The organism is Aestuariibius sp. HNIBRBA575 (genome assembly GCF_040932005.1).
GTDB lineage: Bacteria > Pseudomonadota > Alphaproteobacteria > Rhodobacterales > Rhodobacteraceae > CANLNM01.
In genome coordinates this window covers 197102-312444 of sequence record NZ_CP162414.1, presented here as the reverse complement: position 1 = coordinate 312444, position 115343 = coordinate 197102, and the positions used below count along the sequence as shown (strand labels likewise).

At 55.2% G+C, this 115343-nt stretch carries 111 protein-coding genes (2 of these 111 running past the window's edge); 44 read left to right on the top strand and 67 right to left on the bottom strand.

Features of this window, described 5'->3' with window-relative positions:
- The 8 genes from AB1F12_RS01545 to fdhF form a co-directional block, all read right to left on the bottom strand.
- A protein-coding gene (locus AB1F12_RS01545; protein ID WP_368186079.1) for an ABC transporter ATP-binding protein crosses the window boundary here: on the bottom strand, positions 1-782 show its 5' portion. Its footprint begins 61 nt before the window's first position; 782 of the gene's 843 nt are visible here — the first part of the coding sequence; it begins with the start codon at positions 780-782; its stop codon lies off the left edge, out of view.
- A gap of 66 nt (positions 783-848) precedes the next feature.
- Entirely contained in the window at positions 849-2132 is a 1284-nt protein-coding gene (locus tag AB1F12_RS01540) for an ABC transporter substrate-binding protein (RefSeq protein WP_368186077.1), read from the bottom strand.
- Between the two features lie 73 nt (positions 2133-2205).
- Positions 2206-3282: a branched-chain amino acid ABC transporter permease gene (locus tag AB1F12_RS01535; RefSeq protein ID WP_368186075.1), complete on the bottom strand. Its 1077-nt coding sequence runs from the start codon at positions 3280-3282 to the stop codon at positions 2206-2208.
- Positions 3282-3533, bottom strand: a complete 252-nt coding sequence (locus tag AB1F12_RS01530) for a hypothetical protein (RefSeq protein ID WP_368186073.1) — start codon at positions 3531-3533, stop codon at positions 3282-3284. Before AB1F12_RS01530 ends, AB1F12_RS01535 begins: the two co-directional genes overlap by 1 nt.
- A gap of 2 nt (positions 3534-3535) precedes the next feature.
- Positions 3536-4534 carry a branched-chain amino acid ABC transporter permease gene (locus tag AB1F12_RS01525; protein ID WP_368186072.1) on the bottom strand — a complete coding sequence of 333 codons (999 nt, stop codon included), beginning with the start codon at positions 4532-4534 and terminating at the stop codon, positions 3536-3538.
- 47 nt (positions 4535-4581) lie between these two features.
- Positions 4582-5400, bottom strand: a complete 819-nt coding sequence (locus AB1F12_RS01520; RefSeq protein WP_368186069.1) for an ABC transporter ATP-binding protein — start codon at positions 5398-5400, stop codon at positions 4582-4584.
- Positions 5397-7373 carry an AMP-binding protein gene (locus AB1F12_RS01515; protein ID WP_368186068.1) on the bottom strand — a complete coding sequence of 659 codons (1977 nt, stop codon included), beginning with the start codon at positions 7371-7373 and terminating at the stop codon, positions 5397-5399. The genes AB1F12_RS01520 and AB1F12_RS01515 overlap by 4 nt, the downstream gene beginning before the upstream one ends.
- A 354-nt stretch (positions 7374-7727) precedes the next feature.
- The gene (fdhF, locus tag AB1F12_RS01510) at positions 7728-10499 is read right to left on the bottom strand and encodes a formate dehydrogenase subunit alpha (RefSeq protein WP_368186066.1); all 2772 of its coding nucleotides are present in this window, start codon (positions 10497-10499) and stop codon (positions 7728-7730) included.
- A 161-nt stretch (positions 10500-10660) separates the two neighbouring features.
- Here fdhF and AB1F12_RS01505 point away from each other — a divergent pair, with 161 nt between their 5' ends.
- From AB1F12_RS01505 to AB1F12_RS01495, 3 genes are read left to right on the top strand one after another with little or no spacing between them, the layout of a single operon-like run.
- Positions 10661-11305 carry a histidine phosphatase family protein gene (locus AB1F12_RS01505; RefSeq protein WP_368186064.1) on the top strand — a complete coding sequence of 215 codons (645 nt, stop codon included), beginning with the start codon at positions 10661-10663 and terminating at the stop codon, positions 11303-11305.
- A 24-nt stretch (positions 11306-11329) separates the two neighbouring features.
- Positions 11330-11950 (top strand): glutathione S-transferase family protein, encoded by a 621-nt coding sequence (locus AB1F12_RS01500; protein ID WP_368186063.1) that lies wholly within the window; start codon positions 11330-11332, stop codon positions 11948-11950.
- Position 11951: 1 nt separating this feature from the next.
- Complete coding sequence (locus AB1F12_RS01495; RefSeq protein ID WP_368186061.1) at positions 11952-12992, top strand: saccharopine dehydrogenase; 1041 nt, start codon at positions 11952-11954, stop codon at positions 12990-12992.
- 48 nt (positions 12993-13040) lie between these two features.
- Here AB1F12_RS01495 and AB1F12_RS01490 read toward each other — a convergent pair whose 3' ends face one another.
- The 11 genes from AB1F12_RS01490 to AB1F12_RS01440 all read right to left on the bottom strand — a co-directional run bounded on the left by AB1F12_RS01490 (position 13041) and on the right by AB1F12_RS01440 (position 25521).
- Positions 13041-13358 carry a DUF3775 domain-containing protein gene (locus AB1F12_RS01490; RefSeq protein WP_368186058.1) on the bottom strand — a complete coding sequence of 106 codons (318 nt, stop codon included), beginning with the start codon at positions 13356-13358 and terminating at the stop codon, positions 13041-13043.
- 69 nt (positions 13359-13427) lie between these two features.
- Positions 13428-13802 carry a hypothetical protein gene (locus AB1F12_RS01485; protein ID WP_368186055.1) on the bottom strand — a complete coding sequence of 125 codons (375 nt, stop codon included), beginning with the start codon at positions 13800-13802 and terminating at the stop codon, positions 13428-13430.
- 60 nt (positions 13803-13862) lie between these two features.
- Entirely contained in the window at positions 13863-15038 is a 1176-nt protein-coding gene (locus AB1F12_RS01480; RefSeq protein ID WP_368186053.1) for a DNA recombination protein RmuC, read from the bottom strand.
- Positions 15035-16900, bottom strand: a complete 1866-nt coding sequence (gene mutL, locus AB1F12_RS01475) for a DNA mismatch repair endonuclease MutL (RefSeq protein ID WP_368186051.1) — start codon at positions 16898-16900, stop codon at positions 15035-15037. Before mutL ends, AB1F12_RS01480 begins: the two co-directional genes overlap by 4 nt.
- A gap of 42 nt (positions 16901-16942) precedes the next feature.
- Complete coding sequence (locus AB1F12_RS01470) at positions 16943-18262, bottom strand: M16 family metallopeptidase (RefSeq protein ID WP_368186049.1); 1320 nt, start codon at positions 18260-18262, stop codon at positions 16943-16945.
- Positions 18259-19590 (bottom strand): M16 family metallopeptidase, encoded by a 1332-nt coding sequence (locus AB1F12_RS01465; RefSeq protein WP_368186047.1) that lies wholly within the window; start codon positions 19588-19590, stop codon positions 18259-18261. The genes AB1F12_RS01470 and AB1F12_RS01465 overlap by 4 nt, the downstream gene beginning before the upstream one ends.
- Before the next feature lie 164 nt (positions 19591-19754).
- Positions 19755-20255 (bottom strand): DUF3035 domain-containing protein, encoded by a 501-nt coding sequence (locus AB1F12_RS01460; RefSeq protein ID WP_368186046.1) that lies wholly within the window; start codon positions 20253-20255, stop codon positions 19755-19757.
- Between the two features lie 52 nt (positions 20256-20307).
- Positions 20308-20796, bottom strand: a complete 489-nt coding sequence (lspA, locus tag AB1F12_RS01455; protein ID WP_368186043.1) for a signal peptidase II — start codon at positions 20794-20796, stop codon at positions 20308-20310.
- A gap of 25 nt (positions 20797-20821) precedes the next feature.
- Positions 20822-22408 (bottom strand): bifunctional phosphoribosylaminoimidazolecarboxamide formyltransferase/IMP cyclohydrolase, encoded by a 1587-nt coding sequence (gene purH / locus AB1F12_RS01450; RefSeq protein WP_368186041.1) that lies wholly within the window; start codon positions 22406-22408, stop codon positions 20822-20824.
- 14 nt (positions 22409-22422) lie between these two features.
- Positions 22423-24141 (bottom strand): heparinase II/III family protein, encoded by a 1719-nt coding sequence (locus tag AB1F12_RS01445; RefSeq protein ID WP_368186040.1) that lies wholly within the window; start codon positions 24139-24141, stop codon positions 22423-22425.
- A gap of 117 nt (positions 24142-24258) precedes the next feature.
- Positions 24259-25521: an RsmB/NOP family class I SAM-dependent RNA methyltransferase gene (locus AB1F12_RS01440; protein ID WP_368186038.1), complete on the bottom strand. Its 1263-nt coding sequence runs from the start codon at positions 25519-25521 to the stop codon at positions 24259-24261.
- Positions 25522-25587: 66 nt separating this feature from the next.
- On the opposite strand from AB1F12_RS01440, the gene AB1F12_RS01435 reads away from it, so the two are divergent.
- Positions 25588-25770: a DUF1674 domain-containing protein gene (locus AB1F12_RS01435; RefSeq protein WP_368186036.1), complete on the top strand. Its 183-nt coding sequence runs from the start codon at positions 25588-25590 to the stop codon at positions 25768-25770.
- 16 nt (positions 25771-25786) lie between these two features.
- Here the strand turns inward: AB1F12_RS01435 and dapB are convergent, their stop codons facing one another.
- A complete protein-coding gene (dapB, locus tag AB1F12_RS01430) occupies positions 25787-26596 on the bottom strand; it encodes a 4-hydroxy-tetrahydrodipicolinate reductase (RefSeq protein ID WP_368186034.1) in 810 nt (269 codons plus the stop codon).
- Between the two features lie 80 nt (positions 26597-26676).
- On the opposite strand from dapB, the gene rbfA reads away from it, so the two are divergent.
- The 7 genes from rbfA to AB1F12_RS01395 all read left to right on the top strand — a co-directional run bounded on the left by rbfA (position 26677) and on the right by AB1F12_RS01395 (position 31591).
- On the top strand, positions 26677-27111 hold the full coding sequence (rbfA, locus tag AB1F12_RS01425; protein WP_368188216.1) for a 30S ribosome-binding factor RbfA: 435 nt from the start codon (positions 26677-26679) through the stop codon (positions 27109-27111).
- A complete protein-coding gene (locus tag AB1F12_RS01420) occupies positions 27108-27839 on the top strand; it encodes a phosphodiester glycosidase family protein (protein WP_368186032.1) in 732 nt (243 codons plus the stop codon). Before rbfA ends, AB1F12_RS01420 begins: the two co-directional genes overlap by 4 nt.
- Positions 27840-27901: 62 nt before the next feature.
- Positions 27902-28816, top strand: a complete 915-nt coding sequence (gene truB, locus AB1F12_RS01415; RefSeq protein WP_368186031.1) for a tRNA pseudouridine(55) synthase TruB — start codon at positions 27902-27904, stop codon at positions 28814-28816.
- 38 nt (positions 28817-28854) lie between these two features.
- Positions 28855-29373: a DUF1643 domain-containing protein gene (locus AB1F12_RS01410; RefSeq protein WP_368186030.1), complete on the top strand. Its 519-nt coding sequence runs from the start codon at positions 28855-28857 to the stop codon at positions 29371-29373.
- Positions 29374-29560: 187 nt separating this feature from the next.
- The gene (locus AB1F12_RS01405; RefSeq protein WP_368186029.1) at positions 29561-30382 is read left to right on the top strand and encodes a calcium-binding protein; all 822 of its coding nucleotides are present in this window, start codon (positions 29561-29563) and stop codon (positions 30380-30382) included.
- A gap of 147 nt (positions 30383-30529) precedes the next feature.
- Positions 30530-30799, top strand: a complete 270-nt coding sequence (rpsO, locus tag AB1F12_RS01400) for a 30S ribosomal protein S15 (protein WP_368186026.1) — start codon at positions 30530-30532, stop codon at positions 30797-30799.
- Between the two features lie 66 nt (positions 30800-30865).
- Positions 30866-31591, top strand: coding sequence for a polysaccharide deacetylase family protein (locus AB1F12_RS01395; protein WP_368186025.1), 726 nt, complete (start codon positions 30866-30868; stop codon positions 31589-31591).
- On the opposite strand, the gene AB1F12_RS01390 is transcribed toward AB1F12_RS01395, so the two are convergent.
- A complete protein-coding gene (locus AB1F12_RS01390; protein WP_368186023.1) occupies positions 31576-32547 on the bottom strand; it encodes an asparaginase in 972 nt (323 codons plus the stop codon). The two genes, AB1F12_RS01395 and AB1F12_RS01390, sit on opposite strands and share 16 nt — an antisense overlap.
- 249 nt (positions 32548-32796) lie before the next feature.
- On the opposite strand from AB1F12_RS01390, the gene pnp reads away from it, so the two are divergent.
- Entirely contained in the window at positions 32797-34929 is a 2133-nt protein-coding gene (gene pnp, locus AB1F12_RS01385) for a polyribonucleotide nucleotidyltransferase (RefSeq protein ID WP_368186021.1), read from the top strand.
- Between the two features lie 78 nt (positions 34930-35007).
- Here the strand turns inward: pnp and AB1F12_RS01380 are convergent, their stop codons facing one another.
- The 4 genes from AB1F12_RS01380 to AB1F12_RS01365 all read right to left on the bottom strand — a co-directional run bounded on the left by AB1F12_RS01380 (position 35008) and on the right by AB1F12_RS01365 (position 38422).
- Positions 35008-36603, bottom strand: a complete 1596-nt coding sequence (locus tag AB1F12_RS01380; protein WP_368186020.1) for a methyl-accepting chemotaxis protein — start codon at positions 36601-36603, stop codon at positions 35008-35010.
- Positions 36587-36910 carry a hypothetical protein gene (locus tag AB1F12_RS01375; protein ID WP_368186019.1) on the bottom strand — a complete coding sequence of 108 codons (324 nt, stop codon included), beginning with the start codon at positions 36908-36910 and terminating at the stop codon, positions 36587-36589. The genes AB1F12_RS01380 and AB1F12_RS01375 overlap by 17 nt, the downstream gene beginning before the upstream one ends.
- Before the next feature lie 72 nt (positions 36911-36982).
- Positions 36983-37717, bottom strand: a complete 735-nt coding sequence (locus AB1F12_RS01370; RefSeq protein WP_368186017.1) for a CmcI family methyltransferase — start codon at positions 37715-37717, stop codon at positions 36983-36985.
- A gap of 57 nt (positions 37718-37774) precedes the next feature.
- Positions 37775-38422: a peroxiredoxin gene (locus AB1F12_RS01365; RefSeq protein WP_368186015.1), complete on the bottom strand. Its 648-nt coding sequence runs from the start codon at positions 38420-38422 to the stop codon at positions 37775-37777.
- A gap of 139 nt (positions 38423-38561) precedes the next feature.
- On the opposite strand from AB1F12_RS01365, the gene AB1F12_RS01360 reads away from it, so the two are divergent.
- Positions 38562-40001, top strand: a complete 1440-nt coding sequence (locus AB1F12_RS01360) for an aldehyde dehydrogenase family protein (RefSeq protein WP_368186013.1) — start codon at positions 38562-38564, stop codon at positions 39999-40001.
- Between the two features lie 50 nt (positions 40002-40051).
- On the opposite strand, the gene AB1F12_RS01355 is transcribed toward AB1F12_RS01360, so the two are convergent.
- Complete coding sequence (locus AB1F12_RS01355) at positions 40052-40699, bottom strand: RluA family pseudouridine synthase (RefSeq protein WP_368188213.1); 648 nt, start codon at positions 40697-40699, stop codon at positions 40052-40054.
- A gap of 94 nt (positions 40700-40793) precedes the next feature.
- On the opposite strand from AB1F12_RS01355, the gene AB1F12_RS01350 reads away from it, so the two are divergent.
- A complete protein-coding gene (locus tag AB1F12_RS01350; protein WP_368186011.1) occupies positions 40794-41522 on the top strand; it encodes an SGNH/GDSL hydrolase family protein in 729 nt (242 codons plus the stop codon).
- A gap of 33 nt (positions 41523-41555) precedes the next feature.
- On the opposite strand, the gene AB1F12_RS01345 is transcribed toward AB1F12_RS01350, so the two are convergent.
- The 6 genes from AB1F12_RS01345 to AB1F12_RS01320 form a co-directional block, all read right to left on the bottom strand.
- On the bottom strand, positions 41556-44003 hold the full coding sequence (locus tag AB1F12_RS01345) for an FAD-dependent oxidoreductase (protein WP_368186010.1): 2448 nt from the start codon (positions 44001-44003) through the stop codon (positions 41556-41558).
- Positions 44004-44081: 78 nt separating this feature from the next.
- On the bottom strand, positions 44082-46532 hold the full coding sequence (locus AB1F12_RS01340) for an FAD-dependent oxidoreductase (protein WP_368186009.1): 2451 nt from the start codon (positions 46530-46532) through the stop codon (positions 44082-44084).
- A 12-nt stretch (positions 46533-46544) separates the two neighbouring features.
- Positions 46545-46922, bottom strand: a complete 378-nt coding sequence (locus AB1F12_RS01335; RefSeq protein WP_368186008.1) for a GFA family protein — start codon at positions 46920-46922, stop codon at positions 46545-46547.
- A 1-nt stretch (position 46923) separates the two neighbouring features.
- Positions 46924-47496 (bottom strand): helix-turn-helix domain-containing protein, encoded by a 573-nt coding sequence (locus AB1F12_RS01330; protein WP_368186006.1) that lies wholly within the window; start codon positions 47494-47496, stop codon positions 46924-46926.
- Positions 47497-47666: 170 nt separating this feature from the next.
- The gene (locus AB1F12_RS01325; protein ID WP_368186005.1) at positions 47667-48113 is read right to left on the bottom strand and encodes a GAF domain-containing protein; all 447 of its coding nucleotides are present in this window, start codon (positions 48111-48113) and stop codon (positions 47667-47669) included.
- Positions 48103-49272 (bottom strand): acetyl-CoA C-acyltransferase, encoded by a 1170-nt coding sequence (locus AB1F12_RS01320; protein WP_368186003.1) that lies wholly within the window; start codon positions 49270-49272, stop codon positions 48103-48105. The genes AB1F12_RS01325 and AB1F12_RS01320 overlap by 11 nt, the downstream gene beginning before the upstream one ends.
- Positions 49273-49499: 227 nt before the next feature.
- On the opposite strand from AB1F12_RS01320, the gene AB1F12_RS01315 reads away from it, so the two are divergent.
- Complete coding sequence (locus AB1F12_RS01315) at positions 49500-51077, top strand: gamma-glutamyltransferase family protein (protein WP_368186000.1); 1578 nt, start codon at positions 49500-49502, stop codon at positions 51075-51077.
- A gap of 7 nt (positions 51078-51084) precedes the next feature.
- Here the strand turns inward: AB1F12_RS01315 and hspQ are convergent, their stop codons facing one another.
- Positions 51085-51411, bottom strand: coding sequence for a heat shock protein HspQ (hspQ, locus tag AB1F12_RS01310; RefSeq protein WP_368185998.1), 327 nt, complete (start codon positions 51409-51411; stop codon positions 51085-51087).
- Between the two features lie 227 nt (positions 51412-51638).
- Here hspQ and AB1F12_RS01305 point away from each other — a divergent pair, with 227 nt between their 5' ends.
- Complete coding sequence (locus AB1F12_RS01305; protein ID WP_368185997.1) at positions 51639-52226, top strand: lytic transglycosylase; 588 nt, start codon at positions 51639-51641, stop codon at positions 52224-52226.
- Between the two features lie 52 nt (positions 52227-52278).
- Here the strand turns inward: AB1F12_RS01305 and AB1F12_RS01300 are convergent, their stop codons facing one another.
- The 4 genes from AB1F12_RS01300 to AB1F12_RS01285 all read right to left on the bottom strand — a co-directional run bounded on the left by AB1F12_RS01300 (position 52279) and on the right by AB1F12_RS01285 (position 58693).
- Positions 52279-52893: an outer membrane lipoprotein carrier protein LolA gene (locus AB1F12_RS01300; RefSeq protein ID WP_368185996.1), complete on the bottom strand. Its 615-nt coding sequence runs from the start codon at positions 52891-52893 to the stop codon at positions 52279-52281.
- Positions 52894-53015: 122 nt separating this feature from the next.
- The gene (locus AB1F12_RS01295; protein ID WP_368185994.1) at positions 53016-56057 is read right to left on the bottom strand and encodes a DNA translocase FtsK 4TM domain-containing protein; all 3042 of its coding nucleotides are present in this window, start codon (positions 56055-56057) and stop codon (positions 53016-53018) included.
- Between the two features lie 9 nt (positions 56058-56066).
- Positions 56067-57242: an aminotransferase class I/II-fold pyridoxal phosphate-dependent enzyme gene (locus AB1F12_RS01290; RefSeq protein ID WP_368188211.1), complete on the bottom strand. Its 1176-nt coding sequence runs from the start codon at positions 57240-57242 to the stop codon at positions 56067-56069.
- A gap of 122 nt (positions 57243-57364) precedes the next feature.
- On the bottom strand, positions 57365-58693 hold the full coding sequence (locus AB1F12_RS01285) for an amidase (RefSeq protein WP_368185992.1): 1329 nt from the start codon (positions 58691-58693) through the stop codon (positions 57365-57367).
- 91 nt (positions 58694-58784) lie between these two features.
- On the opposite strand from AB1F12_RS01285, the gene AB1F12_RS01280 reads away from it, so the two are divergent.
- Positions 58785-59999 carry a UbiH/UbiF/VisC/COQ6 family ubiquinone biosynthesis hydroxylase gene (locus tag AB1F12_RS01280; RefSeq protein ID WP_368185991.1) on the top strand — a complete coding sequence of 405 codons (1215 nt, stop codon included), beginning with the start codon at positions 58785-58787 and terminating at the stop codon, positions 59997-59999.
- Here the strand turns inward: AB1F12_RS01280 and AB1F12_RS01275 are convergent.
- The 5 genes from AB1F12_RS01275 to AB1F12_RS01255 form a co-directional block, all read right to left on the bottom strand.
- Positions 59892-60257 (bottom strand): hypothetical protein, encoded by a 366-nt coding sequence (locus tag AB1F12_RS01275; RefSeq protein WP_368185989.1) that lies wholly within the window; start codon positions 60255-60257, stop codon positions 59892-59894. The two genes, AB1F12_RS01280 and AB1F12_RS01275, sit on opposite strands and share 108 nt — an antisense overlap.
- A gap of 78 nt (positions 60258-60335) precedes the next feature.
- A complete protein-coding gene (locus tag AB1F12_RS01270) occupies positions 60336-60488 on the bottom strand; it encodes a Trm112 family protein (RefSeq protein WP_368188209.1) in 153 nt (50 codons plus the stop codon).
- A 26-nt stretch (positions 60489-60514) separates the two neighbouring features.
- Complete coding sequence (locus AB1F12_RS01265) at positions 60515-61147, bottom strand: LON peptidase substrate-binding domain-containing protein (RefSeq protein WP_368185988.1); 633 nt, start codon at positions 61145-61147, stop codon at positions 60515-60517.
- A gap of 26 nt (positions 61148-61173) precedes the next feature.
- Complete coding sequence (locus AB1F12_RS01260) at positions 61174-62100, bottom strand: tetratricopeptide repeat protein (protein ID WP_368185987.1); 927 nt, start codon at positions 62098-62100, stop codon at positions 61174-61176.
- A gap of 83 nt (positions 62101-62183) precedes the next feature.
- Entirely contained in the window at positions 62184-62972 is a 789-nt protein-coding gene (locus AB1F12_RS01255; protein WP_368185986.1) for an exodeoxyribonuclease III, read from the bottom strand.
- 76 nt (positions 62973-63048) lie between these two features.
- Here AB1F12_RS01255 and AB1F12_RS01250 point away from each other — a divergent pair, with 76 nt between their 5' ends.
- Complete coding sequence (locus AB1F12_RS01250; RefSeq protein ID WP_368185985.1) at positions 63049-64086, top strand: hypothetical protein; 1038 nt, start codon at positions 63049-63051, stop codon at positions 64084-64086.
- 20 nt (positions 64087-64106) lie between these two features.
- Here AB1F12_RS01250 and AB1F12_RS01245 read toward each other — a convergent pair whose 3' ends face one another.
- Both AB1F12_RS01245 and AB1F12_RS01240 read right to left on the bottom strand, forming a co-directional pair.
- Positions 64107-65087, bottom strand: a complete 981-nt coding sequence (locus tag AB1F12_RS01245; protein WP_368185984.1) for a zinc-dependent alcohol dehydrogenase family protein — start codon at positions 65085-65087, stop codon at positions 64107-64109.
- 223 nt (positions 65088-65310) lie between these two features.
- Positions 65311-65997 (bottom strand): response regulator transcription factor, encoded by a 687-nt coding sequence (locus AB1F12_RS01240; protein WP_368185982.1) that lies wholly within the window; start codon positions 65995-65997, stop codon positions 65311-65313.
- 157 nt (positions 65998-66154) lie between these two features.
- On the opposite strand from AB1F12_RS01240, the gene ribA reads away from it, so the two are divergent.
- The 6 genes from ribA (at position 66155) to AB1F12_RS01210 (ending at position 71048) form a co-directional block, all read left to right on the top strand.
- Positions 66155-67237, top strand: coding sequence for a GTP cyclohydrolase II (gene ribA, locus AB1F12_RS01235; RefSeq protein ID WP_368185981.1), 1083 nt, complete (start codon positions 66155-66157; stop codon positions 67235-67237).
- Positions 67234-67728: a L,D-transpeptidase gene (locus AB1F12_RS01230; RefSeq protein ID WP_368185980.1), complete on the top strand. Its 495-nt coding sequence runs from the start codon at positions 67234-67236 to the stop codon at positions 67726-67728. Before ribA ends, AB1F12_RS01230 begins: the two co-directional genes overlap by 4 nt.
- A gap of 105 nt (positions 67729-67833) precedes the next feature.
- Entirely contained in the window at positions 67834-69330 is a 1497-nt protein-coding gene (locus tag AB1F12_RS01225; RefSeq protein ID WP_368185978.1) for an FAD-binding oxidoreductase, read from the top strand.
- Positions 69327-69734: a hypothetical protein gene (locus AB1F12_RS01220; protein WP_368185977.1), complete on the top strand. Its 408-nt coding sequence runs from the start codon at positions 69327-69329 to the stop codon at positions 69732-69734. The genes AB1F12_RS01225 and AB1F12_RS01220 overlap by 4 nt, the downstream gene beginning before the upstream one ends.
- A 32-nt stretch (positions 69735-69766) precedes the next feature.
- Positions 69767-70774: a hypothetical protein gene (locus tag AB1F12_RS01215; RefSeq protein WP_368185976.1), complete on the top strand. Its 1008-nt coding sequence runs from the start codon at positions 69767-69769 to the stop codon at positions 70772-70774.
- Positions 70764-71048 (top strand): hypothetical protein, encoded by a 285-nt coding sequence (locus tag AB1F12_RS01210; RefSeq protein WP_368185974.1) that lies wholly within the window; start codon positions 70764-70766, stop codon positions 71046-71048. Before AB1F12_RS01215 ends, AB1F12_RS01210 begins: the two co-directional genes overlap by 11 nt.
- A gap of 25 nt (positions 71049-71073) precedes the next feature.
- Here AB1F12_RS01210 and AB1F12_RS01205 read toward each other — a convergent pair whose 3' ends face one another.
- Complete coding sequence (locus AB1F12_RS01205) at positions 71074-71724, bottom strand: YggS family pyridoxal phosphate-dependent enzyme (RefSeq protein WP_368185973.1); 651 nt, start codon at positions 71722-71724, stop codon at positions 71074-71076.
- 235 nt (positions 71725-71959) lie between these two features.
- On the opposite strand from AB1F12_RS01205, the gene AB1F12_RS01200 reads away from it, so the two are divergent.
- The 6 genes from AB1F12_RS01200 to AB1F12_RS01175 all read left to right on the top strand — a co-directional run bounded on the left by AB1F12_RS01200 (position 71960) and on the right by AB1F12_RS01175 (position 79300).
- A complete protein-coding gene (locus tag AB1F12_RS01200; protein ID WP_368185970.1) occupies positions 71960-73060 on the top strand; it encodes a porin in 1101 nt (366 codons plus the stop codon).
- 175 nt (positions 73061-73235) lie between these two features.
- Positions 73236-73706, top strand: coding sequence for a DUF3576 domain-containing protein (locus AB1F12_RS01195; RefSeq protein WP_368185969.1), 471 nt, complete (start codon positions 73236-73238; stop codon positions 73704-73706).
- Positions 73707-73795: 89 nt separating this feature from the next.
- Complete coding sequence (gene leuS / locus AB1F12_RS01190; protein ID WP_368185967.1) at positions 73796-76351, top strand: leucine--tRNA ligase; 2556 nt, start codon at positions 73796-73798, stop codon at positions 76349-76351.
- Positions 76338-76841 (top strand): hypothetical protein, encoded by a 504-nt coding sequence (locus tag AB1F12_RS01185; protein ID WP_368185966.1) that lies wholly within the window; start codon positions 76338-76340, stop codon positions 76839-76841. Before leuS ends, AB1F12_RS01185 begins: the two co-directional genes overlap by 14 nt.
- Positions 76838-77860: a DNA polymerase III subunit delta gene (gene holA / locus AB1F12_RS01180; RefSeq protein ID WP_368185964.1), complete on the top strand. Its 1023-nt coding sequence runs from the start codon at positions 76838-76840 to the stop codon at positions 77858-77860. The genes AB1F12_RS01185 and holA overlap by 4 nt, the downstream gene beginning before the upstream one ends.
- 9 nt (positions 77861-77869) lie before the next feature.
- Positions 77870-79300, top strand: coding sequence for an aspartate aminotransferase family protein (locus AB1F12_RS01175; RefSeq protein WP_368185962.1), 1431 nt, complete (start codon positions 77870-77872; stop codon positions 79298-79300).
- On the opposite strand, the gene AB1F12_RS01170 is transcribed toward AB1F12_RS01175, so the two are convergent.
- From AB1F12_RS01170 to AB1F12_RS01155, 4 genes are all read right to left on the bottom strand, one after another.
- The gene (locus AB1F12_RS01170) at positions 79289-80443 is read right to left on the bottom strand and encodes a TIGR03862 family flavoprotein (RefSeq protein ID WP_368188206.1); all 1155 of its coding nucleotides are present in this window, start codon (positions 80441-80443) and stop codon (positions 79289-79291) included. The genes AB1F12_RS01175 and AB1F12_RS01170 overlap by 12 nt on opposite strands.
- A 13-nt stretch (positions 80444-80456) precedes the next feature.
- Complete coding sequence (locus tag AB1F12_RS01165) at positions 80457-81764, bottom strand: mechanosensitive ion channel family protein (RefSeq protein ID WP_368188204.1); 1308 nt, start codon at positions 81762-81764, stop codon at positions 80457-80459.
- A 202-nt stretch (positions 81765-81966) separates the two neighbouring features.
- Positions 81967-82575, bottom strand: coding sequence for an enoyl-CoA hydratase/isomerase family protein (locus AB1F12_RS01160; protein WP_368185960.1), 609 nt, complete (start codon positions 82573-82575; stop codon positions 81967-81969).
- A complete protein-coding gene (locus AB1F12_RS01155; protein ID WP_368185957.1) occupies positions 82572-83321 on the bottom strand; it encodes an SDR family oxidoreductase in 750 nt (249 codons plus the stop codon). Before AB1F12_RS01155 ends, AB1F12_RS01160 begins: the two co-directional genes overlap by 4 nt.
- 134 nt (positions 83322-83455) lie before the next feature.
- Between AB1F12_RS01155 and AB1F12_RS01150 the strand changes: the two genes are divergently transcribed.
- The 7 genes from AB1F12_RS01150 (at position 83456) to lpxK (ending at position 91350) form a co-directional block, all read left to right on the top strand.
- The gene (locus AB1F12_RS01150; protein ID WP_368185955.1) at positions 83456-84952 is read left to right on the top strand and encodes a DUF2125 domain-containing protein; all 1497 of its coding nucleotides are present in this window, start codon (positions 83456-83458) and stop codon (positions 84950-84952) included.
- Between the two features lie 74 nt (positions 84953-85026).
- Positions 85027-86565: a hypothetical protein gene (locus AB1F12_RS01145; RefSeq protein WP_368185953.1), complete on the top strand. Its 1539-nt coding sequence runs from the start codon at positions 85027-85029 to the stop codon at positions 86563-86565.
- A 60-nt stretch (positions 86566-86625) separates the two neighbouring features.
- On the top strand, positions 86626-87975 hold the full coding sequence (locus tag AB1F12_RS01140; protein ID WP_368185951.1) for a TldD/PmbA family protein: 1350 nt from the start codon (positions 86626-86628) through the stop codon (positions 87973-87975).
- Positions 87968-88735: a 3'(2'),5'-bisphosphate nucleotidase CysQ gene (locus tag AB1F12_RS01135; RefSeq protein ID WP_368185949.1), complete on the top strand. Its 768-nt coding sequence runs from the start codon at positions 87968-87970 to the stop codon at positions 88733-88735. Before AB1F12_RS01140 ends, AB1F12_RS01135 begins: the two co-directional genes overlap by 8 nt.
- A 132-nt stretch (positions 88736-88867) precedes the next feature.
- Positions 88868-89110, top strand: coding sequence for a DUF4170 domain-containing protein (locus AB1F12_RS01130; RefSeq protein WP_368185947.1), 243 nt, complete (start codon positions 88868-88870; stop codon positions 89108-89110).
- A 12-nt stretch (positions 89111-89122) separates the two neighbouring features.
- Positions 89123-90352, top strand: a complete 1230-nt coding sequence (locus AB1F12_RS01125; RefSeq protein WP_368185946.1) for a 3-deoxy-D-manno-octulosonic acid transferase — start codon at positions 89123-89125, stop codon at positions 90350-90352.
- The gene (gene lpxK, locus AB1F12_RS01120) at positions 90352-91350 is read left to right on the top strand and encodes a tetraacyldisaccharide 4'-kinase (protein ID WP_368185944.1); all 999 of its coding nucleotides are present in this window, start codon (positions 90352-90354) and stop codon (positions 91348-91350) included. Before AB1F12_RS01125 ends, lpxK begins: the two co-directional genes overlap by 1 nt.
- Here lpxK and AB1F12_RS01115 read toward each other — a convergent pair.
- From AB1F12_RS01115 to AB1F12_RS01105, 3 genes are read right to left on the bottom strand one after another with little or no spacing between them, the layout of a single operon-like run.
- On the bottom strand, positions 91339-92460 hold the full coding sequence (locus AB1F12_RS01115) for a CaiB/BaiF CoA transferase family protein (protein WP_368185942.1): 1122 nt from the start codon (positions 92458-92460) through the stop codon (positions 91339-91341). The genes lpxK and AB1F12_RS01115 overlap by 12 nt on opposite strands.
- Positions 92460-93119 carry a DsbA family protein gene (locus tag AB1F12_RS01110; protein ID WP_368185940.1) on the bottom strand — a complete coding sequence of 220 codons (660 nt, stop codon included), beginning with the start codon at positions 93117-93119 and terminating at the stop codon, positions 92460-92462. Before AB1F12_RS01110 ends, AB1F12_RS01115 begins: the two co-directional genes overlap by 1 nt.
- Before the next feature lie 13 nt (positions 93120-93132).
- Positions 93133-93651 carry a DUF721 domain-containing protein gene (locus AB1F12_RS01105; RefSeq protein WP_368185939.1) on the bottom strand — a complete coding sequence of 173 codons (519 nt, stop codon included), beginning with the start codon at positions 93649-93651 and terminating at the stop codon, positions 93133-93135.
- A gap of 65 nt (positions 93652-93716) precedes the next feature.
- Here AB1F12_RS01105 and mutY point away from each other — a divergent pair, with 65 nt between their 5' ends.
- Entirely contained in the window at positions 93717-94766 is a 1050-nt protein-coding gene (gene mutY, locus AB1F12_RS01100; protein WP_368185938.1) for an A/G-specific adenine glycosylase, read from the top strand.
- 53 nt (positions 94767-94819) lie between these two features.
- Positions 94820-95965 carry an alkane 1-monooxygenase gene (locus tag AB1F12_RS01095; RefSeq protein ID WP_368185937.1) on the top strand — a complete coding sequence of 382 codons (1146 nt, stop codon included), beginning with the start codon at positions 94820-94822 and terminating at the stop codon, positions 95963-95965.
- 127 nt (positions 95966-96092) lie between these two features.
- On the opposite strand, the gene AB1F12_RS01090 is transcribed toward AB1F12_RS01095, so the two are convergent.
- The 3 genes from AB1F12_RS01090 to AB1F12_RS01080 all read right to left on the bottom strand — a co-directional run bounded on the left by AB1F12_RS01090 (position 96093) and on the right by AB1F12_RS01080 (position 98595).
- A complete protein-coding gene (locus AB1F12_RS01090; protein WP_368185936.1) occupies positions 96093-97202 on the bottom strand; it encodes a site-specific DNA-methyltransferase in 1110 nt (369 codons plus the stop codon).
- Between the two features lie 104 nt (positions 97203-97306).
- Positions 97307-97930: a ribonuclease HII gene (locus AB1F12_RS01085; RefSeq protein ID WP_368185935.1), complete on the bottom strand. Its 624-nt coding sequence runs from the start codon at positions 97928-97930 to the stop codon at positions 97307-97309.
- A 125-nt stretch (positions 97931-98055) separates the two neighbouring features.
- On the bottom strand, positions 98056-98595 hold the full coding sequence (locus AB1F12_RS01080; RefSeq protein WP_368185934.1) for a hypothetical protein: 540 nt from the start codon (positions 98593-98595) through the stop codon (positions 98056-98058).
- Positions 98596-98777: 182 nt separating this feature from the next.
- Between AB1F12_RS01080 and AB1F12_RS01075 the strand changes: the two genes are divergently transcribed.
- A complete protein-coding gene (locus AB1F12_RS01075) occupies positions 98778-99065 on the top strand; it encodes a hypothetical protein (protein WP_368185933.1) in 288 nt (95 codons plus the stop codon).
- Positions 99037-99741 carry a transcriptional regulator gene (locus AB1F12_RS01070; RefSeq protein WP_368185932.1) on the top strand — a complete coding sequence of 235 codons (705 nt, stop codon included), beginning with the start codon at positions 99037-99039 and terminating at the stop codon, positions 99739-99741. The genes AB1F12_RS01075 and AB1F12_RS01070 overlap by 29 nt, the downstream gene beginning before the upstream one ends.
- 3 nt (positions 99742-99744) lie before the next feature.
- Here AB1F12_RS01070 and AB1F12_RS01065 read toward each other — a convergent pair whose 3' ends face one another.
- On the bottom strand, positions 99745-100065 hold the full coding sequence (locus tag AB1F12_RS01065) for a hypothetical protein (protein WP_368185931.1): 321 nt from the start codon (positions 100063-100065) through the stop codon (positions 99745-99747).
- Between the two features lie 123 nt (positions 100066-100188).
- On the bottom strand, positions 100189-100527 hold the full coding sequence (locus AB1F12_RS01060; protein ID WP_368185930.1) for a hypothetical protein: 339 nt from the start codon (positions 100525-100527) through the stop codon (positions 100189-100191).
- A 322-nt stretch (positions 100528-100849) separates the two neighbouring features.
- Between AB1F12_RS01060 and AB1F12_RS01055 the strand changes: the two genes are divergently transcribed.
- Together AB1F12_RS01055 and AB1F12_RS01050 are read left to right on the top strand one after the other, a co-directional pair.
- Positions 100850-103054, top strand: a complete 2205-nt coding sequence (locus AB1F12_RS01055; protein WP_368185928.1) for an NADP-dependent isocitrate dehydrogenase — start codon at positions 100850-100852, stop codon at positions 103052-103054.
- Between the two features lie 131 nt (positions 103055-103185).
- Positions 103186-103899: a TetR/AcrR family transcriptional regulator gene (locus AB1F12_RS01050; RefSeq protein WP_368185927.1), complete on the top strand. Its 714-nt coding sequence runs from the start codon at positions 103186-103188 to the stop codon at positions 103897-103899.
- A gap of 42 nt (positions 103900-103941) precedes the next feature.
- On the opposite strand, the gene AB1F12_RS01045 is transcribed toward AB1F12_RS01050, so the two are convergent.
- The 6 genes from AB1F12_RS01045 to hemP all read right to left on the bottom strand — a co-directional run bounded on the left by AB1F12_RS01045 (position 103942) and on the right by hemP (position 109757).
- Positions 103942-105012, bottom strand: coding sequence for a DUF1513 domain-containing protein (locus tag AB1F12_RS01045; protein ID WP_368185925.1), 1071 nt, complete (start codon positions 105010-105012; stop codon positions 103942-103944).
- A gap of 1 nt (position 105013) precedes the next feature.
- Entirely contained in the window at positions 105014-106030 is a 1017-nt protein-coding gene (locus tag AB1F12_RS01040; protein WP_368185924.1) for an imelysin family protein, read from the bottom strand.
- A complete protein-coding gene (locus tag AB1F12_RS01035; protein WP_368185921.1) occupies positions 106027-107598 on the bottom strand; it encodes a di-heme oxidoredictase family protein in 1572 nt (523 codons plus the stop codon). Before AB1F12_RS01035 ends, AB1F12_RS01040 begins: the two co-directional genes overlap by 4 nt.
- A 263-nt stretch (positions 107599-107861) precedes the next feature.
- Positions 107862-109124 carry an imelysin family protein gene (locus tag AB1F12_RS01030; protein ID WP_368185919.1) on the bottom strand — a complete coding sequence of 421 codons (1263 nt, stop codon included), beginning with the start codon at positions 109122-109124 and terminating at the stop codon, positions 107862-107864.
- Positions 109125-109134: 10 nt separating this feature from the next.
- Complete coding sequence (locus AB1F12_RS01025) at positions 109135-109593, bottom strand: hypothetical protein (protein ID WP_368185918.1); 459 nt, start codon at positions 109591-109593, stop codon at positions 109135-109137.
- Entirely contained in the window at positions 109590-109757 is a 168-nt protein-coding gene (gene hemP / locus AB1F12_RS01020) for a hemin uptake protein HemP (RefSeq protein ID WP_368185916.1), read from the bottom strand. Before hemP ends, AB1F12_RS01025 begins: the two co-directional genes overlap by 4 nt.
- 506 nt (positions 109758-110263) lie before the next feature.
- On the opposite strand from hemP, the gene AB1F12_RS01015 reads away from it, so the two are divergent.
- On the top strand, positions 110264-111475 hold the full coding sequence (locus AB1F12_RS01015; RefSeq protein WP_368185914.1) for a GTP-binding protein: 1212 nt from the start codon (positions 110264-110266) through the stop codon (positions 111473-111475).
- Positions 111476-111508: 33 nt separating this feature from the next.
- Here the strand turns inward: AB1F12_RS01015 and AB1F12_RS01010 are convergent, their stop codons facing one another.
- The 4 genes from AB1F12_RS01010 to AB1F12_RS00995 form a co-directional block, all read right to left on the bottom strand.
- Positions 111509-112126: an alpha-ketoglutarate-dependent dioxygenase AlkB gene (locus AB1F12_RS01010; protein WP_368185912.1), complete on the bottom strand. Its 618-nt coding sequence runs from the start codon at positions 112124-112126 to the stop codon at positions 111509-111511.
- Positions 112127-112279: 153 nt separating this feature from the next.
- On the bottom strand, positions 112280-113587 hold the full coding sequence (locus AB1F12_RS01005; protein ID WP_368185910.1) for a TRAP transporter large permease: 1308 nt from the start codon (positions 113585-113587) through the stop codon (positions 112280-112282).
- Complete coding sequence (locus tag AB1F12_RS01000) at positions 113584-114147, bottom strand: TRAP transporter small permease (RefSeq protein WP_368185908.1); 564 nt, start codon at positions 114145-114147, stop codon at positions 113584-113586. Before AB1F12_RS01000 ends, AB1F12_RS01005 begins: the two co-directional genes overlap by 4 nt.
- A gap of 183 nt (positions 114148-114330) precedes the next feature.
- Positions 114331-115343 carry the 3' portion of a TRAP transporter substrate-binding protein gene (locus tag AB1F12_RS00995; RefSeq protein ID WP_368185906.1) on the bottom strand. It continues 4 nt past the right edge of the window, so 1013 of the gene's 1017 nt are visible here — the last part of the coding sequence; the start codon falls outside the window, past its right edge; the stop codon is at positions 114331-114333.

Sequence of the window (115343 nt, the reverse complement as noted above, 5' to 3'; positions counted from 1 at the left end):
TCATCAGACACACCAAGATAGAATTCTTTCACATCTGGATTTTCGCGCAGCTCTGCGGCGGGGCCTTCCATGACGACACGCCCGTTTTCAAGGATGTAGCCCTGATGCGCATAGCGCAGCGCCACATTGGTGTTCTGTTCGGCCAACAAGAACGTCACGCCTTCGCCTTCGTTGACGTTTTTCACGATCTCAAAAATCTGTTCCACCAGCTGTGGCGCCAGCCCCATGGAAGGTTCATCCAGCAGGATCGTTTCGGGCCGTGACATCAATGCGCGCCCCATGGCACACATTTGCTGTTCCCCACCAGACGTGTAACCCGCCTGCGATTTACGGCGCTCTTTCAGACGTGGGAAATATTCATAAACCATTTCCAGATCGGCGTTAACCGCGCCGGACCCATCAGACCGGGTATAGGCGCCGGTCAGCAGGTTTTCCTCGATGGTCAGGTGTTCAAAACAATGGCGGCCTTCCATCACTTGGATCACGCCGCGTTTCACCAAATCAGAGGGCTGTTTGTCCTGCACGGTTTCCCCGCGATACAGGATCGACCCTTTGGTGACTTCGCCACGTTCAGACCGCAGCAGGTTGGAAATCGCCTTTAGGGTTGTGGTTTTTCCGGCGCCATTCCCCCCCAGCAGGGCGGTGATTCCGCCTTTGGGCACAGACAGGGACACACCTTTCAGCACAAGGATCACGTGATTATAGATCACCTCGATATTGTTCAGCTCCAGCAGATTTTCGGTCTCTGCATTGGCGGGATTGGTCGGCGTCGCATCCAGCATTTCAGCGCTCCAATAGAAAGTCAGAAAAGACGCGCGGGCCCAAGGTTTCAGGCCCGCGCAAAAGGCTTAGTTACAGCCAGCGGTGATGTTGTTTTCCGCAGCAAAGGCAGCGGAATCTTCGGCCACCAATGGCGCGATAACGGATTGATCTGATTCCAGATAATCAGTCAGAGCATTCCACTGCATGGCACTTGCGTCCCATTGCTGAACGATGCCCATACCGGACCCACCGTGATCAGAACAGGACACGGAGAATTCAGGACCAACACCGGGCGCACCCAGTTCGTCCATCCGCGCAGCTGTCATTTCCAACGCTTCCATACCGTCGCGCATCATCGCTGGGGTAATGTCGGAAACACCGTGGATTTCCTGAGCCTTTGCAATCGCTTCGGCCGCTAGGATCGCTGCATACATGCCGCGTGTGTACAGAACGGACCCAACATTTGATCCGTCACCCGCTGCATTGCCCGCATCCACAACATGTGTCTGGATTTCAGCAAAGACCGGCAATTCGCCAATACGGTTCATGTTCAACGATTTGTAGCCGTTGGCCGCGTCACCCGCAGGGATCACGTCATGTTCCGCACCGGACCACCAGTTGCCGATGAAGTTTTCCATAGGAAAGTTCACGTTGGCCGCTTCTTGGATCGCAACTTGGTTCATCACGCCCCAGCCCCACATCAGAACGTAATCAGGACGTTCGCGACGGATCTGAAGCCACTGTGATTTCTGTTCCTGACCGGGGTGGTCAACAGCCAGTTGGGTCAATTCAAAACCCATCTGTTCGGACAGAATTTCCAGCGTGCGGATTGGTTCCTTACCGTAAGCAGAGTTGTGATACAGCAGCGCGATGGTTTTGCCTTCTAGGCTGCCACCGTTTTCATCGCTCAGATAGTTCACAGCAACCGATGCCGCATCCCAGTAGTTCGCAGGATAGTTGAACACATTACGGAAGATTTCGCCGTTCGCCGCAGATGTACGGCCATAGCCCATCGTATGAAGCGGAATGCCGTCAACTTCGGTACGTGGGATCAGCTGATAGGTGATACCTGTGGACAGCGGTTGATAAACCAGCGCGCCTTCGCCTTTGGTGCTTTCGTAGCATTCCACACCTTTTTCGGTGTTATAGCCGGTTTCGCATTCGATCAGGCGAATGGCTTCGCCGCCGATCCCGCCATCACGGGCGTTCAGCAGGGCAAAGTAGTCCTGATAACCGTCCGAGAAAGGAATCCCGCCCGCGGCGTATGGGCCTGTCCGGTAAGACAAATCTGGGATCACCAGATCTGCGGATGCTACACCGGCGCTTACGGCGCCTGCCACAGCCACGGCTGCAAGTTTGGTCATTTTCATCGGTCATATCCTCCCTATGGTTGACCTTGGTTGCCGGATTTTCCCGGTCGTCTCATGGTGCCGCCCACTCTCCTCAGTGTGGGAACGGCCAGAGTCTCAGTTTTTCTTTGGCGACGCGCCACAATTGCGCCAGCCCATGTGGTTCAAGGATCAGGAACAGCACGATCAGGCCGCCCACAATCACCAGCTGGATGTGCGCCACGATATCTGTCGGCCAGCCCAGCAGATCCACGCCCACCAGTTTCAACACAACCGGCAGCAAGACCAGGAACGCAGCCCCGGCAAAGGATCCAAAGATTGATCCAAGCCCGCCGATGATGATCATGAACAACACCAGGAATGATTTGGTGATGCCAAACGCTTCGCCAACTTCAACAGCGCCCAGATAGACCGCAAAGAACAACGCGCCGGACACCCCAATAAAGAAAGAGCTAACCGCAAAGGCCGTCAATTTGGCCGTCAATGGGTTCACGCCGATGATTTCAGCCGCGATGTCCATATCCCGGATCGCCATCCATTTACGTCCAATGGATCCCCGCGTCAGGTTGCGGGCAATCAGTGCAGCAACGGTCAGGAAAATCAGGCAAATCATATACTTGGCCCACGCATCCGTGTTTGGCCCTGTGACGATGATCCCAAAAACACTGCGTTCAGGTGCGTTGATCTGACCAGATGCGGAATAGTTGTAGAACCACGGCACCTTGTTGAACAACCACACAAGGAAAAACTGCGCTGCCAACGTTGCCACAGCCAGATAGAACCCTTTGATCCGCAGGCTTGGCAGGCCGAACAGGACCCCGACACCGGCGGTTATGCCCCCTGCCAGAATGACGTGGATGATGATCGACACCTCAGGAAAGGACGTCATCAATTTATAGCAGGCATAGGCGCCCACGGCCATAAATCCACCGGTTCCCAGCGACACTTGGCCACCGAAACCCACCAGAATGTTCAGACCAATCGCCGCGATCGCGTAGATCATGAACGGCACAAAGAAAGAGCTGGCCCAGTAATCATTCATCAGGAATGGCAACACGCCGAACGCGACGATCAGAACAAAGAAGTACCGGTAGCGATCAAACTTGATCGGAAAGGTTTGGCTGTCTTCTTGGTATGAGGTTTTGAAATCACCCGCTTCACGATAAAACATCAGCCGATCTCCTGTCCGTTATTTTTATGGAACACGATTGCGCCCCCTGCCCGGTGTGACATGCCATTTTCTTCGGCGAATTGTGCCAGTCGAAAATAGGCGGATATCCCAGTTATCAAGCCGGCAAATGCCAACAAAGCTGCGATGGTGAGTTGTATTGAATCATGCACTTGGGTGGTTAGGGCGATATATCCGAACGCCCAGAACCCGGACCAAGACACAACACAGATGATAGCGATCAACTTGTTCATGCTTAGACCCTTTCGATGATCTTTTCGCCGAACAGACCCTGAGGCCGGAAGACGAGGAACAACAGTGCCAGAACATAGGCGAACCAGTTTTCAGTGGCCCCCCCAAGGAACGGCGCGCCGATCAGGAATTCGAACAATTTTTCACCGACACCGATGATCAAACCGCCGACAATGGCACCGGGGATGGATGTAAATCCGCCCAGCATCAGCACCGGCAACGCCTTAAGTGCGATCAAAGACAGCGAGAATTGCACACCGGATTTTGCACCCCACATGATGCCTGCAACCAGCGCCACGAACCCGGCCAGCGACCACACCAGAACCCAGATAAAGTTCAGGGAAATGCCAACCGACAGAGCCGCCTGGTGGTCATCCGCCACAGCCCGCATTGCACGGCCCTGTTTTGTGTATTGGCTGAAAATCACCAGCCCGATCACCAGGATTGCCGCAACCAAAGTCGCCACCATGTCGAGTTTATCGATAAAGAACCCGTAGAATTTATCGTCACCCAGACCGGCTGTCGCTTCTTCGAGCCATATAGACCCACCCTGTGGCAGACCCACGTCCAGTTTCTTGATCTCAGACCCCCACATCAGATCGCCCACACCTTCTAAGAAGTAAGCAAGCCCGATCGTGGCCATGAACAGAATAATCGGTTCCTGCCCAACCAAGTGGCGAAAGATGAATTGTTGCACAAGCCAGGCGAAAATCACCATCACGCCAACCGTCAGCAAAATCGCCAGTAACGCAGGCGCATGCCAGCCGAAATGGTGCAGCTCAGTGCCAAATGTGGCGTTGATGATATGGGCAAATGGGATCTGCCCTTCCATTATACCGACCAAAGTCAACGCCGCGAAAAGCGCCATAACCCCTTGGGCGTAGTTGAAAATTCCGGATGCTTTGTAGATCAGAACGAAACCCAGCGCGACCAGAGCATAAAGAACACCCGCCATGAGCCCGTTCAGCAGGACTTCGACGCCATATAGAAATTCAGTCGGCATGATAGGCCTCCCTGATTGAAACGAATGTTTGGGATTGATGCAGCTGTTTAGTCATGTGCCACCCCCAAATATGCGTCGATGACGTCTTGGTTATTGCGCACCTCGTCGGGTGTGCCGTCGCCGATTTTTTTGCCGTAATCCATCACAACCACGCGGTCGGACAGATCCATCACCACACCCATATCGTGTTCGATCAGGGCGATTGTGGTGCCAAATTCGTCATTCACATCCAGAATAAAGCGGCTCATGTCCTCTTTTTCTTCGACGTTCATACCCGCCATGGGTTCATCCAACAGCAACAGCTTTGGTTCCGCCGCCAGCGCACGCGCCAATTCGACACGTTTTTTCAAACCATAAGGCAAACGCCCAACAGGGGTTTTACGAATGGCTTGGATTTCCAAAAAGTCGATAATCTTTTCAACGACTTCCCGGTTAGCGGTTTCTTCTCGCTCGGCTTTGCCTTTCCACAACGCTTGGGCAAACAGGCCGGATTTCATATGCGTCAAACGGCCGGTCATCACGTTGTCCAGCACTGACATGCCTTCGAACAGGGCGATGTTTTGGAACGTCCGGGCGATGCCCTGTTGCGCCACCTGATAGGGCCGCATCGATGGGCGTTTTGACCCGTGATACCAAACTTCGCCTTCTTGCGGATGATAGAACCCGCTGATTACGTTCAGCATCGACGATTTCCCGGCGCCGTTTGGCCCAATGATCGCGCGAATTTCGCCTTCGCGAATGTCAAAAGAGATGTCTTTGATCGCAACCACACCGCCAAATCGCAGGGTGATATTTTTCATTTCCATCATGACGCCGCCAATGGTGCGCCCGTCCGGAGTGACAAAGGATTCTGCTGTATTGGTCATTCCGCGGCCATCCCAATCGTTCCTGTCGCTGGGAATGTTTTGGCATCCATCAGCTTCAGTGTCGCCTTGATCGCGCCTTTGCGACCGTCTTCGTAGGTGACTTCGGTTTCGGTATAAACGTCGGCGGCGCCACTATAGAGACCTGTAATCAAATCAGAAAACTTCTCTTCTACGATCCGGCGACGCACTTTGCGGGTTCGGGTCATTTCGCCGTCATCCGCATCCAACTCTTTGTGCAAAACCAAGAACCGGTGAACTTGGCACCCATTCAACATCTCGTCTTGGGCGACGCTTTTGTTCACCTCTTCGACATGTTCGCGAATGGTTTCCAACACTTGCTCATTCTGGCTCAGCTCTTGGTAGGACGCATAAGCGATGTTGTTGCGCTCTGCCCAGTTGCCCACTGCCGTCAGGTCGATATTGATAAAGGCCACGCAATTGTCGCGCCCGTTGCCAAACATGACCGCTTCCAAAACGTTCGGGAAAAACTTGAGTTTGTTTTCCACGAATTTTGGCGCGAACATGGACCCATTGGCCATTTTGCCCACGTCTTTGATCCGGTCGATGATCCGCAGATGGCCGCTGGATTTTTCGATAAACCCGGCATCCCCAGTCGCGACCCAACCTTCGGCATCTTTGGTCGATGCGGTGCTTTCGGGGTTTTTGTAATATTCCACAAAAGTCCCGGGCGAGCGGTAGAACACTTCGCCTGAATCTTCGATTTTCAGCTCAACACCCGGACTTGGCACACCAACAGTGTCAGAACGCACCTGACCATCAGGTTGCTGTGTAATGAAAACAGAGGCTTCGGTCTGGCCATATAGCTGCTTTAGGTTGATCCCCAAGGATCTGTAAAAGCTGAACAATTCAGGACCGATTGCTTCGCCCGCGGTGTAACCAACGCGCACGCGGCTAAGGCCAAGCGTGTTTTTGAGCGGGCCATAGATGAAAAGTTTGCCCAGCGCATAGCGCAGACGATCCAATCCGCCGACATTGCTACCATCAAGAATTTTCGGACCAACCCGACGCGCAACATCCATATAATGGTGAAACAGCCATTGCTTCAGCTTGCTGGCGTCTTCCATGCGGATCATGACTTCGGTCAGATGGCTTTCAAACACTTGTGGCGGCGCAAAGAAATAGGTCGGCCCAATTTCACGCATGTCGGTTTTCATCGTCGACGCGCTTTCTGGGCAGTTCACACAGAACCCCGTCCACATCGCCTGACCGATCGAGAAAATGAAATCCCCAACCCATGCCATCGGCAAATAGGCCAGCACTTCGTCACCGGCGCGCAAATGGTCAAACTCTGACGAATTGCGCGATGTTTCGATGATGTTTCTGTTGGACATCACCACGCCTTTGGGGCGGCCGGTGGTGCCAGAAGTATAAAGCATCACACATTTGCTATCGAGCGTCAGCTTGGCAACGCGTTCCTGCATCAGAGGTTCCAGACGGAAATGCCCGGCACGACCTTCGGCTTGGACATCTTCCATCGCGTTCATGTGTGTGTGGTCGTATTTGCGCAAACCGCGTTTATCGACATAGATGATCTGGTCGATCCCATGCACAGTTTCCTGTACTTCGATCACCTTATCGACCTGTTCCTGATCCCCTGCGATCACAAACCGTGCGCCACAATGTTCCAGAACATATGCCATTTCTTCGGCAACCGCGTCCTGATACAGCGGCACGGGTACGGCGCCCGCTTTCTGTGCGGCAATCATCGACCAATACATGGCCGGACGATTGCGCCCGATAATCGCGACGTGGTCGCCTTCGTTCAATCCGATTGCAATCAGCCCCATCGCCAATGCATCGATTTCCTCAGCAGCTTCTGCCCAAGTCCAGCTCTGCCAGATCCCGAATTCCTTTTCACGATAGGCGGCTTTGCCCCCGTGTGCGGCTACGTTGCGTGCCAGCAGAGCTGGAATTGAGTCTGGCACCGCATTGGGCGCAGATGAATGTGTCACCAGTTGTCCTCCCTCGTCGGCTATGTTCCGACGTATGCGCCACATCTCCCAATGCAGCACACCATCATTCTGAGAAGGAGAATGCCGCGCGTCAATGCATTTTTTGAACGAACGTTCATTTAATCCTTTCAAATCGGCGGCGATCCGCGAAATCTTATTTCCACATTGGCGTGATATCTTTTCAATTTCGCCGTTTATCCCTTGAAAAGTAGGGGTTTGGGGCCGACCCGGCCCTAATCAGATGACAGATTGTCGCGCGACGCTGTTAGGACAATAGCATTGACGTATTAACGTTGAAAACCCGCGGCACTGCCACGGGTTTTCAACGTCTGGGTGTGAATCACTCTTGCAAAATTACTCGGCAGCGACCCGTTCGATCTTCTCAACTTTGACCGCTGCGAACTTAAATTCCGGAATTTTACCGTATGGATCAATCGCCGGATTGGTCAAAACATTGGCCGCAGCTTCGACATAGGCGAAGGGAACAAACACCATATCAGGGGCGATGGCGCGATCTGCGCGGGCCATGATGTCAATCGATCCGCGCCGGGTTGTCAGGCGCACCATATCGCCCGGTTCGACCCCCATTTGGCGCAGGGTGCCGGGATGCAGAGAACAGTTTGCTTCGGGTTCCACCGCGTCCAAAACCAAGGATCGCCGGGTCATGGACCCAGTGTGCCAATGTTCCAGCTGTCGCCCGGTGGTCAGGATCATCGGATAATCCGTGTCCGGGGCTTCGTCCGGGGCAATCACAGAAGCAGGCGTGAATTTCGCCCGGCCCTCTGCGCGTGGGAAGCCATCCCCAAACACAATCGGTTGGCCGGGATCGGTCGGGCTTAGGGACGGGTAGGTCACTGTTTCGGTCTCTAGCCGTTCCCAGGTGATGTTATCCAGCGACTTCATCGTGCGTTTCATTTCCGCAAAGACCTGGCTGACATCGGTGTAATCCCAGTTCAGTCCGATCCGCTGCGCCAGTTCAACGGTGATGGCCCAATCTTCGCGTGCCTCGCCGGGTGGGGTCACGGCGGGGCGGACCCGTTGGACCTGACGGTTGGTGTTGGACACCGTCCCGTTCTTTTCATAGAGCGCCGAAGCAGGCAGGATAATGTCCGCATAATTGGCCGTTTCGGTCAGGAAAATGTCCTGCACGATCAGCAATTCCAGTTTGGCAAACGCATCGCGCGCATGTTCCACATCCGGGTCGGACATGGCGGGGTTTTCACCCTGAATATACATGCCTTTGATATTGCCCGCATAAACCTGATCAACGATTTCGGTGACGGTCAGGCCCTTTTCGTTGCTGAAATCTTCGCTGTCCCAAACGCCGGTGAATTTTTCACGCACATCATCGCTGGTGACCGATTGGTAATCGGGCAGGAACATCGGCATCAGCCCCGCATCAGAGGCACCTTGTACGTTGTTTTGCCCCCGCAGCGGGTGCAGACCCGCGCCCGGTTTGCCAACATTGCCCGTCATCAGCGCAAGGCTGATCAGGCAGCGAGAATTATCCGTGCCGTGGATGTGTTGTGACACGCCCATACCCCAGAAAATCAGGCCGGCATTGGCATTGGCAAAGGTGCGCGCAACCCGGCGCAATTGGTCCGGTTCAACGCCACAGATTTCGGACATGGCTTCTGGGCTGAACGCTTTCAGGTGTTCTTTTTCAGCGTCCCAGTTTTCGGTCCATTTTTCGATATAGGCACTGTCATACAGGCCCTCTTGGACGATCACATGCATGATCGCATTCAGCATCGACACATCCGCGCCGGGGCGGAATTGGACCATTTCATCGGCAAACCGACGCAGACCAACGCCGCGCGGATCCATGACAATCAATTTACCGCCGCGTTTGACGAATTGTTTGAAATAGGTCGCCGCAACCGGGTGGTTTTCAATCGGGTTGGACCCAATGACAATCGCCACATCGGCGTTTTTGATTTCGTTGAATGTCGCAGTCACCGCGCCAGACCCAACATTTTCGATCAACGCCGTCACAGATGAGGCATGACACAGCCGTGTGCAGTGATCGACATTGTTATGACCAAAACCCTGACGGATGAATTTCTGGAACAGATACGCCTCTTCGTTGGTACATTTGGCAGAGCCAAAACCAGCAACGTTTGTGGTTTTCTCTTCGCGCAGCTTGATCAGCCCCTTGGCGGCCAAATCCATCGCCTCTTCCCATGTGGCTTCGCGGAAATGAGTACCCAGATTGCCGGGATCGACGTTCAGACCTTTGGCGGGGGCGTCATCGCGACGGATCAGTGGTTTGGTCAGGCGATGGGGGTGGTGGATGTAGTCAAATCCGAACCGGCCTTTGACACACAGGCGGCCCTCGTTGGCGGGGCCGTTGATACCCTCAACGGATTTCACCTTGTTGTCTTTGACCTTCAGGCTGACCTTGCAGCCGACGCCGCAGAACGGGCAGACGCTTTCGGTTTCACTGTCGAAATCTTTGCTGTTGCCGATTTGGTTTTCATCAACCACCGCAGCCGGCATCAAAGCCCCGGTTGGGCAGGCCTGCACACATTCACCACAGGCCACACAGGTTGAGGCGCCCATAGGGTCGGCCAGATCAAATGTCGGATAGGCATTGTGACCGCGCCCGGACATGCCGATTACATCGTTGACCTGCACTTCGCGACAGGCGCGCACGCATAGACCACATTGGATACACGCATCCAGATTGACCGACATGGCAACGTGGCTGTCATCCAGCAACGGGATATGATCGGGCTCTTGGGCGGGGAACCGGCTTTCGGAAATGTCGTTGGCGTTGGCCATATCCCACAGATGTGATCCCTGATCATGCGACACGTCTTGGGCAGGTTGATCCGCCAGCAACAGCTCAACCACCATTTTGCGGGCATTGGTTGCGCGCGCATTGTTGGTGGTGACCACCATGCCTTCGCCCGGTTCACGGATACAGGACGCCGCCAATGTGCGTTCGCCTTCGATTTCCACCATACAGGCGCGGCAATTGCCGTCGGGACGATAACCGGGTGCCGGTTTATGACACAGGTGCGGAATGATCAGCCCGCGGCCATTGGCCACTTCCCAAATGGTTTCACCGGGCTGGGCTTCGACCTCTTGGCCATCAAGTGTGAATCGGATCGTGTCGGACATAAGCGTCTCCTTGCATCGAACGTAATAGACCATGTATCCGTTTTTCAGAGAATGCTCGGGAACGACCCGACACACACTAAATCCGCCAGATTTGTTTCCTTTCGAACCCGCCTGATGTCCGATCTGCAACAAAGTCAAAACCAAAGAGTAAGGGAATTCATATGGGTGAAATTATTCTGGTCCGGCATGGTCAGGCGAACTCTGACGCCAAAGACGAAGAAAGCTATGATCGGCTGTCTGAACTGGGCCACCAACAGGCCCGGTGGCTGGGCGCGTATATGGCATCCCAAGGCATGGAATTCGACGAAGTTCTGGCCGGATCATTGCGCCGCCACCGCGAAACCGCTGCGGGAATGGGATATGACAGCCCACAAATTGATCCCCGCCTGAATGAGCTGGATTATTTCAACCTTGGCCACGCCTTAGAAGAGGTACATGGCGTGCCGTTCCCCGGGCCGGATGATTTTGCCACCCATGCGCCCCAAATCATGGAGGCCTGGCACAAAGCGGAAATCATGGGGGTGGAAACCTTTGCCAGTTTTGAAAACCGCGTCACCAGCGTTCTGCGCAAGGCAACCCAACCGGGCCGCAAAGTGCTGTGTGTGACATCCGGCGGCGTGATTGGCATGATCCTTCGTTCGCTTTTGGACCTAGACCCAACCCGCATGGCGCATATCCTACTGCCGATCTACAACTCATCGATCCACCGGATTCACGTCACACCGCATGGGCCGTTTCTGGCTGGGTTCAACGCCATTCCGCATCTGGAGTCCGATGACCGGGCGCATGGCCGCACACATTACTAGCTTCGTTGGCAAAGGGTCCTGAACATGCAGTTTCACTATGCTCCCAATACGATTTCCCTCGCGACGGCCTTGGCGTTGATCGAAACAGAAACCGATGTGGACTATGTCCGCGTCGATTTTGCCAAAGCCGAACAAACCAGCCCCGCCTATTTGGCCATCAATCCTAAGGGCCGCGTGCCCGCGCTGGTCACAGATCACGGCATTTTAACCGAAACCGGGGCGTTGTTGGATTACGTGGCGGCCCTGAACCCGGATAAAAACCTGATCCCTGACGATCCATATACCGCCGCCCAAATGCGCGAAGTCATGTGGTATCTAGGCACAACCATGCATGTGAACCACGCCCATAAAATGCGCGGCCATCGCTGGGCAGACCAAGACGCCTCGCTCCGTGATATGACCGCCAAAGTCGCTGAAACCATGGGCGCGTCTTGCGCCTATCTACAGGACAAAATCGCGGGGCCCTATGTGGTTGGCGACGCGGTGTCCTTGGCTGATTTTTATCTGTTCACCCTGTGCACATGGCTGCCCGGCGACGGCGTCAACATCGCAGATTACCCGACCTTATCCGCCCATTTCGACCTGATGATGACCCGTCCTGCGGTGATCAAAGCGCTGGAAATGGGCCTGTTTACAAAGGTATAACATGACACATCTCTGGGTTCGCGCCGAAAGCCGCGCCAATGAACAACGCGTTGCCATCACCCCGGATGGGGTGCGCGCATTGATGGCAGCGGGTCTAGACGTCACCGTCGAAGACAGCCCCACACGCATCATTCCAACGGATGCATATCGCGACACCGGCTGTAGGATCGCCGCCCAGGGCGCATGGACAACGGCGCCAACCGACGCCATCATCCTAGGGCTAAAAGAATTGCCCGAAAATGGCACCGCCCTGCCCCATCAGCACATCATGTTTGGGCATGCCTTTAAGGGGCAATTTTCCGGGCAGGAATTGTTGCGCCGGTTTGCGGCGGCAGACGGCACTTTGCTGGATTTGGAATACCTGCTGGATGATCAAAACCGGCGCGTTGCTGCCTTTGGATATTGGGCGGGATATGCGGGCGCGGCTGTCACCGCATTGGCGCTTGCGGCGCAAAATGCCGGGCAAACCTGCGCGCCCGTCACAGCGTGGCCCAATGCCGACACCATGTTGAACGACGTCAAAACAGCGCTCGGCACGTCATCCGCGACGGCCCTGATCATCGGTGCCAAAGGCCGCGTTGGCACGGGTGCCGCCGATTTGTGCAACGCGGTGGGCATCACGCCGACCCTGTGGGACATGGCCGAAACCGCATCCGGCGGCCCGTTCCCCGAAATTCTGGACCATGATCTGTTTTTCAACTGCATCTTGGCCCGCCCGGGCACACCTGTCTTTGTTGGACCTGACGCTTTAACGGCGCCACGCAGATTGCGCGCGATTGGCGATATCGCCTGCGATCCGGACAGTGATTACAACCCAGTTCCTTTATATTCAGAGGCCAGCACATGGGCCGATCCGGTTCTGCGCGTGCAGGACACACCGCCTCTGGACATCATGTCGATCGACAATCTGCCCTCGTTGCTGCCCCTCGAAAGCTCACATGACTTTGCCGAACAATTGCTGCCCTATCTGCTGCAATTGGGCGACCTTGAAACAGGTGTCTGGGGCCGCGCACGTGACATTTATCAATCGCACAAACTATAGCGTTGTTGCTGGCAAAATACTGATGCGCCGCGCAGATTGCGCCGCGTGTCAGTATAAATCATCCTCAGCGTCTTTGGCTGAAATCCCCAATGCATCCAGACCATTTTCCAGATGATCCGCCAGATGTGGTGACCCTTTCAGGTAATCCTGTGTCGGCGCGGACGCCTCTCGACGTGCGGTCGCATAGGCCTCTTCGTAATCCTCTGGTTCAAACGATCCGCGTCCAATCCAGAATACAGCAACCAAACTGGCCTCTTCTTCTTCGTCCAAACGACCGACAAACCCGTCAAATTCGCTTTCGCCGCGCGGCATTTCGCGGGCAAGGATGATGATTTCGGCGATTTTATCTGTGGCGATCTTTAGCATTGGAATTCTCCTTCTCTTCGAAGTCAGAATGCGCCGTTTGCCAATCTCAAACCTTGATCTGGGACAAACCTATTCCCAAGCCAGCGGGCGTGTTTGATTGCCTTCGCGCACGAAACCATCGCCGCCCATACCCAGATAAAACACCTGATGGCGTTTGATCCCTGACAAAACCACATATTGCGCTGTCTCTGTGGCGCGAATTTGCCGCCCATGTTCGGACCCCATGCAAACCCGATCCCCGCGACAGGGAACCAGCCGATAGGTGTGCATTTCACCATGATCCTCAGTCACTACAGAAACGGATCCGGATGCAAATGGCACGGATTGCAATTCTCGGTCCATTTGCGCGGTGATGTTGCTATAAATAAGCGTGTCCGGGTCCATATTCGCACATGCCGATAGGGCCCCAAACATCGCCAATGCGATCGCAGATTTCCTGACCATTTACGCCTCCTGACCATTGTTGCCTCACGCTAGCACAGGTCATCAGAACCACAAATGAAATCAGGTTTTCGGGGCCGTAATAGGGACAACTTTGGGTGTGTCTTCTTCTGGGGCCAGCTCTTCGAAATCAAAATTGTCGAGCCGCCGCGCCCGGCGCCCGGCTTTGTCGGCGCTGATTTTGATATCCGCAATATCCTTGGCCGCCTGACCAAAATGCCGATCCAGATTTTCGACCCGCTTGCCCAGCCGATCCACGTCACCATAGAGCATGCCCAGCTCTTTGCGGATCGCGCCTGCCTGTTCACGCATTCGCGCGTCTTTTAGGATGGCGCGCATCGTATTCAGCGTCGCCATACAGGTGGTCGGGGACACGATCCAAACCCGTGCGGCGAACCCTTCGCGCACGATTTCGGGGAAATTCGCGTGCAATTCTGCGTAAACGGCCTCTGACGGTAGGAACATCAGTGCGCCATCCGCGGTTTCCCCTTCGATGATGTATTTGTCGGAAATCGCTTTGATATGAGCCCGGATCGCTGTGCGCAGCTGACGCGCCGCGTCGTTTAGCTCATAATCAGTGGTGGCGTTGCGCAGGGCTTCGTAGGCTTCGAGCGGGAATTTACTATCCACCACAATGGGGCCCGGTGGGTTGGGCAAATGGATCAAACAATCGGCCCGTTTTCCGTTCGACAATGTCGCCTGCATGGTAAAACTATCCGCCGGAAGCGCCTTGCCCACGATGTCATGCAGCTGAATTTCACCAAATGCACCGCGGGTTTGTTTGTTGGACAGGATGTCTTGCAGGCTCAGGACATCACCGGACAATTTGGTGATGTTTTCCTGCGCCTTGTCGATGGTTTTCAGGCGTTGCTGCAATTCCCCCAGACTTTGGGCGGTGTTGCGCGCTGAATTGGCCAGATTGTTGCCCATGGTTTCGTTCACCTGCGCCAGCCGTTGTTCCATCAATTGCAGCATGTTGGATTGCTGTTGCGCCTGCGCTTCGCTGACGGAATGCAGCCCGCCAAATAATTGCTGTTGCCCATCTGACAGCGCCTGAACCCGCGCCGTCATCCCGCCCATTTGCGACGCCATATTCTGGGCCATCAACGCGGATTGCCCGGTGCGTCGCACGGCTGAAATCAGCAAAACAACGATCAGCAACAGAATGAACACGCCAAAAAGCGCTGCAATCACAATAGGATCGCTGAAATGAATGGGATTTTCGCCAATCTGGATCATGTGCGTCCAAACAACCTTTCGATATCGCTAAGTTGCAGCTCCACATAGGTGGGGCGGCCGTGATTGCATTGGCCGGAATGGGGGGTTGCCTCCATTTCGCGCAACAAAGCGTTCATTTCCTCGGCCCGCATTTGACGGCCCGAACGGATCGATCCATGACAGGCGACGCGGCTCAGGATGGCTTCGATGCGGGCCTGCACCGTGGTGCTGTCGCCCAGATCGGCCAATTCGTCCAACACATCGCGCAGCATCGCTTCGGCGTTGATTTCGCCCAATATGGCGGGGGTTTCACGCACAGCAATTGCGCCGCCGCCGAACGGTTCCAACGTCAGTCCCAGCTTTGCCAATTCATCGGCATGCGACAGCAGCATTGCCGCGTCGCCATCTGACATTTCGATGATTTCCGGGATCAACAACGCCTGCGCCGCGACACCGTTATCCGCCATCTGATTTTTCAATCGCTCATAAACCAGACGTTCATGGGCCGCGTGTTGATCGACGATCACAATCCCGGTTTCGGTCTGCGCCACGATGTAGTTTTCATGCACCTGCGCGCGTGCGGCCCCCAATGGCAGGTGTTCGCTTTGGGTCGTTTCCTGAGGGTCGAATGTGGGTTCAACCCGCGCAGAGGGCGACATCGTTTCGGTGAAACTTTCGGTCAAACTCTCTGCAAAACCAGTGGGATAGCTGGGCGATGGGGTATATTGCGTGGGCGCATATCCCGCGCGATCCATCTGATAAATCCGCCCAGGTGGCGCATTTGTTTCGGGACGCATCGCCCCCAAAGTGGCCCCCGCGACAGTTGTTGACGCGCGATGCCCCGCATCCGCCAAGGCATGGCGCAGACCCGACACAATCAACCCACGCACAGTGCCGGGATCGCGAAATCGAACCTCGGATTTGGCGGGGTGCACGTTCACATCCACCTTGTGGGGGTCACAATCGATGAACAAAACTGCCGCCGGGTGGCGGTCGCGACTGAGGAAATCCATATAGGCCCCGCGCAGCGCCCCGATCAGCAATTTGTCCCGCACCGGGCGGCCGTTCACAAACAGGAATTGCTGAACGGCCGACCCGCGTGAATAGGTCGGCAATGCGCCATATCCGGTCAGGTGGAACCCATCGCGTTCCGCATCCAACGGGATCGCATTTTCAGCAAAATCCCGCCCCAGCACCGATGATAATCGTCCACGTAGCGCGTCAAACATATCGCCGGTTTGCGGATCGGCGCGAAATGTCACCCGGTCTTTGCCCGACGACACGTCCCGCAAGGTGAAGCCGATGAACGGTTCCGCCATGGCGAGCCGTTTGACCACATCCGAAATCGCCTGTTGTTCGGCGCGGTCCGTGCGCAAGAATTTTAACCGGGCGGGCGTAGCGAAAAATAGATCCTTTAGCTCGATCACCGTGCCACGGGTCAATGCCGCCGGTTTGACTGGGCCCATCTGGCCGCCGTTCACCGTGATCGTCGCCGCCTCATGGCCGGTCGCACGGCTGGTGATGGTCAACCGGCCCACGGCGCCCAGCGATGGCAATGCCTCGCCTCGAAATCCGAATGTATGGATATCCAACAGGTCCGACCCGTCGATTTTTGACGTAGCATGGCGTGACAGGGCCAGCGGCAAATCCACCCCGGCAATGCCGCACCCATCATCTGTGACCCGGATCAGGGTTTTGCCGCCATCCGCAATATCGATGGAAATTCGGGTTGCACCCGCATCGATGGCGTTTTCAACCAACTCTTTCACTGCGGATGCAGGGCGTTCCACAACTTCGCCGGCGGCGATCCGGTTGATCGCGCCTTCGTCCAGTTGACGGATAACGGGCTGTTTTTCGCTTATCTTGGGGTCAGGAATGGCCATGCCGCTATAGATAGCATAGCCATTCCCGATTCTACGAGGGTCTTATTGGTTAACCGGCGCGGTTGTTTCCAACCCAACCGGCTGACCCACGACCACGAAATGAAGCCCATCTGGATCAAGGATTTCACGCGCTACCCGATTGATTTCCTCAAGCGTGACGGCGTTGATTTGATCATTACGCGTGGCGATATAATCAATCGGCAGGCCGGTCATCTGCATGCCAACCATGATGTCCGCAATCGGACCATTCCCATCAAACCGCAGTGGATACGCGCCCGTCAGATAGGTTTTGGCATCGCTCAATTCCTGTTCGGACACGCCATTTTCTGCCAGTTTCGTCCATTCCGCGCGGATTACATCCAACGCTTCGGCCATGGTTTCGTTCGCAGAGGCAAGCGACCCCAAATATTGTTCCGACAGGTCCTTGGGCACCAGATAGGAATAGACGCCATAGGTCAGGCCGCGCTCTTCGCGGACCTCTTTCATCAAGCGGCTTTCGCGGCCCCGGCCCCCCAAAATTTCGTTCAGGATATACGCCGCAAAGAAATCGTCGTCATCGCGGGTAATGCCGCCATGGCCGAAAATCGCGACCGATTGCGGGGTTTCGTAGTCCACGACAGTCGTGCCCCCGGCCAGCGTATAGTCGATCCGATCCGGCAATTCCGGTCCCGTCGCGGGCAGTTCCCCCAGTAACGTATCCAGCAACAGACCCAGATCATCAGCCGTGATGTCGCCCACAGCGCCAACATAAATCCGATCGCGGGTCAGGACACGTTGATGGGCTTGGATCAGATCATCCCGTGTCAGCGCGTTCACGCTGTCTTCGGTCCCGTCCAGCGATGACCCATAAGGATGATCGCCAAACGCCAGCTGATCATAGGTCGCACTGGCAATGCTGTCGGGGTCCTTGGCATCCGATTGAATGCCTGAAATGACCTGCGCACGGACCCTTTCGATGGCATCCTGATCAAAGCTGGGATCGATGATGGATTGACGTAACAATGCAATCGCATCGTCTTGGTTTTCAGTCAAAAACCGCGCTGACAGGGAAAAGGTATCGTCATAAATCCGATAGCTGAACGTCGCGGCGAGGCTTTCCAACTCTGTCTGGAACTCTTGGGCGTTCATGTCGCCCGACCCTTCTTCTAAGAGGCCGGTCATCAGGTTTGAGGCGCCACGTTTTTCCGGTAAATCCAGCGAGGCTCCGCCTCGAATGCGGATTTCCAACGCGGTGAACGGAATTTCGTGGGCCTCAACCAACCAAGCGGTGATTCCACCGGGCGAAGTGACCTCTTGGATGTCGACCTCGGCTGTGGCGGTGGAGGCCCAAAGCATTGTGAATGCGGCAAATAAACGGATCATTGGTTCAGAACCCCACGGTTTGGAACAACAAAGGCTGTCACGGATTGATTGCGGTCAAACACACGTTCTGCGGCGGCTTTGACATCCGCGGCGGTCACGTTTTGCAGGATTTCCGGCCAATCCTGAATGTCCTGGATTTCCAGACCTTGGGTCAGCCCCGCCCCATAGCGACGCGCCAGCCCTTCGACATTGTCTTTGGCGAAAATCTCACTTGCGCGTAATTGAGTGCGCAGACGTTCCATCTGTTCGGGATCAATATCATTGGCCAAAAAGTCCGCGATAACCTGATCCATCGCGGCTTCGCCTTGTTGTAATGTGACGCCTTGGGCGGGCACCACAACCACGCCAAATGTCGTGTCATCCAGCGAACCAGCGCTGTAAAAGGCCGACGAATACACAGCCATTTGGGTATCAAATTGCAACGCAACGCCCAATGCGGACGTGAATGGCGACCCGCCCAGCAACTCTGCCAGATAGACCAGCGCGGCGGCTTCTTCTTGGGCGCCGGCATCCCGTTCGGGCGCCAGATAAGACCGGGTCACATAGGGCTGCGACACGCGGGGATCTTCGTAGACCAGACGGCGTTCGGCGGTTTGGGGCGGCTCTGCGGGGCGCAGGCGTTCGGGCAGTTGATCCTCGGCGGGTATCACACCGTAGTACTTTTCGGCCAATGCCAGCACGGCATCGGGCTGCACATCCCCGGCCACGATCAGAATTGCATTGTTGGGCGAATAATAAAGGTCATAGAAATCCAACGCATCCTCAAGGCTCAGCTCAAGCATTTCGTGTTTCCAGCCAATAATCGGCACGCCGTAGCGGTGGTTTAAGTATTGCGCCGCACGCATTTGTTCCCGCGCAAGGGCGCCGGGACTGTTTTCCGTGCGTTGATTGCGTTCTTCGATGATCACCTGACGTTCTGTTTCAATGTCATCTTCGGTCAGGCGCAGATTGTTCATCCGATCCGATTCCATCGACATCATCAATTCCAGTCGATCTGACGCAACCCTTTGATAGTAAGCGGTATAATCGTAGCTGGTAAACGCGTTGTCACTGCCACCATTCGCGGCAACGGTCGCGGATAATTCGCCGCTTTCTAGGTTTTCGGTCGCCTTAAACAGCAGGTGTTCCAGAAAATGGGCCACGCCTGAGGCGCCGACCGGTTCATCCGCCGATCCGGTGCGATACCACACCATATGCGATACAACGGGGGCGCGGTGATCCTCGATCACAACGACCTCCATCCCGTTATCAAGCGTGTAATTTGTGACCTCTTGCGCAGAAACCTGCGTCGCGGTCAGAGTAAAAAGAGCTGCAAAAATGCGGCGCATGGGCAAATCCTTGAAATTGCGTCACAACACAAGCTACGACTGATTGACCATAGTTCAAGCGTGCTCAACGAGAATGTGAGCATTCGTCAGCGTGGTTAACGAAACGTTGACGCACCGCGCGATAATTTGCCGAAACCGGGGTGGTTTTGTAGAAACCTGCGGGATTATTGGGCAGGTGGGGCGGATGGAACCTGAACGCCGATATTGCGGAACCGGTCCATTTCAGATTGCGCATCAAGTGCTTGGCCCGCATAGGCGCGGAAATATCGATCGCCACCCCGAAACGGGCCAGCTGTGCGACGCCGCCGAAAACGTGCGTCTTCTTCGGCCAAATCAGCGCGGATATTTGGCGATACACCGTTGCGGTTCACATGGGCCAGCAAGGCCGTATCAGCCGCGGGAATGGCGCCCTGCACGGCGGCAGGGTTGCCACCCAGTGCCACAATCGCATCCGCCATCGGGTTGGCGTCGGTCAAATTGCTGCCGCCGGGGGTTGGCGTTGGCAAAACGTTCAAATCCGCAGGCATTTCCAGCGGACGGGATGGCATGACTGAAAATTCATCCGGCCCCGCCGTTTCGCCACTAAAATCATGCAGCGTGCGCTTGCCATTGGTGCAAGCGGTCAATCCAACAAGTGTGATTGCAATAATAAAAAGGCGCAGCATGCGATCCCCCCGGATACGTGTTGCGCCCTTTTAACCCAGCCAATTCAAAAGGTCACGATGTCTTCTTGGTGTCGTTTTTGTGTGGCTTTTTTTCGCCGGTGAACAGGACCAGCCCAATCGCGCCCGCAAAAATCGCGATATCGGCGATGTTGAACGCATAGGGATTGCGGATACCACAGCAGGACATGTTCAGAAAATCCGCCACCGCCCCATATAAAATCCGGTCCACGATATTGCCCAGCGCGCCCCCGACCAGCAATCCGGCCGATAGATAGACCCATTTGCTGCCGCCTTCGCGACGCACCCACCACAACACAAACAGCGAAATTGCGACAGCGACGCCCACCAGAATCCAGCGCATATCAAGCCCGGCAAACAGCCCGAAATTGATGCCTTCGTTCCATGCCATGCGAAATGTCAGAAAGGGCGGGAACACGTCGACAACTTGGCGGGTGTTCAAATCCAAAGTGTGCACGACAAAATACTTTGTCGCCTGATCAACCAGGAACACCCAGAAAGACATCCAAAAAGTCAGCCGCATATCACGCCCTTTCATTTTAGTCGGATCAGTGCCGGAAATGGCGCATGCCCGTCAGAACCATGGCCAATCCGGCCTCATCAGCAGCTGCGATCACTTCGTCGTCCCGCATGGACCCGCCCGGCTGAATCACACATGTCGCGCCAGCAGCGGCAGCTTCTAGCAATCCGTCAGGGAATGGGAAAAACGCATCGGACGCCACAGCCGACCCGATGGTCAGCGGTGTGGCCAGACCCAGCGTTTCTGCCATGCGCTCTGCCTTTTTGGCGGCGATCAACGCGCTGTCAACGCGGCTCATTTGCCCGGCACCAACGCCAACGGTTGCACCGTCTTTGACATAGACGATGGCGTTGGATTTCACGTGTTTCGCGATTTTCCAAGCCAGCAGCAGGTCCTGCATCTGGGCATCTGTAGGGGCCAATTTGGTCACCACTTTCAGATCGTCCAGACCGACAAACCCGGTATCTTTGCCTTGTACCAGCATGCCGCCGGACACCTGACGATAGGTCAGACCGGTTTCTGCAGGGTCGGACAGGCCGTCTGTCAGCAACAAACGCAGGTTTTTCTTGGCCGCAAAAATTTCCTGAGCCGCGTCATCCGCGCCGGGGGCAATCACAACTTCGGTAAAGATTTCGGTGATCGCGCGCGCCGTGTCGGCGTCCAGTTTCTGGTTCAGCGCGACAATCCCGCCAAAGGCCGACGTACGGTCGCAGTCAAACGCTTTGCGATAGGCGTCTTCCAGCGTTTTGCCCTGCGCAACACCGCAAGGATTGGCGTGTTTGATGATCGCACAGGCCGGGCCATTCGCTGGGTCAAATTCACTGACCAGTTCAAACGCCGCGTCTGTGTCGTTGATGTTGTTATAAGACAGCTCTTTGCCCTGCAATTGACGTGCAGTGGCGACACCGGGACGGTTTGAACCATCGGTGTAAAACGCAGCCTGCTGATGGGGGTTTTCACCATAGCGCAAGGTTTGCGCCAATGTGCCCGCAAACGCACGACGGCGGGGTGTTTCTACGCCTATCGCATCCGCCATCCACGTGCTAACGGCCGCATCATAAGCCGCAGTGCGCGCATAAGCCGTCTGGGCCAGTTTTTTGCGGAATTTGGGGCAGGTTGCGCCGTCATGCTGATCCATATCGCCCAGCAATTTGTCGTAATCCTGCACATCCACCACAACCGAAACAAAGGCGTGGTTTTTCGCGGCTGCACGGATCATCGCCGGGCCGCCAATGTCGATGTTTTCGATACAGGCATCGTAATCGCCACCTGCGGCGACGGTTTCTTCAAACGGGTAAAGGTTCACCACCAACAGATCGATAGCGCTGATGTCGTGTTCCTGCATGGACGCCAGATGCGCATCATTGTCACGCAGCGCCAACAGTCCGCCATGTACGCCGGGATGCAGGGTTTTGACCCGGCCATCCATCATTTCGGGGAAATTGGTCACATCCGACACGTCACGCACTGGAATGCCCGCATCGCGGATCATTTTGGCAGAGCCGCCAGTCGACAGCAAATCCACACCGCGCTCGCTCAGCGCTTTGGCGAGGTCGATCAATCCGGTTTTGTCCGAAACGGACAATAATGCACGGCGAATTTTGTGGTCAGTCATTGGTGGGCAGCCTTTCAATCCTGGACATCTGGTGTCGCGAGCGTGCCATCCTGCACAAGGTCACGCACCACCGAAGGGGTTTCGTGTGCCTTGGCCAATGACCATCGGACGCGCGTCGCATATGACATTGCACGCCCAGATAAAACCACTTGCTGTGTCGCACGGGGCCTTAATCGTCCATTTTCCAGATAAACTGACGGTTCGAGCCGCATTTCGGCGCTTCCGTCCTGTCGAAACACCCAAACTTCGCCGGATTTCAATGCCAGACTGATCGCAGCGCCGCCCAGATCCATCGACACGTCGACCTCTGGGTGCAAATGGAATCGGATGTCATAGGGGATGCCCTGCAGGCTGGATCGATCCAATGCTTTGTCAAACAGGCCATGGTCCTCTTTGGTGATCGCCGCCAGATAATCCTCTCCGATCAGGGCGCGACCATCCAAGGATAGTTCCAAGGTGCGGCCATGGGTCAGGCCAAACAGTTTCTGATAGCCGTCGTGAAACAGCTCGATCCGCTGGGAATCATCGTGTTTGTTGCTTTCGGCGCTGACTTTGGCGGGAACATCGATCAGCAATTCGCGCGACAGGCCCGACAATCCGCTGGCCTTGCCCAGACGAGAGGATGAATATCCTTCCAGCCCCAAGGTGGAATGACTGGGGGTGGCCCGGCCCGCGCGGCGCCATTCTTCGCCAAAACTGGCGCCCGATCCGCAATTGACGATCACCGGACGGCGCCCGGATGTCAGTTCAAACGCCAGCGTGGATGCGTGGGCGTCATGGCTTTCGCGTCCAGTGGGTGGCGCTGCGGCATCCACAATCACGGATGACCGCCCACAAGACACCCGCGCAAACCCCATCCGCAACCCAGTATGGGGCTGCTTTTTCACACCAGACGCGGCCAGCGCCATGTCCAGCCGACCATCCAGACCGCGACCGCCACCATGGAACCGCGCCAACGATCCGTCTTTGTGGCGCAGCGCCCGCAACGTGGGCACAATCCGTTCAACGGCTTCGCGATGGGCCTTTGACACTTGGCGATTTGCCGCGTTCAGCGCCTCTGCTGCCCAGTTCAACAATGTCAGAACTTCTAACAATTCTTCGGGGTTGCGTGTCGCCAGACCGCCCTGTTCATCAATCTGCGCCGCGCATTCACGAGCCAGAGCCGCCTCGGCTGGGGTGGCGTGGCTTTCTTTGCCCAACAAAGAATGCCCTGCGTAAATTGCCCCGGTCAACGCTTCGAATCGTTCCACGCCGGGGCGGGTCGCCGGCCAACGACGGGCCAGAAATTCCGCCTGATGGGTCAGGCTTTGATAAAAGGCATCAGAAAACGCTTTGTCACGGCCCCGCAACAAAAAGGTCGCGTGATGGATCAACCGGATCAACCGCCGCCCGGTCAGTTCCGGCGTCCAGCCCGGCCCGGTGCCACGACCATAGGTTTTGATCCAGTCCCCAACCCAAAGGCCTGCGATTTCGCGCGCCCGCGCATCGCCAACAGCGGCCAGATCATCAAGCCATGTAAACCCTTGGATCACTTCGGCAAATGCTTCGTCCGGGGCGTCCACATCCCACAGGGATTTGCCCGGTGCTTCGATCAGGTGACCGGCGAATAACAGATTGCCCGCAATCAGCTGTTTGCCACGTGCAAACAGGCCAATGGTGCGGGGTTCAGGTTGAGACACAAATCCTTTGGCTGCCGTCACGCGGGACGTCAGGCGCGCATGCACGCGATGCATCAGGCGGGTTCGCCTTGCTGTCCATGTCCGGGCCTTGGCCAAGATCTGCTGCCTCATTGTGATGCGTGTTTTGCATCTTGTTGTTGGCAGGCATCATAGACAGGACAAAGGCGCGAGTCACGCAGGCTTTCGCAGAACCGCCATATAAAATCCGTCCATGCCGCCGCGTTCCTGCCAGAAATCCGGGCGCAGACGCAGGCCGCCTTCTTCGGTGATCCAGTCCGGATCGACACCGTCGACGTTCAAGGCATCGCGATCTACCACCAGATCCGGGTGGCGATCCAGCGCATCGTCGATCTGCACTTCGCCTTCATCGGGCAGCAGTGAACAGGTGCAAAACACCAGCCGCCCGCCGGGTTTCAGCATCGTCAGCGCGTGATCGATCATGTCACCCTGCTGGGCGATCAGTTCGGCAAATTCAGCGCCATCTTTGGCATAGGGCAAATCCGGGTGGCGGCGAATCGTACCGGTCGCCGAACAGGGCGCATCCAACAGAACCGCGTCGAATCCTTCGCCCTCAAAGGCAAAGGCGTCGGACACCACGCATTTGGCGGTCAGCCCGGTACGTTTCAGATTTTCCCGCACCCGCGCCATGCGGCCCTCGGATACGTCAACGGCGGTGACATCCGCGCCAGCGGCGGCCATCTGCATGGTTTTGCCGCCCGGTGCGGCGCATAAATCAACGACTTTTTCGCCCTTTTGCGGGGCCATCAGACGCACGGGCAACGCGGCGGCTGCATCCTGCACCCACCAATCGCCGGATTTGTATCCCGGCAGCAATGACACCTGCGCCCCGTCGCGAATCCGCCACGATCCGCTGGGCAGTTTTTCGCCCGGCAAACCATCCGGCACAGGACCGTTCAGCGTCAGATCCAGCGGGGCCCCCGCAAAATGGGCGCGTTCGATTTGTTGCAACGCTTTGTCACCCCACGCCTGAGTCAGAGGACGGCGCAACCAACGGGGCATGACGGAAACGGGCAATTTATCCCATCCGTCTTTGGCCGCATCAATTTTACGCAACACCGCATTGACCAGACCGCGATATTTCATCGTGCGTTTTGACCGACCTACGATTTCCACACAGGCATTCACAACGCCATGCGCGGCGGTGCCGGTGCAAATTTCCAACGTGCCAAGGCGCAAAACGTTTTGAACGGCCAATGGGGGTTTGCGTTGCAGAAACGGCTTTAGCATCCGATCCGCGCGTTCCAAGGTGCGCAATGTATCCAATGCCAACCGCTGGGCACGTGCGCGATCCTCGGGCACCAGCCGTTCCAACGCCCCTGCGCCGATCAGTTCAGACATCAGACGGCCTTCTTCGATCACCTGCCCCAGCAGGTAATGTGCAGCACGACGCGGAGCGAGGCCAGTCGGATCCATGGGTCTTCCCTTGTTTTGCAATGGCCGGGGGGTATATCAAAGGGCAAGCTCTGACAAGGAAGAGACATGTCTGATACGCAAGATACCGACAAAGATTTGCCAGATGCCGCCAAACGCGCCCTGGCTGAGGCCGAAGAACGGCGCGCCAAAGCCAAAGACGCGATGCCGGTCGAACTGGGCGGGCGCGATGGCCCCGAACCGGTGCGCTATGGCGATTGGGAAAAAAAGGGCATCGCCGTCGATTTTTAGGCGCGCCGTTGGGGTTTTACAGCCCCAGCACATCAAACATGTCATATTCGCCGGGTTTCTGATCTTGGCCCCACAGCGCCGCTTTGAGCGCGCCGCGCGCAAAAATCGCCCGATCCGTTGCCATGTGGCGCAGCACGATGCGTTCACCAGCTGCGGCAAATAGCACATCATGTTCGCCCACAATGTCGCCGCCCCGGATCGCTGAAAACCCGATATCGCCGCGTTTGCGCGCGCCCGTTATGCCGTCACGACCAGAATCGGTCACGTCCTTTAGATCGACGCCGCGCCCATCCGCCGCCGCCTGCCCCAGCATCAGGGCCGTGCCTGATGGGGCGTCGATTTTGTGATGGTGATGGGCTTCGATCACTTCGATATCGAAATCTTCGTCCAAGGCGGCCGCGACTTTTTGGGTCAATTGCACCAACAGGTTCACGCCCAACGACATGTTGCCCGCCCGCACAATCACAGCGTGGCGCGCGCATGGTTCCAGCTGGGCGATGTCATCCTCGGTCATGCCGGTTGTGCCAATCACATGCACAGCACGGGCCTGCGCGGCCAATTTAGCAAATTCGATTGTTGCGGCGGGGGCGGTAAAGTCAATCACCGCCTGTGCCCGCGCAAACGCATCCAGCGGATCGCTGTCCACGGTCACGCCGACCGCTTGGCCGCCCATACATTCGCCGATGTCGCGCCCGATCCAGTCATGGCCGGGGCGTTCAATCGTGCCGACCAATTTGCATTTGTCGCTGTTCAAAACTGACTGAATCAACATCTGGCCCATCCGGCCTGATGCACCAGTGATCACAATTCCGGGCAAATCGCTCATGGCATGTCTCCTTTGCGTTTCCTTGCCTGCAATGTTGTGCACCGCTTGGCAAGGGGTCGCAGGTGGCTTACATGAGCGGTATGTCAAAGAAAAGATTCAGCGAAGGCCGCGGGCCATCCCAACGAATGCTGCGCGTCGGCGAAGTCATTCGTCGTACATTGTCGGAAATTTTGCAGCGTGGCGAAATCCATGATCCTGATTTGGGACGCATGCTGATCACTGTCGGCGAGGTGCGCGTCACCCCCGATCTGGGCATCGCGACGGCGTTTGTCCTGCCTCTGGGTGGCAAAAACGCCGAAGAAGCCATCGAAGTTCTGGCCCGCAACAAAGGCGAGCTGCGCCGGATGATCGGCCGCAAGGCCCAGCTGAAACATGCGCCCGAATTGCGGTTTCGCATTGATGACACGTTCGATCAGATCGAACGCACAGCGGCGTTGTTTGACAATGACCACATCCAACAGGATTTGCGCACGCCGACCGATGACCGCGAAACCGATGAGGATGACACCGTATGATCCCACAGGTGCGGGGCATATTTGCGGCAGCATTCACATTGCTGGCGGCCCCCACCTTGGCGGTGACCTGTCAGGACATCACGTTTTCCGACGTCGATTTCACCATCTGTGATGTCGATCCAAGCGTGGAAAACCTGCGTTTGTTCCATCTGGACCAAAACAACGCGCCTTTGGCATCGTTTCGCGAAATTGAACGCAGTCACCCCGACCGCGCGCTATTGTTTGCGATGAATGCGGGCATGTATCATTCCGATCTGTCCCCCGTTGGGCATTATATCGAAGACAACACCCAGACCATGCGCGTCATCCCCAATGCGGGGCCGGGCAATTTTGGCATGTTGCCCAATGGCGTGTTCTGCATTCAGGATGACATTGCACAAGTGTTTGAAACCCTGGCCTATGTGGATCAACAGCCCGACTGCACCCATGCCACACAATCCGGCCCGATGTTGGTGATTGATGGCGCATTGCATCCCCGGTTCATCGAAGGATCAACCAGTCGGCATTTGCGCAACGGGGTGGGTACCAGTGCGGATGGCAGTCGCGTTGTGTTTGCGATTTCCAATCAGGTCGTCAATTTCCACACCTTTGCCCGCCTGTTTCGCGATCATCTGAACCTGCCCAATGCGCTTTATTTTGATGGCAAAGTGTCCCGCCTGCATGCGCGGGATCTGAACCGGTCGGATAATGGCTTTGCGATGGGGCCGATTGTGGGCGTGCTAGAATAGCTTGACGCAACCCGCGGCGACAGATAGCACGCCGCCTTTCCTTGGAACTTCGGAGGCACCACATGGCGCGCAAACGCAAAGGTCGTGACATTTCAGGCTGGCTTGTGGTGGATAAACCCGCCGGGATCACGTCCACATCCGTGGTGAACAAAGTGCGCTGGGCGCTGGATGCCAAAAAGGCCGGCCATGCGGGCACCCTAGACCCAGAAGCAACCGGCGTTTTGGCCGTCGCATTGGGCGAAGCGACGAAAACAGTGCCCTACATCACCGACGCGCTAAAAGCCTATACGTTTACCGTAAATCTAGGCGCGGCCACCAACACCGATGACGCCGAAGGCGAAGTGATCGCCCAAAGCGACCTGCGCCCGTCTGATGAGGATATCAAGGCCGCACTGGGCCAGTTCATCGGTGACATTCAACAGGTTCCGCCTGCGTTTTCTGCGGTGAAAATCGACGGTCAACGCGCCTATAAAAAGGCCCGCGATGGCGAAGAATTCGAACTGGCTGCCCGCCCGCTATGGGTCGAGGAATTGCTGTTGGTGGATCGCCCCGATCCCGATCACGTTGTGCTGGAAATGACCTGTGGCAAAGGCGGATATGTGCGGTCAATTGCGCGCGACTTGGGTGCTGCACTGGGCTGTTATGGCCATGTGCAAACCCTGCGGCGCGTGTGGTCCGGCCCGTTTGATGCCAGTGACGGCATCACGCTGGACATGTTGGACACACACGCCAAAACCACCGAATTGGATCAATATATCCGCCCGCTGGAACAAGGCCTAGAGGACCTGCCCCAAGTGATGTGCCCCGCCGAAAGCATCGTGCGTTTGCGCAATGGCAACCCCGCCTTGGTGATTGCGACGGATGTGGATTATGGCGAAGAATGCTGGGCGTCCCATAACGGTCAAGCCATCGCGGTTGGCACATATAAATCAGGTGAAATTCACCCGACCCGCGTGTTTGTGCCCCCCAGCAGCTAGGGGTTCCCCCTGGCCCATCCGCCGGGTAAACCTGCCCTATGATCACACGCGAACATCTAAAAGACGACGCCGCATCCATTGCCATCTATTCAGATTGCGAACGGTATCGTTACAGCCTGACACGGGTTTGGGATGCGAATGGCGGCAAGGTGCATTTTGTCATGCTCAACCCGTCCACCGCCACCGAAGTCCAAAACGACCCCACCGTGGAACGTTGTGAACGTCGGGCGCGGGCGCTGGGATTTGGGGGCTTTCGCGTGACCAATATTTTTGCATGGCGCGACACCGATCCACGTAAAATGCGGGCGGCTGCGGACCCAGTTGGACCTGCAAATGACGCCGCCATTCTGGACGGACAAGCTTGGGCAGATCGGACAATTTGTGCTTGGGGCGCGCATGGGGATCACCTGAACCGCGGCGTGGCCGTGCATCGTTTGTTAAGACAGTCCCAAAACCCGTTATATTCATTGGGCTTGACCAAACAGGGCCACCCCAAACACCCGCTCTATATCAGCTATCAAACCCAACCCACGATCTGGATTGCAACCGACGGCTAGCGTTAACCAAATTCTGCATAATCGTTCTGCAATTGTTCCAGATTGTGATAAGTTTAGACAACGTGAGTAGATTCGTAAGCGAAAGTCGGTCTCAATGCTTGCCCTTTTAGGCCTTCTTGGCCTCGCTTTTACTGGTTTTGCAGTGTTTGATCCGCCCCTTGATCAAATCGGGGCGGACGACGATTCTATGCCTGATAGCGATGGCGCATTAGGAACTGGCCCGGACATCCTAGCACCTGACGCACCCATTGAAACCGACCCATTGGACACAGCACCAACCGACCCGGCTGGTGCAACGCTTACCGGTACCGACGAGATCGACGAACTCTTCTCTGGGGAGGGTGACGATACTGTTTCCGGGATGGGCGGCAATGATTATCTGGACGGCGAAGATGGCAATGACAGCCTTTTGGGCGGTGAAGGCGACGACCGTGTTCATGGCGGCACCGGCGACGACACGCTCAGTGGGGGGCTGGGGGATGACAGTCTATATGGACACACCGGCGACGATATTTTGAACGGGGATTTCGGGGACGATACCCTGATTGCCGGGGCTGGAAATGACATTGTTTACGGGGGCGTCGGCGCCGATACAATCGCCGGCAATGACGGTGATGATAACCTGATCGGGGGCGCTGGTCAGGACGTGCTACATGGCGGAGAAGGGGACGACATCGTCACCGGATCCGGGGATGCAGCGGATCGCGATTATCTGAATGGGGGTCAGGGCAACGACATCCTGATCGCAGGCGAAGATGATTGGATGAATGGCGGCGACGGCAGCGATACCTTTGCGCTGACAGATGGCACCGGCGCATCCACTATTGACGATTTCGATGCCACCGAGGATATTTTGCAGGTCATCTATGACCCCAGCGCCGGCATTCCGGAATTGAGCATCGCCAATATCGACAATGGGATCGCTTTGTTGTCGGACGGCGTTGCGGTCGTGAACCTGCTGGGCGTCAGCGAATTGGATCTGTCCAGCGTTGCCTTGGTGGCCGCCTGATCCCTTTTGCTCAGAAAACTCTTCCCTTTTTGAAAGAATCCGCTTAGACGCGGCCAATCGTTTGCAGCAATGTTGACGATACTCCATGGGCCCTGCTGGACGACATCCCGGCCTGCGCCATTCACCTCATCCATAAAGGAGACCCCGATGTCGATTACTGTTGAAGAAAAAGCACGCGTTATCAAAGAATTCGGCACCAAAGAAGGCGATACAGGTTCGCCAGAAGTTCAGGTTGCCATCCTGACATCGCGCATCAACACCCTGACAGAGCACTTCAAATACCACAAAAAAGACAACCACGGTCGTCGTGGTCTTTTGAAAATGGTTGCTCTGCGTCGTAAGCTTTTGGATTACACCAAAGCCAAAGACGAGGCCCGTTACCAGGACCTGATCAAAAAACTGGGCATCCGTCGCTAAGACTGACACCCTTTTGGTTCAAACGCTCGCCCTTTGGCGGGCGTTTTCATTTTTACGGTTTGTGTTATGCGGTTTGTTAAATTTTCGATTGTTGGCGTTGTCGTTTTGGGGCTGGTTGGGTTTGGCCTTCTCCATCTGAGCCGGTCCCGGACCTATCAAACCTTTGGCACCCTTTTGGATCGGGTTGAAACGCCGCAACAGGTGGTCGCCCTGACATTTGACGACGGACCAACACCGGCGCACACACAAACTGTCCTAGATATTCTGGCCCAACACGATGTCCCGGCGACGTTTTACGTGACCGGACACGACGCAGACGCGCATCCCGATCTGATCCGCGCGATTGCTGATGACGGGCATGAAATCGGCAATCATTCCTGGTCTCATCAACGGATGGTGTTCATGCCGATGGGAGACATCCGGCGCGAAATTGAACAAACGGATGCCGCCATTCGCGCTGGCGGATATGACGGTCCCCTGACGTTTCGCCCGCCCTTTGGCAAAAAACTGTTTGGCCTGCCTTGGTTTCTGTCACAAACCGACCGCACCACAATCATGTGGTCCCAAGAGCCCGAACAGAGCGATCCGAACTCTGCCGCATCCATCACCGATCACGTCCTGACGCAGACCAAAAACGGCGACATTATCCTGATGCATGTGATGTTTTCGTCCCGTCAATCGTCACGCGACGCCCTGCCCGCCATCATCACTGGATTACGGGGGCAGGGTTATCGTTTTGTCACGGTGTCTGACCTGTTAGACGGCCAATTGGACGATCAGGCCGCTAGATAAGTCGAAAACTCACCGCAGATGGGCGCCAGAATAAAGTCCCGCTGGGTTGCGCGGCTCATCCGTGTGTTCAGCGCCAACGCCAATTTGGCATAGGCGGCCTCCATCGTCATGTCGCGCCCATCAATCACACCATATCGTACCAAAACCGCCCCGGCTTCATAGCTGCCCAACGAAGTGCCGCCGCCCAGACATTCGCTGACCACCACAACCGGGATGTTGCGTCGTTTTGCGGCGGCCAATGCGCGTTCCAATGTCGGATGATTTGGAACGGTCCCGCTGCCGTAACATCGCAACACCACACCGTCGCATTTGGACATGGCAAATTCGATCACCTCCATCGATCCGCCGGGCACAACCGTGACGACGGCCACTTCTTTTTGACCAAAGACATGCCGCAAAACAGTTCCCGAAATACGTCTGGGTGGTACCTGCGAAGGCTGCGCCGAAAACGCGTCATTGTCCCGTGAATGTATCTTGCGGGTGCGCGCACCATGCAGCAACCGGCCCGAAAACTGAATCCACACCCCCGGTTCCGCGGTTAAAACAGACTCAATCGTATCAGCAAGGTTTGGGCTGCCGTCACTGCCCGGCTCTGACAGCGGCAACATCGCCCCGGTCAGAACGATGGGTTTGTCCAACCCTTCTAACGACATGCACAATGCCGCCGCACAAAACGCCATCGTGTCGGTGCCATGCGTGACGATGAAACCGTCATATTCAGAATAAAACGCCATGATCTGGCCACTGATCCGGTTCCAATCCCGGGGGGTGGCATTTGCGCTGTCGATCAACGGATCAAGACGCACAATTTCGTAAGATATTTCCTCTGGTCTTGCGGCAATCTGCTTTTCGATCTCTTCCTCCATCACTCCGATTTTGGGCACATAGCCCGCCTCGGACTGAACCATCCCTATCGTCCCACCTGTGTGAATGATCAAAATCGACTTGTGTGTCATCTGGGCGTTCCTCCCTGCCAGTTGACGCTACGTAGTGATGTTGTTGCTTGCCCCAAATCGCCCAACATATCAACGTTTCTTACATCAAATGGCTGCGATGCGTATTATCTTTCATTTGGGAACATTGTGATGTACACGCGCGGTATCGATTCCGGCGCCCGGACCCCAGCGCCGATATGATGCTACGGGGTCAGGGGGAATCCGCCCCCTACGTAAAATGGCCGCGATTGGCCAACTTAGGAAATTCATATGTTCAATGAAGTAAAGAAATCAATCCAGTGGGGCGAAGAAACGCTGACACTGGAAACCGGCAAAGTTGCGCGTCAGGCAGACGGCACAGTGATTGCCACGCTGGGTGAAACCAGTGTTATGGCCAACGTCACGTTCGCCAAAGCACCAAAGCCGGGCCAGGACTTTTTCCCGCTGACCGTACATTACCAAGAAAAATATTACGCCGCCGGTAAAGTACCAGGTGGCTTTTTCAAACGTGAAGCACGCCCAACCGAAAAAGAAACACTGACAGCACGTCTGATCGACCGTCCGATCCGTCCATTGTTCGTCCCCGGCTTCAAACACGAAGTTCTGGTGATGTGTACCGTTCTGTCCCACGATCTGGTCAACGACCCTGACGTCGTTGCGATGATTGCGGCCTCTGCTGCGCTGACCATTTCTGGCGCGCCATTCCGTGGCCCAATCGCCTGTGCGCGTGTTGGTTACGAAGACGGAGATTACATCCTGAACCCAACGGTTGATGACATGCAGGGCCTGCGCAACAACCCTGATCAGCGTCTTGATCTGGTTGTGGCCGGCACCAAAGACGCGGTCATGATGGTTGAGTCAGAAGCCTATGAACTGACCGAAGAAGAAATGCTCGGCGCTGTGAACTTTGCCCATGCGCAAATCCAGCCGGTTATCGACCTGATCATCGATCTGGCCGAAGAAACCGCCAAAGAGCCGTTCGAATTCATCGCACCTGATTATTCTGAACTGTACGGCGTTGTTGCCGCCGCTGGCGAAGACGCCATGCGCGCTGCTTATGCAATCAGCGACAAGCAAGAGCGCACCGCCGCTGTTGCCGCCGTCAAAGAGACCATCAAAGCCGCTCTGAGCGAAGAGCAGTTAGAGGATGCGAACCTTGGCGCTGCGTTGAAGAAACTGGAATCCGGTGTTCTGCGTGGGGACGTTGTTAAAAACGGTCGCCGCATCGACGGTCGCGCTTTGGACGAAATTCGCCCAATCGTCAGCCAAACTGGTTTCCTGCCACGGACCCACGGTTCTGCCTTGTTCACACGCGGCGAAACCCAAGGTCTGGTTGTGACCACATTGGGCACCGGCGATGACGAACAGATCATTGACGCATTGCACGGCAATTTCCGGTCCAACTTTATGCTGCACTATAACTTCCCTCCCTATTCGGTTGGTGAAGTTGGTCGTGTGTCTGGCCCCGGCCGTCGTGAAATCGGTCACGGTAAACTGGCTTGGCGTGCGTTGCAGGCGGTTCTGCCAGCACCCACAGATTTCCCATACACCGTGCGCGTTGTATCCGAGATCACAGAATCCAACGGGTCGTCGTCGATGGCGTCCGTATGTGGTGGCTCCTTGTCCATGATGGATGCTGGCGTTCCATTGAAAGCACCAGTTGCTGGTGTGGCCATGGGTCTGGTTCTGGAAGAAGACGGATCCTACGGCATCCTGTCCGACATCTTGGGTGACGAAGATCACCTGGGCGACATGGACTTCAAAGTGGCCGGTACTGAAAACGGTATCACGTCGCTGCAGATGGACATCAAGGTTGCAGGGATTACACCTGAAATCATGGAAAAAGCCTTGGCTCAGGCCAAAGCGGGTCGTCTGCACATTCTGGACGAGATGGCCAAAGCCATCACCGGCGCGCAGGAATTCTCGGTTCATGCTCCACGCATCGAAACCATGAATATCCCAACCGACAAAATCCGCGAAGTGATCGGGTCCGGTGGTAAAGTCATCCGTGAAATCGTTGAAGTGTCCGGCGCCAAAGTCGACATCAACGATGACGGCGTGATCAAAATCGCATCGCCAAACGGCGAAGCCATCAAAAAGGCCTATGAGATGATCCACTCGATCGTCGCAGAGCCAGAAGAAGGTGCGATCTACGAAGGTACAGTTGTCAAAATCGTTGATTTCGGTGCATTCGTGAACTTCTTTGGTAAGCGTGACGGTCTGGTCCATGTTTCTCAGATCGAAAATCGTCGCCTGAACCACCCATCTGACGTTCTGAAAGAAGGTCAAAAAGTATGGGTTAAGCTTCTTGGCTTTGATGATCGTGGCAAGGTTCGCCTGTCCATGAAAGTTGTCGATCAGGAAACAGGCACAGAAGCCAAACAAGAAGAAGCCGCTGACTAAGCGCTACCTTCTTTGAACGTTTAAGAGCCCCGGCATTTACCGGGGCTCTTTTTTTGGCGTTCTTTTCCTTGGCATAGCTCAGCCAAACTGAGCAAAATCTTCGCTCAGGCTTTCTTTGTCATCATTCCACGCGGCCTGTTCAGCGGTGTTTTGTTGTGCCCCCACATCAAACCTTTTGAGCGTATTGGTCAGTTGATCCATGGACTGATCCAACCCAACCGTGGCGGCGAATGCTTCTTCTGATCTTGCGGCGTTGCTCTGAGTGATGCCTTCGATTGTGTCCAACGCGGCCCGAATTTCTGATACAGAATCGGACTGATCCCGCGCTGATTTAGCGATTTCGACAATACTTTCAGAGGCTTCTTTCACATCGGTTAGGATACCGGTCAGTGCCTCACCCACCTCTTTCACCAACACGACGCCAGCTGAAACCTGTTCGCCGCTTTGTTCAATCAGTCGATTGATATTTTGCGCGGCCTCAGAGGACCGATATGCAAGGGCGCGCACTTCGGATGCCACAATCGCAAATCCGGCCCCCGCTTCACCTGCACGCGCGGCTTCTACGCCTGCATTCAGTGCCAACAGGTTTGTTTGAAATGCGATGTCTTCGATCAAGCTTACGATGCTGTTGATTTCACCCGATGATTCTTCGATTGCGTCCATGGCCGTAACCGCGCGTTCGACGATGACCGCGCTGTTTTCCGCAGCCGATCTGGTGATATCAAACCGGTTCTGCGTTCGACCTGTTGTGTCGACAGATGTTTTCATCGCGTCTGAAATGTTGACCACCGCACCCGACACCCGTGCCAGGGTTTCGGCCTGTTGTTCCGTGCTTTTGGCGACCTGATTGGACGAGGCTGCTAATTCCCCAGAACTTAGCCGCATGCCATCGGACAAAGACACGACTGTGCTAACGGCAACGTTTAGGGCGTTGACGGTCTCATTAAAGCTCTTGCGCAAATCCTCATATTCCGTCGGGAATGGTCCTGTGATGTCAGCCCTGAGATTTCCGGATTCCACCTCTGACAAACCTGTCCGCAATTGGGTCACGACATTCGTCTGGGCGCGATCCTTTTCTGCGATTACAGCCATTTCCTGTTCCAATGCAGACATGGCATCCGTCAGGGCCGATTTGTCGGTTTGGATCGTTAGCAGCTGCGCGTGCGTATTGCGCGCAGCCACAACCAAAATGATCGTTTCAACGACCAAAATGGCAGCGTGAAACAGCGTCCGTTCAATATTCGCCGATAGATCCGTCGAAGGGTAAATCAGGCTGGGCATTACAAATGTCAAAGCCAGATGGTGCAAGGCGATCACACCAGCCCCGACCACCAATGCAACGGGATCAACAAGGAGCGTCACCATCGCCAGCCCGGCAAAATAGGTCATGTGGCTGTCTATTTGCCAGGCATGACCAGAAAACGCCGCCGTCAGCAGCGCAATTTCCCCGATCAGTGAAATCGTAACACCCAACCGCCCGGCCAGACCTGTTCCTTTTTTATAGGACGCAACCGCGAGCAGGGCGAACATCCCAGCAAGCCCACCAATTGCAAAAACAGAATTTCCGATCGTCCCCGCGACGATAATCGGAATGGCACCAACAACAACCGTAACAATCGTGAGCATCCGCAACGCGGAATGTCGTGTGTTTTCCAGTTCATTTAGTTTGCGCATTAAGTTCCCCACACAGCCATGCTTGTATTGACCCGTCCAGAACCGCCCATGCCCCAAGCGCCAGCAGACGGTCCGCAAATTGCGGATCATCTGAAACACCAAGCACCGATAGATACCTCTTTTCAGCCCCGACAACCTGACCACCGGCATCTTGCACCAATTGTTCAAAATCTTGGGTAGGGGACGCAACCACCAGCACCAATGACCCCGGTTCGATAGGTGTCGAAACGACAGCCATCACGGGGGTCACCAGCAAACAAAGCATCAATGATGCAATAGCAGGGAGGAAATCCAGAACGTTTTTCATCCCGCCACTAAACGCGCAGCGCTCTAAATATCAGGTAAACATTCTTGATTAATCGCGATCAAACGCGGCGGGTTATCGTTTGACCAAATACCCGTTGGGATTAAAGCTGGCATTAACCCCAAAGAAGTCATTGTAATGAGTGTCGATGTCATAATGGTCAGGAAAATCCCTGAGATATTCGTGAACTGCGCGGTTCGGGCCACCGTCATATCGCCAGTTTCCGCCTTGGTCCTCGATGACGCCATCTTCGATCAACAAATATTCGCCGGACTGCATGCGTTTGGCAAAATAGGCCATAACCGCATGGCTGACCCTAAAGGTATGGGCGCTGTCTTCGATCACCAACCACGGCCGCGGCAGCGTATCTAACGCCGCATGCAGGTCGCTTTCTTCAAGATGTTCCGCATCAGCCTGATAGAACCGAACTTTGCTCTTTGACGCTTGTGTGGTTGGGTTTTCTTCTAGGGTGCGAAAATCAACAGTGACGATTTCTGTATCCAACCCGTAATTGCGGCACAAATCTTCGTAAAACAGTGCTGCCCCGCCGTGAAACGACCCAATTTCGATGATCGATCCCGGCTTTAAGTCAAAGATCAGCTTCATATAGATTGCCAGATCAATCGGGCTTTTGAGACAGCTCACACCCTTATATGTATAGTCCATAACCCCTTTGTGATAGGGTTTTAGAAATTCTGGCGTGAACGCAGTTTTAAAGGACCGTGGTTCGGGCGGCGTTGCAGCGACGTCTTCGGGTTTGCGTTTGATCCGCTGCTGGGCGGGCCGGACATCCGGGTTCTTTTCATGCATATTGCGCGCTCTTTTCTAAGGCAAATGGCGCGCATCCCTGGATGCACGCCAAAACAGTTACAGCTTCACTTTGCGCAGATAAGGCAGCACCATATCCACCTCGCCATATTTGGCGCGCGCGTCTTCGTCTGACACGGTCATCGGTACAATCACGTCCCCACCGGGCACCCAATTGGCAGGCGTTGCAACGCCCTGACCATTGGCCGTTTGCAACGCATCCACAGCGCGCAGAACCTCAGCGAAATTGCGCCCGACATTCATCGGATAGGTCATGGACAGCTTCAATTGGTTGTCTGGGCCAATGATGAAAACTGACCGCACGGTGGCCGTGTCATTTGGCGTGCGCCCATCGGGCAAAATTGCCTCGGCTGGCAACATGTCGAACGCTTTGGACAAGGCCAGACCCTGGTCCGCAACAATTGGGAAATTCGGCGTTGCACCACCGGCTTTCTCAATATCCGCTTTCCATTTGATGTGCTCTTCTACACCATCAACGGAAACGCCCATGACATTCACGTTGCGTTTGTCCCATTCATCCGCCAGCTGCGCCACGGCACCAAATTCGGTGGTGCAAACGGGGGTGAAATCTTTGGGATGTGAAAACAGAATGGACCAATTGCCCCCAACCCAATCATGCAGGTTCAACGACCCTTGATCCGTTTCAACGGTCAAATTGGGGATGACTTCGTTTATCCGAATACCCATGTTTATCTCCAGCGATATGTCGCAGATAGAACATCTTCTGCGTTCTGTATTTGGATATAGGTTTGAAAAACGTCAAAAGCCAGCTTTGCTTGCAAATACTCGGCAATCCTGCCAAGGCTTGTCGGAAGGGAGAAATAATATGATCAAAAAACGCGAGTTCTATATTGACGGAGCGTGGGTTGCGCCTGCATCCCCCCGTGATCACGATGTGATCAATCCATCAAACGAAGACCCCTGCGCGGTCATTTCCTTGGGCGATCAGGCAGATACCGATGCCGCCGTTGCGGCCGCCAAATCCGCGTGGCCCGCTTGGCGTGCAACGGACCCATCCGCGCGCGTTGCGATTATCGAAAAATTCCTAGAGCAATACGAAGCTCGCAAAGAAGAAATGGCCCAAGCGATCAGCTTGGAAATGGGGGCCCCGATCACATTGGCGCGGAATTCTCAGGCCACGAGCATTCCATGGCACACACAGGGTTTTCTGGACGCGGCCAAGAATTTTCAGTGGGTCAAGGACGCTGGTGAACATGCGCCCAATGACCGTCTATCCTATGAACCGATTGGCGTTGTTGGCTTGATAACCCCTTGGAATTGGCCAATGAATCAAGTCACTCTGAAGGTCATACCGGCCCTACTCGCCGGATGTACCTGCGTGTTAAAACCCTCAGAAGAGGCGCCGCTCTCTTCGATGCTATTTGCAGAGTTTTTGCACGATGCCGGCCTGCCAGCCGGGGTGTTCAATCTGGTGAATGGCGACGGGCTGGGTGTGGGCACGCAGCTCTCTGAACACAAGGATGTTCAGATGATCAGCTTTACCGGTTCAACCCGTGCGGGGCGCGCTATTTCCAAGGCGGCCGCCGACACAATGAAACGTGTGACACTGGAATTGGGCGGCAAAGGGGCGAACCTGATTTTTGCGGATGCGGATGACAAAGCGGTTAAACGCGGCGTTCTGCATATGATGAACAATACCGGTCAATCCTGCAATGCCCCCAGCCGCATGTTGGTGGACCGCACCGTTTATGATCAAACGTTGGAAATTGCACGCGAAACCGCAGACAGTATCAAGGTTGGTACACCAACCGAAGAAGGCCGCCATATTGGTCCGGTCGTCAATAAACGCCAATGGGACCAAATTCAGGGATTGATCGAAACGGGCATCAACGAAGGTGCGCGGTTGATTGCGGGCGGCCCCGGCCTGCCAGAAGGCGTCAATCGTGGCTATTATGTCCGCCCAACCGTGTTTGCCGATGTCAGCAATGACATGACAATCGCGCAGCAGGAAATCTTTGGTCCTGTTTTGTCGATCATTCCTTTTGACTCCGAGGAAGAGGCCGTTCGCATCGCCAACGACACGGAATACGGCCTGACAAACTATGTTCAGACCCAAGATGCCGCACGCGCCAACCGGCTCTCGCTTCAGCTTGAATCCGGCATGGTTGAAATCAATGGTCAGGGCCGCGCACAGGGCATGCCTTTTGGTGGCAAAAAGTCATCCGGTCGGGCCCGTGAAGGGGGCGCATTTGGGCTTGAGGAATTTCTGGAGGTGAAGTCCATCTCTGGTTGGATCAACACCTAACTGCAACAAAACATAGCCAAGAGAGCGTCCCAGTGGGGCGCTTTTTCTTTTTAAAACGGGGCTTTGGCCGTGATGCGTGTGCCCTGCCCGCCATCGGGATGACGAAACCGAAGCGTTTCTGAATGCAGCATCAAACGCGGGTGATCCAGTGCCGCGCCCGTGGCGTAAAACGGATCCCCCAAAATGGGATGACCCAACGCCAACATATGGACCCGCAATTGATGCGACCGCCCGGTTTTTGGCATCAGCCGCACACGAGTTTCATCATCGTTTGACCGCACAACGCGCCAGTCGGTTTGCGCGGATTTCCCCGTTTCATGACACACCATCTGTTTGGGGCGATTTGGCCAGTCTACGATCAATGGCAGGTCCACCTGCCCGGTTTTCGGCTCTAGTTTGCCATGCACGCGTGCGACATATGTCTTTTGGGTTTGGCGTTTTTCAAACTGCAGCCCCAGATGCCGCTGTGCATGGGGCGTCAGGGCAAAAATCATCACACCAGACGTGTCGCGATCCAGTCGATGCACCAACAATGCCGTCGGAAAGACCTGCTGCACACGTGTGATCAGGCAATCCGCCAAATGTTCACCCCGCCCGGGCACCGATAACAGGCCGCTTGGCTTATCAACCAGCACCACTTCGTGGTCTTCGTGCAGAACCACAAGCGGGTCTTGGGGTGGGGTATATTCGGTTCCAATTTGCATGCCGCGTCCCTATCCGATCCGCCGGCCAAGGGAAAGCTATCGCAGCGTTAGGCTTGCAATGGGTCCGCAATGTCACCAGCAATTACCTATGAAAATCCCGACATTCCTTTCCAAGCCGCCTTTGGCTCCAATATTGATCTGGCAGGGATTGACCGTGCGGCGCCATGCGCTTTTGCTGGCGGAACCTATTGGGCCACGAAAGGGAACTACCCGGTCCCAGATCAGCACCGATACCCACCTTCGTCTCTTGATCATCGGGGACAGTTCTGCCGCTGGGGTCGGTGTGGACCATCAAGAGGATGCATTATTGGGGCAATTGATCGCGCGGCTGTCGCAATCGATGCATGTGACATGGCAATTAGAGGCAAAAACCGGCGCGACAACGCCATCAACGTTACAGCATCTACAGCACTTGGACCCAGATCACTTTGACGTGGCGCTGATTGTGCTGGGGGTGAATGACGTGACCCGCAATGCCAGTTTACGCCCATGGATTGCCCAACAAAACAGGCTGCGGGCGCTGTTGCGGGCCAAATTCGGCGTGCAGCATATTCTTGTGAATGATCTGCCACCGATGGGTCGGTTTCCATTGCTGCCCACCCCATTGCGCCAGATTTTAGGACAGGACGCGGCGCGGCTTGGACGTGCGCTTGCGGCCAACGTGGCCAAGGAACCTGATGTGACGTTTGTGCCGATTACTGTGCCATATGCACCCAAATACATCGCAAAGGATGGGTTTCACCCGTCAAAGGCCGCCTATGATTTATGGGCGGACATGCTGGCACCGCAGATCACCACGAAAAACGGGCAGACCTAAGCCTGCCCGTTTCCAATGCTCTGTCTCGTCGGATCAGGCTTTGACCCGCTCCGATTTTGGATCATACATCGGCTTCAGGGATGCTTCGGCTTTGACCCGCACACCCATGACGTCGATTTCATAGCTTGACGCCAGCACATCCGCCGCTTTTTCACCGGCGCATGGCACATAACCCAGCCCCATCGCGCCGCCCAGATGGTGACCGTAAGCGCCAGAGGTCAGATAGCCGACCAGCTCGCCGTCCCGCAGGATTGGTTCATTATGATAAAGCAGCGGTTCTGGATCCGTCAGTTTGAATTGCAACATCCGGTTCTGTGGCCCGGTTTCCTTGCGACGCAAAAACGCATCCCGCCCGATAAAGTCATCTTTGTCACCTTTGACGGCAAACCCGATGCCTGCATCAACAACGTGATCTTCGCAGGTGATGTCATGGCCAAAGTGACGATAGCCTTTTTCGATCCGGCAGGTATCCATCATATGCATCCCGCACAGTTTTAGACCCATATCCTGTCCCGCTTCATAGAGCGTTTCAAAAACATGCCCTGCCATGTCGGACGATACGTAAACTTCCCAGCCCAGTTCGCCCACATAGGTCACGCGGTGAACCCGCGCCAAGCCCATGCCGATTTCGATTTCCTGCGCCGTGCCAAACGGGTTCACGTCATTTGTGAATGTGTTTGGCGACACTGCTTCTAGCAATGCACGAGACCGTGGACCCATGACCGCCAGTGTGGCTTCGGCGGCGGTGATGTCTGTGATGGAAACGTTAAAGTTGCCTTTGTTCCGTTCCATCCAGACCTGATCATTATAGCGCGACGCCGCGGGTGTGACGACCAAATAGGTGTTGGTCGACAGCCGCGTGATGGTCACATCAGCCTCAATGCCGCCGTTTTTGTTCAGGAATTGCGAATAGACAATCCGGCCATGGTCCACGTCATATTGACCGCCTGCAAGGTAGTTCAGATATTTGGTGGCATCCGGGCCTTCTACGCGCAATTTGCCGAACGAAGACATGTCGTACATGCCCACATTTTGACGGATCGCCATGTGTTCTTCGCGGACATTGTCAAAGAAGTTTTGGCGTTTCCATGTGTATTGATATTCGGCCTCTTGATTTTCACGCGCAAACCAGTTTGCCCGTTCCCACCCTGAAAATTCACCAAATACAGCGCCGCGTTCCTGAAGGTGATAATGAAACGGCGACCGGCGAATACCACGCGCGGTTTCCTTTTGTTTGAACGGGAAATGATCCTTGTAAAGCAGACCCAACGTTTCTTTGGACCGCTCAAACAGGTATTGTTTGTTGCCCTGGAATGGCTGCATCCGGTTGATGTCAACATCCCCCAGATCAAACGGTTTTTCGCCTGTATCCATCCACTGCGCCAACGCCATACCAGCGCCACCAGCGGATTGAATCCCAATCGAGTTAAACCCAGCCGCGACCCAGAAATTGTTCAATTCCGGGGCCAGACCCAAGTGATATGCGTCATCCGGCGTAAAGGATTCCGGACCATTAAAGAAGGTATGAATCCCGGCCTCGGCCAAGAGCGGCACACGTTCAACTGCCATTTCAAGGATCGGTTCGAAATGGTCGAAATCCTCAGGCAATTGGTCAAATTCGAAGTCCGACGGAATGCCGTCATTCGCCCAAGGTTTGGCCACAGGTTCAAACGCGCCCAACAGAATTTTACCGGCGTCTTCTTTGTAATAGGCATATTCATCCGGCACACGCAGCACCGGCAATTGGGACATGTTTTCGATGTTTTCCGTGACGATATAGAAATGTTCACACGCCTGAAGCGGCACGCTCACGCCCGCTTTCTTGCCGACTTCGTGCCCCCACATGCCCCCGCAATTGACGACCATGTCACATTCGATATGCCCGGATTCTGATCCATCGTCAGACACCCAATCCACGCCCGTCACATCACGGCCTTCCTTGGTAAAGGCGGTGACTTTGATACGTTCCTTGATCAGCGCACCGTTCTGGCGGGCGCCTTTGGCCAGCGCCAAGGCGATGTTGGCGGGGTCCCCTTGGCCGTCTTTGGGCAGGTAAACCGCGCCTTTGACGCCTTCTAGATTGATGTGGGGGTATAATTCCTGCACCCGCTCGTTCGAAATCTCTTCGACTTCGACGCCAAACGACCGTGCCATCGCCGCCTGACGATAGATTTCTTCACACCGTTCATCCGTCAGAGCAACCGTAATGGAACCGCAACGTTTGAACCCAGTGGCGACTCCGGTTTCTTCTTCTAATGTGCCGTATAATTCCTGACTGTATTTCGCCAGTTTGGTCATGTTTTTTGTGGCGCGCAGCTGAGCAATAAGCCCGGCCGCATGCCATGTGGTGCCAGAGGTCAGTTGTTTGCGTTCCAACAGAACGACGTCTTTCCAGCCCAGTTTGGCCAGATGATACGCAACAGAACACCCGATCACACCGCCGCCAACAATGACGACTCGGGCTTTGGTAGGAAGAGACATGGGCTTGCGCCTCCGAAATTGTGCCAGATTGGCTTGAATGGGGACCTGCCCCGAATGGCAGGTCGCAATAGGTTAGGCTTAGGCGCGGATGCGATCGTTTTCAGGATCCCAGATCGGGGCGTCCTCTTGGACAATTGCTTTGCAGCGTTCGCCAAAGATTTCGACCTCAAGCTCGGTTCCCGGTGTGGTCAAATCGGCCCGCACCATCCCCAGCGCGATGGATTTATTGACCCGATATCCGAAATTGCCCGACGTGGTTTCACCCACCACTTCGCCGTCTTTCCAAAGGGTGGACATATAGGGCGCGTCCGAATCCCCGGCTTCGACGATCAGCGTGACAAACCCTTTCTTTGACCCTTGTTGTTGTTCGGCCAACAAGGCGGCTTTGCCCGGGAAGTCCTGTTCCTTGTTCAGGCGCACAAACCGGCCCAGGCCCCCTTCGAGCAGGGTGTAATCCGTCGACAGGTCGCCTTTCCACGTGCGGTAGCCTTTTTCGATCCGCATGGAATCCAGCGCGAACATCCCAAACGGGGTCGCACCAGCATCGCGGATTGCGCTATAGGCATTGGCTGTGTCTTCGGTTTTGGTGTGGATTTCCCACCCCAGTTCCCCGCCGAAACAGATCCGCATCAATTTCGCGGGCTTGCCGGCAAATGTTGCATCCTGATGGGTCAGCCAACCTGTGGTCAGATCCGCGTCGGTCAGGCCAGACAACATGTCACGCGATTTGGGTCCACAGACCAGCAACGTGCTGTAATCGGTTGTGATATCGACCAAAGTCAGCGACCCATCCGCAGGCAGCGATTTTTGCAGGAATTCGAAATCGTGCCATTGCGCCACGGCGGCGGTCATCAGCATGAATTCGTCTTCGGCAAATCGGATGATGGTGACCTCTGTCACAATCCGGCCGCGTGTATCCGCAAAATAACCAAGGTTCATGCGCCCGGCTTTGGGCAATGCGCCTGCAACCTGTGTGCGCAGCCATTCAGCCGCCCCGGCCCCCGTCAGGCTGTAACGTGAAAATCCGGGCATATCCAAAACGCCGACATTGTCACGGCAGGCTTCGACCTCTTCTTTGACGCGCACCGCCCATGGGCCATTGCGGTTCCATGTTTCGGTTGCGGCCTCAGAAATGTCATCGCCGTCTTTGGCAAAATAGTTGGCGCGTTCCCAGCCGTTATAGGCCCCCATTTGACCGCCATCCGCGACCAACCGGTCGTGGTTCTGCGACAGCTTTTTATTGCGCGCAGCAGGCCATTCGTGATGCGGGAAATGCATCGCGTATTCATGGCCATATGTTTCCAACGCTTTGTTGTGGCAAAAATCGAAATCCGCGTGATCGGTGTAGCGGCGTCCATCAACGGCCCACATATCCCATTCGGTTTCGCCGGTTGTGATCCATTCGGCCATGACTTTGCCCGCGCCACCGGCCTGCACGATCCCAAAGGTAAAGGAATGCGCCTCAAATGCGTTTTTCACGCCCGGCATTGGCCCCATCAACGGCAACCCGTCTGGTGCATAAGGGATCGGCCCGTTGATCACGCGCCCCACGCCAGATGTACCCAATAATGGAACCCGGCCCATGGCGTCTTCGATATACCATTCCAACCGTTCCAGATCGTCCGGATATAGCTGGAAACTAAAGTCCTGCGGCATTGGGTCGTCTTTGGTAACCCAATGCGCCTTACAATTCACTTCGTATGGGCCAAGGTTCAGACCATGTTTGTCCTGACGCAAATAATAGGACGAATCCACATCGCGGATCATCGGCAATTTGCGGCCGTTTTCTTTGGTCCACGCTTCGATTTCGGGGATTTCTTCGGTCAGGAAATACTGGTGGGACATGACCACCATCGGCACATCACGCCCGCCATATGGTTTGAACCATTCGCCGACGCGTTTTGCATAATAGCCTGCGCAGTTGACGACAAATTCACATTTGATGTCGCCTTTTTCGGTGTGCACAACCCATTCATCGCCATCGCGGCTCACCCCTGTTGCGGGACAAAAACGTTGGATATTGGCCCCCAGATCGCGGGCACCTTTGGCCATCGCTTGGGTCAGCTGGGCCGGATCGATATCACCGTCCAATGGATCCCATAGAACGCCCGCCAAATCATGGGTTTCAAGGAAAGGATAGTAATCCAACGCCTCTTTGGGCGTCAGCATATCCATTTCCAAACCCTGATACCGCGCCATGCCGGCCACGCGTTCAAATTCTTTCATCCGCTCTTTGGTATGGCCCAAACGCAGCGCACCCGTGACGTGATAGTTCATCGGATAATCAACGTCTTCGGCCAATGTACGGTACATTTCCAGCGAATAGCGCTGCATGTTCATCACCGCCCAAGACGCGCTGAAATTCGGGCAATTGCCCGCAGCATGCCACGTGGACCCAGCGGTCAGTTCGTTCTTTTCCAAAAGAACACAATCGGTCCAGCCTTCTTTGGCCAAATGGTACAACGTCGACACGCCGATGGCGCCGCCGCCAATGATGACAACCCGTGCGGTTGATGGAAATTCTGCCATTATGGCCTCCTGCTATTTCTGTTGCGGAACATCGTCCGCAATTTCGTAATAATCGCCTTTGTCAGCGACAAAGATATGTTTGGTCAGCGTCAGCCCGGTTGGCCCATCCAGGGCCCCAAGCGCGAAACTGATCATGTTTTCGTTATGGGCCTTCCAGAACAAATAGGCCCCGCAATCCGGGCAAATGCCGCGTTTTGCAGTGGGGCTGAGCGCGACCCATTTGACCGGCCCGGAAATCGTCAAATCATCAATGTCGACCTGCGCGGACGACCATGTGTGGCCCGACATTTTGCGACATTGGCCACAATGACAGACCGATGCCCCAACCGGAGTTGCGGCTGTTTCAAAGCTGATTTTTCTGCAGGCACAGCTGCCTTTCAACACCGCCATTTTAGTAGATCGGAGGCGCGATGACCCAAATCACCGTGCAGGCCTCTGGGTGGGGGTTGGACCAGCGATATCGCTGCCCCCGGATGCGAAAACTATCGCCCGGTGAAAGGTTAAATTCTACGTCATCGATCCACAGCGTCAGCTTGCCTCCGACCACATAACCGACCTCTTGGGTTGGGCGGGTCACGGCGTCATTCATCAACGCGCCGGGTTCAAACGTAGAATGTACCACCTCAAAATCATCGGTCAGATCCGGGGAAAGCAGTTCTTCGACCAGCCCGTCATCACGCGACCCAATTGGGCGACGCGACGATTTGCGAACAATCAAGCCGTCTTCGTTTGTTGGGGTTGATGAGGTGCGAAACAGGGACGAAACGGACACGTCCAGCGCCTTGGCCATGGCCCGCAGATCGCTGACAGATGGGTCAGACATTTCGCGTTCCACTTGGCTCAACCAGCCAACAGACCGCCCCAGGGATTCAGCCAAATCGGTGAGCGTGTAACCCCGCGCTTTGCGCAGAGCCCGCAAATCCGCGCCCAAGGTTTTCGGTTTTTCGAGTGGATCGTGTTTCATAATGACCGTGAAATTTGCTTCCCTAATTTCACGGTGTCACATTTTTATGAAATTTCAAAGAAAAATTTCACTCGCTCGGAACAGAAATTCACGCAAGGGAAGCTTTGACCCAAAAAGACCTGCCACACCCAAATGCGACAGGTCCCTTTCAATCAATGCAGGCACTTGTGTTAAAACGCTTTTTCTAGAATTGACTGCAACCCATCCACATCGTTTTGGTCAAACGCATCCGGTAGGTCGGAATCGATATCCAACACTCCAAGCAGCTCTCCTGCCCAGTTCCAAACCGGCAAAACCACTTCGCTCTGAGTCGTGCTGGAACAGGCAATATGGTCGCTGAATGCGTTCACATCCGCGACCAGTTGCACTTGGCCTGTGCGGGCGGCGGCCCCACAAACCCCGCGCGAAAACGGGATAGAAAGACACCCGTGTCCGCCCTGATAGGGCCCGATTTTCATCAGTTGCGGCGCAACCACACGGTAAAACCCGGTCCAATGAAACCGGTCATCCGCATGGTGCAATTCACAGGCGATGGTCGCCATAATTGACACGACATCATCCTCGCCCTCTGTCAGGGCAAGGATGGATTTCGTGACTTCGGGGTAATCAATCCGCATCTGGTCTCTCGATTGCGATGGCTGTGCCTTCGCCGCCACCGATACAAATCGCGGCCACACCGCGTTTCAATCCGCGTTTTTCCAACGCGTTCAGCAATGTCACAATGATTCGCGCCCCAGAGGCCCCAATCGGGTGACCCAATGCACAGGCCCCGCCATTGACGTTCACGATGTCTGGGCTGAGCCCCATTTCATGCATAAAGGCCATCGGCACCACGGCAAAGGCTTCGTTCACTTCCCACAGGTCCACGTCGTCTTTGGTCCAACCGATATTGTCCAACAGTTTCTGCGCGGCTGGAACCGGCGCGGTTGTGAACCAGCCGGGGGCTTGGGCGTGGCTGGCATGACCAACGATGGTCGCGCGCACAGGCAGACCGACCTCTTGGGCCGAGATGACCAAAGCCGCAGCACCATCTGAAATCGACGATGAATTCGCCGCCGTGACCGAACCATCCTTGCGGAATGCGGGTTTCAGCTGCGGAATTTTCTCGGGACGGGCCTTTTGGGGCTGTTCGTCCACGTTCACTTCGACGTCGCCTTGGCGAGTCTTATATGTCACCGCGGCAATTTCGCGATCAAACGCGTCACTGTCCTGCGCAGCACGCGCGCGGCTGAGGGACCGTAACGCATATTCGTCCTGCGCTTCGCGAGTGAATTGGAAATGCTCAGCGCAATCTTCGGCAAATGTGCCCATCAGGCGGCCTTTGTCATAGGCGTCCTCTAGCCCATCCAAAAACATGCTGTCCTGAACGTTTTGATGGCCAATCCGTGCGCCGTCCCGCATTTTGGGCAACAGATACGGCGCGTTGGTCATGCTTTCCATGCCGCCCGCGATCATCGTATCCGCGTGACCCAGTGCGATCTGGTCAAACGCCATCATTGCGGCCTTCATCCCGGAACCACACATCTTATTTAGTGTAGTGGCGGGCACATCTTCGCCCAGACCTCCGGCGAATCCGGCCTGACGTGCAGGTGCCTGGCCCTGCCCTGCTGGCAAAACACAGCCCATCAGCACTTCGTCAACGGTTTCAACTCCGGCTCCGGCCAATGCGGACCGAATGGCGGCCCCGCCCAGCTCTGCGGCTTCGATTCCCGCGAAATCCCCCTGAAATCCGCCCATTGGTGTGCGCGCTGCGCCTGAAATGACTACTTTTCTCATATTTCCCCCTCGAATTTGCGAATTGCCGCAAACTTGCCCTATTCACTCCATCTGGGTGCCCTGAATCAAGGGCACAAATGGTCTTGTAGCTGCAATATAGCTTCCCTCGGCGCCGTGCGTAACAGCCCCCACCCAGTGCACGGCGTCGAGGTCTATTAAATCCCCTTCAATGATTGAATTTCCCCACCAGACGCATAGGTTGTGTGTGATTTCTATGGGGACCCATCATGCACCAGTTCCAAACTCCGGGCCGATCTTCGGTTTTCGCCACCAATGGCATGTGCGCCACGTCGCATCCATTGGCATCCAAAGTGGCGGTGCAAATCCTTGAATCTGGTGGAAATGCCATGGATGCCGCCATTGCAGGTGCGGTTTTATTGGGGTTTTGTGAACCCCAGATGACGGGCATCGGCGGCGATCTGTTTGCGCTGATTTCCCCGGCAGGCAAGGATGACGTGGTTGCCCTGAACGGGTCTGGCCGCGCACCGGCAGGATTGAACGCACAATCATTGCGCGATCAAGGCCAAGACGTCATTGCCCCTTATTCGGCAACTGCGGTCACCATTCCGGGCGCAGTTGATGCATTTTGTCGCTTGTCCAAAGATTGGGGGCGTGTCGGTTTGGCAACATCTTTGGCCCCGGCGATCCATTATGCCGAGGCAGGCGTGCCCGTGGCCCCCCGAGTCGCTGCCGATTGGGGGCCGGGTGCCAACAATCTGTCTGGCATCGCGCGCGACACATTCATGATCAACGGCAATGCCCCCAAGGCTGGCCAAATTTTTCGCGCACCAAAACAGGCCGATGTGCTGCGCCGCATTGCGATGGACGGGCGCGACGCATTTTACGAAGGCGAAGTGGCCGAGGACATGGTGGCGTCACTGCGCGCAGCAGGCGGGTCCCACACTTTGGACGATTTTGCCGCCACGGCCTGTGAATACACCGATCCGATTTCTGGCAATTACGGCGATGTTGATCTGGTTGAACACCCACCCAACGGGCAAGGGGCGACCGCCATATTGCTGCTGAACATGTTGAAACAATTCAATATTTCCAACATGGATCCAAATGGTGCCGAACGGGTTCATATCGAAGCTGAGGCCACCAAACTGGCCTATGATGCGCGCAACCGGTTTGTTGCCGATATGGATCACATGACCCGCCTTGATCATATGGTGTCGATGGACACCGCTGAAAAGCTGGCTGGATTAATCGACCCAAAACGTGTGTTGCCCGCAGGTCTGCCCGGTGCGGAATCTGTGCACAAAGACACGATTTACATCACCGTGGTCGACAAAGATCGCATGGCCGTGTCGCTGATCTATTCAATCTTTCACAGCTTTGGGTCTGGCATCGCGTCGGATAAATTTGGCATCTTGTTTCAAAACCGCGGCGCAGGGTTCACCCTGCAACAGGGTCACGACAACGAAGCCGCCGCAGGCAAGCGTCCGATGCACACAATCATCCCCGGTATGTTAAAGAAAAATGGCCGGGTGATCATGCCGTTTGGCGTCATGGGCGGGCAATACCAGTCGACCGGGCATGCGCGTTTTGTGTCCAACCATGTTGATTTTGGGCTGTCCCCACAGGCCAATATCGATGCCCCGCGCAGCTTTGCCCAAGATAGCGTGCTGGATTTGGAATCCGGGTATAGCGACGACGTGGCCCAAAAACTGGTTGAGCTGGGGCATGACGTGCGGCGGCCCGATCTGGGTATCGGCGGTGCGCAATCCATCCAGATCAGGGATGATGGTATCCTAGAAGGCGGATCAGATCCGCGCAAAGACGGCTGTGCCTTGGGCTACTAAGCTGTTGTTAGTTCAGCTGAAAATGCAGCGGGTAACTGCCATCCTCAAACGGGCCAAACAGATCCTCTAGGTCCGGGTGATCCACGGGTTCGCCGGAATAATCCGCAACCAAATTCTGTTCGGACACATAAGCGACGTAATAGCTTTCGTCGTTTTCAGCCAACAGATGATAAAATGGTTGGTCTTTTTCAGGGCGCGCCTCTTCTGGGATGGATTCGTACCATTCGTCAGAATTGGAAAACATTGCATCCACGTCAAAAACCACCCCGCGAAAGGGATGTTTACGATGCCGGACAACCTGTCCGAGGAAGTATTTTGCACGTGTTTTCAACATATTCCATTCGTCCTTATCCCTGTTTACCCGGCCCGATGGGGAAAAGTCCACGTTTAGGGACCCGAATCACAGGAAACAGTTTGTGAACTTGACCGGTACAGTCCCAAATCAAAACCCCCAAAACAGCGCTTGATCACACTTTCGCTCATTTCAGGAAATCCATTTTCAGAGCACGAAAAATCAGCTATAATCGGGCTAATAAAAAACTAAATATGAGCGAGAGGCAGATGAGCAAACTCAATCTCGCGGTTCTGTTGGTCCTAATCTTGGGTAGCTGTGGCACCCGAGACAGTTCTGCGCCGCGCAATCTGGACAACGCCTGTTCAATTTTGACGGAACGCCCGAATTATGTGCGTGCTTTCCGCCAGACTGAACGCAAATGGGGTGTGCAAGCGCACGTTCTAATGGCGATGATCTATCAAGAAAGTAAATTTATTGCTGATAACCGTCCCCCGCATCGCTATGCGTTGGGGGTGATCCCAACCGGTCGACAAAGTTCGGCGCTGGGGTATTCTCAGGCATTGGATGGCACTTGGGAAGAATATCAACGCTACGAAGGCAGCCGGTCGTCCAGCCGTACAAATATCAATGACGCGCTGGATTTCATGGGCTGGTACATGACGCAAACCGTTGAAGAAACAGGGGTTCCTTTGACCGACACCCGCAATCAATATCTGGCCTACCACGAAGGGCGCACAGGGTATCTGCGGGGCTCATATCGGTCCAAGGGCTGGTTGGTTCGCATCGCGGGCGAAGTCGATGATCGCGCTGACATGTACGAAGCTCAGTTGGCCAATTGCCGCCGCTGGAGATAACAAAAAAGGGCGGTTTAACCCGCCCTTTTCATTTCCGAATTTTGAAATCTGATCAATTCTGCCAGTTGCGCATTTCGCGCTGGATGTTGAAATTGATGTCGCGAATATTGCCACCTTTGTCCAAATCACCGAGGATCAGCGTCGTTTGTGACCCCGTGTCATCGGTGATGATCCACTGGCGCAGCTCAGTCGGGTTGGCCGTGAACACCAATTGGATATTGCCGTATTCGGGGTGATCCGGGTCCTGTGCACGCACCGTGGTCGTGGTCCCATCTGACGTGTGACCTGTCACCATATTGGCGCGCGCCAGATCAACATTGTCGTCCAGGATAATGCTTAGCGGGGTTTCCCGCAGCGGATAACGCTGTGGCCCGGCATTGGAACGTGGATCAAACACGGCCAATTGCCCACCCGCCGCCAAAACCAGCGATTGTTCGGGTGGGTTATATTCAAACCGAATACGCCCCGGACGTTTGATCAGGATTTCCCCGGTCGCAATTGTCCCGTCTGCATTGATCTGGGTGAACTCGCCTTTGGCGGTGCCCAACCCATTCAGGTAACGTGAAATTTCGCTCAGCGGAATTTGCTGGGCATTGGACGGCGCTGCGGCTGCCAGTGCGGCCAGCAACATCGGGATCAGGAGTATCAGAAATCTAAACTTGCTCATGCATCTCACCTAGTTCTTAGGGCGCATGATTGCACCCCGCTGTGACATCACCAAGTCAGGATATCCCGAAGATAAGCGATATCGCGCCGCCCGTTATCCAATAACACGCTGTTTTTTGCGACTTATTGGATTTCTGGCACCAAAACATCGCGTTTGCCCACATGGTTGGCGGATGACACGACGCCTTCGTCTTCCATCTGTTCGACCAAACGCGCCGCTTTGTTATAGCCGATCGCCAATTTGCGCTGAATGTAAGACGTCGAACATTTGCGATCCCGCGCCACAATCTGCACCGCTTGATCATAAAGCGCGTCTTCGCCCGTGGTGTTACCACCCAGCCCCAGAACCGCGTCGATGTTGCTTTCTTTTTCATCCGAAGGCCCATCAACCACACCGGATTGATAATCAGGTGGACCGAATTGTTTGAGATAGGTCACGATTTCTTCGACTTCTTCATCGCTAACAAACGGCCCATGCACGCGGGTGATTTTTGCACCCCCCGCCATATAAAGCATATCGCCCATTCCCAACAATTGTTCAGCCCCCTGTTCGCCCAGAATGGTGCGGCTGTCGATTTTGCCGGTCACTTGGAACGAAATCCGGGTGGGGAAGTTGGCCTTGATTGTGCCGGTGATCACATCCACCGATGGGCGCTGTGTGGCCATGATGATGTGAATGCCAGACGCCCGCGCCATTTGCGCAAGCCGTTGAATACAGGCCTCAATCTCTTTGCCTGCGACCATCATCAGATCGGCCATTTCGTCTACAATCACGACGATATATGGCATTTTCTCTGGCATGATCTCTTCTGTTTCAAAGATCGGTTCGCCGGTATCATCCGCAAATCCGGTCTGAACCGTGCGGCTGAACGTTTCATTTTTTGCCAGAGCATCCGCGACGCGCCCGTTATAGCCTTCGATGTTACGCACGCCCATTTTGGACATTTTGCGATAGCGATCTTCCATTTCGCCCACGGTCCATTTCAACGCGACAACCGCCTTTTTCGGGTCGGTCACAACCGGGGACAACAGGTGCGGGATGCCGTCATAAACGGACAATTCCAACATTTTTGGATCGATCATGATCATCCGGCATTCATCCGGCGTCAGTTTATAGAGCAACGACAGGATCATGGTGTTGATGGCAACGGATTTACCGGACCCGGTGGTCCCGGCGATCAACAGGTGGGGCATTTTGGCCAAGTTCGCAACGACGGGATCGCCGCCGATGTCTTTGCCCAAGGCCAGTGGCAATTTATGGCTGCCATCGCCGTAATCCCGGTTCGACAGGATTTCACGGAACGATACCATTTCGCGTTTTTCGTTGGGCAATTCAATCCCAATCACAGACCGGCCCGGCACGGTGGACACCCGCGCCGACAACGCCGACATGGATCGCGCAATATCGTCGGCAAGGCCAATCACACGACTGGCCTTCAAACCCGGCGCTGGTTCCAGTTCATACATGGTCACAACGGGGCCGGGGCGCACGCTGACGATTTCGCCTTTGACGCCGTAATCATCCAGAACGGTTTCCAGCATCCGTGCGTTTTCTTCCAACGCTTCGTCGCTCAGCACATGGCGTTCGACCTCTGCCGGATTGGCCAACAGGCTTAGCGGTGGCACCTCATAAGACGTGTCGCGATCTTCAAATTGCAACGCAGGCTGGGCTTCGGCCTTGGCCTGAACGGATGGCTGAATTGGCTTTTTCACAGGATGCTGTACAACGCGACGATCCAAACCAGAATAGGCGGTTTGCGCCGGGGCCGTCACAGGAGCAGCCGCAGGGGTTACAGCCGGTTTCGGAGCCAGATCATAAGCAACTGGCGAAGGGGTCGGCGCGGGTTGTGGCGCCACGTCTTGGGGGATGGATTCCTGTGCCAATGGCGCTTCAAAGGCCGGGACATCCACCATGGGTGCTTCGACCATTGGGGCCTGCGCCATTGCCGGATCCGCATATAATTGTGGTTCAGCGGGCAAACCAGCCTGCGGGTTGCTAGTGTCCAAAATCAGCGGTTGCGGGCCACGTTTGCGCAGCAGCGTCGCCTGAGGTTTGGTCACCATGGGCGACCGTACACGGGCTTTGATCACGTCAGAAATCTTGGCTTTGATCCGGTCATCACTGGCCGCGGGCATGTCTGTTTCGATCAATTCCGGCTCAACCAATTCCGGCGCTGGCAACGGATCGGCCCGTTTCAACAAGGATGGCATACGTGACAGCAATCCGCCACGCGGCTCTGACTCTGGCTCTGCCTCGGTGTGATAAACATTTGGTTCGGCGCGCAATTCGGCCTGCATTGGCGCGTAATCATGTGTTTCGGTCTGCGCGACGGGTGCGGATTGCGCTGCCATATTGGCGCGCACGATATTGGCCACACGCTGCGTTTCGGTCGGCTCGGGAACAGCGTCATAGGCCACTGCCTCAGCTTCGGCCTCTGCGCGTTCTGCCCGCGCTTTTTCGCGACGATCCGCGATATTGGCCTGCATGCCTTGTGCTGCACGCATGGATGCCGACGCGCCCTGCCCCAACATTTGCAGCAACATCGAATACAACATCACCACGCCAAGCGCCATAAAACGGCCGCCGACCTTTAATTCGCGCATAGTAAATCCAAGCACAAACGTGCCCATGGCCAAAATGCCAACGCCCATCACCAAGGACATCAATTTCACGCCAAACGTGACCTTAAACGGAATGATTGTCAGGATCACGCCCAACACCGTTTCCCCAAACAATCCACCAAGCCCAAAGGAGTGGCTCCAATCTGATCCCGGAGTCAGGGACGCGGCATAAACAGACCCAAATGCGATGGCGATCGGAAAGAAGATCAACCGTTCCAGCGCCCGTTCTTCGCCGCGATGCAACACCATACGCAGACCCCATGCGCCCATGATGATGGCCAAACCCCAGGACCCCAGACCGATAATGGCGATCAATGACGCGGAAATAGACGCCCCTGTGCGCCCCATTGCGTTTTGAACCGGCGTATCCGATGCGGTGACCCATGACGGATCATCCGGCGAATAGCTGCTCAGCATCAGGGCGACGATGGCCGCCAACAGGATCAGAAACAGGCCGATCAACTCTTTGCCGCGCTTTTCCAACGCGGCCTGGGTTGTGCTGTCAAACAATGGATCGCGCTGACGGGATTGGTACAAAGCCATCTTCTTTCCTCAATTATACAAACAGTTACGGATCAGGGTCAGTCCGCGCTGTGTTTCTTCTTTTGGGGCCACAAGTGCGACCCGGATATAGCCGGCGCCGGGGTTTTCCCCGTTCACGTCACGACTAAGATACGCGCCCGGCAGAACACGAACGCCCGTTTCCTGCCAAAGCTTTAGAGCTGCGGCTTCGCCGTCTTTGACGGGCAGCCACAGGAAAAATCCAGCCTCAGGCGAGGCATAGCCGGGAACATCGGCGAAAATTTTGTCCGCCAGATCGAATTTTTCGGCATAAAGCGCGCGATTTTCGATCACATGGGTTTCGTCGCCCCATGCCTTGGCGGCGACGTGTTGCAATGGCAACGGCAGTGGCGCACCCGCATAGGCCCGCAATTGACGCATGCGCGCGATGCTTTGGGGGCCACCTGCGGCAAATCCGGACCGCAATCCGGGCAAATTCGACCGTTTTGACAGGGAATGAAACACCACAACACGTTCTGGATCCGCACCCATTTCCTGCGCAATTTCCAATGCACCAGCGGGGGGGGAATCCCGGTAAATTTCAGAATAACATTCATCGGCGAAAATACGGAAATCGTGTTTTTCAGCCAGCGTGATCAAATTGGTCCAGTAGTCCCGCCCCGCAACCGCGCCCTGCGGATTGGCGGGGGAACAGATATAGGCAATCGTCGTGCGGTTCAGGATGTCCTCAGGCAAGGATGCATAATCCGGCAGATGCCCGGTCTGTGCGGTTGCGGGCACAAAAACCGGCTCTGCGTTCACAGAAATCGCCCCGATGGCGTAGACCTGATAAAACGGATTGGGCATCAAAACGACAGGCTGTTGCCCGTTCTTTACCTCAGGACACAGCGCCATGGACGCGTTGTACAACCCTTCGCGGGTGCCGTTCAACGCGAGGATTTGGTCCCCTTTTAGGGTCACCCCATAGCGCCCTGCAACCCAACCGGCGATCGCGGCCAACAGGTCAGGCGCGCCTTCATTTGTTGGGTATTTTCCGAATTCTGACAGCGTTTGGTTGATCACATCCCCAACAAAAGCAGGGAACGCATGACGCGGCTCGCCGATGGTCATGGCAATGACCTCTCCGCCGGGCGCATGTGCGTCCAGCAGATTCCGCAGGCGCGGAAACGCATAGGCCGGTAGGTTCGAAAACCGCTCGGGGTAGATCATAACTGCCTCAATTCACGGGATCATTGACGTCCCATTTGCACCCAGATTAGCCCGGTGAGACGGCAAGTGTCCAGAAAAACGGCAATTTTTTGGCACGCTGCGCACGAGGATTGTGGCATTTAGGCCAAAGCACGCTCTGCCGCGGCACCGATCCTCAGCAAACGCTCTTCGGTTCCGGGGGCTGAATTGAACAAAATCCCGCTTGATGGGACGTTGGTTGGCAGGCTCAGTCCGCATAATCCAAACAAGTTTCCGACGCGGGTATTGCGCAGCGCCATCAAATTGGAATGCACGTAATATTCCGCATCTTCCATCAGGCGTTTGACATTCGGCGGCAGAATGGGCGCGGTCGGAAAAATCACCGCATCATAGCCGCGCGTTGCAGACAAATATTGCGCCCGCAAGTCGTGCAAATACCGCCAAGTGGTCAAATAATCATGCGCCGCGACCTCTTTGCCGGCCCACACACGTTCCAAAATCGGGGGATACATTTTTTCGGGATGGGACTCGACCAAATCGCGCCATGCTGAATAGGCGTCTGCGGTAAATAACGGCCCGCCAATTGCCAGCGCATCCTCGATCACTGGCACTGCGCGTCGCTCGATTATGGCACCTGCCGCTTCAAGCTTTTGAACCGCCCAATCGAACCCCTTTTGTGGCCCCTCTTGGACCTCGTCCAAAACCAACGTTTCCGGGATCAAAAACCGCATGCCTTCTAGGTCAACACCCCCCAAATCAATCGCGCGTATCCCTTCTAACGCGGCCAATGACGCCGCCGCGTCTTCGACGTTTCGACATAGCGGCCCGACCGTATCAAAGGTTTTGCACAACGGCACAACACCCTTTAATGACAATCGGCCATGGGTGGTTTTCAACCCGACCAAATCGTTCCAAGCGGCCGGAATGCGCACAGAACCACCCGTATCGGACCCAATCGCCAAAGGCGCCAACCCAAAGGCCACAGACGCAGCCGCCCCGGACGAGGACCCACCGGGAACGGCATCGGAATCATTCACGTTGGGAGAGGTCGCCGTGATTGGGTTCAACCCCAGACCGGAAAAGGCGATTTCCGACATGTGGGTTTTTCCCAAACAAACCAACCCCATAGATGTCGCGGTTTGTAAAACATGCGCATCCTTGGATGGCACGCGCCCCTTCAAAAGAGCCGTGCCTGCCTCTGTCGCTGTGCCGCTGGTATCGAACAAATCTTTCCAGCATACGGGAACGCCATCCAGTTCGGACAATCGTTGCCCCTTTTTCGCTCGCTCAGAGGCGGCCTTGGCCTCAAACATTGCGCGATCTGGGGTCGTGCGCGCATAGATTTGCGGACCTGCCGGATGGGCGTGGATTGCATCCAGATAGACCGCGGCCAAATCCACCGGATCGATGTCGCCACGCGCAATGCCGCGGCCCAATTCCGCCGCCCCTGCCCAAAGCCAGTCCTGCATGGTTTGCCCTTCCTTTTTGTCAGGCCCTTTTTGTCAGGGTAGCGGCACCAAGCCCCATGGACAATCCCATCAATCCCCCCATATTTGCGTCATGGAAAACAAATGCGATATCGCCATTATTGGGGGCGGCCTGAACGGTCCAGCACTCGCGCTTGCGCTGGCTAAAACCGGGTTTTCAGTCACGGTCATCGACGCTTTGCCTGTGGATCAGCGTTCTGATCCGGGGTTTGACGGGCGCGCCTATGCATTGGCGCTTGCCTCGCAACGCTTGCTTCGAAATGTGGGTGTGTGGACGGATTTGGCCGATCAATCTCAGCCGATGTACGAAATCAAAGTGACGGATGGCCGCGCCGGAGAAGGGGCAAGCCCTTGGATGCTTCACTTTGATCACGCTGAGATCGAAGAAGGGCCAATGGGCTATATGGTCGAAGATCGATATTTGCGACGCGCATTCCTAAAGGCGATGCAAGCGGAGCCAAATATCACGCAGCTGTCCAGTGAAACTGTTATTTCGCAATCAGTTACGCATAATACTGTCACAATTTCGCTCGCTTCGGGTGCAAATGTTACGGCGCAATTGGCCATCGGATGCGATGGGCGAAACAGCGGAACCGCGACCCGCAGTGGCATTGGGCGCAAAGGGTGGGATTATGGCCAAACCGCCGTCACCTGCGCAATTGCACATGAACATCCTCACCAAGGGATAGCGCATCAATTCTTTATGCCCGCCGGTCCATTGGCGATTTTGCCGCTGCCAGGTAACGTCTCCTCCATTGTTTGGAGCGAAACCCACGCCCGCGCGGCAGAGTTAATGGCAATGAATGAAGGCACATTTCTTGAAGCATTGCGCCCCGCATTTGGGTCATTTCTCGGGGATATTCAGCTGGCAAGCACCCGGTTTTCTTATCCTCTGAATCTGACACTTGCTGATCGTTTTATCGATGACAGGATTGCGTTGGTTGGCGATGCGGCCCATGGCATGCATCCAATTGCGGGTCAGGGGCTAAACGCCGGATTGCGGGATGTCGGTGCCTTGGCAGAGGTGCTAAGCGCCGCACGTGCCCGTGGCGAAGACATTGGAAACAAACAGGTTTTGCGTCGCTACCAACAATGGCGTCGGTTCGATACTGCATCACTGGCCCTGGCGACAGATACCTTTAATAAACTGTTTTCCAACGATAATCCCGTGCTGCGCGGATTAAGAGATTTCGGCCTGAGCGCGGTCAACGCTGTTCCGGGATTGCGCCGCAATTTTATCCGTGAAGCTGCCGGTCTGACAGGTGATTTGCCGCGCCTTATGCGGTGAAACACCTACAATCGGACGCAAGACAACAACATCGGTGAAATCAGTGCGCCAATGTTGCGGGTCATTTAGAACGGCATCAGGTAGCAATTCTTTGACAAAAACCTGCTTTTCTTCTAGCTGCACTTCCGCTTGAACATATCGCCCCAGAACCTCAAGCTCACCGCGTTTGAATCCACATTCAAGTTCGGTTTTACGCAATTGCAGTTTCTGCATTTCAGCCCGAATCTGAGCCAATTCATCCGCAGGTGATAGGTCCATCCGAAATCTCCTTATCATTGGAACATGATAGGAACACATGGTGAACAAAAAATTAAAGGCACCACATTTTCTGGGCCGTTAGTCCAGTTTTCGGGCCTCATCGACCAACATAATTGGGATGCCACCGCGGATCGGAAAGGCCAAATGCGCCGCCTTGCTAACCAATTCCTGATTTTGCGCATCATAGGTCAGGGGCGCATGCGTTTGGGGGCAAATCAGGGCTTCCAACATTTTGGGATCAAATTCGGTCACATCGGTCACTGCATCACCTCTTCGTTGCGCCCATTCATTAACGCGAATTCTATCAACGTCACAAGGGTTTCACGCCTTTTTTGCAACGTCTTTGTTTCCAACAACGCCTGTTTGTCTTCGTTTGATAATGGCAACAACATGGATAGTGAATTGATCACCATTTCGGGATCGGCATCCTTTAGGTTTTCCCAATCAGCCGATATGTTTTTGACCGCTAAAAACCGTTTTAACAACGTCATGAATGTTTCAAAATCAAACCCTGGGTCACGTTCTGGTTCGCCCAAATCCTGCGGGAAGTCACGCCAGATCACTTTGGCACGTCGATACGGCGTAAAGCCTTCTATTTCTTCATCAATTTGATAACGGCTAATCCCGGTCAGCGTGATCATATAACGCCCATCCTCGGTTTCCGAGAATGACGTGACACGCCCCGCACAGCCCGTCGATCGCAAGGCCCCATGCGCGTCTTGGGGTTGAATCAGCCCAATCATCCGATTTTGCGTCTTAAACGTATCGTCCAGCATCGCCAGATATCGAGGTTCAAACACGTGCAAGGGAAGCCGCGCCCGCGGTAGCAAAAGCGCCCCGGGCAACGGAAAGATCGGCAGAACATCCGGCAGATCAGCTGCGTGCATCATAGACCGAATATAGCGCAAACTTTGGGTTAGACAAAGATCAACGACGACAATTTACGACGACCGTTCAAAACGATCGGATCATTGGCGGGCAATGCATCGAAAATCGTGAACAATTGCGTCTTGGCCGCGCCATCATTCCAGTCGCGATCAACGCGAAAACTGTCCAGCAGCGCGTCAACGGCACCTTGTGCATCCCCGGATGCGTGCAGCGCAGAAGACAGGTCAAACAGCGCCTGAAGATCCGTTGGATTGGCCTCAACTGCGGCGCGCAATTCGGCAACCGGCCCGGCATCTGCCGCCTGTTTTGCCAATGCAATTTGCGCATATACCGCTTCAATTTCAGGGGCTTCGCTGATGTCAGCAGGAACACCATTCAGCACGGCTTCGGCTTGGTCCACTTGGTCCAGTGCCAGATAGGATCGTGCCAAACCGGAATAGGCCAGTGCGCTGTTTGGGTCTTCTTCTAACACAGCCGCAAAGGTTTCGACCGCGTCTTCTGCTTCGCCTTCGGCCAGCATGGTTTCGGCGGCTTCTAATGCGTCGGCCAGACCGCCATCTGCCTCGCCCCCGCCTAGAACCGCCAGTTTACCGACAAATTCATCCAACTGGGATTGCGGCAATGCGCCCTGAAACATGTCCGCGATTTGGCCTTCAAAGAACGCAACAACCGTCGGAATAGACTGCATGGGCAGGCCCTGTTGCGCCAGCATTTGCACCAATTGCTGGTTTTGATCGACGTCGATCTTGACCATTTTGACCGCGCCCTTGGCTTTGGTCACCGCCGCCTCAAGAGCAGGGCCAAGCGTTTTACACGGGCCACACCATGGCGCCCAGAAATCCACAATCACCGGGACTGTTTTGGACGCTTCTACAACATCCGCCATAAAGGTGTCTTGTGTGCCGTCTTTGATCAGGTCCGCAGCAGGCGCAGCATTTGCATTCAATTCGAGCATATCAGCCCCCATTCATTCCGTTTTGCCCTATATGGGCGGTCTGACCCGGTTGGAAAAGGGCCAAGTCGCGTCAGATCATTGGATCAGACGTCAAATTCAGCAAAAACCGGCGCGTGATCGCTGGGCTTTTCGTAGCCACGCACATGGCGTAGCACACGGCTGTTATGCCCAGCATTGGAAATATCGGGCGTCGCCCAGACATGATCCAACCGGCGGCCTTTGTCGGAATCGTCCCAGTTTGGTGACCGATAGGACCACCAGCTATAAAGCGGGCCTTCGGGGATATCCTGACGGGTGATATCGACCCATTTTCCGGCCTCCATCACGTCATTTAGATGGTCCACCTCAATTGGGGTGTGGCTGACAACTTTGAGCAATTGTTTATGGGACCAAACATCGTCTTCGCGTGGGGCAATGTTCAAATCCCCGACCAGAATGGATTTTTGCGGTGCATTATTGGCAAAATGGTCGCGCATATCCGTCAGATAATCCAGTTTCTGGCCGAATTTTTCGTTGACCTCACGGTCTGCTTTGTCACCGCCTGCGGGCACATAGAAATTGTGGATCGTGACCCCGTTTTCCAGCTGCCCTGCAATGTGACGCGCATGACCTAAATCGGCAAAATCAAAGGCATCTACCTCTTTGATCGGCAATTTCGACAGGATCGCAACGCCATTATAGCCCTTTTGCCCCCGTGCCACCATGTGGGTATAGCCAAGCTCAGCAAAGGTTTCGCGCGGGATTTTATCAACCGGGCTTTTGCATTCTTGCAGGCACAAAACGTCTGGCGTTTCCTCGCGCATCAATTGCGCAACCAGCGGTTCACGCAAACGGACAGAGTTGATATTCCAGGTGGCAAGAGTGAATGACATTTTTGGCGCTCCGTATACTCAGGCCGACATTAGTGTTAGGTTTTTGCAATTGCTATAGAGGTTAGAATTTATCGTCATGTTCCGGATTATTGCCCAAATTACAGCCCTGTTTTCCACTCTGTGTTTGCTTGGAACCCCTAATGTTTCGCAGGCGCAGGGCATTCAGGGGGAATACCTGATCAGGACGCGGGTCCATAACCCTGACATTGTTGTACCGCGACTGGTTCACCTAACCATATCCGCCGACAGTACAAAAGTTGCAATTGTCCCATATTTCTCACCTGACTATGACCTGTGTGAGCAAACGAATTGGTGCCGGATCTATTGGGACGGGCTAACGCTGGATACCCGGATCGAAGGCAAAACATTTCATATCGATGGCCAGACCAACACCGCTGACGATTACCCGTCGGATTGGCGTGTTCGTGGTGGTCCGTTTGACGAACAGATTTTCGTAATCGGCCCCATTTTGTTTGCACTGAACAACACGCAACTTAGTGTGCATGCTGATGGGACCTTGGAATTTTCTGGTGGGCTTGAATCGATCATCGCCTATCCCTTAACCCAAACTGATCTGTTTCGCGTCCGGTCCATTCCCCTCATTTTTGAAACCTCCGCGTCATTGATGAATAATTGCCATGTCCAATCTTATTGGGAACATGTTGTCGCCTCTGGGGGGCAATCAAAGTTCCTAAGCGCGCTGGATTATGCGGTTTATATCCAAGACCTATACGACGCAGAGCAACAGCAACCACGACCCGACTATGATGCATTGTCAGAGGCGGAACAGGATGAATTGCGCCGATCCCAAGGTGCGCAACGTGTCGCAACATTAGCAAGCAATGTCAGTATGTTGCGTACGATCCCGGTGGATGAAATCACACATGCTGCGATCACAGATTTTTTGTTTGAAATAATCGGCCCGTCATCGAAATTATCACGTGAAGACGTCGCTGACATCGTCAATGCGCGGGGCGATGGGGTGCTGCATCTGAACGAATACCAAACTCGAATTGGCGAATTTGTCACGACGACATTCGAAAATGGCGGGGATGATTCCGATATTCGTGCCGCTATCTGCGCCGACATCACATTGGGGCTTGGCACGGAATAACCCACGCCAAGCCGGATCATTTATCCGTTCGGGGCGATTAGGATTTTTCCCGAACGGTTTGGTTTTGCAGCATGTTCCATGGCCGTATGGATATCGTCCAACCCATAGACCGCTTCGACCGGGGCGGTGATGGCACCGGTTGCGATACGGGTGATCAAGTTGCTGAACACGTCAATTTTGCGGGCCTGATCCGCCACGCCGAACCAACGCGCCAGCCAGAAACCACGCACCTGAATGTCGCGGAAAATCGTCGCCTGCGGGGACACTTGCGCCGCCTCACCCGACAATGCGCCATAGGACACCATGGTGCCGCCATTGCTCAGCAGATCTGCCATCCGCGCAAAGAGCGCCCCACTGACCGCATCAATCCCCAGCCGGATTTTGCCGTCGCCCACGGCCGCACGAATGTCAGCTTCCATGTTGGGGCCATCCAGCACCACCACGTCAGCGCCCAATTGCTGCAATGGGGCGATTGCATCCTCTCGGCGCACGATATTGATGGTTCTGATCCCGCGCTCTTTGGCCAATTGCACCACATAGCCGCCAACTGCGGAATTGGCGGCCGATTGAATGATCCAATCCCCGGCCTGCAGATCAACGAAATCATCCAGCAACAAATAAGCTGTGGGCGGGTTGATGGTGATCATCGACAATTGATCCAGATCCGCCTCAGGCAGCGGGATCAAGCCCAGCGCAGGTGCATCGATCTGTTGCTGCCAGACGCCAATTCCGGCCGGGATCATCACAATTTGGTCGATTTTCAGGCCTTGAACATCCTCTGCCATGTCGACGATCCGACCGATACCTTCGTTGCCCGGGGTCGCAGGCAGGGGCGGTTTCACCCCATATTGCCCCGCGATTTGAAGCAAATCAGACGGGTTGATCGGGCTGCGCATTACGTCAATCCGAACCTGTCCAGGGTCGAGCGGGCCGCGCGTTACATCCAGGACCGAAACCACGTCGGCAGGATGCCCGAATTCGGAATACACAACACGTTTCATACATCATCTTTCTGATTGTTCCGTCGATAGATGAGGATCACCGCAACAAACGTAAAGACAGGGATGCCCGTTCCGTCAGGTCACATAAAAAAACCCCGGCGCGAAGCCGGGGCAAGTCCAACAGGGAGGTGATGTCCTATGCCCATCAACATGGACCCCCGACATCTGGGGCTTGGGGGAATCATGGGGCGCAACGCCCCATGTTCAAATGCGGTCGCTCAGATCAGGCGACCAACCGATAGCCACCGCTTTCGGTGACCAACAGGCGTGCATTGGATGGATCAGGTTCGATTTTCTGACGCAGACGATAGATATGGGTTTCCAATGTGTGGGTTGTCACCCCCGCATTGTAACCCCAGACTTCGTGTAGCAGCACATCACGGGCAACAACCCGTTCCGTCGCGCGATACAGGAACTTCAGAATATTGGTTTCTTTTTCGGTCAGGCGCACCTTTTTGTCGTCTTCGGTGACCAGCAATTTCTGCGCAGGCTGGAACGTATAGGGCCCCAACTGAAACACAGCGTCTTCGCTTTGTTCATGGGTGCGCAGCTGGGCGCGGATCCGGGCCAGCAGCACCGGGAATTTGAACGGTTTTGGCACGTAATCATTGGCGCCGGCATCCAGACCCAGAATGGTGTCGCTGTCACTGTCATGACCCGTCAGCATCACAATCGGGCATTTCACGCCCTGTTTGCGCATCAACCGGCACAATTCGCGGCCATCCGTATCGGGCAGGCCCACATCGAGGATCACCAGATCATACAGGCCCTCTTTGGCTTTGGTCATGGCTTCGGAGCCATTTGCGGCCTCAAAGACATCAAAGTCTTCGGTCATAATCAGCTGTTCACTGAGCGCTTCGCGCAGGTCATCGTCATCATCAACCAAAAGTATTTTTCTGAGCTGTGCCATGGGCATCCTCCAATTCGCTTGCACTAGACATGTGACGCGATCACGGCTGCGGCAAGGATTGCTGCAATTTGCTCACGGCCTCGTGTGGTCTGCGTGGGTTTTGTTTCACTTTTAGACAGAAAAGAGTATCTGAAAGGTTCAAATCAGGCGGAGCAACATGAGTTTTTCACCAGATATCACCGAACGTTTGGCCCGCGCACGGGCGGATTTGCGCATGGGCGTGCCTGTTGTGGTTGAACAAAACGGGTGTGGCGCGGTGGCGATGGCCGCCGAAACGGTCAATGCCGCACGTCTGAAACAAATGATGGAATTGGGGGATGTGGCCCTGACAATCACATCACGCCGTGCCGAAACCCTAAAGGCGCGCGCCTATGACGGTGATATTTCGCGCATTGCCCTGCCCGCTGATGCGGATGTGGCGTGGGTTCAAGGCATTGCCGATCCGGCCGATGATCTGCGCGTCCCCATGAAAGGCCCGTTTCAATGTCTGCGACAGGGTCCCGCTGATCTGCACCGCGCGGCGATTACTCTGTGCAAATCCGCGCATTTATTGCCAGCTGTTGTTGTTGGGTTGCTCGACAACCCGACAGCGTTTGCGCTGCAACATAATTTGACCCGCCTGCCTGCGGATGCGGCCAATGATACGGCCACCAGCCCGCATAATCTGGTTGTGAATGCGCGGCTGCCCTTGGATGTATCCCAAGCTGGTCGATTGCATATTTTCCGGCCCGAAGACGGTGCCGAGGAACATTACGCCGTCGAAATCGGCCGTCCGGATCGCAGAAAACCTGTGCTGTCGCGGCTGCATTCGGCCTGTTTTACTGGCGATGTTCTGGGCAGCCTGAAATGTGATTGTGGGCCGCAACTGCGCGGGGCGTTGGGGCAAATGGGGGCCGAAGGCGAAGGCGTGTTGCTTTACCTGAACCAAGAGGGGCGTGGCATTGGGCTGGCCAATAAAATGCGGGCCTATTCGTTGCAGGATCAGGGGTTCGATACGGTTGAGGCCAACCACCGGCTGGGATTCGAAGACGACGAACGCGATTTCCGGATTGGCGCGCATATCCTACGCAAGCTGGGGTTTTCGTCCGTGCGGCTGTTGACCAACAACCCAAACAAAGTCGCGCGGATGCAGGAAAATGGCATCGACGTCGCTGAACGTGTGGCGTTGAAAGTGGGCAAAAACCCGTTCAACCAAAACTATCTGGCCACCAAAGCCGCAAAATCCGGACATTTGCTATGAGCCCTTACGATATGGTCGTCACGCCGCGCGGTCTGCGATTTATGGGCCAGCATTACCCCTGCACCATTGGGCGCGGCGGCATCACGGACACCAAGACCGAAGGCGACATGGCGACGCCACGTGGCACCCATTATATTGTGGGCATGATGTATCGCCCCGATCGCATTATACCCCCCAATGATTGGGCTACCCCGATCCTACCGGGCGATCTGTGGTCCGATGATCCTAAATTACCGGATTACAATCACATGGTCCGCGCACCCTATGCGGGCAGCGCCGAAAACCTGCGCATGGCGGAACCGCTCTATGATTTGATGTTTGTGACTGACTGGAATTATCCCGACGCAACACCCAATGCCGGGTCTGCCATTTTTATGCACCAATGGCGCCGACCCGGTTTTCCCACCGCTGGCTGTGTCGCTCTGCGACGTGACCACCTGTTTGCCGTTGCCACACAGATCAAACCCGGAACCGCATTGTTGGTGCGCTAAACGGCCCGCAATTAGACAGCGCCGCAAGGGTCTGGAAATCCTGACTGTTGTCTTTCCCGTCAGCTTCTATATTGTGAACATTGTTCATGAAGTGAGGTTGTCACATTGGCAGGACGAAAAAAACTGACCCGTAGGGCCGCACTTTTGGGGGGCGGCGCGGTTGTGGGTGGATTGCTGACCAAGTCATTTTCCGCATCCAACCCAACACTTGATGGGACACAGTCCATTGCCCCGAATGGCGCCGCTGGCACGTTGAACGATGCCAGTGAACTGAGCGAAACACCGATATTTCGGCACATCATCATAAAGGATGATCCCGGCGAACAGCTGGTCGCATCCATCCGCGCCGAATTAAACGATGCCCGCGCCAATAATCGCCCGGTGAATGCGGGGGCCGCGCGTCATTCTATGGGGGGCCAAGCCATCCCCCGAAATGGCCATGCCATTACATTTGACAATGGGCTGGTTGAAACGGACACAGACAATCGAATGATGCGGGTGCATGCGGGTGCACGCTGGAGTGATGTGATCGCTGCAACGGACCCAATTGGGCTTGGGCCGCGGGTCATGCAGTCAAACAACGATTTTGGTGTCGCGGCCACGTTTTGCGTCAACGCACATGGTTGGCCCGTAAAAGAAGGCCCAATGGGCAGCACCGTGCGATCCTTTGAAATGATCCTGCCTGATGGCAGCGCGGCGACATGTTCGCGCCGTGAAAATGCCGATCTGTTTGACATGACCATGGGCGGCTATGGCCTGACGGGGATCATCACACAGATGGATGTGGATCTTGCCGTGAACCAACGTCTGGAACCATCATTCGAAGAAATGCCCGCCGAAGCGTTTGGCGACCGGTTTATTGCCGCTCTTGCCGATAATACTGTGACGATGGCTTATGGGCGGCTGAATGTGCAACGCGCGAATTTCATGTCTGACGCCCTGCTCATTACCTATCGTCCCAGTGAGGATCAAAACGCCCTGCCCGCCGCAGCCGGGTCTGGCGCCATTGCCAAAATCGCAAGCCGTGTTTATCGCGCCCAGCTGGGCAATGAGAGAATGAAACGATTGCGCTGGTGGTTTGAGGCCGACCTTGCAACGCGGTTGGCGAACGGGCCTGCCACGCGCAACAGTTTGATCAACGAACCGGTTGTCACGCTTGATGATCGCAATCCAAACCGCACGGATATTCTGCACGAGTATTTTGTTCCACCCGAACGATTTGCGGATTTTGTCGCGCTATGCCGGGCGATTATCCCCAGTTCTTACCAAGAGTTCCTGAACGTGACATTGCGTTTTGTGGATCGTGACCCGCACAGTTGGCTGGGCTACGCCCCCACCCCGCGCATCGCAGCGGTAATGTCATTTAGTCAGGAACTAACCGCCCGCGCCGAGGCAGACATGCAGCGCATGACCCAAGCCTTGATCGACGCTGTACTGTCAATCGATGGGACGTATTACCTGCCATACCGTCCCCATGCGCGGCCAGATCAATTGGTGAAAGCCTATCCAAGGGCCGGTGAATTTGCGGCTGCAAAACGGGTATTGGACCCTGATCTAATACTGCGGAATAATCTATGGGACAGCTACTTGGGGGCCTTATGACTTTGATCCAAAAATTTGCGCTTGGGTATTTCGTCGTTCTACTCGGGGCTGCGGGACTAAATTATGTACCGGGGATCACCGATGATGCGGGATTGGCATTCGGGATTTTTGCGCTCGATCTGTTTGATGATCTGCTGCATTTGGTATCTGCTATTTGGGCACTGGCCGCCGCGTTTTTAGGGGCCCGATCCAGCAAAATCTTCTTGGTTATCTTTGGTGCGCTCTACCTTGGTGATGGGGTGTTTGGGTTTTTCACCGGCTGGGGGTATCTGGATTTCGGCATCTTCACCAATCCGTCGGACGGTTTGTCCTTTACGCTGTTCAGGGTTCTGGCGAACTTGCCACATATCTTACTTGGGGGTGTTGCATTGGTTGCTGGGCTTCGCTTTGGTCGCCACCTATGATGCGCCTGTTAAAACGAACCCTTGGGTTGCTTTTGCTGCTATCATTAGGGCTGGCCGCGCCGGTGGGATATGTCGAACTGGCCTGTCGTCCGGGTGATGGCGCCGATGATTATGTGGCGTTGGTGTCATCGGACCAGCACCGTCCAGAAGGTCGCACATTGTTAACATACCCCGAATGGCACATCGTTCACGCCTACGATGATTATGCCAAAGTGATCAGCACAGGTGATCCACATGAATATGCATATCTGTCTTCGATTGGGGGATTCTGGGCCTCACTTTGCAGCCTGTCACAGGCATCTGGGCCCCATGGTGGATTTCCCGCAGAATTCAAATCAACCGTTTACACAATCGGGGTCAGTTTTACCGCAGAGCTGTTGGCAAAGGCCCTATACGAAGAGACGATCGGTCGTATCGCCGTCTTGATCCGCGGCGACACGCGTGCGCCATTGGATGACCTGACCGCACAGAAAGCCGCGCAATATGCGCAGTTCTTGCGGCAGGTGCCGTGGTATCAATGGGATTTTGCACAGGATGCGGCCGACATTTCTGATCACGCATCTGGATCATTTCGCGATGTCGAAAGACGTCTGGCCATTGGTCTGGAATACAAAGCAAAGTCTGGCTATGCGGGCGTCATCGCCGCCGCCGTCGCGAATATGGAACCCGATGCCCTGCAGTTGCGGATAATTGTCACCGACCTGACCGCCGCGGAATTGGCGACATATGACGGTGTGACTGTCATCGCAACGCATGCAGACGGGATCGAAATCGAAACGCCCCGCTATCGCGCCCTGACGCATCTGTTGATGCAATGGGCCAAGGCGGGCGGCAACTTTGTTGAGATTGCCGGGAATGATGACATTCTCTTTACGGTGACCTCTCAGGTGCCACATCTGGAACAGGCGCTCTATAGTTTTGAACGTCAGGGATATAATGACACCCGCCATCTGATCCTGCTACCCGTGTCCGAATTGGCCCAAGCGTTGCGCCAGAGTGAGGAACAGGGGCTGACCTTGGAACATATCCATGACTATTAAGACATGGGTTACATCCGTCACCTTTGTCTTAGTCGGGTGGATTACCCTGCAACTTGGGGTGATGTATTTTTCAGATGCGGCACCGGGTGCGATGGTTTTATTTCCCGACCACGACTTTATCTCACGCTTGCCAGCCCAAACAGCCATTGTAGATATGGGTGGGTTTTGGATCACCTTGGCCTCTGATGAACCAAACCTCGGTAAAAACCTTTACTCGGCGGGCGCCTTGATCGTGTTACCCGCCGGATTGCCCGGTTGCGTGCCCCTTGGATAAGGGGCGGTCGGCCAATTGTTGCGACTTAACCCTGACGTTCGCCGAATATCGCTGACCCTACCCGCACATGGGTTGCGCCGAACCGAATGGCTTTTTCGTAGTCTCCGCTCATTCCCATGGACAAACCGGTCAAACCGTTGCGTTCCGCCATTTTCGCCAGCAATGCGAAATGCAGCGCGGATTCCTCATAAACGGGGGGGATACACATCAAACCACAGATCGGCAGGTCCAATTCACGACATTGTGCGACAAACGCATCCGTGTCGGCGGGTAGGATACCGGCCTTTTGCGGCTCTTCTCCGGTGTTGACCTGTATAAAGAGGTCAGGACAGGATCCCATTTCCTGCGCCAACCGCGCGATGGTCGTCGCCAGTTTGGGCCGATCAACAGAATGGATCGCCTGCGCCAGTTCCATGGCTTGGCGGGCTTTGTTGGTTTGCAGCGGTCCAATCAGATGCAGAACCACATTTTCATAGCGCTCACGAAAGGCCGGCCATTTGCCTGCCGCCTCTTGAACGCGATTCTCACCAAAGACCCGCTGCCCTTTTGATAGAATCGCTTCGACACGGTCCAGCGGCTGCACCTTTGATACCGCAATCAGTTCCACCTGATCGCCGGTCCGGCCTGAAACCTGCAATTGCGCATCAATATTCGCGCGCACCTCGGACAATGACATGGGCAGCCTCCTGATCTTGCTGACTCTTTCAACGTATTAAAGGCCAAACACCTCAATTACCCCCCTATATAAGGAATGGGCGGGGTTTGGCCTGTGTGGCACCAATGCATCATTTTACGCTACAGGGGAACCACCTGACCCCAATTTGCTTGAGTGTGCAGGCAGATGGGCGCAAAGACATCATCAATGCTGGTTCAACTAGCATTCTCTGGAATGCAAACACGAGGGAAAATCCATGAAAAGCATCCTTCTCGCCTCAGCCTCCATCGTCGCCTTTGCTGGCGCCGCTGCAGCTGAAGTATCTTTCGGTGGCGACGCTGAAATCGGTTATAACGACGAAGTAGAAAACGGTTTCTACTGGTCCGTTGGCCTGTCCGTCTCCGCTGACCAAACTCTGGACAACGGCCTGACAGTTGGCTTCACACTGGACGTAGACATCGCAAACGATGACGCGTTTGGTCTGGGTGACGGCGATGACGACATCGCTCTGTCCGACTACGTTTTGTCTGTAACTTCCGACAATGCTGGCCTGTACTTCGGTGATACCGATGCAGCTGCTCAAGCTCACTGGTCCGGCGTTACAAACATGGAAACAGACGGTTTCGCTGAAACTGACGACGGTCTGGACGAAGAAGCTACTCTGCGCGGCGAAGCCACATTCGGTTCCGTAACTGCAGCTGCTTCTTACTTCATCATCGACGCCAATGGCGGCACTGACGAAGACGATCTGGTTGGCCTGCAGGTTGCTGCTGTTGCTGACATGGGTCAGTACAACTTCATCTTGGCTTACCAAGAAGAAGCACTGTCCGCTGACACAGGTCTGTCCGCAGACATCGACCAAATCATCGGTCTGGCAGCGTCTTCCACATTCGGTTCCGCTGACGTAACTTTCGCTTACACTTCTAACTCCACAGACGACACATCGTCCGTAGGTGTTGAAGTTGCGTACCCATTCGGTCCAGTAACTGCGACTGTCTTCTACGTTTCTGAAGATGGCGCTGCTGAAGACTATAACGCTGGTGTTGAAGTTGGTTACTCCGACGGCCCAGTAGCTGTAGACTTCTGGTACCACACAGGTAACGACGAAGAAATCGGCCTGGAAGGTTCTTACGACGTAGGTAACGGCGTAATGGTCTATGCTGGTTACATCCAGAACGACGGCGACTCCGACGCAACTGAGCTGTATGTCGCTGGTACATACGACCTGGGCGGCGGCGCAGAGCTGTTGGTTTCTTACGGTGAAGAAGGCGACACATACGCCGGCGACGCTGACGAAATCGGTTCCGGTTACGAAGTTAACCAAGGCACAACTGTTGCAGTATCCTTCGACTTCTAATTCGAAGAATATTCTATAGTTTGAACGGCTCCTTCGGGGGCCGTTCTGCTTTTTGGGGGTGCAATTTATTGCCCCAGATCGCCCAGCACACCAATGCCCTTGTCCCGGCAATGTTCAACGGCTACACAGGCTTGCAAACATTTCATCGCGCATTCCATCGTAGGACGACGAATTGATGTCACTGGCGAAAGTCTCAAAAGGCGCGATTGCGCTGATTTCTCTTACTGCATTATCCGCTTGTGGCGGCTCTGGCAGTCTTAGCTCTTTTGGTGGATCGCTGGGGTCTGCCTCTGCATCCCGTTCCGACGAAGGCGCGACCCGGCAAATTGCCCGCACGCGCGGGTCCGAAAATGTCGCGGTGAACCGCTATCTGTGGGCTGCGTCGCTGGATGTTTTGAACTTCTTGCCGATCCAATCCGTTGACCCGTTTACCGGCGTCATCGCAACGGGTTATGGCACACCTCCCGGCGGTGGACGCGCCTATCGCGCAACGATCTTTATCTCTGATCCGGCGCTGGACGCGCGATCATTGAACGTGGCCTTGGCCACCCGATCCGGTCCTGTTTCCGCAGAAACCCAACGCGCCGTAGAAGACGCGATCCTATCGCGTGCCCGCCAGTTACGGCAGGCCGATAGCGCATTGTAAATCACGCCCGTTTGACCAGATATTCCACGCCGGGCACATTGCCCGGCGTTTGCAATTCCCCAGCGCTTTCATTTCCAAGGACCGCACACATGGCCCCCTACACACCTTCCGACATCGAAGCCCGCTGGCAAGCCGCCTGGGACAAGGCAGAAACGTTCAAGGCAACCCGCAGCGGTGACAAACCCAAATATTACGTGCTGGAAATGTTCCCTTATCCGTCCGGGCGCATTCATATCGGCCATGTGCGCAACTACACGATGGGCGATGTGATCGCGCGCTACAAATTGGCGACCGGCCATAACGTGTTGCACCCAATGGGGTTTGACGCTTTTGGCATGCCCGCCGAAAACGCCGCGATGGCGTCTGGTGGCCACCCCAAAACATGGACCTACGACAATATCGACACCATGGTTGCACAGATGAAACCTCTGGGCTTTGGCTTGGATTGGTCGCGCATGTTTGCCACTTGTGATCCGGAATATTACGGCCAGCAGCAGGCCTTGTTTCTAGATTTTCTGGAAAAAGGTCTGGTCTATCGTAAAAACGCCGTGGTGAACTGGGACCCAATCGATATGACGGTTCTGGCCAACGAACAGGTCATCGACGGCAAAGGCTGGCGATCCGGCGCCGAAGTTGAACGCCGCGCTCTGACCCAGTGGTTCTTTAAAATCTCGGACTATTCCGAAGAATTGCTGTCCGCCATCGACGGGCTGGATGACTGGCCCGCCAAGGTGAAACTGATGCAGGCCAACTGGATCGGCAAATCCCGCGGGTTGCAGTTCAGCTTTACCCGCGTTGATGGCGGTGAAATCGAAGTTTACACCACCCGCCCCGACACCCTGATGGGCGCATCTTTTGTGGGTCTGTCCCCCGATCACCCCATCACCAAAGAGTTGGAGCAAACCAACCCCGAGCTGGCTGCAGCCGTTGCTGAAATGCGCAAAGGCGGCACCACTGCCGAGGCATTGGAAAAGGCCGACAAGCTGGGTTTTGACACGGGCATTCGCGTCAAACATCCGCTGATCGAAGGTCAGGAATTGCCCGTCTGGGTCGCCAATTTCATCATGATGGATTACGGGACCGGCGCGATCTTTGGCTGCCCTGCGCATGATCAGCGCGACTTTGAATATGCGACCAAATACGGCCTGCCGATCATCCCGGTGTTTGAAGCCCCCGAAGGCAACGCCGATTTAACCGAGGCTTATGTGCCAACAAAGGCAGAAAAAGTCCGCTATATCAAAGGCTTTGCAGGGGATGAGCTGCAAACTGGCGAAGACGGCGTAAACGCGGCCGTAGATGCCTGCACCGCCAAAGGCATCGGCGAAGGCGTGACCAAATACCGTCTGCGTGATTGGGGTCTGTCGCGGCAACGCTATTGGGGTTGCCCCATTCCTGTTGTGCATTGCGACACTTGCGGCGTGGTTCCTGAGAAAAAGGAAAACCTGCCAATCGAATTGCCTGACGACGTCTCGTTTGACATTCCCGGCAATCCGCTGGACCGGCACCCAACGTGGCGGGATTGCGCCTGCCCATCCTGTGGTGCACCCGCGAAACGCGAAACCGATACCATGGACACCTTTGTCGACAGTTCGTGGTATTTCGCACGGTTCACATCCCCTGATGCCGCGACCCCAACCGATCTGGACGATGCCGCCTATTGGATGAACGTCGATCAGTATATTGGCGGGATCGAACACGCGATCTTGCACCTGCTGTATTCGCGGTTCTTTGCCCGTGCGATGAACATCACCGGCCGTTTGCCCGATAGCGCCAAGGAACCGTTTAACGCTTTGTTTACACAGGGCATGGTGACCCACGCGATCTATGAAAACGCGACCCGCAAGAACGAAAACGGCCGTCCGATCTATCACTATCCAGAAGAGGTCGAAGACCGCAACGGCACCGTGGTCGTCAAAGAAACCGGCGAAGCGGTTAAGGTGATCCCATCGGCCAAGATGTCGAAATCCAAAAACAACGTGGTCGATCCAGTTGAAATCATTAAACAATACGGCGCTGACACCGCCCGTTGGTTTGTCCTGTCCGACAGCCCGCCCGAACGGGATGTGGAATGGACCGCCTCCGGGGCTGAGGCCGCGTTTAAACACCTAAACCGGGTGCATCGGATCGCCAGTGAAATCGTCGACACTGACAGTGCTGGCGATGCCAAAGCCAATGAGGAATTGAACCGCGCCGCCCACAAAGCCATCTTTGAGGTCACTCAAGGCGTTGATAGTTTTGGATTTAATTCATCCATCGCCAAATTGTACGGCTTCACCAATGTATTGGCAAAATCCAAAGCAGGCACCGCCGCCAAACGCGACGCGATGGCCATTTTGGCACAATTGATGTCGCCCATGACGCCGCATTTATCCGAAGAAATCTGGTCTCTGCTGGGGCGCGACGGGTTGATAGCCAACGCCCCCTGGCCCGTGGCCGACGAATCCTTGCTGGTCGAAGACAACGTCACCATGCCTATTCAGATTAATGGAAAACGCAGATCAGAAATCGTAATTCCCAAGGATATGCCGAAGGAAGAGGTTGAAAAAATCGCGCTGGCGAACAAGGCTGTGGTACAGGCGCTGGACGGTGGCCAGCCCAAGAAACTCATCGTTGTACCGGGTCGGATTGTGAATGTCGTCATCTGATAAAACGTTAAAAATCACACGTCGCGGGGCCGTTCTGGGCCTTGTGACGATGTTGGCGGGGTGCGGATTCGCGCCCGTTTATGGCCCTGATGGTTCGGCAAATACGCTGCGCAATTCCGTTCAGGTGGTTGCGCCAGCGGACCGATTTGGTTTTCATTTTTCAGGTCAAATCGCTGCACGACTTGGCCCTGAACAGGTCGCGCGATACCGGCTAGAGGTCGAACTGAGCCAACGCGAAAGTGCGCTTGGCATCACCGACACAAGGGAAAACACACGTTTCTCCATCGAAGGCGTGGCCAAGTTCACCCTCATTGCGTCCGACACAGCGCAGATCGTCACCCAAGGCACCGTGCGCACGTTCACCAGCTATTCCGCCACGTCGACACCTGTTGCAAACACGGCTGCCAAACGTGACGCCGAGGATCGACTGGCTACATCGCTGGCGGATTTGACGATCAGTCAATTGTTGATTGCGGTCCCTGCCTCATGAAGTTGAGTACCCGCGAAGCATCGGGATACTTTCGCAAACCAAACCCGGATTCCGCCGGTTTGTTGATCTTTGGCTCCGACCCAATGCGCGTGGCTGATGGTCGAACACGCGTGATTTCTGCGCTGATTGGCCCCCAAGGCGAAGAAGAAATGCGCCTGACCCGCATTCCCGCCGCTGATCTGCGCAAAGACCTTGCCATGTTAAACGACGCCATCAAGGCACAGGGTTTTTTCCCCGGACCGCGCGTGGCCTTTGTCGAAGATGCAACCGACACGTTGGCCCCAACCATCATTGCGGGCCTGACTGATTGGGTTCCGGGTGATGCCCAGATCATTGTCACGGCTGGGCAATTGACCGCCAAATCCAAGCTGCGAAAAGCGTTTGAAGGTCATAAACAGGCCTTTGCTGTTGGGCTCTATGACGAACCGCCCAGCCGTGAGGATATCGAAGAGGCTCTTCGATTGGCTGGGCTTAAAAACATCGACCGCGAAAGCATGGAAGCGCTGACAAACCTGTCTCGCGACTTGCAACCGGGTGATTTTCGCCAAACTGTCGATAAAATCGGGCTGTTCAAATATCAGGACGACACGCCCCTAACAGTCGAAGATGTCGCCGCCTGCGCGCCACAATCCTCTGAGGCGGATTTGGATGATGTGCTGCACATCGTCGCCGAGGCCCGCACCAGCGACATCGCCCCCATATTGCGCAAATTATACGCCCAAGGGGTCAATCCGGTTGGGCTGTGTATTGGGGCGACCCGCCATTTTCGCAGGCTTCATGTTGCGGCCAGCGATCCCGGTGGGGCCGCCCAAGGTGTGGGGCGTTTGCGCCCGCCCGTTTTTGGTCCGCGTCGCGATAAAATCGTGCGCCAAGCCAGTCATTGGGGACGCAACCGACTGGAAAAAGCGCTGACATTACTGACAGATACGGATCTTCAATTGCGGTCCGCGGCTTTGACACCACAACAGGCGCTGGTAGAACGCGCCCTCATTCGGCTATCGATGATGGCCCGCCGCTAAGGGGCGATTATGACCAATTCCAAACTTGATCCAGAAAACTGGGATGATTTTCGCGCGCAGGCCCACCGCCTGCTGGATACCTGTCTGAAACGATTGGAAAACGCTGCCGATTTCCCGTGGGTGCCGGTCCCCGAAGATATCAAGCAAAGCTACGAAATTTCAGGGAGTGAAACCAAAGCCGAAGCGCTGGTTGAACGCCTGACACATGACGTTTTGCCCTATCATACCGGCAACACCCATCCACAGTTTTTCGGCTGGGTCCACGGGACCGGGCTTGCCTCTGGGTTGTTGTCCGAAATGGTTGCGGCGACGATGAATTCGAATTGCGGCGGTCGTGATCATGGCGCGACTTATATGGAACGTGCCGTGATCGACTGGACCCGCAAAGTGATGGGTTTGCCCGACACAACCAGCGGTGTCCTGGTCACTGGCACGTCCCAAGCGACAGTCATCGCCCTGTCCGCCGCCCGCCTGAAAACGCTGGGGGCAGCATCGCGGAAATCCGGAAATGACGGTGCAAAGCTGGTCGCTTATGCCGGCGCGGGGGTCCACACCGCCACCAAAAATGCGATCGAATTGTTGGGTTTTGGCAGCGACGCCCTGCGCTTGGTTCCCGACGATGGACCTGACGGGATGGACCTGTCTGCATTGCAGGATTTGATCGCGCAGGACCGCAAATCCGGGCTGACCCCATTTGCGATCATCGGCACGGCAGGTTCTGTGGATCGTGGGCATTTTGACGATTTGAATGGGCTGGCCGACATTGCCCAAACCCTAGGTGTTTGGCTGCATGTTGATGGGGCATTTGGGGCATGGACCCGGTTGGCTGACGATCCTTGGCATGGGCTGACAGACGGGATTGGCCGTGTTGATTCAATGGCTTGCGATTTTCATAAATGGATGTCCGTCCCTTATGATTGCGGGCTGGTTCTGATCCGACAAGAGGCTGACCACCGCGCTGCCTTTGCGGCCCGCCCATCCTATCTGGCGGCCCAACAAGACGGGTTGGGGGCGGGGGATCCGTGGTTTTGTGACTACGGGATCGACCTGTCGCGCGGCAATCGCGCGCTCAAGGTTTGGACCGCACTGGAGCTATATGGACAAGATCGATTTGGGCAAGCGATCAGTGAAAATTGTCGGTTGGCCGGATTTATGGGCGACTTGGTCACCGCCCATGCTGACATGGCCTTGATGGCGCCGGTTTTGTCCAATGTCTGCATTTTTACCGCAAATGCGTCGCTGGATAAGGCCACCCAAAGCGATCTGAACACCCTGATTGCGCAGCGGCTTCAGATCGAAGGAAAGACCGTGTTTTCAACAACAAACGCAGATGGAATCGTGTGTTTACGCGCGGCAATCGTAAATCATCGCACCCAAAATGCCGACGTTCAGAACGCGATCAGCAATGTCCATAAAATAGCACAGACGCTATCCGTTTAACGCAAAATCCGCGGCCTGACGCCCCGCCATGCGCCCCGTGGCAAGGCAACCGTTGATCAAATATCCCCCCGTCGGTGCATCCCAGTTCAGCATTTCGCCCGCCAGAAAAACGCCGGGCTGGTCGCGGATCATGAACCCGTCCAGTAGATCAAACCGAAACCCACCCGCCGTTGAAATCGCATGATCCAACGGGGCAAATCCCGCATGTTGCAGCGGCAATGCCTTAATCAACGGGGCAAGGTTTGCCGGGAATGGCCGGCCAAATTCGTTCAGCAGCGCAATCTGCGCAGGGGTCAGTTTCAAACACCGCCGCAAATGATTGGCCAGCGACGTTTTGCCCTGAGGGCGGGCCAATTTCTGTTGCACGTCTTTGACGCTCAGATCCGGACATAAATCCAACACCAAATCATGCCCTGCCCGCACAGCACGCGTCATCATATAAATCCCGCCGCCTTCTAGGCCGGATTTTGAAATGACAAATTCGCCGCGGGTTGTTTCGCCCCCGGCTGACAGGCTGCACCCTTTGATCGGTTGACCAAAATGCCGCTGCATGTGGTCGCTCCAACGCAGGTTAAGCCCAACGTTTGACGGCAAAAACGGCTGCACATTGTCGCGCGGAAAATGTTGAACCCACACCCCATTTGACCCTAACCGCGCCCAGCTGCCACCGCCCAGCGCCAGAACAACGCCGTCGCAGGTGACGGTTTGCGGACCCTCAGCTGTGTCAAAAACCAATGCCCCCGCATCCCAGCCCTGCCAAACCCAGCGGGTGTGAAACGTCACCCCTAAATTCACCAATTGCGCCATCCAGCTTCGCAACAATGGCGAGCCCTTCATGGATTTGGGAAAGACGCGTTTGGTGGACCCGGTAAAGACCTCTTGGCCCAGATCCGTGGCCCAGCGCATCACCGCCTCGGGGTCAAATTCACGCAACGCGGTTTGCAACACATCAGGGCATTTGCCATAGGCACAAAGGAACCGATCCATCGGTTCATTTTTGGTCAGGTTCAGGCCAGATTTCCCCGCCATCAGGAATTTGCGCCCCACCGATGGCATGGCGTCCATGACCCGCACAGCGCAGCCCGCCTTTGCCATTTCGTGGGCAGCCATCAACCCCGCAGGACCGGCGCCAATCACCACCATGTTGGGACGGGGGTCAGCCACTGGGGAACTGGCCTTTGATTTCGACAACGCGATGCGGATACGGGATTTCTATTCCTGCCTCTTTCAGCGCGTTCCAAACCGCAAACAGCACATGCGACGTGTATTTATTGCGCCCATCATCAATGCCGTTGACCCAAAATTCGACAGCAAAATCAATGCCGCTATCGCCAAACCCGCGCAGTTCACAGTCTGGACCATCGGGATCTTGTAACACGAAATCCAGCTTGGACACGGCGGCATCAATGATACCCGGCACCAGGTTGATATCAGTGTCATAGCTCACGGAAAACGCGGCCTCATAGCGATTGGCAGATCCGCTATCGGAATAATTGACCACCCGCGTGACGATGAAATCTTCGTTGGGAACAACGATCCATTTGCCATCATAGGTTTCCAAAATGGCGGCCCGCGCGGTCATTTTAACAATCGTCCCGGCTTCGCCGCCATCCAGTTCGACGTAGTCGCCAACCGTGGCCTGCCCTTCGAGCAACAGGATGATCCCCGAGATAAAGTTGGACGCAATTTTTTGCAGGCCAAAACCGATCCCAACACCCAATGCACCGGTCAGCACAGCGAGCGACGTCAGCGGGACGCCCATGATGTTCATCAAGATTAAGAAGGCCACCCCAAAGATCGCTATTTCTGCCGTCTTTTCCGCCAATTGACGTGTGGCCGGGCGCATCTCTTCTTGTTTTTTGATAAAGGTTGACGATTGGTCATTTGACCAGCGCCCAAACCAGAAAATCACGCCAGCGATGACGATAAATTTCAGCAGCCACAACAGGTTAAACGACAGGTTGCCCAATGGGACTACGGTCGCTTCCAACTTGGCTGCGACGGGATCCAACAGGCCCAGCGCGTAAAAAGCGCCAACTGGGATCAACACCACTTTGCCCAGCAAACGCAGGAACGGATCGGTTAACATATCCCGCGCAAAGGCCCGCACGGCGAGGAACAGGAACACCCGTTTCCCGAACGCAATCATCGCGCCAGAGCCAAAAATCGATCGGGTCACCTGTTCCCCGGCCGAGGTCAGCGCAAAGGCCAACAGCGGAAGGAGTAACGGCGTGAACATCAGTGTGAACCGACGTATCTTGGACAGGATCGACTGGTTATCCTCGGCGGGCGTCAGCAATTTTTCAATTTTTGGACGCAGGCGTTTGGTCAGGTAAACGGCCAACAGGTAGCTTAGGATGATCAGCGCAAATTGCGACCACGCCGCCGGGCTGAGCAGCCATGACAGCGCAATATCCCCCGCCTGCAATGCATATTCGACCACACGCTGCACGATCGGTGGCATGGTTTCCGCCCATTCCGGCAAGGCAGGTGGAGGTCCGATCACAGGTTCGGCCATCGCTGGTTCAACAGCGTCGGTTGCTGCGGTGATCGCAGTGGTATTGGCGTCGGTATCCTGTTCCATAAACCTTCACTCTTTTGCAAAAATGGTCCGCGCTTCTATAGCGAAGGAACCAGGACGCGCAAAGAGCGTCGCACCGTTACGTTCAGGAACACAGGGATTTGATCCCGTGGATCAGATCCGGGCGGGCATTCAAAACATCGTCCCCCAGCGCCAGCGCAGCATCCAACGGCGATGTGGCGATCCGATCGATCAACCCCCATGCCAACGCTTCGGTGGCGTCTATTTTTTGCCCCGCCATCAGGATCATCTTTGTGCGCGCCGGGCCGATCAGGGCCGTCATGCGTTTGGGATCGGACGGTTGCGGCAGATATCCGCGTTTCATCACCGGATAAAAGAATTTGGCATGCGGCGCTGCAATCCGGATGTCACAGGCCAGAACCATGCCATTGGCCCCACCTGCAACTGTGCCATTCAGCGCAGCGACGGACAGGCCGGGGAAATCAACGATGGTTTGTGACAGGTGTTCCCATGCGTCGGACACGGCCAGATCGCCATTGGCCACATCGTCCAGATCAGCCCCCGCGCTGAACACGCTGCCTTCGGCGGTCAGCACCAGCATTTTGGCCTCGGTCGCGGAATTTTCGATCGCCATCGACAATTGGCACAGCATGTCTTGGGTCAGGGCGTTGGCTTTGTCGACGCGATCAATGACCAGATGCAACACGTCGCCGATTAAATTGGCCCGGATCATGCGACACCCACTTTTTGGCGAATGTCTGGGTCACGCAGGGACACATCTGCGCCCAGATATGCGTCTGCCTCTGGGCCGCACATCCAGATCAACGCTTTGGCGACCCATTCAGGGGGAATGTGATCGGACCATTCCAATGCGCTGACCGGGTTGATCCCCGATGCCTTGATTTCGCGCTGCATTTCGGTGGCCACTGTGCCCGGTGACAGGCCCAGCACCCGCACACCCAAATCGCGATTTTCTTTGTCCGCGCATCGCGTCAGCATATAGGCCCCCGCCTTTGAGCTACAATAGGCCGACCATGCCTCAACAGGGCCATGGGCCGCACCGGATGAAATGGTGATGATGGTGCCGCTGCCCTGTTCGATCATCCCCGGCAATGCGGCACGCATACCGTTGAACACGCCTTTTAGGTTGATGTCGATTGTATGCCCATAGGCGTCAGGGTCGGTGCCCGCCAAATGACTGATCGGGTCGATCACGCCTGCATTGCCGATAAACACATCCAACCGCCCAAAGGTTTTGATTGTCGCGTTTACGGCTGCCTCTAGTTCCCAATACCGGCTGACATCACAGGGAATCGCCAACGCATTGGGCCCGATTTCACCGGCAATCGTCGCGATCTGATCTTCGTTTCGGGCCAATAGGGCAACCTTGGCACCCTGAGCGGCGAATAACCGCGCAGCCGATTCCCCGATGCCCCGACTGGCGCCCGTGATCAGAATTACCTTTTCCGTCATATCCATGCCATTTTCCTCATCCAGCAGAAGCCCATGGGAATTCGTGCAAAATTTCCACAGTCTTGTTTTCCCCACCTTGACCTCTTTGAGGAAGAAGGGGAATGCTGATTACAGATTTTTAAACTAGGGGAGACAACCCAATGACCCGTTTTAACCAAGCAAGCCAAATTGCTTTAATTATTTCCCTCGCTGGCAGCACTGCCGCATTCGCCGATGTCACCGCCCAACAGGTTTGGGAAGATTGGCAAGAAACCATGGGCATGTCCGGCGAAGTCAACATCGCCATCGGTTCAGAAACCGCATCCGGCGGCACCATTTCTGTGACCGATCTGGTTGTGTCCATGCAAGAGCCCGATATTTCCGTGACCTCTACCATTGGATCGCTTGAGTTCACAGAACAGGGGGACGGCACGGTTGCGGTGACCCTATCACCTGAGAACACAATTGATCTGGTTCTGGAAGGCACACCTGTTTCGATCACCGCGACAAATGATGACATGAACATCGTTGTGTCCGGCGATCCAAGCGAATTTAACTATGCCGTGTCCGCTGACAGCTATGCGCTGACTGTGACCAGCATCGAAGATGACGAAGTCGTCTTGAATGACATCAGCGTCGTGATTTCCGGCATTTCCGGGACTTATGTGACGCACACATCTGACCTGCGGAACGTGTCCTACAACATGGCTGCGGAAAACACGACCATTGTGGTTGATGTGTCCGAAAACGGCGGCGGCGGGGTCGTTCAGATGGCCGGTACGCTGGCGGATCTGGCGGCAGCCGCGCAGATCGCGATGCCATTGAACATGATGGAAATGGAAAACCCCGACAACATGTTCGTTGATGGTTTCGCAGTTGAAGGCGGCTATTCTGTAGGTGCCACAGAATACAGCATGAATTTCAACGCTGACGGCGACATGGCCCAAGGTGCCGCATCCTTTGACGGCGCCAATGTTGCGCTGGCCATGGGCATGGACGGTTTTGCCTATCAGGGCGCCATTCAAAACCTCGCGGCCAACATTGTCGGGTCCGAAATTCCATTGCCAGTGGAATTCGCAATGGAAGAGTTGTCTTACGGCATCGACGTTCCAGTTTCTGCCAGCGACGACCCGCAGGATTTTGCGCTGAACATGACCTTGGGCGGTTTGACCGTGAACGAATTGCTGTGGTCCATGGCCGACCCAGCGGGCGTGTTGCCACATGATCCGGCCACTGTGTCCTTTGATCTGACTGGTGCGGCGAAACTGTTCTTTGACGTGCTGGACCCATCTCAGGCTGATGCTTTGGCCATGTCTGACATGCCCGGCGAACTGCATTCTCTGAACCTGAACAACCTGACTGTGTCGCTGGTTGGCGCAGAAATTCTGGGTGACGGCGCATTCACATTCGACAATACCGATCTGGAAACATTTGACGGCCTGCCACGCCCCATGGGTGAACTGAACCTGGCCATCAACGGTGCCAACGGTCTGATCGACAAGCTGATCCAGATGGGTCTGATCCCAGAACAAGAAGCCATGATGCCCCGCATGATGATGGGTATGTTCACCACACCCGTGGGTGATGACATGTTGACCTCAAAAATCGAAATCAACGAACAAGGCCACATTTCGGCCAATGGCCAGCGCTTGCAATAAGCGCGGTTAATCCCCAAATAATAGGCCGTGCGACCCGTCGCGCGGCCTTTAGCATTTTACCACAGGACACTCCATTGACCCGTCTTTTTAGTTCCGCCGCCATCCTGCCCCTGATCATCGCAACCCCAGCTTTGGCTGACGTGACCGCCGATGATTTGTGGTCTTATTACCAAGATTCCTATGCCCAATTCGGGGTGAACCTGACCGTAAACCAAGCCCGTGACGGCAATGTTGTAACGTGGTCCGACATCAGCGCAGAAATCGTTCTGCCGATGGATTTTGGTGAAATCACATTGCGCACCGGCCCGTTCACATTGACCGAAAACAGCGATGGGTCGCTGAATATTGACGTTCCGGGTGCAGGCGCGATCAACTTCTTTGGGATATTTGGCCCCGATGATGATGTAACCGTCACCGGTCAGATCCTGACGACCTCTTCCGGGTTGGTCACCGTGGTCACAGGCGCGCCCGACGACATGACCCTGACCAGCACATATGATGAAATCACCTTTGAAATCGCCGATCTGGACCTGACCAGCGACGTCGAAGACCTTCCCTTTGTGTTTGAATTGTCCGGCAATCAGCGCAACGGCAATTCAGTCACCCGGATTGTGAACGCTGATCTGACCAACATCGAAATGACCTACAAACTCGAGGAAATGAACTATACATTCCACATGTCTGGTCCAGATGGTCTGGATCAAACCCAAACCGGTCAAACCCGTGATACGCAGAGCCGCAGCCTGATTTCGATCCCGGATATGCCGCTGGATTACATGAACATCGCCAGCGCAATCCGCGCCGGTCTGGCGATCCAAATGGATGCGACATCCGCCTCCTCCACCACACTTGTAAGCGGTCGTGACGTCAGTGGCATGGTGATGAACCAAGACCAACGTATGGGCGCAACCCAACAATCGCTGTCTTTTGGGGCGGACGGGCTTAGCTTTGATGGTGCGTTTGCAGATATCACCGCCAAAATCGGAATGCCTGAATTCATGCCGATGGACATCGACCTCGCAATCCCGCAGGGGTCTTATGCGTTCGACATCCCCATTCAAGCCGACATCGCCGCGCAGGATTTCCGCTACATGGTGTCGATCACCGACATCACCGTAAACGAAGACATCTGGCGTTTGGTTGACCCATCCGAACTGATTGCCCGTGACCCCATCGATTTCACCATTGATCTGGGCGCGGACGTGATCCTGAAACAGGATTTGCTCGACTTCAACGGTGTGATGGCGCTGGCGAACCAAGCGGATGATCCGCTTGCCTTCTTTGATATTGAAACGGTCAAACTGGACGCCCTGAACCTCAGCGCGGCTGGGGCCGCATTGGTGGCAAATGGCGCGTTTACCCTGGACATGACCGACATGGTCACAATGGGTGGTTTCCCCCGCCCAGAAGGCCGCGCCGAGGCGGAAATCACTGGTTATAACCAATTGGTGGATACGTTGATCGAAATGGGCGTGTTGGCCGCCGAGGACGCAATGGCCGCCCGGATGGGTCTGGCAATGTTCACCCAAGCCACCGGTGACGACGCCGTCGCAACCGAGCTTGAAGTCAACGCAGAAGGCCATGTCATCGTGAACGGACAACGCATCCGCTAACGCAATGCTTGCAGGTTGGGGGCTGGGGCACTAATTCGGTCTGAAAGAAAAGGATCTGGAATGACCGAGATTTCGCTCAGCGCCCTGACCGGCCAATTGTTGGACGCCGCCCGCAAGGCCGGCGCCGACACCGCAGATGCCATGGCCGTCGAAGGAACATCCCTGTCCATCGACGTGCTGGACGGCAAATTGGAACACGCAGACCGGTCCGAAGGGATCGATATCGGGCTGCGGGTTCTGATCGGTCAGCGGCAGGCCTGTGTGTCTGCCTCTGACATTTCAACCCGCACCATTGACGAAATGGCCGCCCGTGCGGTGGCCATGGCCAAAGAAGCCCCAGAAGACCCCTATGCCGGGCTGGCCGATCCATCGCAGCTGGTGACAGATTATGACACCGACGCGCTGGAATTGTTCGACCCCTCCGACGAACCCGATCCGCAAATGTTGCAGGATGATGCGCTGCGCGCTGAAGCCGCTGCTGCGGGCATTTCTGGCGTCACACAGGTGCAATCAGCCAGTGCGGGCTATGGACGCAATCGCATCCATATGGCTGCCACCAACGGATTTTCCGCAGGATATCAACGCTCTAACCGGGCGATTTCCTGTGTTGCGATTGCCGGGACGGGTGCTGGCATGGAACGCGACTATGACCATGACAGCCGTATTTTTCAGTCTGATCTAACGGACGCAACCGAAATTGGGGTCAGTGCCGGGGAACGCGCTGTGGCCCGGCTGGATGCCCGCAAACCCAAAACCGGGACTTATCCGGTGTTGTTTGACGAACGGGTTGCTTCTTCGCTGATTGGGCATTTGCTGGCGGCGATCAATGGGATTGCCATCGCGCGCGGGGCTTCGTTTTTGCGGGATGCCATGGGTGAACAGGTTCTGCCCGACCATTTGTCCCTGATCGAAGATCCGCATCGCAAACGCACCGGCGCGTCCCGCCCGTTTGATGGCGAAGGCCTGCCAACGCAATCACGTGCCATTGTTGAAAATGGCCGCTTGACCACATGGACGCTTGATCTGGCCACGGCACGTCAATTGGGGCTGCAATCCACTGGCAACGCGGCGCGCGGCACGGCGTCGCCTCCTGGGCCGTCCGTGTCCAACGTGGCGCTGACCCAAGGCACCGCCAGCCGCGACGACCTGATCCGCGACATGGGCACAGGCCTGTTGGTCACATCAATGATCGGATCGACCATCAATCCCAATACCGGCGATTATTCCCGCGGGGCCGCGGGGCTTTGGGTGGAAAACGGCGAAATCAGCCATACGGTGAACGAATGCACCATTGCCGGAAACCTGCGCGATATGTTGCAGCGGATCATCCCAGCCAATGACGCGCAAACGCACCTTAGCCGTGTTGTGCCATCGCTGCTGATCGACGGATTGACCCTTGCTGGTGAGTAAGAATCTACAGCTTTTGTTGGACGTGGCGGAAACAGCCGGGCGCATCGCGACCCGGCATTTCCACGCGGCCCCAGAAATCTGGGACAAACCCGGCAATGCAGGCCCCGTGACCGAGGCCGATCTAGAAGTCGACCGCACGTTAAAGGCCGAATTGCTGTCATCACGCCCCGATTACGGCTGGCTGTCTGAAGAGTCCGAAGACAATGCCGACCGGCTGCACACCGACAAACAATTCATCATCGACCCGATCGATGGCACGCGGGCCTTTATCCAGAAATCCAAGGATTGGTCCCATTCCATCGCCATTGCCCAAGGTGGCGTGGTCACACATGCAGTGGTCTATCTGCCCCTGCGCGATGAAATTTATGCCGCAGAATTGGGCCGGGGTGCGACGTTAAACGGCACACCGATTGCGGCGTCCCAACAAACCGACCTATCCGAAACCAGCGTTCTGGCGGCCAAACCGAACTTTGCCGACAAAAACTGGAAAAATGGCACCCCACCGGTGAAACCACATTTCCGATCCTCGCTGGCCTATCGGTTATGTCTGGTGGCAAGCGGTCGATTTGATGCGATGATCACGCTGCGCCCCAGTTGGGAATGGGACATCGCCGCAGGGGGCCTGATCGTTTCCGAAGCCACCGGCACATCCACGGATCGCACCGGGTCTGAACTGCGCTATAATAATCCGCATCCACAGTTGAATGGCGTGCTGGCGGCGGGCGCGATCCATCCGCAGCTTTTGTCGCAACTGCGTTAATACCCGTTTATTTACAAACCCTTATGGCACAACCCAACGGTGACCGCCCTCTGGCGCTACGGTCCAATCCCTTGACCCTGTTGGGTAAACGCGTAGGTTGCCCCTAACCCTAACCACAGCCGGAGTTCCCCTATGGCCCAACGTTTGCATCTTGTCTTTGGCGGTGAATTGATCGACCCAAGCCAGAACGCGTTCAAAGATATCGACGACATCCATATCGTTGGCATGTTCCCCGATTATGCCTCGGCCTATGACGCCTGGAAATCCGAAGCGCAACGCACCGTCGACAATGCCCATATGCGGTATTTCATCGCCCATATTCACCGTCTACGTGACGAAGAAACCGAAGTGTCGCCGACCGAAGAACTCGGATAAACGGTCCCGCCCATGTCCAAATCCCTGCCGCTCCAAGCGCTGATGGCGTTGCGTCGCAAACAAACCGTCGCGACGCCAAGTCTAAGCGAAAAAAACCGAACGGCAGGGCCGGTGATTTGCATCCACCTGACCAGTTGGGGGGATTTGCCTGCCATTTGCAGTTTGGGGCAACGTATCTGTGCGGATGAATTTCTGCTGTCCGGGCCGCCGCCGTCGTTGACCATCATCGGCCCCGCCCGAAACTGCCCCAACAGCGACCACCCTCGGATTACGATCCAGCCGGAACCGGCCGAAAATCGCGGCGAAATTGCCCGTTTTTTGGTGAAAACCCAGCCTGACTTGCTGATCTGGACCCATGGCAGGTTGCAACCTTCTTTTTTGGCTGAGGCGGATGCGTTAAACATCCCGCGTATTTTGATCAATGCGCGCAACAATGATCTGTCTTTGACGTCGGGGCGGTGGATTCCGGGGGTAATGCGCGCCCTGCTGGATGGATTTGTACACATTATCGCCGCTGATGATGGCGCGGTTCAACGTTTGCGGCGCACGGGTGTGGCGGCCAATAAAATTGATGCTTTGGGCAAATTGCACAGCGAAACACTGCCGCTGACCTGCAATGAGGCCGAGTTTTCTGAAATGTCATCGCTGGTCGGGTCACGTCCGGTTTGGTTGGCGATGAATGTCCCCGAAAGCGAATTCCGGTTCATTGCTCAGGCGCATCTGGCGGCCAGTCGCCGCGCACCGCGCTTGTTATTGCTGATGCGCCCTACAACCCCGGACATCACAGAATCCAGCCTCGCATTGCTGCGTCAGGGTGGTTTGAATGTCGCGGTGCGATCACACGGGGATGATCCAACCGATTCCACTCAGATCTACGTGACCGACTTCGAAGACGAAGACGGGCTCTGGCTGCGACTGTCACCGATCACCTTTTTCGGCGGCACTTTGACCAGTGGGGTCTGCCACTCACCGATGGAGGCCGCGGCGCTTGGATCGGCCATATTGCACGGTCCGCGCGTCAATGATCGCGCGTCATCGTTTCGCAAGCTCGCCGAACGCGGCGCTGCGCGGTTGGTGCGCGATGCGCTGGATTTGGGCGAAGCGGTCGAGGCGCTGCTTGCACCTGACAGATCGGCCGAAATGGCGTTGGGCGGATGGGAGGTCGCGGCGTCCGGCGCGGCCGTCACCAACCGGGTGATTGAGCTGATCGTGGCCCTGCTCGACGAAGCGGAGGACGTGTAATGCGCACGCCGTCGTTTTGGCATCTGCCCCCAGACAAGCCAGGTTTGACTGCGCGACTTCTGACCCCGATTGGGATGTTATATGGCGCCGCAACGGCCCGCAGGATCCAGAAACCGGCGGATATCCATCCAGATATTCCTGTTATTTGCATCGGAAATATCAATGCCGGTGGCACAGGAAAAACCCCAACCACCATTGCGTTGATCCAACGGTTGATCGCGCGGGGGCGCGTGCCCCATGTGGTCACACGCGGACATGGCGGCACGTTGACGGGTCCCATTCGTGTGGATGAAACCAAACATAACGCCGGTGATACCGGGGATGAACCGCTGCTTTTGGCCGCGTTTGCCCCCACTTGGGTCGCCAAAAACCGCGCTGATGGTGCACAGGCCGCGCAGCAGGCCGGTGCGGATGTGATCCTATTGGATGATGGGTTTCAAAATCCGACCATCGCCAAGGATCTGTCGCTGATTGTGGTCGACGCCGCCAAAGGCTTTGGCAATGGGCGGTGCATTCCTGCCGGACCGTTGCGTGAAAAAGTGTCGGCCGGGCTGGGGCGTGGGGATATATTGCTGTCCATCGGGCCGGATCGCATGCAAACCCGGTTCACCCAAGTTTGGGGCGCCAAACTGCCCGATACATTGCCGCACCTGACCGGCCATTTGGCACCCTTGCAAACCGGGATGCCGTGGGCCGGATTGCGTGTGCTTGCCTTTGCCGGGATCGGCCACCCGGACAAATTTTTCACCACTTTACGGGACCTTGGCGCGGATGTGATCCGGGGCGAAGCCCTGAGCGATCATCAACCCTTGACCAAACCATTAATGAACCGATTGCTGGCCGAGGCACAGGCCCAAAACGCGCAATTGGCCACAACGGAAAAAGACGCCGTGCGATTGCCTGATGCGTTCCGCAGGCAGGTTTTGACATTGCCGGTCCGGTTGGAAATCGCAGATTGGTCAGCGCTGGATGCTGCCTTAGGCCGGTTAGGGCTTTAGCAAATCCTGATGTTCGCCAAGGCTGGGGGATGGATCATCCATGGACAAGTCCGCCCCCGAAAACCGGATCGGGCAGCGCACCGACGGCACGCCATCTAATGACATTTGCAATCCGCGTGCTTTGACATGTGGGTCGTCAAACACTTCGGCCATGTCATTGATCGGCCCGGCCGGAACCCCGGCGTTTTCACAGGCTTGCAACAGGTCAGATTTGGTCCAAGTCATTGTCAAAGCGGACAAAATCGGCACCAATATTTCGCGATGTTCCAGCCGCGCAGGATTAGTTGCAAATCGTGGGTCATCCGCCAGATCCTCCTGTCCCAATAGCCCAACAAATTTGCGGAACTGACCATCATTGCCCACGGCGATAATGATAAACCCATCCGCGCAGTCAAACACCTGATAAGGCACAATATTTGGATGGGCATTGCCCAATCGGGTCGGCGCCGTCCCCGAGGCAAGATAGTTCATCGCCTGATTGGCCATCACCGATGTCGCCACATCCAACAAAGCCAGATCAAGCTGCTGTCCAGCCCCCGTGCGGTCGCGCTGAATAATCGCGGCCAAAATGGCATTTGACGCGTAAAGCCCGGTAAAAATGTCTGTGACCGCGACGCCAACCTTTTCGGGTTGCGCATCTGGTTCGCCGGTGACGGACATCAGGCCAGACATGCCCTGAATGATGAAATCATAGCCCGCGCGTTTGGCATATGGGCCATCTTGGCCAAAGCCGGTGATCGAACAATAGATCAGTCGCGGGAATTGCGCAGACAGGCTGGCATAATCCAGCCCATATTTAGCCAAACCACCAACTTTAAAGTTTTCGATGACAACATCTGCATCCGCCAACAGCTTTAGCAATTGCGCCTTGCCGTCGGGTGTACGAAAATCGATCACAACCGATTTTTTGCCACGGTTTGTACCGTGGAAATAGGCCGCCGCCCCGTCGCGTTCAACAAAGGGCGGGCCCCATTTTCGGGTGTCATCACCGTCTGGGCTTTCGACCTTGATGACATCAGCACCCAGATCCGCCAGAAGTTGGCCAGCCCAAGGGCCCGCCAAAATCCGCGCAAGTTCAACAACTTTGAGCCCAGCCAGTGGTGTCGTCATCAAGCGTCAATCAGCCCGTCAATAATCACGGCCATGTCAGAGAAGCTCATGTTTGGGTGCTTTTCACCATTGATGAACAGGGTGGGTGTCGATGTCACCTGATCCCGCGCAGCGTTGTCTTCGTACCAATTGACCAAAGACTGCGCCATACCGGCATCTTGCATACAGGCATCCAACGCGTCGTCGGTCAGACCTGCGGTTTTACCAATCGTGCGCAGCTGTTCAACGATTGCAGCCGCGCTTTCGGCGCGGGCCCATTCGCCCTGTTTTTCCATCAGCAATTCAACGATTCCGTGGAACCGCATTTCGCCGCCACACCGGGCCACCATAGATGCCCACAGACCTGGACGGTCAAAATAGACTTCGCGGAAAATGAACCGCACTTTGCCGGTGTCGATATATTCACGCTGCAGATCTTTGAATTGATTGGCGTGGAAGTTCGCGCAATGTGGACAGGTGAACGACGCGTATTCGATGATTTCCACCGGTGCATCCGCAGAACCCAGCACGATGTCCTGAATTTCAATCGGGCCGGTTGCTTCTTGGGCATTTGCGGCGCCGGGCAATAGGTCCGATTGCGGTTTGGATTGGCTCATCCAATAGGAACCACCAGCAACAAGGGCCAGGGCAGAGGCCCCAATAAAGAATCGTCTGTCCATGATCGTCTCAATCCTATCTCTTATGTTTCTTTGTCTTGGATAGTACATTGGTCGCCAACGCTTCTAGCGCAAGGCGTAGTTTTTCATCCCCTGCCCCATCGGCAAGAGCTTGCGCTTCTTTCACAACATCCGGATCAGGGCGTTTTTCCGCCTTGGGGGCATGGGTGAATTGTGCTTGGCCTTCGGCAAAGCCAACGGGGGCGGTTTGGGTGATGCGAATACGCGAAATCGCGCGATAGCCGTAACAGGCGTTCACCTTTTCCAGTATCTGGGTTTTCTGCATTTCCAGCATCGGTGCCTGCGCCCCGGTGGTCAGTAATGACAGCGTCGCGCCCATGGATCCCCGACCATAGGACACTTCGACCGGGCGGGCAATTTGGGCCACAGCGCTGCCGACAATTTCCACCCAATGGGTCAACAACCGCGACTGCGCAAAGCCGCGACTTTCGGTGGCTTCGCGGATACGCGATTGCAACAGGCCCGAAGTCCGGGCAAACCCACGTGTGGTGCTATGGCGATACGGTGTCTTCATGTTGGGCGTATCTTAAACGAGGCACCGCCGAGAGCCAGCAAAACCGCGACAAAAGGGCATAAAGAATGCGTGAGAGGTTAAACGCTGAATTATTGGACTGGTATGACCATCATGCGCGGATCATGCCATGGCGTGTCGGCCCTGCGGATCGGCGGGCTGGTGTAATGCCCGATCCATATCGCATCTGGCTGTCCGAAGTCATGTTACAGCAGACAACCGTCGCCGCCGTAAAGGATTATTTCGTCCGTTTTACAACACGTTGGCCGGATGTTCAGGCGCTGGCCAATGCTCGCGACGAAGATGTGATGGGCGAATGGGCCGGGCTGGGATATTACGCGCGCGCACGTAATTTGCTGAAATGCGCCCGCGCGGTGGTTGCGGATCATGATGGGCAATTTCCGGATAATCTGGATGCGTTGCTGACCTTGCCGGGAATCGGTCCTTATACAGGTGCGGCGATTTCTTCGATTGCGTTTGACCGGGCTGAAACCGTGCTGGATGGCAATGTGGAACGGGTTATGGCCCGCATGTTTGACGTTCACACGCCCCTGCCCGCGGCCAAACCTGACTTGATGAAATTAGCGGCCGATCTGACGCCACAGGCGCGCCCCGGCGATTACGCACAGGCGGTGATGGATCTGGGCGCCACGATCTGTACCCCGAAAAACCCCGCATGTGGGTTATGCCCTTGGCGGTCTGATTGCGCGGCGCGATTGGCAGGCACACAGGCTGAATTGCCGAAAAAAACACCCAAGAAACCGAAACCGACCCGGTATGGCATCGCCTATGTGGCCCGCCGCGTCGATGGTGCGTTTTTGCTGGAACGCCGCCCCGACAAGGGTCTGTTAGGCGGCATGTTGGGCTGGCCCGGGTCGGAATGGGGCGACGTTGCCACAGAATGCCCGCCCATCCGCGCCGAATGGCAGGATGTTGGTGCAGAGGCACGTCACACATTCACCCATTTCCATCTGCGATTGCGGGTCATGACCGCGTTGGTCCCGATGGATCGCGCACCAGATCACGGCGCATTTGTCGCGCAATCCGATTTTCGCCCGTCTGATTTGCCAACCGTGATGCGCAAGGCGTTTGATTTGACGATCAAAGGCCGCAATTGATCAATTGAACCAACGGGTTTAGCGTGCCGGTGTTGATCCTGCGGAGCCGCACAATGAGTACCGATCCAAGCCCCAAATCGCCCATCGCAAACCTGACCAGTGCTTTGCCGTTTTGGTTGTCGACGCTGCTGATCCCGCTGACTTGGTTGGCGGCCACGCAGGGCGGCTGGTGGATCGCAGCTTTGCCGGCATTCACGTGGTACATGTTCACAATTCTGGATGCGCTGACCGGGTTGAACCTGACCAATGCGGATCTGGACACGCCGGAAACTGATCTGTTTTGGTATCGCTTGGTCACCGTTTTATGGGCGCCATTACAATACATTACCCTATTCGGCGTCCTTTGGTTCGTGACCCGCACAGACCATTTATCCGGTTTCGAAATGTGGGCGCTGTTTTTTGGCATCGGGGTTATGACCGGGACCATCGGCATCAATTATTCACATGAATTAATGCATCAAAAACCAAAATGGGAACGTTGGTTGGGGGATTTGTTGCTGGCATCCGTTCTGTATTCACATTTCCGGTCCGAACATCTGTTGGTGCATCACCGCTATGTGGGCACGCCGCGCGACCCGGTCACGGCCCGCTATAACGAAGGGTTCCACCGGTTTTTCCCACGTGTGTTAAAGCAATCAATAACGTCGTCGTTTCGCGCTGAGCGGGATATGTTGGCACGTAAATCATTGCCATGGCATGTTTTTTCCAACCCGTTCTGGCGCTACTGGGCATTGCAAGGCGCCGCCATTTTGCTGGCGATCGTCATTGGTGGCTGGCTGGGATTGGTGTTGTTTTTGGTCCAGGCGATGACCGCGATATGGCAGTTAGAGCTGGTCAATTACATCGAGCATTACGGGCTGACGCGCAAACATTTGGGGGATGGAAAATACGAACATGTTCTGCCTCGGCACAGCTGGAATGCCGCGCATAAGGCATCGAATTGGTTGTTGATCAATCTGCAACGGCATTCGGATCATCACTATAAACCGGATCGCCGGTTCCCATTGCTGCAAAACTATACCGAAGAAGACGCGCCACAATTGCCATTTGGCTATCCGATCATGACCATGGCCGCGATGATGCCGCCCGTTTGGCGACGTGTGATGAACCCGCGTGTTCGTAAATGGCGGGCGCAATATTATCCGGAAATCACCGATTGGGCGGCTTACAAAACTGGTACAAATCCGATGCCGCGATAGCTGGTAAAATCATAATTTCATTACGAAAAAACCCTGCCAGACCCAAAGGAATGGCAGGGGTAAGTTATGTGCCACGGCACGAGTAGCCGCAGGCACCGGCGGTAAACTTTATTAATTCGTTTGGATCTTAGTGCTCGCGCATTTCGGCACGGATCTGTTGACGCAACAGATCAATTGGCACCATCTGGCCTTCGCGTTTGAAGGCCCAATAGGTCCAGCCATTGCAGGATGGCGCGCCTTCTAGATGGGCCCCGACCTGATGGATTGACCCTTTGATGTCATCGCCAATCAGGGTGCCGTCTGCACGCACTTTGGCTTTGTGACGTCCGTTCAAGGACCAAAGCTGTTCGCCCGGACGCAGCATGCCGCGTTCCACCAATTGACCAAACGGAACCCGAGGTTCTGCACGTTTAGAGGTCGAAACCTGCAACGCGTCGCGGTCAAATTTGCGGATCTTGCTGATGCGTTTTTCAGCAACTTTACGATATTCAGCTTCGCGTTCGATGCCGATAAAATCACGACCCAGCATTTTGGCAACCGCACCCGTGGTCCCGGTTCCAAAGAAGGGATCCAAAACCACATCGCCCGGATTCGTTGTCGCCAACAGGACGCGGTGCAACAGGGCTTCTGGTTTTTGGGTTGGGTGGGCTTTTTCGCCCTCAGCGTTTTTCAGACGTTCGTGGCCTGTGCAAATCGGGATCACCCAATCAGACCGCATCTGCGTGCCTTCGTTCAGGGCTTTCAACGCTTCGTAGTTGAACGTGTATTTCGCGCCTTCGGCCTTGGACGCCCAAATCAGCGTTTCATGGGCATTGGTCAGGCGTTTGCCACGGAAATTCGGCATTGGGTTGGATTTGCGCCACACAACGTCGTTCAAAATCCAGAACCCTTGGTTTTGCAGCTCGGCCCCCATACGAAACACGTTGTGATAGGATCCGATGACCCAGATCGCACCGTTTGGTTTCAAAATGCGCCGCGCAGCGGTCAGCCATTCATGGGTAAAACGGTCATAGGCACCAAATGACGAAAACTGATCCCAATCGTTGTCAACAGCGTCCACTTTGGAATTATCGGGGCGATGCAGGTCGCCGCGCAGCTGCAAATTATAGGGCGGATCCGCAAAAATCAGATCCACAGACCCTTCGGGAAGGCTGTTCATTCTCTCGATGCAATCGCCATCAAGAATCGTGTTTAGAGGGAGCGCCGCCGCGCTCTTTTTCTTCGTCATTGTTTTCATTTCTGCCTCGTTATGCCCGGCGCTTTTGCGCTCTGTGGTTGAGGACAATGATGAGTCAGAGGCGATTCGGTGTCAAAAACTTTATTGAATCAATCACTTAAGAATTAACCTTGATACAAGATATTGTGTACCGGTTTAAACGTACGTCTATGGTGTGGGGTCACCCCAAGTTTTAGCAGCGCCGCTTTGTGTGCCGGGGTGGGATAACCGGCGTTTTTTTCCCATCCATAACCGGGATGCTGTTGCGCCAAATCCACCATTATCTGATCGCGCCTAACTTTTGCCACAATTGAGGCCGCCGCGATGGACAGTGATTTGGTGTCGCCTTTGACAATTGGATCGGCGGATAGGTTCAGACCACGGGGCAATTGTTTGCCATCAATCAGCAGGTGGTCGGGTGTTTGTCGCAACCCAGCCACCGCCCGCATCATCGCAATATGGGATGCACGCAGAATGTTTTGTTCTTCGATTTCGCGCACGCTGGCATGGGCGATCGACACATCCGCGACCTCCAACAACTGTTCGAACAAAAACAGGCGTTTCTTTTCGCTCAGCTGTTTGCTGTCATTCAGGCCGTCGGGGATGTTGTCCGGGTCCAAAATAACGGCCGCCGCCGTCACTGGCCCTGCCAGAGGACCGCGCCCCACTTCGTCGACCCCCGCAATGTGCAAAAACCCCCGCTCAAAGGCAGAGGTTTCAAAATGGAAATCGGGAATGCTCTTGGTCATATGCTTTCTTACGGCACCAGAATGTAAACGCCAAGGATTGGAACCATGAAACAGGGGCAGAGACCATGTCCTATCTCTGCCCCTACGCGCGCTGCAAAACTGGGGAAGAACGCAGCGTTGCGCGATCAGCGGCTGATGCTTACTCCGTTGCGGCGCAGGCAGCGCACGCCATATCCCCGGCGCATTCCGATATCGGTAGAGATTTCAACGCGGCATTGACGTGGCAAATGGCGGGCATTGTCGACATTGCGTTCCACACAGCGTCTGACAGCGATCCGGCGTTCCCCCCGCTGGGTGGTAAAGGTCCGCACGCAGCTTCTTGGGACGGATAGCTGGCGTTGCTGGCGCACACGATCATTCCGATCGGGGTCGTAGCCATGATCATATTGCCCGTGATGGTGTTCGTCATTGTTCAGCCGGTTAAAACGATCATTCCAGTCAGCGCGATCATTTCGGTCAATCCGATCATCCCGCGCATTACGGTTGTCACGATTTTCGCGGTCGTTTTGGTTTTGAATGGCGCTGCCGATCACAGCAATTGCCGCCAAACCAAACAGGATCTGACCGATCCGTTCTTCGTCTGTGGTGGCCATGGCTGGTGTTGCGGTGATACCTGACAGGGCAATCGAAAGGGCGGAAACGCCTGCAATCAATGTCTTTTTCATTGGGCTGATCCTTTTCATTCTGATGTCCGGGACAACAACCATGTACGTCATCCAAGAAGCGATGAAAGGATTTGGCACCAAGCGCCGCCCCAAACCAATATCAGCCGCGTGATAGGCGTTATCATGATCAATCCGATGCAAGGTTATTGAATAACAACACCCGTCCGGTGCATGTTTGGCGCATGAAACACACTCTTTTCTCTCTAACGCTCCTTTGTGGGACGATGGTCGCCAATCTGGCATCCGCCGATTGCTATGCCGACTACAAAGCAAAGCGTGACGATCCTCTTCGGCTGCATTACGGTGTTGCGCAGATAAACGGCGACTGCACCCCGGCTGTGGCATCAGATCAATTGCGGGGGCGCTTGGCGGCGGACAATTGGCAATTGCTCAATGTGCTTGGCGTTTTTGACGATGCGGGCCTTGAGGAAAGGAGAGACAGTGCAGGCGAGTTCTACCTCCGCTACTGAGACGCGGCAGACCGGCAACCGGATTGTTATTGCAGGCATTGGGGCTATCGTTGTGATCCTTGGGGTTGCGGCGGTGTTGCTGTTTCTGAACCTGCCGGACGCCAACGCCTTTAATATGCGTGTCGAACAATTGTTCGTGGAAAACGACAATCTGACATCCAATGCTGAAATCAAATTGCTCGAAATTCTGGCACAATCAGGCACGGCGTTTTCGGACACTTTGGCGTCTTATCGCTTTGTGATCTTTGTGCTGTTGGTGTTTGCATCTGCCTTGTTGGCGGCGGCGGTCGCGTTTTTGGTGATGCTGATCATATTGAACCGGCGCATGGGTCAGATCGAACGCCAAGGCATCGAAGTGTCATCCCTACTGATTTCACGCGACCAGAACACCGTGTATCTGAACAACTTTGAATTCAAATTGACCACAGCCGCGATTGAAACGCTGAGCGTACTGGCCGAGGCACGGATGGATGACGAAGTGTTGTCCGGGTCCGAAATCGAAGCTGTTATATCTGGCCGCGATGCATCCGATTGCGACGAAGCCGCAGGCGCCACCCGGATCAAACGGTTGCGTGACACGTTGGGCAATCAAATGATGAGCGAACTGTTGGTGAAAAATATCGCGCGGCGCGGCTATATGCTGGCCATCGACAAATCCGTTATTCAGATGGTGTGACGGTCAGTGCTTCAGGTTCAGGAAATACGGATCAACCCGGCGCCAGTAATGTAGCAAATCCCGGCCAAGCACCACGTCCCGCCCCATGGCTTCGATCGCCAAAACGTCACCGGCGACCAATGCCGCCAATCGATAGGCGCGCTCTGCGCTGGCCGCGCTGGAATCACCAGAAACGAGGTCTTCTAATTCGGAGGCCGCATTGGTCAGCGCAAAACTGATCATCAATGCCTTTTCGCCCGGCCACTTGCGCGCAAGCGCACGGACCAGCCGAGCAACGCGAAACGATTGCCCTGATGCCAATTCTTCAATTACAAACTCGACCATTTCGTCGAGAACCAGCCCCGTACCCAAACTAACCCCAAACTATTTTGCGTAATCCTGGAATAGATTGCGAATAGCACACTCTGTCAGTGTTAGGGACTCGTTTATTAACCAATAGGCCTTGGATCACTGCATCCGCAGGAATAATGGGTCCACACGGCGCCAAAAGTGCAGCAAATCCCCAGCAAAAGACGGGTTTTGTCCCATGGATTGCACCGCATGAACATCCGCTGAAATCAACGCAGACAACCGATAGCCCTGACTGATGGCGGGGTCTTTTTTGCTTTCGTCTTCGATGGCGCCGGTCGCTGACGTCACGGCATAAACCAAACTTAACGCGGGCTCTGATGGCCATTGTTCGGCCATACGCCTGACCATTGCGCGTTTGCGATCCGCATTTCCGGATGTCAATTCAATCTTTGCAAAGTCAATCATTTCATCGAGCACAGCGCGGGTCTCAGTCATCACACAACCACCTATTTAGATTTTACGCCTCAGTTGGTCCTAGAGTCCTAAGCAGGAACCGACAAAGAGTCTAAACTAAGTTGAAAATTTGATTAATTTGTAATCGGTTAATAATTAACATCGCGCCTCTCTTTTTTGATGCATTTTTTCTGCCATTTTCCAGTTGTGATTTGACGATGGGGCGAACATCCTTCGCATTTCGGCGTGATTGCAGACTTCATCACTGGAATGCGACCATTTGCGTGAATGTATACCAATGTATGCCATGGACGACTCGCTTTGCTTGCCTTATGGAAAGGCAAACTCAAGATAGGTGTCCAAAATGTCAGATCAGACCAATCCCGATATTATCTACACAAAAGTTGACGAAGCCCCAGAGCTGGCGTCGGCCTCTTTCCTGCCCATCATCCAAAGCTTTGCCGCGGCGGCAGGTGTGGTTGTCGGCACCAAAGACATTTCTTTGGCGGGCCGCATCATTGCGACATTCCCGGATTTCCTGACCGAAGATCAGCGTCAAAACGACGATCTGGCCGCTTTGGGCCAATTGGTCAAAACACCTGAGGCCAACGTGATCAAGCTGCCAAACATTTCGGCATCTGTTCCACAATTGGTGGCTGCGGTTAAGGAATTGCAGGAACAGGGTTTTGCCCTGCCCGATTATCCAGAATCGCCCAGCACAGACGCGGATAAAGAAATTCGCGCCCGTTACGACACTATCAAAGGGTCGGCTGTGAACCCGGTTCTGCGCGAAGGCAATTCCGATCGCCGCGCCGCCAAAGCTGTTAAAAAATACGCGCAGGACAATCCGCACCGGATGGGGGATTGGTCCGCTGACAGCAAAACCCGCGTTGCGTCCATGTCGGGCAACGATTTCTTTTCCAACGAAACTTCGGCGACTTTGGCCAACGAAGCGACTGCCAAAATCGTTTTGGAAACCGCTAATGGCGAAACCGTACTTAAGGACGGCATCACCTATCCCGCCGGCACCGTGGTTGACGCGACATTCATGTCCGGCGCTGCATTGGATGCGTTCCTGGCCGATGAGATTGAAAAAACCAAAGCCGAAGGCACGCTGTTTTCGCTGCACATGAAAGCCACGATGATGAAGGTGTCTGACCCGATCATCTTTGGTCACGCGGTGAAAATGTGGCTGGCACCTGTGTTTGAAAAATTCGGTGCTGAATTGGATGCGCTGGGTGTGAACCCGAATTCTGGCATGGGGGATCTGCTGGCCCGTGTTGACGGCAATGCCGACATCAAGGCCGCCATCGCAGACATCACCAACGCCCGTCCGCCCATGTATATGGTCGACAGCGACCGTGGCATCACCAACCTGCATGTCCCATCTGACGTGATCATCGACGCATCCATGCCCGCCCTGATCCGCGCTGGCGGCAAAGGCTGGGGCCCAGATGGCAAAGAAGCCGATACCAATTGCGTGATCCCGGATAATTCCTATGCGCCCGTTTATGACGAAAGCATCAAATTCTTTAAGGAAAACGGCAAGTTGAACCCAGCCACCGCAGGCACCGTTCAAAACGTTGGCCTGATGGCGCAAAAAGCCGAAGAATACGGATCCCACCCCACAACGTTCGAAATCAAAGAGGCCGGAACGGTCAAAATGATCCTCGATGATGGCTCCGTTCTGCATTCCCACGACGTTCAGCCGGGCGACATCTGGCGGTCCGCATCCGCCCGCAAAGCCCCGATCGAAGACTGGGTCAATCTGGCCATCGATCGTCAGCGTGCCGAAGGGTGCCAGGCGATTTTCTGGCTGGACGCCAACCGCGCCCATGACGCAGAGCTGATCAAATACGTCACGCCAATTCTAGAAGCCAAAGGTGTGGCCGACAAATTTGCGATCATGGCCCCACGTGCTGCGACCCGCGCATCACTGGAAACCATCACCAAAGGTGACAATTCCATCGCGATCACCGGCAACGTGTTGCGCGACTATCTGACCGATTTGTTCCCAATTCTGGAACTGGCCACATCCGCGAAAATGCTGTCGATTGTGAAATTGATGCAGGGCGGTGGGTTGTTTGAAACCGGTGCGGGTGGGTCCGCCCCGAAACATGTTCAGCAATTGCAGTCAGAAAACCACCTGCGTTGGGACAGCCTGGGTGAATTCTGCGCCCTGGGTGAAAGCTTGCAATTCCTGGCCGAAACACGTGGCAACGAAAAAGCCCGCGTTTTGGGTCAGGCCGTCGATGCCGCAACCCAAGGCATTTTGGACGATAACCGGTCCCCATCCCGCAAAGTTGGCGAACCAGATAACCGCGACAGCCACTATTGGTTTGCGCGCTACTGGGCACAGGCATTGGCCGCGCAAAGCGACGATGCCGATCTGGCCGCACATTTTGCCCCAATCGCCACCGCATTGGTTGACGGTGAAGCAGCGATCACCAGCGAATTGGCCGCAGCCCAGGGTCCTGCCGCTGATCTGGGCGGCTATTTCCGCACGGATGATGCCAAAACTGCCGCAGTGATGCGCCCATCCGCAACTTTGAACGGCATTATCGGCTAAACCGCTGATAAGTTGGCAACCTTAGACCGCCCCAGCTTGTCTGTGGGCGGTCTTTCATTTTGGGAATGGTGTTGTTTTTTACGCCTTGGCAGGTTAACAGACCAAAGGTCGGTAACCTGAGGTGTAGCCCCATGAGCGAAACAAAACGGACCAACATGAAGCCCGAGGAACGCCGGGCACAATTGCTGAGCGTCGCGCAACATTTGTTTTTCAACAAAGGGTATGACGACACCACCATGGCAGATATCCTACAAGAAGCCGGCGTGTCGAAAGGCGGTTTTTATCACCATTTCGAATCCAAGGACGCGCTGTTTTTTGCCCTGCTCGACCAATTGATTTCGCAAGTTGCAACGGCCCTAGAAGGGATTGCCGCGGATCAAAGTGAAACAGTGACACAGCGCATGGTCGCGGTGCTGGCCACCGAAGGCCAGTTTCTAAAGCGATCCAACCTTGAGCCACAAATGCAGATCATCAATGTGATGCAGGCCGAAAAAAACATCGGCATGTCTGCGCGGTTTGATCGAATGATCCGGGAAATGATGGCGCCGATTGTCACGGGCTTGATCCAAGAAGGGGTAAAAACCGGCGAATTCAAGGTCCATGATCCAGAGGCCGCCGCGCTTGTGATCCTGCACATGATCCGCGCATTTGAGCCGCTGCAAACCGTGGTTTACCGGTATCGCAACACATCAGAGGCCGCCGAACATGGGGATCGGCTGCGCAATGTTCTGACGCAGCAATTTATCGGGGTGGATCTGATATTGGGCGTGCCTTTGGGCACCACGTCCTATGGCTGGCCCGGTTTGGTCGATGCGATCATGGCGCTGCCGCAAAAACCTGTTTGAACCTAGCCACATCACACAATTGCGCCGTTACAATCGGATGTTTCAAACCCGGATCAAGTGATTATCCCACATGACATCATTCTGGGCCGTCGTTTCGTCCCCGTTGCCAAAAACCTGCGCCAATTCACCCGTGCCCGCACTGCAAACAAAGCCGCGCCCGGACGCCGCGACACCCGATATATCGACCTGTTCCAGCACATGTTCCACCCGACCCGTTGCGACATCAAACACCTGCAACATCCCACCTCTGGGTGAGGTCACGACAATCTGTAACCCATCCCCCGAATAGGCGACGCTGCCAATGTAATTGTTCATCCGTCGCGTCTGATCTGGCGTGGCGGATAACAGCTGGATGGCCTGACCGCGTTGATGTGTTGCAACCAGCGCAGGGGCTGGTCCGTCGCCCTGCCATTGCATCCCAATGGCCACTTTGTGACGTGCATTAACCGCCAAATGCCGGATCGAATTTTTGTGCATATCGTCGGGCAATGCCGCGCTTTCGATGACGGTTCCGTTGTCGATATATGCAAGATTGGGCGCCATCGTTGGGATGTTCAACTTGGTTCGGCCTGTGTCAGGATGGGTTTCGATGCCCCCGTTTGCGACCACCAAAACATCCGTCCCAGGTAGCCGCTTTATGTCATGTGGGCCGATCCCGCCGCTGTCCCATTCAGCGACCCGGTGATAGCCGTTTTCACTATCCCAGGCCCCGATCCGCCCCCGCCCGGATTCAAAGTCATTTTCCGTGGTGAACAACAACCGTCCATCGCTGGAAAATGTGCCATGCCCATAAAAATGCCGCCCGTCTGGGGCTGATAGCTCGGCCAATTGCGCACCGGACGAACAATCCAGCACAATTGCAAACGTGCCCGGACGACGGGCAAATGCCACGGCTTCTGGGCGGGTGGGATGTGCGGCGGCGGCGTGACCGCGGGCGGGCAAAGGCAGCGTAAAACGCAACGCCAGATCAGCCCCAATCCCACACAAGACGTATTTTCCGTCCCGTGTGGCGGCGGCTGACAAAAATGTGGGGGATCCCGCATCGGCCCATGTGACGCACGGCATAAATCCCGCCGCCAACAGCCCCCCGAGGAAATGGCGTCGTCCTGTCATGTCAATCCCCGTCCAAGGCGTTAAACCCTGCCGCAACCCCAAGTGTCGGGCCCAGTTCATCCCGCACGATCCCACGAATGGCATTCACCGTATTTTGGACGATCTCGACCTTGATACGGGTCGGCGCGTCGGCCACGCTGGCAAAGGTTGGATCATCCAATGCGTTCAACAACAAAACCGCCCGATCAAAGCCGGTGGTCAATCTGTCCGCCAGATCTTGGTCGGTCTGGGCCAGATGCTGCGCCAAATCGTGCAATGCCATCAGGCTGAGCAGCACATGACGTGCGGAACGCCCGGATCGGCGTGCCTCTGATCGGCGCGGGCGGGGGCGGTCGAATGTGCCTAACGGACGGCCAAGCCGGGTTTCGGCCGTGAATTGCAGCCCCGTCGCAAGCGCCTTAAACAATTCCTGCAGCACTTCGTCCTGAGAACGATAAAGCCCGTCATCCATCGGCGAAAGCATCAGCGCCGCAAAATTCGACTGCCAATCAGTGTGTATGTCCCGCGCCGTGACAGCGATGTCAGCCGCGATTGTTTGTACCAATTGGCACCGATATTCGGTGTCCGCTGTATGAATCGATTGTTCATCATAAAGCAGATATTCCAGCGCATAAAATCCCCGCCCGGCAATTGATACCTGCGCGTAATCCTCTGGCGCATTGGCGATGGGATCTTGGGTGTCTATCAGGTCGTTCAACACACGTGGCGTTATCCCGCGACTGTCCGGCCAAAACGCCAATGCAAATGCCCGGTCGTCCGTCTGGGTTGGCCCAAACCGCAGATGGCTCGCGGATATCCAACTGTCAAAAGCAGCATAATAGGCTGATCTAAGCGCGACCGAAGATGCCCGACATTCCTGTTCAGCCACATCCGACAAGGTTTGTGAATGCACGGCCAAGATTTCAAACCTCGGCAGAATGTGGTCCGAAACGATGCGGCTCACCATTTCGGATTTGGGGTCTGCTGAGGCCACAAATGGGGCGATGATCAAACATATTGCCCAACTTACCTGTCTCATAGGCTCTCCAGATAGGCGATTAATGCGCTGCGATCTTCGGTACTTAGGGCGACGACCGCATCCCGTTGGGTTTGTGCCTCGCCGCCATGCCATAGCACCGCCTCTAGCAGTGATTGGGCGCGACCATCATGCAGGAAATAGGTGTGGCCACTGACCTGTTGGGTCAGCCCGATCCCCCATAGCGGCGGGGTACGCCATTCTTGTCCTGTGGCGCGGGCTTCGGGGCGGTTATCTGCCAGACCGGGGCCCATGTCATGCAACAACATATCCGTATAGGGCCAGATCAGCTGAAAGCTTTGCTCGGGGCGATCCGATAACCGGTGGGTCACAAAACTGGGGGTGTGGCAGGATGTGCAGCCAGTTTCATAGAATATCTGTTTGCCGCGCAGAACCTGCGGATCATCCACATTGCGACGTGCCGGAACGGCCAGATTTCGACTGTAAAAGGTCACAAGGTTCAGCCCTTCGGCGTCAATTTCAGTGCCCCGATCATCCCCGTCACCGTGAATGGCTGTTTGGCAGCGAACCTGCGCTGATGTGCATTCGCCAGCCCCGGCCGGAAACAGCGGATTGGAAATTCCGATATCCCCGGCAAAGGCCCCGGCAGATTGCTGCATAATCGTTGGATTACCCGCCTTTAAACCAAACCGACCCAACATCGGCTGATCAAATTCAACCGACCACACGACATTGGGTCGCCCCGAAATGCCGTCATTGTTCGCGTCATCCGGATCCGCCAAAGCGAGGATATCTGCCGCCGGAATCGCCTCTAGCAGACCCAAACCAATCATCTGCGGTGCGATGCGTGGGCTTAGCATCGCATCGGGATGTAGGGGGCCATAGCCCAACTCTGCGGCGTCATAGCTGGGATGGCGCAAGATCACCTGCGTGCCATCCGCCAACGTCACAGTTTCGGGTTCATAGCTAATCGCGAGCTGGTATTCCGACGCGTGGCCCTGCACAGCGAAATCCTGCAATTGCGTGCCATAGGTCGGATCGGGCAGCGTGGCGATATAGTCGCGAATTTGCTGTGTTTCACTGTCAGCCGGTGCGGGGATCGAAACCCGTAGGAACATCGAAATCGAATTGTCATCTGCGTTTTCAGGGGGATGCCCGCGCCCGTCTTTGATGTGGCAGCGTTGGCAGGATCGGGCATTAAACAATGGCCCCAACCCATCAGAGGCCAGCGTCGAGGACGGTGAAGACACCCAAAGTTTGCGGAACAAACCATTGCCGACCCTAAATTCTAGCAGGCCCTCAAATGTGGTGTTTGCCGAGGGCTGCGAAAACGCATCCGCATTGGTCATTGCCCGAACTGTGGCTGCGCCCGCGGGTTTGTCTTCGAACCGCTGGGGGATGGTAAAATCGGTGGCAAATGCTGTCACCGCAGCAATCCGCGCCGTTTCTTCGGGGGTACGCGCGATGACGTTCAGATGCGGATCACCCAGATCCCAATCCAGTGCTGGGCGGGCAGTGTCAGGTTCGGCCAACACAATTGTTGCGCAGATCAAAGAGAGCGACAAAACCGAGCTCGGTTTCGACCAGATGCGAAGATTGAGACGGGGCATTTTTTCACCAATTTTGGTCAACATGAACCTCAACGGCATGTGGGGTAAATCGACCCACAAACGTTAGGACGCCGTTTGATGTTCATGTTGGTTTTCCTGTGTTGCTGCTGAAACGGATTTCGGCAGATGCATGGGGACTTAGATTTACTGCTCTGATTGATTGTTGGACGCTGTATTGGTTTGCCTGTCCTGAAAATTGGTTTTGCCATTCAACGCCAACATTCTGATGATGAAGGTTCATTTGAACGGCAAAACCTATGCGTTTATTGGAACACAGCGTCGGGATCATCCAAGCTGTCAGAGCCTTCGAACGCGATTTGATCTAGGTTCAAAACACTGACCACACGTTCAATCGAACGGGTCTGATCAATAAAGCCATTGACCCCGCCCATAATCAGCATTTCACCCGCTTCATTGCCGCGTTCCAGCATCTGATCATAGGCAAACCCAGCTTCGGCGGTGGTTTTGATCCGGCCTAGGGACATCATGGTGCTGCCCAGTTTGTTTTGCATTTCTGCATCTAAATCAGCGTCCGTTTCGGCCACTAGATCAGACAATGACGCCCCGGAAACAAACGATCCGTCGACGCGGATATATTCGCCCAAATAGGCGCTTTGGACGCCCAAACCATCGTAATAGTGATCGTTATGGGTGTTGTCTGCGAAACAGGAATGTTCTTCTTCTGGGTCATTTAACATCATGCCCAAACGCATCCGTTCGCCTGCGACCTCACCATAAGACAGCGATCCCATCCCGGTTAGGATCGCCGCCAGACCTGCCTCTGTATCAGCGGTCAATCCCGCGCGCGCAGCGCCATCCGTGGCCCATTGCGCGGTCATCCATTCCAGATCAGACACCAGCAATTGTGTGGCCGCGATCAGATATTCGCCGCGCCGATCACAATTGCCATTCGTGCAGTTTTCTCCGGATGCGTAATCTGTCCATTCACGATTTCCCGCACCGGTGTCATGTCCATTCAGGTCCTGCCCCCATAGCAGAAACTCGATGGCGTGATATCCTGTTGCCACATTCGCTTCGACGCCATCGGCCTCTTGTAATGTGTCCTCTAGCAGAGTTGGCGTGATTTTCGACGCATCGATATGGGCGCCAGACAATGTAAACGATGGATTGGCGATGACGTTCAACGCGGCAAATTCATTGTCATCGGTTGGCCCACCATAAGAGGCGTCAACATAGTCGATTAGCCCCTCATCCAACGGCCAAGCGTTCACTTTGCCTTCCCAATCATCCACGATCGGATTGCCAAAACGATAAACTTCGGTCTGCTGATAGGGCACGCGTGCAGCCAGCCAAGCATCCTTTGCGGTTTGCAGCGCCTCAGCAGAAGGATCCGCAACCAAAGCGTTCACAGCATTCTGCAAAGTTTGGGCTGTGGTCAGGCTGTCTTGGTATTTTGCGACGGCGATATCGGCATATGTGGTCAAAACTTCGGATTTTTCGACGGCAAAAACGGGCGAAGCCACAGCCAGCGCGAGGGCTGTCGTGGAAAAGAAAACGTGTTTCATGAGGATCCTGTTAGTGAAGTGTTGTGGGTTGGGATTGATAGGGTGGCGTGTCATCCACCATCTGTTTTGGGGTGCATAAATTCATCCGTTTCAGCGCAAGGGCAAAATCAGGGCGCACCATCAGGGTGGCGATCAACATGGCATCATCACGATCCCCCAATGCGGCGGTGCAGATGAAATTGCCGAAACAGGCTTCGTCCGCACCCAGACATTTGCAATGCACCGAATGCCGCATCAACGGTCTGCGCCCATGAAACGCAAAGAGACCGCACAAATCTTCGAAAGATTTCAGCGCCTTGCGGCCTTTTTCCCGGCCAAGGCAGCTGGCAAAATCGTGCCATACATTCGCTTGGCTTTGCGGGCCGTCATTCCATAGCCGTAGGTACAAAACCGACGCCGCCTCGACGCCGCTAAGGTCCGAAATCAGCCCAACGGGGGCGCCACCACGTTGTTCGCGATCCTGTTTCATTTGGTCAGGATCAGCTTGCCAGCACGTGTGATACGCAACGTGTAGGTCTGACTGCCTAATACGATCTGCGCTAAGCCTGCGCCTTTGGTCAGGTCCTCAGCGGCATATGTGGGCAACGATGTGGGGGCGGGTTGCAGCATTTGTTTTGCCGAATGAAATGACATCAGTTTTCCTCCATGTAGGCGGGGGCATTCAGGGGCGCGCGGTCCATTGCCCATTCCAGGCTAAAGCCTTCTGGACATCCGGATTGAAACCAAATCTCGGCGATCTCAGCCTGGTCAGATCTGCGTTTACAATGCGCAGTTTCGGCGTCGTTCCATTGATCCATCTGGGCACACATCCAAGAAATCCTTTCATCTATCGATATCCGGGCTGGCCCAATCAGATGGGGTGGCTAGAGATGCGTTATAACTGAGTAATTTAGTAAAACATGTCAACCTGACTTTTTTACTCAAGTACAAAAAAACCTATTCACCCAGCAGAGATTGAGATCCAAAACCGCGCCCAGCGCACCCTAAGCAGATGATAAATCGCCATTGTTTCACGATGGCTTATCGTAACAATTAAAGTTGCGAATAATACGTAACTATAATAGTTGCATGACTGAAATCACTCAAACCCGGAGGCAAAATATGAATTTCATCGTCCAAAAGTCTCGGCAGGTGACCCGATGACTGACATCCGTCTACCCGTTACCGTCCTGTCTGGATTCCTAGGGGCCGGGAAAACCACACTCCTCAACCGCGTCCTGAACAACCGCGAAGGACGCCGTGTCGCCGTCATCGTCAACGACATGTCCGAAGTGAACATCGATGCCGATTTGGTGCGCGCTGACACCGAGCTAAGTCAAACACATGAAACATTGGTGGAAATGTCAAACGGCTGTATCTGCTGCACATTGCGCGGTGATCTGTTGGACGAAGTCCGCCGATTGGCAGCTGAGGGGCGGTTTGATTACCTGTTGATCGAATCAACAGGAATTTCCGAACCCCTACCTGTGGCCGCCACGTTCGATTTCCGCGACGAATTTGGTGACAGCCTATCCGATGTGGCACGGCTTGATACGATGGTCACTGTTGTCGATGCGGTGAACCTGCTTGCGGATTTCACCAGTCATGATTTCCTGAAGGATCGCGGTGAAACCATGGGCCAAGATGATGAACGCAACTTGGTGCATTTATTGACCGATCAGATCGAATTCGCCGATGTCGTCATTCTGAACAAAATCACCGATGCAGGGGCGCAACGGGTGGATGCTGCACGCAAAATCATTCGCAGTCTCAATGCGGATGCGCAGATTATTGAAACGGACCAATCCGATGTGCCAGCTGCGAAAATCCTGAATACGGGGCTGTTTGACTTGGAAAAGGCCCATGAACACCCGATGTGGGCCAAAGAGCTGTATGGGTTTGCTGATCATGTGCCCGAAACCGAAGAATACGGTGTCGCGTCATATGTTTATCGGGCGCGCCGACCGTTTATCCCGGAAAAGATCATGGATGTTCTGAATGGGGATTTATCAGGAGTTATTCGCGCCAAGGGGCATTTTTGGATCGCAACGCGTCCGGGCTGGGTTGCCGAATTTTCGCTGGCAGGATCGCTGTCCAGCGTAAAGCCGCTTGGCACGTGGTGGGCATCGGTTCCAAAGGAACGCTGGCCGGATCACGACAGCGCCAAAACCTATATACAAACCCATTGGCAGGACCCATGGGGTGATCGCCGCCAAGAGTTGGTGTTCATCGGTGCAGGCATCGATTGGCCATCGATTCAGGCGCGTTTGGACGCGTGTCTGGTGCCGGAACAGGTTACAACAGGTCCAGATGATTTGCCGGATTACCCAGACCCGTTCCCCAATTGGCGCCAAGCGGGCCAAGCTGCATAAGTTATTGATATCGAAACACTATGACAATCTGCGTCACTCTGTGATGCGGATTTTTCGAAAGGTCAGGTTCACCCTCGGCGACAGTACCTTTTTCGTTTTTGGAACACTATGCAGCCAATGTGATTGCGTGGTCCCTTTCATCGTTAGCAGACTGCCATGTTCCAGCATCTGCGAAACGGTCACTTTGGTTTGTTTGTGCTTAAGGGCAAATTTGCGTTCCGCACCAAAGCTCATTGATCCGATGGTTCCATGTTTCACCAGATCTTTTTCCGCATCGCTGTGCCACGCCATGCCTTCGCTGCCGTCACGATAGAGGTTTAGCAAACACGAATTGAACGTCTCACGGCACGCTGTTTCAACAATGCTTTTCAGATCCAACAAGAGCGGCGACCAAGCCAGAGCTGTTTTTGTTGTCTGCGAATAGGTGTAGGAAAACGCGTCGTCTGCATACCACGCCACCTGACGTTTGGTTGTGATCCGTTTCCCAAAAATAACCGCCTCATCATGGCGCCAGTCAATGTCCCGCAAAAGGTGATCTAAATAGTGATCCGCCTCTGCCGGGCCTAATATCGGGCCATGATATTCAACGACCCCATCGACAGGCAGCAGGTTGCGCAAACCATCCTCGGGTTGCGTAAAAAGATCAGCCATCACCAACACTCCATCCGATCCAAGACGTGTCGGGATCAATGAAGATTTCCACCCAAAAAGAAACCCGTTTCTTGCTGAAAATGTCGGCCCTTGCGTTACCTGCGTAAATCAAAGACCGACATTTCCAGCGAAAGCCGAGTTTATGAACAACGCTTAGTTTGCATATGCCATTTCAGGTAGGAACGTCGCGATCGCCGGTATGAACAGGATCATGATCAAGGTAATGACCTCTACCTGCAGGAACCACCAGATCCCACCAAATATCTCTTTCAAAGAGAACGACGGCACCACGCTTTTCAGAACAAAGGCGTTCAGCCCAACAGGAGGAGTGATCAACCCGATCTCAAGCGTTTTGACGACAACAATTGCCAGCCAAATCGGGTGCGCCCCCAGTTCAATTAGCGGCGGCACAAAAATTGGCACGGTCAGGAACATCACCGACACAGGGTCAACCATGCATCCCAGAACCAGCAGCAACAGCACATAGATACAGACGATCCCCATCATCGACATATCCAAACCGACGATATACTCGGACACCGCGCCGGATGCGCCGCTAACAGCGAGATAAGAGGAAAAGATCAGCGCGCCGACAAGGATGATAAAGATCACCGATGTTGTCTGGGCGGTGTCGAGAAACACCTCTCGCAGGACTGGGAAAGACAACCGTTTGCGAATGCCCGCGATCAAGAAAGAGCCGATGGCCCCAATTGCGCCCGCCTCTGTTGGGGTGATGATCCCGGCATAGATCCCGCCAATGACAATTCCGCCAAGGCTTAAGAAACTCCAGACCCCTTTGAGGGACCCAATCCGTTCTTCCAGTGGGGCCTTTGGCAGGGCCGGCGCCATTTCCGGGTTCCGGCTCACGCGAATGTGGATCATGACCAGATAGGCAAATGCCGTCAGCAATCCGGGAATGACCCCAGCAATCAACAATTTCGGAACGGATTCCCGTGCGATAATGCCATAAACGATCAGATTGATGCTGGGCGGGATCATACCCGCCAGGGTGCCAACCGTCGCAACACAGCCTGCCGCCAGTTTGCGGTTGACCTTTAGCTTTAGCATTTCGGGGATCGCAACACGGCCAAAGACCGCCGTTGAGGATGTCGTTGACCCTGAACAGGCCGCAAAGGCGACGGCGGCCACTGTTGTCGCAATCACCACGCTGCCTTTGAGGTGGCCCAGCCATGCACGTGTGGCGCGGTAGATATCCTGTGTGATACCTGCCTTGGCCGCTACATGCCCCATCAGCAGAAACAACGGCACCGCGCTCAGGGCATATCCGGATCCGATATCAAACAGACGGCCACCGATGGCATCCAATGTGATCGATGTTCCGCGGATCAACGCAAAACCCAAGGCACCTGACATCAACAGAGAGATTCCAACGGGCACACGCATGACCATCAAAAATGCGACCATCCCGATCACGAGCGGCAATTGAAAAGCATCAATCATAGTTTTTTCTCATCTTCATCTGGTTCTTGAGTTGCGAATTCATGTTTCGCAGCTTCTTCAAGCAGCACATCTTTGGTGATCACGTGGCTCAGCTGGATCAGGAACCGTAGTGAAAAGAGGGCCAGCCCAATCGGAATGCCGGCGCGCGCCCACCAGGTTTTGACCTCAACAATGCCCAAAATCGTGTCACCCATGGAATAATTGGTCCACGCAGATACAGCGCTGGTCCACGACAGGGCCGCAAAGAACACGCATGCCACCAACAGGTAAATCGCCTGAACCGTTTTTCGCGCAGGGCGGGGAATGTGATCGTAAACCAGCCCAACCGTAATGTGAGCGTCACGACGCTGCGAAAACCCCAACCCCAAATAGATCAGGTAAACAAACAACAGGCTGACATATTCATAAGCGCCGGGCAGGCTCTTTGAGAACAGCGCTCTGGCCATGACCTCGACCACGGTGATCATCATCATTGATGCAACGGCCAAAGCAGAAACGTAACAGGCGATTTCTTCTAGTTTTCTTTGCAGCCAATACGCACTGTGGATCAAACTTGCCATTGTGGCATCCCTCTCTCAGGTGGTGATTATTCAAACGGATGTAACACATGACGATCTGTACACCGTTTGAAGCCGTCAGAACGTTTCACAGTGTTATGAACGTAATGCGCCGCCCCGAACCTGTTGGGGCCATGAGGCGGCGCAATTTAGCCAGACAATCTGTCCAACACTCTTTTCGTTAGCTTAGCCTTCGTGCTGCGCCAGACGCTGCAAGAAGTCATCGAGAACCGCCTGACCAGGAAGCCCTTCAGCTTCGCGGGCGTCAACCCAGCTCTGCCATGCGGCGTTGCGCACATCCAGCATTCTCGCTCTTTCGGCTTCGTCCAGTTTCACAACTTCTGTTTGTTCGCTCAGACGGGCGTGTGACTCAATCTCAGCAACTTCCAGAAGTTCACGGGCCTGCACAACCATTTCAGTGTTCAGCTCTTCGATAACGGCCTGCAATTCCGGCGGAATTGAGTTCCAAGTATCAAGGTTGATGGTCACAGGCATTGGAAAGTAGAACCATGTTTCATCGTCCCAATAGCTGAAAATCTCACCAAAACCAAAGGCATAGGCGTCAGCGGGCGACCCGATGATTGCAGCGGTCACAACACGACGTTCAGCGGCGGCCGGCAATTCACCCCATGGAATACCATAAACCGTGATATCCAGTTCCTTCAGGATTTCAGCGGCCCCACCATGTGCGCGGATTTTGGCATTCTCAAGATCTTCGATCGTGCGGATCGGCTCATGCGAAAGCATCTGAATAGATGTCCAAAGACCCGGGAACAGGTACTTTTGGTTCATCGCAGTAAATTCAGCTTCGACCGCCGGGGACATAAAGAGTTCATGCCCAGCCATCGCATGCGCCAATGGATCATCGCTCATGAAGGGCAGTGACGTCACATTCGCCAAGGGAAAGAGACCTGGATTATAAACCGGCGAGAATTCACCAAGATCAAACGCGCCAACTCTGATATTTTCAGGCTGGGCGGACAACTTGCCCAATGCGCCACCAAAAATCCGGGTAAAGTTCACCCGACCCTCGGTCCGCTCCTCGACTTCGTCCATCCACCAGCGCACAGCTAAGTTTGACGGACCTTCACCCGTAAATGCGTGATAAGTGAGGTTGACGTCCTGTGCCCAAGAAGGCGCTGTCGCTGACAGCGTTGCCGCCGCAACCAGAGCACTTGCACATAGCGTTTTAATGAGTT

Excerpts from the sequence above, each read along its gene's own strand:
- AB1F12_RS01165 (WP_368188204.1), bottom strand. The coding sequence starts at position 81,764 with ATGCCACCGATCGTGCAGCGTGTGGTCGAATATGCATTGCAGGCGGGG.
- AB1F12_RS01470 (WP_368186049.1), bottom strand. The coding sequence starts at position 18,262 with ATGATCCGTTTATTTGCCGCATTCACAATGCTTTGGGCCTCCACCGCC.
- AB1F12_RS01245 (WP_368185984.1), bottom strand. The coding sequence starts at position 65,087 with ATGAAACGTGTTGTGTATTCCGAATTCGGGCATCCTGCCGACGTGGTT.
- leuS (WP_368185967.1), top strand. The coding sequence starts at position 73,796 with ATGGCCCCCTACACACCTTCCGACATCGAAGCCCGCTGGCAAGCCGCC.
- AB1F12_RS01015 (WP_368185914.1), top strand. The coding sequence starts at position 110,264 with ATGACTGACATCCGTCTACCCGTTACCGTCCTGTCTGGATTCCTAGGG.
- AB1F12_RS01295 (WP_368185994.1), bottom strand. The coding sequence starts at position 56,057 with ATGGCTTTGTACCAATCCCGTCAGCGCGATCCATTGTTTGACAGCACA.
- AB1F12_RS01035 (WP_368185921.1), bottom strand. The coding sequence starts at position 107,598 with ATGCCCCGTCTCAATCTTCGCATCTGGTCGAAACCGAGCTCGGTTTTG.
- AB1F12_RS01375 (WP_368186019.1), bottom strand. The coding sequence starts at position 36,910 with ATGAAAAACGTTCTGGATTTCCTCCCTGCTATTGCATCATTGATGCTT.
- AB1F12_RS01185 (WP_368185966.1), top strand. The coding sequence starts at position 76,338 with ATGTCGTCATCTGATAAAACGTTAAAAATCACACGTCGCGGGGCCGTT.
- AB1F12_RS01175 (WP_368185962.1), top strand. The coding sequence starts at position 77,870 with ATGACCAATTCCAAACTTGATCCAGAAAACTGGGATGATTTTCGCGCG.
- AB1F12_RS01300 (WP_368185996.1), bottom strand. The coding sequence starts at position 52,893 with ATGAGCAAGTTTAGATTTCTGATACTCCTGATCCCGATGTTGCTGGCC.
- AB1F12_RS01025 (WP_368185918.1), bottom strand. The coding sequence starts at position 109,593 with ATGAAACAGGATCGCGAACAACGTGGTGGCGCCCCCGTTGGGCTGATT.
- purH (WP_368186041.1), bottom strand. The coding sequence starts at position 22,408 with ATGACTGACCACAAAATTCGCCGTGCATTATTGTCCGTTTCGGACAAA.
- AB1F12_RS01390 (WP_368186023.1), bottom strand. The coding sequence starts at position 32,547 with ATGACACACAAGTCGATTTTGATCATTCACACAGGTGGGACGATAGGG.
- AB1F12_RS01280 (WP_368185991.1), top strand. The coding sequence starts at position 58,785 with ATGGAAAACAAATGCGATATCGCCATTATTGGGGGCGGCCTGAACGGT.
- AB1F12_RS01105 (WP_368185939.1), bottom strand. The coding sequence starts at position 93,651 with ATGAAGACACCGTATCGCCATAGCACCACACGTGGGTTTGCCCGGACT.
- AB1F12_RS01480 (WP_368186053.1), bottom strand. The coding sequence starts at position 15,038 with ATGATCCAGATTGGCGAAAATCCCATTCATTTCAGCGATCCTATTGTG.
- AB1F12_RS01265 (WP_368185988.1), bottom strand. The coding sequence starts at position 61,147 with ATGATGCACGCAGCTGATCTGCCGGATGTTCTGCCGATCTTTCCGTTG.
- AB1F12_RS01155 (WP_368185957.1), bottom strand. The coding sequence starts at position 83,321 with ATGGATATGACGGAAAAGGTAATTCTGATCACGGGCGCCAGTCGGGGC.
- lpxK (WP_368185944.1), top strand. The coding sequence starts at position 90,352 with ATGCGCACGCCGTCGTTTTGGCATCTGCCCCCAGACAAGCCAGGTTTG.
- rbfA (WP_368188216.1), top strand. The coding sequence starts at position 26,677 with ATGTCAAAGAAAAGATTCAGCGAAGGCCGCGGGCCATCCCAACGAATG.
- AB1F12_RS01250 (WP_368185985.1), top strand. The coding sequence starts at position 63,049 with ATGTTCCGGATTATTGCCCAAATTACAGCCCTGTTTTCCACTCTGTGT.
- AB1F12_RS01080 (WP_368185934.1), bottom strand. The coding sequence starts at position 98,595 with ATGAAAAAGACATTGATTGCAGGCGTTTCCGCCCTTTCGATTGCCCTG.
- AB1F12_RS01360 (WP_368186013.1), top strand. The coding sequence starts at position 38,562 with ATGATCAAAAAACGCGAGTTCTATATTGACGGAGCGTGGGTTGCGCCT.
- AB1F12_RS01150 (WP_368185955.1), top strand. The coding sequence starts at position 83,456 with ATGACCCGTTTTAACCAAGCAAGCCAAATTGCTTTAATTATTTCCCTC.
- dapB (WP_368186034.1), bottom strand. The coding sequence starts at position 26,596 with ATGAGCGATTTGCCCGGAATTGTGATCACTGGTGCATCAGGCCGGATG.
- hspQ (WP_368185998.1), bottom strand. The coding sequence starts at position 51,411 with ATGTTGAAAACACGTGCAAAATACTTCCTCGGACAGGTTGTCCGGCAT.
- AB1F12_RS01495 (WP_368186061.1), top strand. The coding sequence starts at position 11,952 with ATGACACATCTCTGGGTTCGCGCCGAAAGCCGCGCCAATGAACAACGC.
- AB1F12_RS01500 (WP_368186063.1), top strand. The coding sequence starts at position 11,330 with ATGCAGTTTCACTATGCTCCCAATACGATTTCCCTCGCGACGGCCTTG.
- mutY (WP_368185938.1), top strand. The coding sequence starts at position 93,717 with ATGCGTGAGAGGTTAAACGCTGAATTATTGGACTGGTATGACCATCAT.
- AB1F12_RS01315 (WP_368186000.1), top strand. The coding sequence starts at position 49,500 with ATGCACCAGTTCCAAACTCCGGGCCGATCTTCGGTTTTCGCCACCAAT.
- AB1F12_RS01325 (WP_368186005.1), bottom strand. The coding sequence starts at position 48,113 with ATGCGGATTGATTACCCCGAAGTCACGAAATCCATCCTTGCCCTGACA.
- AB1F12_RS01540 (WP_368186077.1), bottom strand. The coding sequence starts at position 2,132 with ATGAAAATGACCAAACTTGCAGCCGTGGCTGTGGCAGGCGCCGTAAGC.
- AB1F12_RS01275 (WP_368185989.1), bottom strand. The coding sequence starts at position 60,257 with ATGGACCTATCACCTGCGGATGAATTGGCTCAGATTCGGGCTGAAATG.
- AB1F12_RS01125 (WP_368185946.1), top strand. The coding sequence starts at position 89,123 with ATGTCCAAATCCCTGCCGCTCCAAGCGCTGATGGCGTTGCGTCGCAAA.
- AB1F12_RS01465 (WP_368186047.1), bottom strand. The coding sequence starts at position 19,590 with ATGCGCCGCATTTTTGCAGCTCTTTTTACTCTGACCGCGACGCAGGTT.
- AB1F12_RS01460 (WP_368186046.1), bottom strand. The coding sequence starts at position 20,255 with ATGCTGCGCCTTTTTATTATTGCAATCACACTTGTTGGATTGACCGCT.
- AB1F12_RS01220 (WP_368185977.1), top strand. The coding sequence starts at position 69,327 with ATGACTTTGATCCAAAAATTTGCGCTTGGGTATTTCGTCGTTCTACTC.
- AB1F12_RS01140 (WP_368185951.1), top strand. The coding sequence starts at position 86,626 with ATGACCGAGATTTCGCTCAGCGCCCTGACCGGCCAATTGTTGGACGCC.
- AB1F12_RS01045 (WP_368185925.1), bottom strand. The coding sequence starts at position 105,012 with ATGACAGGACGACGCCATTTCCTCGGGGGGCTGTTGGCGGCGGGATTT.
- pnp (WP_368186021.1), top strand. The coding sequence starts at position 32,797 with ATGTTCAATGAAGTAAAGAAATCAATCCAGTGGGGCGAAGAAACGCTG.
- AB1F12_RS01405 (WP_368186029.1), top strand. The coding sequence starts at position 29,561 with ATGCCTGATAGCGATGGCGCATTAGGAACTGGCCCGGACATCCTAGCA.
- AB1F12_RS01205 (WP_368185973.1), bottom strand. The coding sequence starts at position 71,724 with ATGTCATTGTCCGAGGTGCGCGCGAATATTGATGCGCAATTGCAGGTT.
- AB1F12_RS01435 (WP_368186036.1), top strand. The coding sequence starts at position 25,588 with ATGTCTGATACGCAAGATACCGACAAAGATTTGCCAGATGCCGCCAAA.
- holA (WP_368185964.1), top strand. The coding sequence starts at position 76,838 with ATGAAGTTGAGTACCCGCGAAGCATCGGGATACTTTCGCAAACCAAAC.
- lspA (WP_368186043.1), bottom strand. The coding sequence starts at position 20,796 with ATGCGGCTGACTTTTTGGATGTCTTTCTGGGTGTTCCTGGTTGATCAG.
- AB1F12_RS01395 (WP_368186025.1), top strand. The coding sequence starts at position 30,866 with ATGCGGTTTGTTAAATTTTCGATTGTTGGCGTTGTCGTTTTGGGGCTG.
- AB1F12_RS01530 (WP_368186073.1), bottom strand. The coding sequence starts at position 3,533 with ATGAACAAGTTGATCGCTATCATCTGTGTTGTGTCTTGGTCCGGGTTC.
- AB1F12_RS01000 (WP_368185908.1), bottom strand. The coding sequence starts at position 114,147 with ATGGCAAGTTTGATCCACAGTGCGTATTGGCTGCAAAGAAAACTAGAA.
- AB1F12_RS01110 (WP_368185940.1), bottom strand. The coding sequence starts at position 93,119 with ATGGACAGACGATTCTTTATTGGGGCCTCTGCCCTGGCCCTTGTTGCT.
- AB1F12_RS01330 (WP_368186006.1), bottom strand. The coding sequence starts at position 47,496 with ATGAAACACGATCCACTCGAAAAACCGAAAACCTTGGGCGCGGATTTG.
- hemP (WP_368185916.1), bottom strand. The coding sequence starts at position 109,757 with ATGTCATTTCATTCGGCAAAACAAATGCTGCAACCCGCCCCCACATCG.
- AB1F12_RS01350 (WP_368186011.1), top strand. The coding sequence starts at position 40,794 with ATGAAAATCCCGACATTCCTTTCCAAGCCGCCTTTGGCTCCAATATTG.
- AB1F12_RS01030 (WP_368185919.1), bottom strand. The coding sequence starts at position 109,124 with ATGAAACACGTTTTCTTTTCCACGACAGCCCTCGCGCTGGCTGTGGCT.
- AB1F12_RS01420 (WP_368186032.1), top strand. The coding sequence starts at position 27,108 with ATGATCCCACAGGTGCGGGGCATATTTGCGGCAGCATTCACATTGCTG.
- rpsO (WP_368186026.1), top strand. The coding sequence starts at position 30,530 with ATGTCGATTACTGTTGAAGAAAAAGCACGCGTTATCAAAGAATTCGGC.
- AB1F12_RS01200 (WP_368185970.1), top strand. The coding sequence starts at position 71,960 with ATGAAAAGCATCCTTCTCGCCTCAGCCTCCATCGTCGCCTTTGCTGGC.
- mutL (WP_368186051.1), bottom strand. The coding sequence starts at position 16,900 with ATGGCCATTCCTGACCCCAAGATAAGCGAAAAACAGCCCGTTATCCGT.
- AB1F12_RS01505 (WP_368186064.1), top strand. The coding sequence starts at position 10,661 with ATGGGTGAAATTATTCTGGTCCGGCATGGTCAGGCGAACTCTGACGCC.
- AB1F12_RS01305 (WP_368185997.1), top strand. The coding sequence starts at position 51,639 with ATGAGCAAACTCAATCTCGCGGTTCTGTTGGTCCTAATCTTGGGTAGC.
- AB1F12_RS01255 (WP_368185986.1), bottom strand. The coding sequence starts at position 62,972 with ATGTCATTCACTCTTGCCACCTGGAATATCAACTCTGTCCGTTTGCGT.
- AB1F12_RS01010 (WP_368185912.1), bottom strand. The coding sequence starts at position 112,126 with ATGGCTGATCTTTTTACGCAACCCGAGGATGGTTTGCGCAACCTGCTG.
- AB1F12_RS01085 (WP_368185935.1), bottom strand. The coding sequence starts at position 97,930 with ATGACCAAGAGCATTCCCGATTTCCATTTTGAAACCTCTGCCTTTGAG.
- AB1F12_RS01270 (WP_368188209.1), bottom strand. The coding sequence starts at position 60,488 with ATGTTGGAAGCCCTGATTTGCCCCCAAACGCATGCGCCCCTGACCTAT.
- AB1F12_RS01410 (WP_368186030.1), top strand. The coding sequence starts at position 28,855 with ATGATCACACGCGAACATCTAAAAGACGACGCCGCATCCATTGCCATC.
- AB1F12_RS01065 (WP_368185931.1), bottom strand. The coding sequence starts at position 100,065 with ATGGTCGAGTTTGTAATTGAAGAATTGGCATCAGGGCAATCGTTTCGC.
- AB1F12_RS01260 (WP_368185987.1), bottom strand. The coding sequence starts at position 62,100 with ATGCTCGAATTGAATGCAAATGCTGCGCCTGCTGCGGACCTGATCAAA.
- AB1F12_RS01285 (WP_368185992.1), bottom strand. The coding sequence starts at position 58,693 with ATGCAGGACTGGCTTTGGGCAGGGGCGGCGGAATTGGGCCGCGGCATT.
- AB1F12_RS01240 (WP_368185982.1), bottom strand. The coding sequence starts at position 65,997 with ATGGCACAGCTCAGAAAAATACTTTTGGTTGATGATGACGATGACCTG.
- ribA (WP_368185981.1), top strand. The coding sequence starts at position 66,155 with ATGAGTTTTTCACCAGATATCACCGAACGTTTGGCCCGCGCACGGGCG.
- AB1F12_RS01090 (WP_368185936.1), bottom strand. The coding sequence starts at position 97,202 with ATGAAAACAATGACGAAGAAAAAGAGCGCGGCGGCGCTCCCTCTAAAC.
- AB1F12_RS01365 (WP_368186015.1), bottom strand. The coding sequence starts at position 38,422 with ATGGGTATTCGGATAAACGAAGTCATCCCCAATTTGACCGTTGAAACG.
- AB1F12_RS01195 (WP_368185969.1), top strand. The coding sequence starts at position 73,236 with ATGTCACTGGCGAAAGTCTCAAAAGGCGCGATTGCGCTGATTTCTCTT.
- AB1F12_RS01055 (WP_368185928.1), top strand. The coding sequence starts at position 100,850 with ATGTCAGATCAGACCAATCCCGATATTATCTACACAAAAGTTGACGAA.
- AB1F12_RS01320 (WP_368186003.1), bottom strand. The coding sequence starts at position 49,272 with ATGAGAAAAGTAGTCATTTCAGGCGCAGCGCGCACACCAATGGGCGGA.
- AB1F12_RS01075 (WP_368185933.1), top strand. The coding sequence starts at position 98,778 with ATGAAACACACTCTTTTCTCTCTAACGCTCCTTTGTGGGACGATGGTC.
- AB1F12_RS01160 (WP_368185960.1), bottom strand. The coding sequence starts at position 82,575 with ATGATCCGGGCCAATTTAATCGGCGACGTGTTGCATCTGGTCATTGAT.
- AB1F12_RS01170 (WP_368188206.1), bottom strand. The coding sequence starts at position 80,443 with ATGGTGGTGATTGGCGCCGGTCCTGCGGGGTTGATGGCTGCCCACGAA.
- AB1F12_RS01230 (WP_368185980.1), top strand. The coding sequence starts at position 67,234 with ATGAGCCCTTACGATATGGTCGTCACGCCGCGCGGTCTGCGATTTATG.
- AB1F12_RS01520 (WP_368186069.1), bottom strand. The coding sequence starts at position 5,400 with ATGACCAATACAGCAGAATCCTTTGTCACTCCGGACGGGCGCACCATT.
- AB1F12_RS01445 (WP_368186040.1), bottom strand. The coding sequence starts at position 24,141 with ATGCATCGCGTGCATGCGCGCCTGACGTCCCGCGTGACGGCAGCCAAA.
- AB1F12_RS01490 (WP_368186058.1), bottom strand. The coding sequence starts at position 13,358 with ATGCTAAAGATCGCCACAGATAAAATCGCCGAAATCATCATCCTTGCC.
- AB1F12_RS01485 (WP_368186055.1), bottom strand. The coding sequence starts at position 13,802 with ATGGTCAGGAAATCTGCGATCGCATTGGCGATGTTTGGGGCCCTATCG.
- AB1F12_RS01040 (WP_368185924.1), bottom strand. The coding sequence starts at position 106,030 with ATGAGACAGGTAAGTTGGGCAATATGTTTGATCATCGCCCCATTTGTG.
- AB1F12_RS01210 (WP_368185974.1), top strand. The coding sequence starts at position 70,764 with ATGACTATTAAGACATGGGTTACATCCGTCACCTTTGTCTTAGTCGGG.
- AB1F12_RS01095 (WP_368185937.1), top strand. The coding sequence starts at position 94,820 with ATGAGTACCGATCCAAGCCCCAAATCGCCCATCGCAAACCTGACCAGT.
- AB1F12_RS01370 (WP_368186017.1), bottom strand. The coding sequence starts at position 37,717 with ATGCATGAAAAGAACCCGGATGTCCGGCCCGCCCAGCAGCGGATCAAA.
- AB1F12_RS01130 (WP_368185947.1), top strand. The coding sequence starts at position 88,868 with ATGGCCCAACGTTTGCATCTTGTCTTTGGCGGTGAATTGATCGACCCA.
- AB1F12_RS01380 (WP_368186020.1), bottom strand. The coding sequence starts at position 36,603 with ATGCGCAAACTAAATGAACTGGAAAACACACGACATTCCGCGTTGCGG.
- AB1F12_RS01340 (WP_368186009.1), bottom strand. The coding sequence starts at position 46,532 with ATGGCAGAATTTCCATCAACCGCACGGGTTGTCATCATTGGCGGCGGC.
- AB1F12_RS01345 (WP_368186010.1), bottom strand. The coding sequence starts at position 44,003 with ATGTCTCTTCCTACCAAAGCCCGAGTCGTCATTGTTGGCGGCGGTGTG.
- fdhF (WP_368186066.1), bottom strand. The coding sequence starts at position 10,499 with ATGTCCGACACGATCCGATTCACACTTGATGGCCAAGAGGTCGAAGCC.
- AB1F12_RS01440 (WP_368186038.1), bottom strand. The coding sequence starts at position 25,521 with ATGGATCCGACTGGCCTCGCTCCGCGTCGTGCTGCACATTACCTGCTG.
- AB1F12_RS01335 (WP_368186008.1), bottom strand. The coding sequence starts at position 46,922 with ATGGCGGTGTTGAAAGGCAGCTGTGCCTGCAGAAAAATCAGCTTTGAA.
- AB1F12_RS01535 (WP_368186075.1), bottom strand. The coding sequence starts at position 3,282 with ATGTTTTATCGTGAAGCGGGTGATTTCAAAACCTCATACCAAGAAGAC.
- AB1F12_RS01060 (WP_368185930.1), bottom strand. The coding sequence starts at position 100,527 with ATGACTGAGACCCGCGCTGTGCTCGATGAAATGATTGACTTTGCAAAG.
- truB (WP_368186031.1), top strand. The coding sequence starts at position 27,902 with ATGGCGCGCAAACGCAAAGGTCGTGACATTTCAGGCTGGCTTGTGGTG.
- AB1F12_RS01050 (WP_368185927.1), top strand. The coding sequence starts at position 103,186 with ATGAGCGAAACAAAACGGACCAACATGAAGCCCGAGGAACGCCGGGCA.
- AB1F12_RS01525 (WP_368186072.1), bottom strand. The coding sequence starts at position 4,534 with ATGCCGACTGAATTTCTATATGGCGTCGAAGTCCTGCTGAACGGGCTC.
- AB1F12_RS01005 (WP_368185910.1), bottom strand. The coding sequence starts at position 113,587 with ATGATTGATGCTTTTCAATTGCCGCTCGTGATCGGGATGGTCGCATTT.
- AB1F12_RS01115 (WP_368185942.1), bottom strand. The coding sequence starts at position 92,460 with ATGACGACACCACTGGCTGGGCTCAAAGTTGTTGAACTTGCGCGGATT.